The organism is Erwinia oleae (assembly GCF_000770305.1).
Taxonomy (GTDB): Bacteria; Pseudomonadota; Gammaproteobacteria; order Enterobacterales; family Enterobacteriaceae; genus Erwinia; species Erwinia oleae.
On the sequence record NZ_JNVB01000020.1, the window covers coordinates 1 to 87,754 of the forward strand.

At 54.7% G+C, this 87,754-nt stretch carries 88 protein-coding genes and 2 pseudogenes; 45 read left to right on the forward strand and 45 right to left on the reverse strand.

The genetic code is table 11. The features are described from left to right. From GS12_RS08370 to GS12_RS08390, 5 genes are all read right to left on the reverse strand, one after another. Window positions 1–1,123 (reverse strand): DNA topoisomerase (locus GS12_RS08370; protein WP_034945828.1); only part of this gene is annotated, 1,123 nt, incomplete at its 3' end. Window positions 1,124–1,138: 15 nt separating this feature from the next. Beyond that, window positions 1,139–1,693 (reverse strand): hypothetical protein, encoded by a 555-nt coding sequence (locus tag GS12_RS08375; protein ID WP_034945830.1) that lies wholly within the window; start codon window positions 1,691–1,693, stop codon window positions 1,139–1,141. 1 nt (window position 1,694) lies between these two features. Continuing rightward, window positions 1,695–2,408 carry a PFL_4669 family integrating conjugative element protein gene (locus GS12_RS08380; protein WP_034945832.1) on the reverse strand — a complete coding sequence of 238 codons (714 nt, stop codon included), beginning with the start codon at window positions 2,406–2,408 and terminating at the stop codon, window positions 1,695–1,697. Between the two features lie 381 nt (window positions 2,409–2,789). After that, window positions 2,790–3,152 (reverse strand): hypothetical protein, encoded by a 363-nt coding sequence (locus tag GS12_RS08385; RefSeq protein ID WP_235421115.1) that lies wholly within the window; start codon window positions 3,150–3,152, stop codon window positions 2,790–2,792. A 46-nt stretch (window positions 3,153–3,198) separates the two neighbouring features. Beyond that, complete coding sequence (locus tag GS12_RS08390) at window positions 3,199–4,239, reverse strand: quinone oxidoreductase family protein (protein WP_235421117.1); 1,041 nt, start codon at window positions 4,237–4,239, stop codon at window positions 3,199–3,201. 71 nt (window positions 4,240–4,310) lie between these two features. Between GS12_RS08390 and GS12_RS08395 the strand changes: the two genes are divergently transcribed. Then, window positions 4,311–4,802 (forward strand): MarR family winged helix-turn-helix transcriptional regulator, encoded by a 492-nt coding sequence (locus GS12_RS08395; protein ID WP_034945834.1) that lies wholly within the window; start codon window positions 4,311–4,313, stop codon window positions 4,800–4,802. 98 nt (window positions 4,803–4,900) lie between these two features. Here GS12_RS08395 and GS12_RS08400 read toward each other — a convergent pair whose 3' ends face one another. Next, window positions 4,901–5,632 (reverse strand): transcriptional regulator, encoded by a 732-nt coding sequence (locus tag GS12_RS08400; RefSeq protein ID WP_235421121.1) that lies wholly within the window; start codon window positions 5,630–5,632, stop codon window positions 4,901–4,903. A 794-nt stretch (window positions 5,633–6,426) separates the two neighbouring features. Between GS12_RS08400 and GS12_RS08405 the strand changes: the two genes are divergently transcribed. From GS12_RS08405 to GS12_RS08465, 13 genes are all read left to right on the forward strand, one after another. Continuing rightward, complete coding sequence (locus GS12_RS08405) at window positions 6,427–7,083, forward strand: LuxR C-terminal-related transcriptional regulator (RefSeq protein ID WP_160279912.1); 657 nt, start codon at window positions 6,427–6,429, stop codon at window positions 7,081–7,083. 4 nt (window positions 7,084–7,087) lie between these two features. Then, window positions 7,088–8,404 carry a TolC family outer membrane protein gene (locus tag GS12_RS08410; protein ID WP_034945840.1) on the forward strand — a complete coding sequence of 439 codons (1,317 nt, stop codon included), beginning with the start codon at window positions 7,088–7,090 and terminating at the stop codon, window positions 8,402–8,404. A 21-nt stretch (window positions 8,405–8,425) separates the two neighbouring features. Then, window positions 8,426–9,685 (forward strand): HlyD family secretion protein, encoded by a 1,260-nt coding sequence (locus tag GS12_RS08415; RefSeq protein WP_034945843.1) that lies wholly within the window; start codon window positions 8,426–8,428, stop codon window positions 9,683–9,685. Window positions 9,686–9,716: 31 nt separating this feature from the next. Continuing rightward, window positions 9,717–11,843, forward strand: a complete 2,127-nt coding sequence (locus GS12_RS08420; protein WP_034945846.1) for a peptidase domain-containing ABC transporter — start codon at window positions 9,717–9,719, stop codon at window positions 11,841–11,843. A 98-nt stretch (window positions 11,844–11,941) separates the two neighbouring features. Then, window positions 11,942–12,256: a hypothetical protein gene (locus GS12_RS08425; protein ID WP_034945850.1), complete on the forward strand. Its 315-nt coding sequence runs from the start codon at window positions 11,942–11,944 to the stop codon at window positions 12,254–12,256. Window positions 12,257–12,268: 12 nt separating this feature from the next. Continuing rightward, window positions 12,269–12,520, forward strand: coding sequence for a hypothetical protein (locus tag GS12_RS08430; protein ID WP_034945852.1), 252 nt, complete (start codon window positions 12,269–12,271; stop codon window positions 12,518–12,520). A 123-nt stretch (window positions 12,521–12,643) separates the two neighbouring features. Beyond that, window positions 12,644–13,201, forward strand: a complete 558-nt coding sequence (locus GS12_RS08435) for a fimbrial protein (protein ID WP_034945855.1) — start codon at window positions 12,644–12,646, stop codon at window positions 13,199–13,201. A gap of 71 nt (window positions 13,202–13,272) precedes the next feature. Continuing rightward, entirely contained in the window at window positions 13,273–14,010 is a 738-nt protein-coding gene (locus GS12_RS08440; protein WP_034945857.1) for a fimbrial biogenesis chaperone, read from the forward strand. 27 nt (window positions 14,011–14,037) lie between these two features. Continuing rightward, on the forward strand, window positions 14,038–16,617 hold the full coding sequence (locus GS12_RS08445) for a fimbria/pilus outer membrane usher protein (RefSeq protein ID WP_072016856.1): 2,580 nt from the start codon (window positions 14,038–14,040) through the stop codon (window positions 16,615–16,617). 19 nt (window positions 16,618–16,636) lie between these two features. Then, window positions 16,637–17,671: a fimbrial protein gene (locus GS12_RS08450; protein ID WP_084089627.1), complete on the forward strand. Its 1,035-nt coding sequence runs from the start codon at window positions 16,637–16,639 to the stop codon at window positions 17,669–17,671. A 21-nt stretch (window positions 17,672–17,692) separates the two neighbouring features. Then, a complete protein-coding gene (locus GS12_RS22970) occupies window positions 17,693–18,139 on the forward strand; it encodes a DcrB-related protein (protein WP_072016858.1) in 447 nt (148 codons plus the stop codon). 175 nt (window positions 18,140–18,314) lie between these two features. Continuing rightward, window positions 18,315–18,731: a S24 family peptidase gene (locus GS12_RS08460; RefSeq protein WP_034918742.1), complete on the forward strand. Its 417-nt coding sequence runs from the start codon at window positions 18,315–18,317 to the stop codon at window positions 18,729–18,731. 131 nt (window positions 18,732–18,862) lie between these two features. Next, window positions 18,863–19,123 carry a hypothetical protein gene (locus GS12_RS08465; protein WP_152601385.1) on the forward strand — a complete coding sequence of 87 codons (261 nt, stop codon included), beginning with the start codon at window positions 18,863–18,865 and terminating at the stop codon, window positions 19,121–19,123. Between the two features lie 57 nt (window positions 19,124–19,180). Here the strand turns inward: GS12_RS08465 and GS12_RS08470 are convergent, their stop codons facing one another. Next, window positions 19,181–20,038, reverse strand: a complete 858-nt coding sequence (locus tag GS12_RS08470) for an SDR family oxidoreductase (RefSeq protein WP_034945859.1) — start codon at window positions 20,036–20,038, stop codon at window positions 19,181–19,183. 102 nt (window positions 20,039–20,140) lie between these two features. Between GS12_RS08470 and GS12_RS08475 the strand changes: the two genes are divergently transcribed. The 7 genes from GS12_RS08475 to GS12_RS08505 all read left to right on the forward strand — a co-directional run bounded on the left by GS12_RS08475 (window position 20,141) and on the right by GS12_RS08505 (window position 26,177). Beyond that, window positions 20,141–20,530, forward strand: coding sequence for a winged helix-turn-helix transcriptional regulator (locus tag GS12_RS08475; RefSeq protein ID WP_034945860.1), 390 nt, complete (start codon window positions 20,141–20,143; stop codon window positions 20,528–20,530). A 237-nt stretch (window positions 20,531–20,767) separates the two neighbouring features. Then, entirely contained in the window at window positions 20,768–21,532 is a 765-nt protein-coding gene (locus tag GS12_RS08480) for an IclR family transcriptional regulator (RefSeq protein ID WP_034945879.1), read from the forward strand. 42 nt (window positions 21,533–21,574) lie between these two features. Next, the gene (locus tag GS12_RS08485; RefSeq protein WP_034918739.1) at window positions 21,575–23,185 is read left to right on the forward strand and encodes an OPT/YSL family transporter; all 1,611 of its coding nucleotides are present in this window, start codon (window positions 21,575–21,577) and stop codon (window positions 23,183–23,185) included. 24 nt (window positions 23,186–23,209) lie between these two features. Beyond that, complete coding sequence (locus GS12_RS08490) at window positions 23,210–24,148, forward strand: DUF1177 domain-containing protein (protein ID WP_034945881.1); 939 nt, start codon at window positions 23,210–23,212, stop codon at window positions 24,146–24,148. Window positions 24,149–24,150: 2 nt separating this feature from the next. After that, window positions 24,151–24,831, forward strand: a complete 681-nt coding sequence (locus GS12_RS08495; protein ID WP_034945883.1) for an AroM family protein — start codon at window positions 24,151–24,153, stop codon at window positions 24,829–24,831. Window positions 24,832–24,840: 9 nt separating this feature from the next. Then, window positions 24,841–25,533 (forward strand): dipeptidase PepE, encoded by a 693-nt coding sequence (gene pepE, locus GS12_RS08500; protein WP_034945885.1) that lies wholly within the window; start codon window positions 24,841–24,843, stop codon window positions 25,531–25,533. Window positions 25,534–25,544: 11 nt separating this feature from the next. Beyond that, window positions 25,545–26,177: an aspartate/glutamate racemase family protein gene (locus GS12_RS08505; RefSeq protein WP_034945889.1), complete on the forward strand. Its 633-nt coding sequence runs from the start codon at window positions 25,545–25,547 to the stop codon at window positions 26,175–26,177. Window positions 26,178–26,215: 38 nt separating this feature from the next. Here GS12_RS08505 and treF read toward each other — a convergent pair whose 3' ends face one another. Continuing rightward, window positions 26,216–27,925 carry an alpha,alpha-trehalase TreF gene (gene treF / locus GS12_RS08510; RefSeq protein WP_084089633.1) on the reverse strand — a complete coding sequence of 570 codons (1,710 nt, stop codon included), beginning with the start codon at window positions 27,923–27,925 and terminating at the stop codon, window positions 26,216–26,218. A 279-nt stretch (window positions 27,926–28,204) separates the two neighbouring features. Between treF and GS12_RS08515 the strand changes: the two genes are divergently transcribed. Continuing rightward, window positions 28,205–29,101, forward strand: coding sequence for a LysR family transcriptional regulator (locus GS12_RS08515; RefSeq protein ID WP_034945892.1), 897 nt, complete (start codon window positions 28,205–28,207; stop codon window positions 29,099–29,101). Window positions 29,102–29,134: 33 nt separating this feature from the next. Here GS12_RS08515 and GS12_RS08520 read toward each other — a convergent pair whose 3' ends face one another. Next, the gene (locus tag GS12_RS08520) at window positions 29,135–29,914 is read right to left on the reverse strand and encodes an L-threonylcarbamoyladenylate synthase (protein ID WP_034918734.1); all 780 of its coding nucleotides are present in this window, start codon (window positions 29,912–29,914) and stop codon (window positions 29,135–29,137) included. Between the two features lie 189 nt (window positions 29,915–30,103). Continuing rightward, window positions 30,104–31,171, reverse strand: a complete 1,068-nt coding sequence (locus GS12_RS08525; protein ID WP_034945895.1) for an SDR family oxidoreductase — start codon at window positions 31,169–31,171, stop codon at window positions 30,104–30,106. Between the two features lie 99 nt (window positions 31,172–31,270). Between GS12_RS08525 and GS12_RS08530 the strand changes: the two genes are divergently transcribed. The 3 genes from GS12_RS08530 (at window position 31,271) to GS12_RS08540 (ending at window position 33,174) form a co-directional block, all read left to right on the forward strand. Further along, complete coding sequence (locus GS12_RS08530) at window positions 31,271–32,176, forward strand: LysR substrate-binding domain-containing protein (RefSeq protein WP_034945898.1); 906 nt, start codon at window positions 31,271–31,273, stop codon at window positions 32,174–32,176. A 63-nt stretch (window positions 32,177–32,239) separates the two neighbouring features. After that, entirely contained in the window at window positions 32,240–32,689 is a 450-nt protein-coding gene (gene parS / locus GS12_RS08535; protein ID WP_034911593.1) for a type II RES/Xre toxin-antitoxin system antitoxin, read from the forward strand. Further along, complete coding sequence (locus GS12_RS08540) at window positions 32,689–33,174, forward strand: RES family NAD+ phosphorylase (RefSeq protein ID WP_034911592.1); 486 nt, start codon at window positions 32,689–32,691, stop codon at window positions 33,172–33,174. The genes parS and GS12_RS08540 overlap by 1 nt, the downstream gene beginning before the upstream one ends. Window positions 33,175–33,271: 97 nt before the next feature. On the opposite strand, the gene GS12_RS08545 is transcribed toward GS12_RS08540, so the two are convergent. The 6 genes from GS12_RS08545 to GS12_RS08570 all read right to left on the reverse strand — a co-directional run bounded on the left by GS12_RS08545 (window position 33,272) and on the right by GS12_RS08570 (window position 43,386). Continuing rightward, window positions 33,272–34,582, reverse strand: a complete 1,311-nt coding sequence (locus GS12_RS08545; protein ID WP_034945901.1) for a c-type cytochrome — start codon at window positions 34,580–34,582, stop codon at window positions 33,272–33,274. Between the two features lie 9 nt (window positions 34,583–34,591). Continuing rightward, entirely contained in the window at window positions 34,592–36,373 is a 1,782-nt protein-coding gene (locus GS12_RS08550; RefSeq protein WP_034945904.1) for a GMC family oxidoreductase, read from the reverse strand. A gap of 2 nt (window positions 36,374–36,375) precedes the next feature. Further along, entirely contained in the window at window positions 36,376–37,104 is a 729-nt protein-coding gene (locus tag GS12_RS08555) for a gluconate 2-dehydrogenase subunit 3 family protein (protein ID WP_034945907.1), read from the reverse strand. A 234-nt stretch (window positions 37,105–37,338) separates the two neighbouring features. After that, the gene (locus GS12_RS08560; protein ID WP_034945910.1) at window positions 37,339–39,897 is read right to left on the reverse strand and encodes a sensor domain-containing protein; all 2,559 of its coding nucleotides are present in this window, start codon (window positions 39,895–39,897) and stop codon (window positions 37,339–37,341) included. Between the two features lie 220 nt (window positions 39,898–40,117). After that, window positions 40,118–41,767 (reverse strand): dihydroxyacetone kinase subunit DhaK, encoded by a 1,650-nt coding sequence (locus GS12_RS08565; RefSeq protein WP_034945912.1) that lies wholly within the window; start codon window positions 41,765–41,767, stop codon window positions 40,118–40,120. Window positions 41,768–41,841: 74 nt separating this feature from the next. Further along, window positions 41,842–43,386, reverse strand: a complete 1,545-nt coding sequence (locus GS12_RS08570) for a methyl-accepting chemotaxis protein (RefSeq protein WP_034945915.1) — start codon at window positions 43,384–43,386, stop codon at window positions 41,842–41,844. On the opposite strand from GS12_RS08570, the gene GS12_RS08575 reads away from it, so the two are divergent. Continuing rightward, window positions 43,379–43,591: a hypothetical protein gene (locus GS12_RS08575; RefSeq protein WP_152601387.1), complete on the forward strand. Its 213-nt coding sequence runs from the start codon at window positions 43,379–43,381 to the stop codon at window positions 43,589–43,591. The two genes, GS12_RS08570 and GS12_RS08575, sit on opposite strands and share 8 nt — an antisense overlap. A 54-nt stretch (window positions 43,592–43,645) precedes the next feature. On the opposite strand, the gene gltP is transcribed toward GS12_RS08575, so the two are convergent. After that, window positions 43,646–44,950: a glutamate/aspartate:proton symporter GltP gene (gltP, locus tag GS12_RS08580; RefSeq protein ID WP_034945921.1), complete on the reverse strand. Its 1,305-nt coding sequence runs from the start codon at window positions 44,948–44,950 to the stop codon at window positions 43,646–43,648. A gap of 518 nt (window positions 44,951–45,468) precedes the next feature. Between gltP and acs the strand changes: the two genes are divergently transcribed. The 3 genes from acs (at window position 45,469) to actP (ending at window position 49,562) form a co-directional block, all read left to right on the forward strand. Then, the gene (gene acs / locus GS12_RS08585; protein WP_034945924.1) at window positions 45,469–47,424 is read left to right on the forward strand and encodes an acetate--CoA ligase; all 1,956 of its coding nucleotides are present in this window, start codon (window positions 45,469–45,471) and stop codon (window positions 47,422–47,424) included. 171 nt (window positions 47,425–47,595) lie between these two features. Next, window positions 47,596–47,907: a DUF485 domain-containing protein gene (locus GS12_RS08590; RefSeq protein WP_034911574.1), complete on the forward strand. Its 312-nt coding sequence runs from the start codon at window positions 47,596–47,598 to the stop codon at window positions 47,905–47,907. Beyond that, window positions 47,904–49,562, forward strand: a complete 1,659-nt coding sequence (gene actP / locus GS12_RS08595) for a cation/acetate symporter ActP (protein WP_034945927.1) — start codon at window positions 47,904–47,906, stop codon at window positions 49,560–49,562. Before GS12_RS08590 ends, actP begins: the two co-directional genes overlap by 4 nt. Window positions 49,563–49,639: 77 nt before the next feature. Here the strand turns inward: actP and GS12_RS08600 are convergent, their stop codons facing one another. From GS12_RS08600 to GS12_RS08610, 3 genes are all read right to left on the reverse strand, one after another. Then, window positions 49,640–50,185, reverse strand: coding sequence for a YfaZ family outer membrane protein (locus GS12_RS08600; RefSeq protein ID WP_034911569.1), 546 nt, complete (start codon window positions 50,183–50,185; stop codon window positions 49,640–49,642). Between the two features lie 124 nt (window positions 50,186–50,309). Then, window positions 50,310–51,008 carry an LrgB family protein gene (locus tag GS12_RS08605; RefSeq protein WP_034911566.1) on the reverse strand — a complete coding sequence of 233 codons (699 nt, stop codon included), beginning with the start codon at window positions 51,006–51,008 and terminating at the stop codon, window positions 50,310–50,312. Continuing rightward, the gene (locus GS12_RS08610) at window positions 51,001–51,414 is read right to left on the reverse strand and encodes a CidA/LrgA family protein (RefSeq protein WP_034945930.1); all 414 of its coding nucleotides are present in this window, start codon (window positions 51,412–51,414) and stop codon (window positions 51,001–51,003) included. The genes GS12_RS08605 and GS12_RS08610 overlap by 8 nt, the downstream gene beginning before the upstream one ends. Before the next feature lie 101 nt (window positions 51,415–51,515). Between GS12_RS08610 and GS12_RS08615 the strand changes: the two genes are divergently transcribed. The 8 genes and pseudogenes from GS12_RS08615 to GS12_RS08640 all read left to right on the forward strand — a co-directional run bounded on the left by GS12_RS08615 (window position 51,516) and on the right by GS12_RS08640 (window position 55,898). Continuing rightward, window positions 51,516–52,418, forward strand: a complete 903-nt coding sequence (locus GS12_RS08615; RefSeq protein ID WP_034911563.1) for a LysR family transcriptional regulator — start codon at window positions 51,516–51,518, stop codon at window positions 52,416–52,418. A 161-nt stretch (window positions 52,419–52,579) separates the two neighbouring features. After that, on the forward strand, window positions 52,580–53,416 hold the full coding sequence (locus GS12_RS08620; protein ID WP_034945934.1) for a DUF3289 family protein: 837 nt from the start codon (window positions 52,580–52,582) through the stop codon (window positions 53,414–53,416). Further along, window positions 53,403–53,930 (forward strand): DUF943 family protein, encoded by a 528-nt coding sequence (locus tag GS12_RS08625; RefSeq protein ID WP_052118397.1) that lies wholly within the window; start codon window positions 53,403–53,405, stop codon window positions 53,928–53,930. The genes GS12_RS08620 and GS12_RS08625 overlap by 14 nt, the downstream gene beginning before the upstream one ends. 125 nt (window positions 53,931–54,055) lie before the next feature. Beyond that, window positions 54,056–54,538, forward strand: a complete 483-nt coding sequence (locus tag GS12_RS08630; RefSeq protein ID WP_052118398.1) for a DUF943 family protein — start codon at window positions 54,056–54,058, stop codon at window positions 54,536–54,538. A 73-nt stretch (window positions 54,539–54,611) separates the two neighbouring features. Next, a pseudogene (locus GS12_RS23270) lies at window positions 54,612–54,740 on the forward strand (DUF3289 family protein); the annotation flags it as partial. After that, the gene (locus GS12_RS22975) at window positions 54,727–55,218 is read left to right on the forward strand and encodes a DUF943 family protein (protein ID WP_052118399.1); all 492 of its coding nucleotides are present in this window, start codon (window positions 54,727–54,729) and stop codon (window positions 55,216–55,218) included. The pseudogene GS12_RS23270 and the gene GS12_RS22975, both read left to right, overlap by 14 nt. 87 nt (window positions 55,219–55,305) lie before the next feature. Beyond that, window positions 55,306–55,407 (forward strand): annotated as a pseudogene (locus tag GS12_RS23275) (DUF3289 family protein); the annotation flags it as partial. After that, entirely contained in the window at window positions 55,407–55,898 is a 492-nt protein-coding gene (locus GS12_RS08640) for a DUF943 family protein (protein ID WP_072016860.1), read from the forward strand. The pseudogene GS12_RS23275 and the gene GS12_RS08640, both read left to right, overlap by 1 nt. 43 nt (window positions 55,899–55,941) lie before the next feature. Here the strand turns inward: GS12_RS08640 and GS12_RS08645 are convergent, their stop codons facing one another. The 4 genes from GS12_RS08645 to soxR form a co-directional block, all read right to left on the reverse strand. Next, the gene (locus GS12_RS08645; protein ID WP_034911555.1) at window positions 55,942–57,591 is read right to left on the reverse strand and encodes a Na+/H+ antiporter; all 1,650 of its coding nucleotides are present in this window, start codon (window positions 57,589–57,591) and stop codon (window positions 55,942–55,944) included. Between the two features lie 169 nt (window positions 57,592–57,760). Next, a complete protein-coding gene (locus GS12_RS08650) occupies window positions 57,761–59,110 on the reverse strand; it encodes an NCS2 family permease (protein WP_034945936.1) in 1,350 nt (449 codons plus the stop codon). 270 nt (window positions 59,111–59,380) lie between these two features. After that, entirely contained in the window at window positions 59,381–60,043 is a 663-nt protein-coding gene (locus tag GS12_RS08655; RefSeq protein ID WP_034945939.1) for a glutathione S-transferase family protein, read from the reverse strand. Window positions 60,044–60,084: 41 nt separating this feature from the next. Beyond that, window positions 60,085–60,555, reverse strand: coding sequence for a redox-sensitive transcriptional activator SoxR (gene soxR / locus GS12_RS08660; protein WP_034911548.1), 471 nt, complete (start codon window positions 60,553–60,555; stop codon window positions 60,085–60,087). Window positions 60,556–60,674: 119 nt separating this feature from the next. Here soxR and soxS point away from each other — a divergent pair, with 119 nt between their 5' ends. After that, the gene (gene soxS / locus GS12_RS08665) at window positions 60,675–61,082 is read left to right on the forward strand and encodes a superoxide response transcriptional regulator SoxS (RefSeq protein WP_034911546.1); all 408 of its coding nucleotides are present in this window, start codon (window positions 60,675–60,677) and stop codon (window positions 61,080–61,082) included. A gap of 286 nt (window positions 61,083–61,368) precedes the next feature. Then, a complete protein-coding gene (locus tag GS12_RS08670) occupies window positions 61,369–61,650 on the forward strand; it encodes a YjcB family protein (RefSeq protein ID WP_034911543.1) in 282 nt (93 codons plus the stop codon). A 35-nt stretch (window positions 61,651–61,685) separates the two neighbouring features. On the opposite strand, the gene GS12_RS08675 is transcribed toward GS12_RS08670, so the two are convergent. Together GS12_RS08675 and GS12_RS08680 are read right to left on the reverse strand one after the other, a co-directional pair. Then, a complete protein-coding gene (locus tag GS12_RS08675) occupies window positions 61,686–62,645 on the reverse strand; it encodes an ATP-grasp fold amidoligase family protein (RefSeq protein ID WP_034911541.1) in 960 nt (319 codons plus the stop codon). 8 nt (window positions 62,646–62,653) lie between these two features. Continuing rightward, window positions 62,654–63,910, reverse strand: a complete 1,257-nt coding sequence (locus GS12_RS08680; protein WP_034911538.1) for an MATE family efflux transporter — start codon at window positions 63,908–63,910, stop codon at window positions 62,654–62,656. 529 nt (window positions 63,911–64,439) lie between these two features. On the opposite strand from GS12_RS08680, the gene GS12_RS08685 reads away from it, so the two are divergent. Next, window positions 64,440–64,835, forward strand: coding sequence for a transposase (locus GS12_RS08685; RefSeq protein ID WP_034911534.1), 396 nt, complete (start codon window positions 64,440–64,442; stop codon window positions 64,833–64,835). 820 nt (window positions 64,836–65,655) lie between these two features. Here GS12_RS08685 and GS12_RS08690 read toward each other — a convergent pair. Next, window positions 65,656–66,618, reverse strand: a complete 963-nt coding sequence (locus tag GS12_RS08690; RefSeq protein ID WP_034945942.1) for a DMT family transporter — start codon at window positions 66,616–66,618, stop codon at window positions 65,656–65,658. A 231-nt stretch (window positions 66,619–66,849) separates the two neighbouring features. Between GS12_RS08690 and GS12_RS08695 the strand changes: the two genes are divergently transcribed. Beyond that, the gene (locus tag GS12_RS08695; RefSeq protein ID WP_034945945.1) at window positions 66,850–67,776 is read left to right on the forward strand and encodes a VirK/YbjX family protein; all 927 of its coding nucleotides are present in this window, start codon (window positions 66,850–66,852) and stop codon (window positions 67,774–67,776) included. A 21-nt stretch (window positions 67,777–67,797) separates the two neighbouring features. Here the strand turns inward: GS12_RS08695 and GS12_RS08700 are convergent, their stop codons facing one another. The 3 genes from GS12_RS08700 to GS12_RS08710 all read right to left on the reverse strand — a co-directional run bounded on the left by GS12_RS08700 (window position 67,798) and on the right by GS12_RS08710 (window position 70,286). Then, on the reverse strand, window positions 67,798–68,226 hold the full coding sequence (locus GS12_RS08700) for a DUF3828 domain-containing protein (RefSeq protein ID WP_034911529.1): 429 nt from the start codon (window positions 68,224–68,226) through the stop codon (window positions 67,798–67,800). A gap of 78 nt (window positions 68,227–68,304) precedes the next feature. Continuing rightward, a complete protein-coding gene (locus tag GS12_RS08705; protein WP_034945947.1) occupies window positions 68,305–69,003 on the reverse strand; it encodes an alpha/beta fold hydrolase in 699 nt (232 codons plus the stop codon). A gap of 62 nt (window positions 69,004–69,065) precedes the next feature. Next, window positions 69,066–70,286 (reverse strand): pyridoxal phosphate-dependent aminotransferase, encoded by a 1,221-nt coding sequence (locus GS12_RS08710; protein ID WP_034945950.1) that lies wholly within the window; start codon window positions 70,284–70,286, stop codon window positions 69,066–69,068. 78 nt (window positions 70,287–70,364) lie between these two features. Between GS12_RS08710 and GS12_RS08715 the strand changes: the two genes are divergently transcribed. Beyond that, the gene (locus GS12_RS08715) at window positions 70,365–71,459 is read left to right on the forward strand and encodes a glutamine amidotransferase-related protein (protein WP_034945953.1); all 1,095 of its coding nucleotides are present in this window, start codon (window positions 70,365–70,367) and stop codon (window positions 71,457–71,459) included. On the opposite strand, the gene GS12_RS08720 is transcribed toward GS12_RS08715, so the two are convergent. From GS12_RS08720 to GS12_RS08750, 7 genes are read right to left on the reverse strand one after another with little or no spacing between them, the layout of a single operon-like run. Continuing rightward, complete coding sequence (locus tag GS12_RS08720; RefSeq protein ID WP_034945956.1) at window positions 71,443–72,366, reverse strand: dihydrodipicolinate synthase family protein; 924 nt, start codon at window positions 72,364–72,366, stop codon at window positions 71,443–71,445. The genes GS12_RS08715 and GS12_RS08720 overlap by 17 nt on opposite strands. A gap of 9 nt (window positions 72,367–72,375) precedes the next feature. Continuing rightward, window positions 72,376–73,545 (reverse strand): M24 family metallopeptidase, encoded by a 1,170-nt coding sequence (locus GS12_RS08725; protein ID WP_034945959.1) that lies wholly within the window; start codon window positions 73,543–73,545, stop codon window positions 72,376–72,378. Beyond that, window positions 73,545–74,633 (reverse strand): mandelate racemase/muconate lactonizing enzyme family protein, encoded by a 1,089-nt coding sequence (locus tag GS12_RS08730; RefSeq protein ID WP_034945962.1) that lies wholly within the window; start codon window positions 74,631–74,633, stop codon window positions 73,545–73,547. The genes GS12_RS08725 and GS12_RS08730 overlap by 1 nt, the downstream gene beginning before the upstream one ends. Beyond that, window positions 74,630–75,805, reverse strand: a complete 1,176-nt coding sequence (locus GS12_RS08735; protein ID WP_034945964.1) for a M20 family metallopeptidase — start codon at window positions 75,803–75,805, stop codon at window positions 74,630–74,632. The genes GS12_RS08730 and GS12_RS08735 overlap by 4 nt, the downstream gene beginning before the upstream one ends. Before the next feature lie 13 nt (window positions 75,806–75,818). Next, entirely contained in the window at window positions 75,819–76,559 is a 741-nt protein-coding gene (locus tag GS12_RS08740) for an amino acid ABC transporter ATP-binding protein (RefSeq protein WP_407637853.1), read from the reverse strand. A 2-nt stretch (window positions 76,560–76,561) separates the two neighbouring features. After that, window positions 76,562–77,278: an amino acid ABC transporter permease gene (locus GS12_RS08745; RefSeq protein ID WP_034911510.1), complete on the reverse strand. Its 717-nt coding sequence runs from the start codon at window positions 77,276–77,278 to the stop codon at window positions 76,562–76,564. A 21-nt stretch (window positions 77,279–77,299) separates the two neighbouring features. Further along, the gene (locus GS12_RS08750; RefSeq protein WP_034946008.1) at window positions 77,300–78,112 is read right to left on the reverse strand and encodes an ABC transporter substrate-binding protein; all 813 of its coding nucleotides are present in this window, start codon (window positions 78,110–78,112) and stop codon (window positions 77,300–77,302) included. Between the two features lie 186 nt (window positions 78,113–78,298). On the opposite strand from GS12_RS08750, the gene GS12_RS08755 reads away from it, so the two are divergent. Continuing rightward, complete coding sequence (locus GS12_RS08755) at window positions 78,299–79,195, forward strand: GntR family transcriptional regulator (protein WP_034918729.1); 897 nt, start codon at window positions 78,299–78,301, stop codon at window positions 79,193–79,195. Window positions 79,196–79,246: 51 nt separating this feature from the next. After that, the gene (locus GS12_RS08760) at window positions 79,247–80,035 is read left to right on the forward strand and encodes an SDR family oxidoreductase (RefSeq protein ID WP_034945968.1); all 789 of its coding nucleotides are present in this window, start codon (window positions 79,247–79,249) and stop codon (window positions 80,033–80,035) included. Window positions 80,036–80,077: 42 nt separating this feature from the next. Here the strand turns inward: GS12_RS08760 and GS12_RS08765 are convergent, their stop codons facing one another. The 6 genes from GS12_RS08765 to nac form a co-directional block, all read right to left on the reverse strand. Further along, complete coding sequence (locus GS12_RS08765) at window positions 80,078–80,815, reverse strand: amino acid ABC transporter ATP-binding protein (protein ID WP_034945970.1); 738 nt, start codon at window positions 80,813–80,815, stop codon at window positions 80,078–80,080. Between the two features lie 9 nt (window positions 80,816–80,824). Then, entirely contained in the window at window positions 80,825–81,580 is a 756-nt protein-coding gene (locus GS12_RS08770) for an amino acid ABC transporter permease (protein WP_034911502.1), read from the reverse strand. Between the two features lie 5 nt (window positions 81,581–81,585). Continuing rightward, complete coding sequence (locus tag GS12_RS08775) at window positions 81,586–82,281, reverse strand: amino acid ABC transporter permease (RefSeq protein ID WP_034911500.1); 696 nt, start codon at window positions 82,279–82,281, stop codon at window positions 81,586–81,588. Between the two features lie 22 nt (window positions 82,282–82,303). After that, a complete protein-coding gene (locus GS12_RS08780) occupies window positions 82,304–83,056 on the reverse strand; it encodes an SDR family oxidoreductase (RefSeq protein WP_034911497.1) in 753 nt (250 codons plus the stop codon). A gap of 111 nt (window positions 83,057–83,167) precedes the next feature. Next, window positions 83,168–83,611 (reverse strand): acetyl-CoA carboxylase biotin carboxyl carrier protein, encoded by a 444-nt coding sequence (locus tag GS12_RS08785; protein WP_034945973.1) that lies wholly within the window; start codon window positions 83,609–83,611, stop codon window positions 83,168–83,170. A 124-nt stretch (window positions 83,612–83,735) separates the two neighbouring features. Then, on the reverse strand, window positions 83,736–84,659 hold the full coding sequence (nac, locus tag GS12_RS08790; protein ID WP_034911494.1) for a nitrogen assimilation transcriptional regulator NAC: 924 nt from the start codon (window positions 84,657–84,659) through the stop codon (window positions 83,736–83,738). Window positions 84,660–84,958: 299 nt separating this feature from the next. Here nac and GS12_RS08795 point away from each other — a divergent pair, with 299 nt between their 5' ends. Then, window positions 84,959–86,161, forward strand: coding sequence for a pyridoxal phosphate-dependent aminotransferase (locus tag GS12_RS08795; RefSeq protein WP_034945975.1), 1,203 nt, complete (start codon window positions 84,959–84,961; stop codon window positions 86,159–86,161). 62 nt (window positions 86,162–86,223) lie between these two features. On the opposite strand, the gene GS12_RS08800 is transcribed toward GS12_RS08795, so the two are convergent. Further along, the gene (locus GS12_RS08800; RefSeq protein ID WP_034945979.1) at window positions 86,224–86,994 is read right to left on the reverse strand and encodes a 5-oxoprolinase subunit PxpA; all 771 of its coding nucleotides are present in this window, start codon (window positions 86,992–86,994) and stop codon (window positions 86,224–86,226) included. Window positions 86,995–87,004: 10 nt separating this feature from the next. Continuing rightward, the coding region (locus GS12_RS08805) for a 5-oxoprolinase subunit C family protein (protein ID WP_034945982.1) at window positions 87,005–87,754 on the reverse strand (750 nt) is incomplete at its 5' end.

The window sequence follows — 87,754 nt, forward strand, 5'->3', positions numbered from 1 at the left end:
GGTGTGCGGTGATTTTTTTGTCGTTCCAGACACGCGAGACAAACTGCCTGTCCAGCTGATTCAGTACCGGGGCCACAGTCGGGTCGGATTTCGCCACTGCCGCCAGCACGTCGGGTATTTCCTGCTGCATGGAGGTTGGCAGAAAACCGCAGTCTGTGCGGGGGTAGGTGGTCGCTTTGTGGGTTTCGTAAAGGGACTGGGCAATGGCGAGCACATCATTTGCGCCCATGCCGAATTTTCGGGAACAGACCTGCTGAAGGGTGCCGAGGTCAAAACAGAGGGGGGCCGCCGTTTTCTCCCGCTTCTGTGTCACCTCCAGTACCGTAGCCCTGCCCTGCTGCTGACACAGCTGCCCCACCGCACGGGCAGCCTGGGGATTGATGCAACGCTTTTCCTCATCACAGTATTGCTCAACGGGCACCCAGCCTGCCCGGAACCGGACGCCCTCTTTTTCAATAAGCGCATGTACCTGCCACCAGGGCTTTGGCACGAAGGACGTGATTTCATTATCCCGGTTAACCACCATGGCAAGCGTCGGCGTCTGTACCCGCCCGACGGACAGCACTTCTGACACCCCTGAGTCACGGGCCTTGAGGGTATAGAGGCGGGTCAGGTTCATGCCGATGAGCCAGTCAGCCTGGCTCCGGCCCTTACCGGCATCATACAGCAGGGCTGTTTTTTCTCCCGGAAGAATACTGCTCAGTGCTTCCTTCACACTTGCCTCATCCAGGGCTGATAACCAGAGCCGTCGCACCGCGCCACTGTAGCGGCAGTATTCCAGCAGCTCACGCGCGATAACTTCTCCCTCGCGGTCGGCATCGGTGGCGATGACCACCTCAGATGCCTTTTTAAGGAGCTTACTGATAACGGTGAACTGCGATTTTGTCTGCTCCTTGACGACCATTTTCCAGGCCTCAGGCAGTACAGGCAGAACATCGGCACGCCACGGTTTGCCATACTGCTCACCATAAGCTTCAGGGCTGGCAGTTTCGAGCAGGTGCCCAATTGCCCAGGTCACCACGGTATCCCCCCCGCTGATGAAGCCCTGTTCCCGCTTGCTGATGCCCAGCACGCGTGCAATATCTTTTGCCTGGGAGGGTTTTTCACACAAAAAGAGTTGCATATAGTGCCTCCCGCATCAGCGTTTTTCACCTGCCGCAACCGCGCGGACATCATTCATCAGCTTCGTGACGCCGGAACCGGCCAGACGCTGTGATGACGATGAGCGATAGACGACATACAGCCTGCTGCCGGACCCGTTTTTCTCGATTTCGATATCCAGGTGATCACGCCCGTTCCAGTCTGAGCCCATTTTGTAGTAGCTGCCCGGCATGGCGTCCCAGACCGGATGTGCATCATCTTCAGCCGCCGCTTTCCAGCCCCCGTCATTTGAAGCCTGCCGCAGTGCCTCAAGCTCCTGCGTGGAGATAAATTTGTAATGCCGCTTCAGGCGGGCCGCTGCGGTATCCACATCGACCGGCACAGAGAACGTTTTATCGACGGACTGCATGGCCTGTTGCCCCGCCGGGCTCATCAGCGGCATGCTGCCACTCTCACCACTGCTGCTGCCACCCAGAGTCCTGGTCAGGTTTGCAGCTGTGTCACTGACCTGTTTATTAATCGCAGCCCAATCCGTTGTTGCGCACCCGCTTAATAAAAAGAAGGCGGCAGGAAGAAACAATAAGCGGATCATATTATTTTTCCTCTGGCAGGGGTTTCCGTAAAGGAGGAGAAAAAGAAGAACGCTTCTTACCGGAGAAGATTTCAGGATCGGGTGATCCCAGCTTTTCTTTGGCCTGAAGTGAGGCAGGCGTTTGGGCTGCAATGTCAGAACGATTTACTTTGACGGTCCGGTACAGTCGCAAAACGCCATATACTTTACGAATGAGGTGAGCACCATGACTCAGTAGTTCATCACGCTGGGTGCGGGAAATAAGACCATAATGAGCAGCCTGAAATGCTTTGAGCGCCATCTGATCATAGCCGACGAGTACCCAGACACATCTGTAACCCAGCGGGGAGCGGCTGAACACGCCTATATTAAGAGGTGATGTGGAAACAATATCGGAAAATGATACCGCGGGGGGAACAGACTTCAATATGACTTCAAGCTCTTCAACCCGTTGCTGGATATGCTCGCCAGCTGCATTCAAAAGCATCTCAACTTTATACATCGCCTCATCTGCCCACGGATTATCTTCAATAGAGTCCTGATAGATGACGCCTGAGCGCTTGATCGCCTGTGGCATGCTCATAATGGCATGCCGTCCTTTCTTTTCCCCCGCCTTTGACTGGGATTGCTGGCGACCTTCCCAGAGACGGATAGCATAATTTGAGTGGATCTCGATTTTCAGGGAGGAGGTGAGTCCTCCCGCTTTATCGCTTCGCGTTTCATTTTCTGTAGTCATACAGCCATCTCCTGTTAGATCCCGGTCAGGTTCGACCCGAGGCACTGATACTCTTCAGGTAAGATGTTCCGGACAACAAGAAACCAGATCCGTAAAGAAGTGAATTCTTGATTGAGAGAGGTGAAAAAATTGGTCAAAAGTAACCAAAACATGACTTTGGTGACCAATTAGATACATCCAACGGTAGCGATGTATATTTTTTACACAGTGCGGCTACTGGCGGTACTGTACAGTTTTTAGTCACTGCTGCCACTGGCAGCACTGTACGTTTTTTAGTCACTGCTGCCACTGGCAGCACTGTGCGTTTTTTAGTCACTGCTGCCACTGGCAGCACTGTGCGTTTTTTAGCCGCTTCTGCAACGGGTAGTTTTTTGTTACCGCTCAGCTTTTTAGCTTACTGCGAATATCCCTGACCAAATTACGGATATTTTCCTCTGATACCGGGCGGGCAGAGGTGCGTTGTTCTGGCTTCCACAGCTGCTGTTCAGGACGCCGGGCAGGTTTATGTCCTGCATGCTCAGGCAGATCATCAGCCTGACGGGGCGCATACAACCTGCCCTCACGGGCCTTTTTCATCACGGCCAGCAACCAGCCAACCGGATTACTGAGCCGCTGGCGTGACATCACTTTCTGCAGGCTGAGCAGCACCAGTTCCGCCTGCTCCTCGGGCAGTGCCTGCAGCTGGGCGGTCAGCATGGCAAGATCTTCTGCCGGAATAAGTTCCTTCAGGCTGTCAGGCAGCACAGATTTGCCCGGTACGTACGTATTTTTATTCACACTGTGTGTGATACTACGTACGTAATGGTTCGGTTTCCGAACCCGGGCATAACCGCCTGATTTTACTGGCAGTACGGATTCCGAACTCAGTGGATTTCCATACGGTTCCGTACTGAGTTCGGTTTCCGAACCCGGTGCAGGATGGGGTGTCGTCCTCATCCCATGCCTGGTTTACCTCACTTAACGGACGTTGCTGAAAAGGAACGGAGAAATTACCAGCCGCAGCCGCTTGCAGCAGCTCGCCGATTGAGGCAATCAGCCCGGCCTGCGACACGCTGCCCAGCCCACTTCCGATCAGAGTCAGCCCTGAAGAACGCAACAATTTGCTGTGCAGTGAAATTTCCTGCCCACTGAGCGAACCAATTTGCACAAATCGCACCGCCTTTTCGCCTCGGACAACGGCAGCCGTCATGATATCAAGCGCGCTCTGGCCCCAGAGATAATCCAGCACCACATCAATACCCTCAGCCATCAATGCAGGAAGTGCGGCGGGTAAGCTCTCCAGGGAAAGAGTGATATCCGCGCCTTCCGCATACAGCTTTTCCAGCGCCTGATGATTGCGCCCGGTCGCGATAATTTTCCCTGCGCCCAGCTGGCGTGCGATGCGTACTGCCAGGCCGCCTGAAGTTCCGGTCGCGCCATTAATCAACACGGTTTCTCCTTTTTGAAAATGTGCCCGACGCGTTAATGCCGCCCAGGAGGACATGCCGGGATTGGCGATGGCCGCAGCGAGTACCGGATCAAGCGTTGCGGGCAGCGGCACGATACTGTCGCTCGCCACCCACGTTTTTTCCGCCATGCTGCCCCACGGCGAACTGAATGCCAGAAAATAGACCGGCGCGCCACTGCTGAGATGTCCCGTGCCGTCAATGCCCGCAATAAACGGGTACGTCGATGCTGCGCTGTAGTGGGTTCCCGCCGCACGCGCTTTTGCCAACTGGCTCATCGCGGCAGCGCTCACCGTCACCATCACAGAGTTGTCATCAGTCTGAGTCTCCGGAAAATCAGCATAAACGGGCTTCTCTCCGGCGTGGTATACGACGGCTGCTTTCATTCAACGTTATCCTTTATCAATGAAAATACTATGTGTAAAATACACGCTATATTTCTGTTCAGGTGGCGTCAATGAAAAAAGTGCAAAATACACATAAAAATTCAAACATTGAGGATTTGCACGATACTTTCCTGACGCTGGTAGGTGCTTTTAACCGACCACAGCGGGATGTATTAATGATCGAAAAGTCAGGCATACAGCTCGATCGCGCGCTGTTCCCGTTGCTGGTGCAGATTGGCCGCTTCGGCCCTGTTGGCGTGGTCGAACTCGCCGATCGTGTTGGACGCGATTACACCACGGTCAGCCGTCAGGTGGCGAAACTGGAGGAAATTGGGCTGGCAAAACGGCAAAAGAGTCCAAAAGACAAGAGGATTAATGAAGCTGCAATTACCCCCGCCGGCAAAGCGATGACCGATAAAATTGATGTGACACGCGCAAAACTGTACGAAAATATTTTTTTGCACTGGCAGGCGCATGAACGCGCGGAACTTGAAAGGCTGCTTAAAAAATTCGTTGCAGATTTTATCGTAGTACCGGAACGCGATAAAAAAACCGACAGGTGAATTATCGCGACTACGCCCGCCAGGGTGAACTTGCGTTTGCTGTTTTTATTCGATTCAGGTGCTGAATTTTAATCAAATGCAACACCTGAATCAACGCTTCAGCTGATTCGTCCTCTTTCCAGGGCGATCTCCCCTTTTTCTTTCATCGCCTTTAGCGCGCGGCTTATTGAACTTTTCGATAGCCATGAACTGTTTTCAATAAGATACATAATTGAAAAGCGTCTTTTCAGATGATCGGGTATTTTACTCCACCACCCAATCAGTGAACGGACTTCTTCAAGCGCATTGGCTTTGTTTAATGCGATATAATTTATCAGTTCAGATTGCTGAGCAGACATAATCAACATGGCGTCGTCAAAGAGATCGAATTCAAATACCAGACGCCAAAAATCATCGTGAGGTAGATAACTAATTTTTCCGTAATCGACGCGTTCAAGATATAACGGCATCTTGCTCAGGCCTGGCACCACACCTGCGATGGAGGGTGAAGACAGGATATCGATTATTTTGTGGCCGTTTTGCGTACTAAGAAAGTAATCGCCTTCCTGCAAAAAATAGACGACGCATTGATCATTTTTACCGAACCGATAGCGCCTTTTTTTACGCGATATCTCGTCCGGCTCAGCATTAAGCATGAACGGCGAAAAGATATTAATAAATTTTCTGTAGCTCAACTCCAGTTCAGGACGCAATAGCGAACCTGTCTTTTCAGCTCTGCTGACGTTATTTTCCAGCGTTTGCTGAAATTGTCCGGCACTGGTGCAGACAGAACTCAAGGATTGGGCATTTGGAGTGGAAACATCCTCAGCGCCTGTGAAATATCGTTCCATAATCTTCCCCGTACGCTATCCATGTCATAATCAAAAGCGACCTTCGCCGATCTTAATTAAAAAATTTACAATAATTTTTTTCGCTATCCGTCAAAATCCTCCTGTAACCCGGTAAAAAGCCCGTCATTCATTCATGAAAAATCATTCTGATTTACCTGAGAACGGTGCATTTACTCTTCACTATTACATTTTTTCAGCCTGTGCAACATCGATATTGGCCGTCTTTGCGAGCCTTCTCTGAAGGGACTTTCTCATATTAACAGAAAAAAATGTGGGCGATGAATAAACAGAAGTGTTAACACACAGTTTCAAATGAGCATTGTAAAAAAACTACTAGCCTGCCAAAGCCATTAGCCCAAAAAACAAATAAAATTCAGCATAAAAAACCATAATTACGTCAGAAAAACAGTAAAAAAAACCAAGCAAGAACTACAAGGCATACTAAAACAACAATGCGATAATTTTCTATTCTTTCTTGCCAAGACAAATTCTAAGTGGAAGAATGCTTTCTGTTGTTTAGCTGAACCGGTAACAGGAACAGATTACCCGGCCATACAACACGCATATGTTGAAAGGGACAATCAACCACACCAGCAGGAGGGATCCTTGCCAGCTTTTATCTGTCCGTCAGATAAGGGTCCTGGCTTTCAAAAAACGCATGCACTTAAAAAAACGTCAATGCTTACAGCAATCGTCCAAAAGACGTCAGAAAGTTAAAGCCATTAACGTTCACATAAAAAACATCAGAATAACTTTATAATTGAGCATCACCAATAATAAGCATGGAAAGCATAATGGAAGAATTAAAGACTCGACTCAGGGTAGTGATTTTTTTCAATTTTAATATATTAGAAAAAGCAATTTGTGAATATATTAAGAAAGAAACAGGTGATATCGACATCGACATTAAGGTTTGCAGCGATCATGCTTCTCTGTATGCAGCACTTGAGTCCGGCGACACAGATGTTTTATTTACCGAGTATTATTTTTTACACAAAAATTGTAGTACCGGTGAACAAAAGCAATTAAAGATGCTGTGCAATAAGCGTAGTGTGAAAACACTAATATTTCTTCAACAAACCGATCCTCACTTAATCAATAAAGTTGTTCAAAGCGAGTTTGATGCACTCATCAGCGCCCATGACAGCATTGAGGAGTTCCATCATGCGCTGTGCCATTTGACTTCAGGCACTGAAAAAAGCTTTGTTTCAAAAGTTCTTCGCGAAGCGAAAGAGAATAACGTCAATATTTCTTCAGACGTCGCGCTCACGTCAAAAGAATGGGAGGTTATCTTTCTTGTGGTTCAGGGCCACTCGCTCTCCACCATTGCAGCAAGGAAAAATCGTGCGGTCAGCACCGTTGCGACGCAAAAACACAGCGCCATGAAAAAGCTGAATGTTACGACAAACGGCGAACTGCTCAAATATGCTTATCTGAATGGAATGTTGTAAGCAGATGAAAGTCGATAAAAAATCTTTAATCATTCTGGTTGCTCTCCTGACGGGAGGAAATGCTCAGGGTATTACTTTGCAACAGGCCGTTCTGGCTGCCAGCACGTATGACAGTGAGCTTGCCGCCGCCGCGAATCTGCACGATGCCGAAAGCCAAAAACGTATTCAGGGATTCTCGGGTCTTCTGCCTGAAATATCGCTATCAGGTAATTATTATAAGCAGGATCAGCCGGACGCCTCTTACGCAGCGGGCGTTAAACGTCACAGTTATACGCTGAATATGACGCAGCCAATTTTTGATTTGGCGAAATACGCCACCTGGCGCCGGGCCGATGCCTCAGCCGATCTGGCCGACATTACCTACATGTCAGCACAGCAAAAGCTGATTCAGGATGTCAGCAACGCGTGGTTCACCGTTATCTATTCCCGCAAACAACTTGCTACGTTACAGCAGGAAAAAAGAGCCTACGAGATCCAGTTAAATAAGGTTAAAACGGCGTTACAGGTTGGCGATGGCACACAGCTCGATATTGATGAAGCGCAGGCAAATTTCGATCGCGCCATCGCTGAAATGCTTTCTGCTGAAAATGAGTTGAACAATGCCCATATTAATTTTTCCCGTATGACCGGCCTACCGGCCGAAGACATTCGGGAAGATAATATGCAGTGTCTTTTCCGTTCATCGAATGAGTCTCTTCAGAGCGCCCTTGAGCGGGCGGTACAAAAAAACCTAAATATCGTTGCCGCACGTCATCAGCTGGAAGAAGCGCGTTCAGATATCATCGCCACATCAGCAGCCCATCTGCCGGTGGTGTCGTTGCAGGCCAGCTACGGTGGAAACTGGAGCAGGGGAGAAAATGAAAACGTCTGGGATTCAATTTTTGGCACCACCAATAAAACCAAAAATACCTATGTTGGCGTTAACGTCTCTATTCCCATTTTTGCCGGGGGAAGACAGCTATCGCAAAGTTTCGAATCGCTAAGCCGTCGCGATCAGGCATTGCAACTGCTTGAGGATGCACGCAGAAAAACCATTCAAAACACGCAGATGTCCTGGCTTGGCGTCAAAAATGGCCTTGAGAAAATCAATGCTTATAAAAGAGCCAGTGAATCGGCAAAAAAGAAACTGGCCTCAACCATCTTTGGTAAAGAGGTGGGCTTACGCACCCTGGTCGATCAGTTCAGCGCAGAAAGAGACCTGTTTAAATCTATGCAGGAGCTGACTGAAGCTGAAAATAATTTTCTTAAACAAAAAATTATATTAGCAGCCTCTACCGGTGATTTAGATTATTCGACATTAGATACCTATGTCTGTCATTAACAATAAATAAGCAGAAGAGATATGAGTAACAAATTATTCAGGGACGAAGCCCTCGAAGCAAATCGCTCCAAAGCTATAGGCCGCGTTGCGCTTTATTGCCCACCTTACAGATGGATTCAAATTGGGCTGGTTGCGGTTATCACGCTTGTTGTTATCGCATTTTGTATTTTCAGCAGCTATACCAAACGTGAAACGGCCAGGGGCTCTTTGCTGCCGGTTGATGGCGTCATGAACATTATGGCGATGAATAATGGCACCATTGTTGATCTGAAAATGCATGAAGGTCAGCTGGTTAAAAAAGGTGACGTGCTGGCGACGATTTCTTCAGAAGTAGAAACAAAGCTTGGGCAAACGCGTGAAATGATCGCCGAGCAGCTCAACAGACAATATGAGGGTATGCAAAATGAATTGAAAGACCTTCAAACTCTGCATGAGGAGACAGTGAAGGGGCTGAAAGTCAAAGAAAAAATGCTTCAGGATCAGCTGGCACAGTTGACAAAGATGCACACACAGCGCGTCGCACATGTTGATATTGCAAGAAAACAGGTCAATAAATTCATCCAAATGCGTGATAAAGGCTATGCCTCGAATACGCAGGTTGAACAGCAGCAATCAGCGCTTCTGGATGCAGAATTCAGGCTGCTGGATGTTAACAGGCAGCGTATTGATGCGCAGCAGCAGCTTACCCAGACCCGCCAGCAAATGCGTGAGCAACCTGTTAATACCCGCAACAAACAAAATGAGATTGAACGCCAGATCTCAAGTATTCGTCAGTCACGTGTGGAAAATGAGTCGCGCCGTTCAATTATTGTTACCGCGCCAGAAGACGCGCTGGTCGGCTCCGTGTTGGTAAAACCCGGACAGATAGTCAATGCGGGTCAGTCTGTTGCTTCACTTCTGCCTGAAAACGGCAATCTCCAGGCACGTATTATGGTCAGCAGCCGGGCGATTGGATTTATTAAACCGGGGCAAGCGGTCATCCTGCGCTATCAGGCGTTTCCGTATCAAAAATTTGGCCAGCAGTATGGAAAAGTCGCGGAAATTTCTCGCGTCTCACTCTCTCCGCAGGAAGTGTCTCATATCACCGGTGATTTGCAGGTTCAGGAGTCTTTTTATCAGGTCAGAGTAGAACTGGATAAACAGTCAATCAGCGCCTACGGCCAGGAAGTTAAATTACAACCCGGTGGTGCGTTAGAGGCCGACTTCGTTATTGATAAGCGTCATTTGTATGAGTGGGTTCTTGAACCTTTATATGCCTTGGGTCGTCACGCTTCTATTTAATTATTAAATTTATATTCAGGTTCAGACTATTATGAAATTTTTGAAAGACCTCCAGTTTTCATGGCGAAAGAAATTACCGGTCCTGCACCAGACGCAGGCGGCGGAATGTGGGTTAACCTGCGTGGGTATGATTGCAGGCTATTATGGCCATCAGACCGACATGATTACGCTGCGTCGGGCACATACGACGTCATTGAAAGGCGCCACGCTGGCCGATGTTATGCAGATCGCCAACAATATGGGGCTTTCCAGCCGCGCGCTGCGACTGGAGCTGGACGAGCTGGATAAGCTTCAGCTTCCCTGCATCCTTCACTGGGACATGAACCATTTTGTGGTACTGAAAAGCGTATCAAAAAACAAAATTGTTCTGCACGATCCTGCCCGCGGCAAGCGTGAAGTGCCGATGGATGAAGTTTCAGAATCGTTCACCGGCGTTGCGCTTGAGCTCTACCCAAACTGTAATTTCGAACAAAAAAGCGAAAAAACGCGCCTGTCGATGATGAAGCTGATTGGCAATGTCTCTGGCATTGGTTCGGCATTCGTGCAGGTCATGGTGCTGTCCGTCGCCCTGGAAGTTTTCGGGTTGATGTCACCTTTTTATATGCAATGGGTTATGGATCATGTGCTGGTGGCGGGCGACAGAGATCTGCTGTTCTTGCTCGGCACCGCGTTTATCTGTGTTATTCTGCTGCAAACAGCCATATCCGCATTACGTTCCTGGGTCACCACATGGTTTTCCAGCCTGCTTAGCGTGCAATGGTCAACCAATATCTGTACCCATCTGCTTGGCTTACCGATGTCCTATTTTCAGGAAAGGCATATCGGCGATATTATTTCGCGTTTTGGATCTATCGGTACGATTCAAAATACGCTGACGACGCGCTTTATCAGCTCGATCCTTGATGGCGTGATGGCAATAATCACCCTGTTTGTCCTGTTCAGCTACAACGTTACCTTGACCTACATCGTGCTGGCGACGGTTGCTATTTATACCCTGCTCAGAGCCATTTCGTTTCGTCCTTTCCGCCAGGCGAATGAGGATCAGATGATCGCGTCGGCTAAAGCGCAGTCGCAGCTTCTTGAGTCGATTCGCGGCATGCAGGCGGTGAAACTTAACAATAAAGAGGGAATTCGTGTTTCAAGTTATGCCAGCGAACTGGTGCAGGTCACTAACAAAGGCATAAACATTCAACGATTGTCGATATTCTTTGGCATCCTTCAGGGGCTGACATCGGGAATAAGCCGAATTGTTCTTATCTGGCTGGCGGCTATTCAGGTACTGGATGGCAATTTTTCTGGCGGTATGCTGGTGGCGTTTATCAGTTTTTCCGATCAGTTTATTGGCCGCATGACTGGCCTGGTTGACGCCGTCATTGATTTTTCGATGCTTCGTCTGCATGGCGAACGTCTGGCAGATATTGTGCTTACGGAAACCGAAGAAGATACTGAAAGTCTGGTAGCGCTGGAAAAAAACAACCAGCCTTGTCGTGTTGAAATCAAAAATATTAACTTTCGCTACTCTGAAAATGAACCTTTTATTCTTCATAACACCAGCTTTACTATTGAAGGCGGGGAGTCAGTCGCTATTGTTGGCCCCTCAGGTCAGGGTAAGAGTACGTTAGCAAAAATTCTTTTGGGGCTGCTTCGCCCGGAATCAGGCGAGGTATGCATTAACGGCACGGATATTAAAAAGCTGGGAATGAAGCATTATCGCGACCAGGTTGGCAGTGTCATGCAGGATGACATACTTTTCGCGGGTTCAATTATGGACAATATCTGCTTCTTTGATGCCAATTATAATGAAGAAAAAGCAATGAAAGTGGCGCAGCTTGTCGAGATTCATGACGATATCATGCATATGCCAATGGGCTATAATAGTCTGGTCGGTGATATGGGCTCATCTTTATCAGGCGGACAAATTCAGCGATTATTACTTGCTCGTGCAATCTACAGAGAGCCAAAAATCCTTATTCTTGATGAAGCGACAAGTCATCTCGACGTTGCCCGGGAAAGCGCCATCAACAAGGCTATCTCAGGCATGGACGTTACCCGAATCATTATTGCGCATCGCCCTGACACTATTAAGAGTGCTGACAGGATAATCTTTCTGGATAAAGGAATAATCCGAGAAGTATCCAAAGAGTCTCTGTTCCCGTGAAAATAGATTTTATTCTATTGCCCGGAATATTGCTCATCCATTAATATTCATACCGCAGCAAATAGTTTTACCACGAATAATAAATTAAGGAGATAAAAATGCGTGAATTGCAACTTTGTGAAATCGATAACGTTTCTGGTGGTTCTTTTTTTAGTTCAGTAGGGGCGATGATTCTTGGTGGTCTTGCTGGTGCAACAACCGGCATGATGAAAGTAGGTATCGCTGGTGGTAATACCGGTGGCATTCTGGGCGTAGGCGTTATTGGCGCACTGGTTGGCGTCGTTTTGGGCTTGAGTTTTGGCGCAATTCAGGGCGGCATGTATGGTTTGGTAAACGACTGGGATAAGACGTTGGAATTATTTAATAATCTTACCGAGCAGTGGATGGACCTGTTAAACAACAACCCTAAATAAAAAGAATATAAAATGAAATTACTTTCAAAATGTGATTCAAAAAAAGTTTCTGGTGGTAACCTGAGCAGCGACATCATGGATGCATTAAATCCGGGTCGTACACCATCTGAAAAAGGGGACTGGACGAGCCCTTCAACAATTGATTCTCCGGCGATTGGCCAGGGTGATGTATTCGGTAAGATTTTTGTTGGCGTCGCTGCTGTTGCCGTCTCAATTTTTGCCGTAGGTTTGGGTGGGATTTTTAGCCTGTTCAACCGCAAGTAATCATATCTGATTGGTAATCTTATCAGTCATGATATCGATAGTGTAGTAACGCAAGGACCCGGTCTCAGAAGGTTTTTCTGAAACCGTTTTAGTAATACTGAAAATATGTTTAAGGATTAACAAATGAAAAAGACTCTTGTCGCATCTCTCATGACTGCCGCACTAGGCGTTGTATCATTCTCTTCATTCGCAGCACCTGCACCAGCAGGCACCATTACTATCAATGGTAAACTGACCGCTGCAACCTGTACTGTAAAAGTTAACAACAGCGCAACTGGCGACGGCATCGTAAACCTGCCTACGCTGTCCACCAGCAAACTGGCTACCGCTGGCGCAACGGCTGGTGAAACCAATTTCCTGATCAAACTGAGCGCATGTAACCCACAGACCGGTACCGTTCGTGCCTATTTTGAATCTGGCGCTAACGTTGATGCTGCTTCTGGTCGTCTGAACAACGCTGCTGCATCCGGCGGCGCTTCAAACGTACAGGTTGAGTTACTGACCGCTAATGCTGATGTTCTTGCAGCGGGTAACACCAGCCAGCGTGATGTTGAATCCAACAAAGTAACGCTGAATGCTGGCGCTGCCGATATGTCTTATATTGCTCGCTACTATGCAACTGGCGCAACCACCGCTGGCGATCTGCAGACTGCTGTAACGTATTCAATCGATTATAATTAATTTATTAATTATTAATTGATCATAACGTTTAATCGGGGAGATCCTCCCCGATTTATTTCGCAAGGATAGCGATGAACATTCAAAGTAAAGTTAAATTAGCCCTCTCCATTATGCTTTTTTCACTCACTGCTCAGGTACATGCAACGGTTGTGCTTAACAGCACACGCGCTATCTATAACGAGAGTGAAAAAGAAGTTATTGTTAAAATTGACAATAAGGGCGAAAAGCCTTCTCTGCTACAATCATGGATTGACACAGGCGATAAAGATAAAAAAGTAAGCCAGATTGATGTTCCTTTCATCATTTCTCCGCCGGTGGTGCGTATTGAACCCGCTCAGGGGCAAAGCCTGCGTATTACATATACAGGGAACGAGCTGCCCGCCGACCGTGAAAGCGTTTTTTGGTTAAATGTATTAGATATTCCCCCCCAAGCCGAATCAAGCTCATCGAATGTCATGCAAATGGCCTTTCGCACACGTATCAAGCTCTTTTTTCGACCTGACGCTATCAGAGAAACCACATTTATCGATGCCACAGATTTGATTTCATGGCGTGATAGCGGAAGAAAAGAGGGTGCTTACAGTATTATCGATATTATTAACAGCTCCCCATTACATATGACCTTGTCTACCATTGAAGTCAGACAGGGAGAGAAGAAAACAGAATCTATCACTGGAAATATGGTAGCGCCATTTTTAAGCGAATCATACAAAATTAAAACGTCATCGCTGAAAAATGACCCGCATCTTTTCGCAAGCTACATCAACGATCATGGTGTAGTGACGCTAAAAGAAATCAAAAAAGATTAGACCAAAAAACATTCAGGGATGATGTCTATGAAGAAAACCTATAGCATTAATAACTCAAAAATTGCATTATTTGTCAGCTCTGTCATATTAATGTCTTTTTTCCAACATCGCCCCGCGTATTCTGAGGTGCAATTTAATCCAGATTTTATTAGTACCATGACGGGTACGAACGTGGATATATCCAGGTTTAACGGTGCTTATAAGCTTTATCCCGGCGTCTATGATCCCGACATTTATATTAACGGTCGATTTACGGGGCGAAATAAGGTTGTGGTACGGGAAGTGGGCAATATTTCCGTTATATGTATTGACAATCACCTTCTTGAATTGATCAAAATTAAGCAGCAGAAGCTTGTGGACGAGGGCAAAATGCTCTCTGCCGACGAGAATAGCTGTTCGGCCATGCATGATTTGATCCCGCAATCTGAAGCAAAACTTAACCTGGCCGATATGCGCCTGGATTTCTCTATTCCTCAGGCCTATCTGGAGCGACAAGCCAGAGGATATGTTTCGCCTGCTTTGTGGTCACATGGCGTAAATGGCGCTTTTACCAACTACACCACCAGCTTTTTTGAGCAGCACAACGGCAATGAGGTTAATCGATCTTTTTATGGTGACATTCGGGCAGGTTTAAATCTGGGGCCGTGGTTCTTACGCCATGCAGGATCTTTTCGCTGGAATGAACATCGCGATCGTGAATACAACGTGTTCAGCACTACGCTTCAGCGCGATATTACGCCCATTAGTTCACGCCTGCTATTAGGCGACGCAAATACGTCAGGCGAAATATTTGACAGTTTTTCTTTCCGTGGTTTGCAACTGGCCACAGCAGATCAAATGTTACCAGACTCAATGCGGGGTTATGCGCCCACCATAAGAGGTATTGCCAGGACCAACGCGCGTGTCACTGTCAGGCAGCGTGGCAACGTTATTTATGAAACCACCGTGCCTGCGGGTGAATTCATTATTAACGATCTTTATCCGACAGGCTATGGCGGTGATTTAGATGTTGAAGTCACTGAGGCGGATGGCAGCGTCTCAACTTTTGCCGTGCCCTATTCCTCGCTGGCGCATTTATTACGTCCGGGATTAAGTAATTATAGCGTAATTGCAGGCAAACTGCGTAATTTGAACGTGAGTTCTGCGCCGTGGGTGGCTCAGATGACATATAAACGTGGACTGAATAACCTGTTAACCGTTTATACGGGGCTTACCGGTACCGAAAACTGGAGATCCGCCGTGATAGGTTCAGCCATAGGAACCCCCGTCGGCGCATTTTCATTTGACGTCACCAGCGCTAACTTTCGCTATAAAGATGAAAACAAAAACGGTGCCAGCATCAGGGCCAGCTACAGCAAATTTATTTCAGCTACCAGTAGTAGTATTTCACTGGCCGCTTATCGTTTCTCGTCATCGGGTTATGTTGATTTATACAATTCAGTGTATCTGAAAGATCATCTTGACAGCGATAATGAAACGATGAGCTTCAATAACCTGAATCGACCAAAAAACCGCTATTCTCTGACCGTCAGTCAGTTACTCAGTGACGAGCTGGGTCAGTTTTATATTAGTGGATTCAGGGAAAACTACTGGAACAAAAGCCAGACCAATACGCAATATCAGTTTGGTTATAATAACAGTTATAAAATGTTGAGTTATGGATTGGCGGTAAATAAGAACATCACCCTTGCCGGAGCAGAAACGCAGTACATGCTCAATTTATCTTTTCCATTGGGAAAAAATGCCAGCGTACACAGTTATACAACATTTAATAAAGAAGGCTCAAATAGCCAGATTGGCATTAGCGGCATTGCAGGCGACCGGGATCAGTTAACCTATGGTTCGTCGATCAGTAAAGACGTTAATAATAACTACTCCACCGATCTCAGCGGCACCTGGACTCGTCCTCAAACAACGATGAGCGGAAGCTATTCACGCGGCAAAAGTTATTACGCGTTTTCAGGTGGGTTAAGCGGCAGCGTGGTAGGTTTCTCTGAAGGTATCGTGCTCAGCCCGTATAACAACCTGGATACAATGGCGGTTGTCTCTGCGGAACATGCTGCCGGCGCCACCATTGATGGTTATTCAGGCATTGTTCTCGACCACAAAGGCCACGCAATAGTGCCGTACCTGAACCCTTATCGTCTTAATCAGGTCAGTCTCAATCCTAAAGGCCTGTCGTACGACGTAGAAATAGAAAACAGTATTCAGCAGGTCGCTCCTTACCACGGCGCAATCGTGAAAATAGATTATCCAACGCGCCATGGCCGGATGTTATTGATCAGGGCGCAACTACCTGATGGTAACGCTCTTCCTTTTGGCGCGACGGTTAAAAAACGCAATGGTGAAGAGGCGGGTATTGTGGCTCAGGGCGGTCAGATCTATGTCCGACTGGATAATACCAGCGATTATTTATCCGTTCGTTGGGGTGAGGAAAAACAGCAAACATGCGGATTTGAAGTCAGCATCAGCGATAAACCGGTTGATAATAAATCGCGAAAATTTGAGCGACTCAATCGCGTTTGTCAGCCCCAAACCCCTGGCGGCGTTTCCGATACGTCTTCTGCTGTAGCCAGCCTGGCGACAACGCTATCATCCAGCCAGTAACAGGACTGAGTATAATACGATGAATATTAATACGTTAACGAAAGCGAGTAAATACTGTCTGTTCGTCCTGTTAATCGCAGTAAGCTCGTTTGTGCGCGCTGAATTAATTTGTGATTTTAATAGCAGTCGCTCGGATACGACAGGTCTGGACTTTAGTAAAGTACCGAACGAAGTCCCAACGAGTATGCCAATAGGTTCTGTTATTTATACTAACAATCTTCCTATATCAATATGGTGCGCCAAGAAAATCGGTAATGATATCGCGAAAGGGCCTGAAGATGTCTATATCAACACCTATAACATCTCTAATATATTAGGTTCTCAAAGTGGGCTGACCGTTTTTGTTACCGTCAATGGGGATCGTAACTACACCAATCGTCGAATAAAAACAGGTTTGTCTACGGAAGTCCCTTATCTGGGTACATCGATCAATACAGATAATTACCTTCAGTTTGAGGCATCCATTATTGTTGAGGTTGTCAAAACAGGAGAAAATGTCTCGCTCAACCCGACAAGAAATGATGTTGCACTCTTTAGTATCGGTTCTGAAGGCAGCGGCTCGCAGATTTTCTATTTGAGAAATACAAAGAAACTCGTTTTTACCACGCAAACCTGTGAGGTGTTTAATGGTGGAAACTACAGAATTATGCTGCCAGCTATCAGTTCCAGTAATATTACCGGCGTGGGATCAATTCCAAATCATAATACTGATTTTGAAGTAGGATTAACATGTAACTCAAACTTGTGGAGTAATATGGGCATCCACATGTCTTTATCAGGCGCAAACATTGCCGGACTGGAAAAAGAAGGTGTATTCTCTTTCAAAAATAAAGAAACCGGTGAAATTTCGACACAAATTGCCGTACAGATTTTTCATAAACAAGGTAATACCTGGTCACCTGTTGAAGTTAACAGTAAATTTAAAGTATCCGAATTTGGATTGGGCCTGAGCACTATTTGGGTTCCATTGCGGGCAGCCTACTATGCACTGCAAAAAGAACAAACGGCGGGTGAATATCAATCCATCCTCGTTTATACAATAAGCTATGAATAATAATTATTAATGGAGTCATTAATGTCCAGTTTAGATCTACACACAGTTATTTGTCCTGAAGGCTTGATTGCAGTACCTTCAGGCGCGGCAGTCCATACGATGAATATTATCGTCTTTCCTGATGGAAGCAGTATCACGGTAACCCGTGATACCATTCCACATGGCAGCACTTTTTCTGATTACCTGGCTGTACAAAAGCAAAAATTACAGTCTGGCCTGCAACACTTTACCGAACTGAAAACAGAAAACCCGGTTGAAAACCCGGTATTCAGCGAAGGTATAGCACTGGCTTTCACACATGCAGGCAATGGAACAAAGACCTGGCAATACACGTTTCTCGCTACGCCCGCAAACAACAACGGGCATGTCATGCTTTTTGGTTCTGTCTGCCAGACTGAAATCCATCACAATATCATGCGTGAAAAAATTATTGAGAGCGCAACCCGTTTTAGCCTGCATCAAGCCTGAAACCGATAAATAAATTCAGCCATTTCAACATGAAATGGCTGAATACGACCATCACCGATCTCATCTACGCGCTCCTTTGAACCCGTCATATTATTCAAAAAAAACCCGCTAACGCTTGTCGATTAACTCAAATGGTAATACTGTGTTTATATACAGTAAATCATGAGAGTTTATGATGAATTTTTTACGACCGACTGAGCTGCATGCCCTTTTCCATCTGCCTCTTTACCTGGAGCGAGTCCCGTGTGGCTCGCCCCTTCCGGCCTGCGGGGATATCGAGCAGCATCTCGATCTCAGCGAGTTGCTCGTCCGGCGGCCTGAAACCACCTGGTTTATTCGTGTCTGTGGAGAGTCAATGAAAGAAGCCGGCATTGATGATGGCGATCTGTTAGTCGTTGACAGCGCGCTAACCGCAGGTCATGGCGATATGGTGATTGTTGCGATCGAGGGTGAGTTCGCGGTGAGAAAACTTCAGCTCAACCCCAGCGTTCAGTTTGTCGACCTGCGTGTTGATCAAAAAACTATAGCCATCGACGCCGAGCCGGATATTTTCGGCGTTGTTACGTTCACCATTAAAGCAATGGAACAATGAGGGCCGCGCCAGTGCAGAATAACTCGTCTTTTCAATCCCGTGACAGCGAGCATCTTCCCGATTTACCAGAGAATTTTAATCATCCGGCCCGACGGGAGCTGACTTTTCTTTTTTGTAAACTCAAGGACATCGTGACGACCAACCATGACTGTTATCTGGCGGCCTGTAATGGCGTCTATTGCATTATCGATCGCTACCGTCCTGCAATAGCGGGCAGTAAGGTGCTTTTCGAACTGTCAGGGCGATATGACTGGGCGCAGGTTTATCGTAGCCCGGAGCGGCTCGTCACCGGCAGCGGGCACACGCTTGAAGGTAATTTGCTGGATGAGGTGACGATTATTGGCGTTGCGATCCGCGAGGTTATCCCCGCTCATCCTGCTTCCTGTGCTTAAAAATCAGAATGCGGCGGGTTCCGCCTGCATCCTGATCCTTCACAGAGCGGCCTGGCGTTATGCCGCTTTAATAAACGTTTTGATAAAGTCCTGCCACGAGACAGTAGGCTGTGCGATCAGTTTGCTCAGCGTCCGGCTGTCATCAAACAGCGCGCCCTTCGCTGCGCCAGCGTCCGAATCCGCCAGAAGATCGGCCAGGCCATCAGGCAGGCCAGCGCCCTTCAGCGCGACGGCAAACTCTGCCGCAGGCAGATTGACATAATTGATCTCTTTATTGCTCTGACGGGCAATCTCTGCGGTAAATTCTGCCAGCGTGTAAGCGTCGTCACCTGCCAGCTCAAAGGTTTTGTTTGCCACGTCACGGCCAATAAGCACCGCTACCGCCGCGCGGGCGTAATCCACACGGCTGGCGGACGCGATTTTCCCATCACCGGCAGCACCAATAAATGCACCGTGTGCGACAGCCGGCGCGATGCTCGCCGCATAGTTTTCGGTGTACCAGCCATTGCGCAAAATAGCGAAAGGCACGCCGGATTCTTTCAATGCTTTTTCAGTAGCACGATGTTCACCACCCAGCCCGAGCGGCGTGGTATCGGCATGAAGCAGGCTGGTATAGGCCAGTAGCTGCACCCCTGCCGCTTTCGCCGCGTCGATTACCGCCTGATGCTGCGGCACACGCGCTCCCGCTTCGCTGGATGAGATCAGCAGCACTTTTTCAGCACCACGAAACGCAGCCGGCAGCGTTTCGGGACGTGAATAATCTGCCTCACGCACCTGCACGCCAGTCGCGGCCAAATCGCGGGCCTTCTCCGGCGAACGTACGGCGGCAATGATTTCCGCCGCAGGGATATGTTTCAACAGCTCTTCAATCACTAAGCGGCCAAGCTGGCCCGTTGCGCCCGTTACAGCAATCATTTGTCCACTCCTGTTTTTCAAATAAGGGATACGTTTTCTGCTTTCAGAAAAGGATGCTAAGCCATATACTAACGAAAAGTAAGTACGCACAGGAATGTTAGTATGAAAAAAGATTCTGACTGCCTGCCTGACGAAAAATTTCGTCGCGGTGAGCTTCTTGACGCCAACTGCCCCTCCCGCGAGATATTGCGGCGGCTTACCAGCCGCTGGAGCCTGCTGGTGCTGGTTGCGCTTGAGGACAATACGCTGCGCTTTAGCGAGTTAAGGCGTCACATCGGCGGCATCAGCGAGAGAATGCTGGCACAGACGCTGCGATATATGGAAGAGGATGGTTTTGTCGAACGTACCGCGCTGGACGTGGTGCCGCCGCATGTGGAATATCACCTGTCACCGCTCGGCGCAGACGTACGCGGACAGGTGGTAGGTCTTACTGACTGGATAGAAACCAACCTGCACCATATTCTGGATAAGCGTCGTCACACATCAACGTGATACGCGCCTGCCGGATGTGACATTTCATACGCCTCCGGCAACGGTGCTTTTTACTTTCTCACCTTACTCCACGGCCTTGCCTGCACCAAGATCGATCGCCTGCACCCTTCTGGCGCTCATTTATAGTGCAAGCCGCGCAATAAATCATCACCAGCGCTGATTTTACAACCACTGAACGTTGGCATCTTCTTTGCAACTCATAAAATGGTACGCAATCCCATTTTATGAGACTTTCCAATGTCGATTCTTGAAACGACGGCCAATATTCTGAAGCTGATGGTGACGCTGCAAGGCGGCATCAAAATCAGCGATGTGATCCAGCATCTGGAGATGCCGAAAAGTACGGCTTCGCGGGTGATGAACCAGCTCGAATCTTACGGCTATGTGGAAAAGGACGCAGCCAGAGGCCTGTTTCTGCCCGGCCCGCTGCTTCTGTCCGCATCGCACCTGGCCAACCGTCAGGCGCCACTGAATGAGCTGGTGGACAATGCGCTACGCTCTCTGTGCGAACAGACTGGCTATACCGGCTACATTTCCATGCTGGATAACCAGGAGATCCTGGTGCTGCGGGTGATCCACGGCCGTCACTCGCTGCCCGCCGTCACCTGGCCCGGCTCGCGTTCTCCTGCGTGGGGAACCTCCACCGGCCGCGCGTTGCTGGCCCGTTTCAATCATGCGCAGCTTGACGCCTTTTTTGCCTCGCCGCTGATAGCGACGCAGATCGGCGGCACGTCGCACAATATCGCCAGCCTGTACGCTGCGGTAGAACGCTGCCGGGACAGCGGTTATGCCACGGCCATCAATGAATCCGTCTCTGATACCGCCTCGGTAAGCTGCGCGATTGGCGATCCCACCACCTTCGAAGCCGTGGCTTTTTGTCTCTCTTTTCCGCAAGCGCTGGCAACGCCAGAAGAGCTACAGCGCATTGCTGCCCTGTTAAAAGAAACCGCCCTGAACATTGCCCTGAAGACGGGTGACACGCGGGTAACACACCAGCCTTAATGTTGTTTCATTGCCAATACCAGGAGAATGACCTTGAGTAAAATTGCGCCTTCAGAAACACCGCGGCAGGATGTCACAGAGCATCCCCGCGTCTTCGAACCCGCTACGCTGCTGCTGCTGCTCGCGCTCAGCGTGTTCGGCGCTATTATCGGCGTGCAGCTTCTCACCACGCTTGGCGTGACGCCGAACACCTCGATTATCGGCGCGATGGTGGCGATGATCATCGCCCGTATCCCGCTGCAATCGTTCGCGCGCTTTCGCTCAATACATATCCAGAATCTTGCGCAAAGCGCCACGTCGGCGGCCACCTTTGGCGCGGCCAATTCGCTGCTGCTGCCCATTGCCATTCCGTGGCTGTTTGGCCGTCAGGACATGGTAATGCCCATGTTTATTGGCGTGTCGCTGGCGATGCTGCTGGACGGCTACATGCTTTACCGCCTGTTCAACACGCGCATTTTCCCGGCGGAAGGCGCGTGGCCGCCGGGCGTGGCCGCAGCAGAATCCATTAAGGCCGGCGATCGGGGAGGAAAGCAAGCAGCGCTGCTGGGCATGGGTATTGTGATTGGCGCAATCGGTTCCTTTTTTAAATTTCCAATGGCCGCGCTGGGTACGGCGTTTATCGGCAATATCTGGGCGCTGGGAATGCTGGGCATCGGTTTCCTGCTGCGGGGCTACTCGCAGCCGGTTTTCGGCATTGATATCAACCAGCTCTATATTCCTCACGGCATGATGGCGGGCGCAGGCGTGGTCGCGCTTTTCCAGATAATCAGGCTGATCCGCACCAGTAATGAGGAGGGGACAACCGCCACGCAGCACGACAGCACGCTACCGGAAAACCAGAGCACGCAAATCGGTAAGACGCTGCGCCTTGGCGCGCTGGGTTTTGTTGCCATCTCCGTTTTGATTGCGTTGAGCAGCGGCCTTTATGCGCACCTGACGCTACCGTGGCTGCTGGCCTTTATGGTCTACGCCGCTTTTGCCGCCTTCCTGCATCAGATGATCGTCGGACTGGCCGCGATGCATTCAGGCTGGTTCCCGGCGTTCGCCGTGGCACTGATTACCCTGCTGGTGGGTATTCTGATTGGCTTCCCGCCGGAAGCGCTGGCGATGCTGTGCGGCTTCTCCGCCGCCACCGGCCCGGCCTTTGCCGACATGGGTTACGATCTCAAAGCGGGCTGGATATTGCGTGGTAAAGGGGAATTCACCCGCCTTGAAGTCAGCGGCCGCCGCCAGCAGCTTCTGGCGGCGATGCTGGCCTTTGTGGTGGCGATCCCGGTCGTGCTGTTCATTTTCCGCGACTACTTTTCGCAGGGGCTGGTGCCGCCGGTCGCGAAGGTTTATGTGGCGGCGATCAACGCCGGCGTATCGATGGATATCGCCAAATCCTTGCTGATTTGGGCGATCCCCGGCGCGTTGATCCAGTTCATCGGCGGTCCGGGTCGTCAGATGGGCGTACTGCTCGCCACCGGCCTGTTGATTAACAATCCGCTGGCAGGCTGGGCGGTGCTGTTCGGTATTCTTATTCGCTACATCTGGATACGTCGCGGCGGCGAAGCCGCCCGTAATAATATGGAGGTGCTCGCCGCAGGCCTGATCGCAGGCGACGCCCTGTTCAGCTTCTTTAATTCAATTTTGCCCGGCGGCAAGAAATAACCACGCCAACTTTAAGGGAAAATCATGAGCTTACAACAGACTTTGCAGGTATTCGAATTGCTGGACAGCGCCACCGCCAGCGGTGAAAAGGTCAGATCACTGCTGGCAGGCTATGCTGGCGTTGAGGTTACCGTTAAGGAAGTCCGCGGCCCGAAAGGCAAAACCGACTTCGTCAAAATTATGATCCCCGGCACCGCAGGCAAGCGTCAGGGCGGCACAACGCCCACTCTCGGCATCGTCGGGCGCCTCGGCGGTATCGGCGCGCGCCCCGGACGCATCGGGCTGGTGTCGGACGCCGACGGCGCGGTCGCGGCGGTTGCCAGCGCGCTGAAGCTGGCGGAAATGCAGCGCCAGGGCGACAGCCTGCCGGGCGACGTCATTGTCACCACGCATATCTGCCCGGATGCGCCAACGCGTCCGCATGATCCGGTTGATTTCATGGATTCGCCGGTAGAAACAGAAGACATGAACGAGCAGGAAGTGTCGGATGAGATGGATGCGGTGCTGTCGATTGACACCACCAAAGGCAACCGGATTATCAATCACAAAGGCTTTGCGATTTCGCCCACGGTAAAAGAAGGCTACATCCTGCGCGTATCGGAAGATCTGCTGCGGGTGATGGAGATGACGACCGGGCAGTTGCCGGTCACCTTCCCCATCACTACCCAGGACATCACGCCTTACGGCAACGGCGTTTATCACCTGAACAGCATTCTGCAACCGTCGATTGCCACCCGCGCGCCGGTCGTCGGCGTGGCGATCACCGCCGTCAGCGCCGTGCCGGGCTGCGGCACGGGCGCCAGCCACGAAGTGGATATCGCGCTGGCCACCAAATTCGCCGTGGAAGTGGCAAAAGAGTTTACCCGCGGCACCTGTCAGTTCTATAACACAGAGGAGTATCAGCGCCTGCTTGATCTGTACGGTTCGCTGGCACACCTGCAAAAACGTCAGCCGGAGGCATGAAAATGTCCGTAAGCAAAATAGGCACGCTGACCATCGGCCAGGCGCCGCGCAGCGATATCACCCCAATCCTTGAGGCGGCGCTGCCTGAGCATGTCACCTGCGTTCACGCCGGCGTACTGGATGGCCTGAGCGAGGAAGAGATTGCCGCACGGTTTCCGGTACAGCAGGGCCACGGCGTGCTGACGTCGCGCCTGCTCAACGGCAGTGCGGTCGTGATGGGGAAACCCGCCGTGGGCGCCGCGGTGCAGAAGAAGATTGACTGGCTGGCAGCCGAGGGCTGCCAGATTATCGCTCTGCTCTGTACCGGCGAGTTTCACGGCCTCAACTGCGACGGCGCCTGGCTGATTGAACCGGATCGTATCCTGCCGCCGACGCTGAACGCGCTGGTCGGCAACCGCCGCGCCGGGATCCTGGTGCCGCTGGAGTCGCAGATCGCCAGCGAGTTGACCAAGTGGAAAGGCGCGGCGGTCGCGCCGGTTTTCGCCGTCGCGTCGCCTTATACCGCTACCGAACAGCAGATCGCCGACGCCGCTCGCTCGCTGGAAGCCCAGGGTGCGGAGATCATCCTCACCGACTGTATGGGCTATACCGGCTGGCATCGGGAAATCTGTAGCCAGCACGTTGAACTGCCGGTGGTGCTGTCAAACCAGCTGCTGGCCGATCTGCTGCGTAATATGCTCTGAGGAGACACCATGAACTTACTGCTACTGAGCAACTCCGCGTCGCCCGGCGCAGCTTACCTGGAACATGCGGTGCCGGTTATTCGCCAGCATCTCGCACAGCGTCGCTCGGCCATTTTTATTCCCTTCGCGGGCGTGACCCAGAGCCGGGATGCGTATACCGATAAAGTGCGCCAGGCGCTGTCCGGGTTAAACCTCGACATCACCGGCGTGCATACGCTGGACGACGCGCCGTCGGCCATTGCGCAGGCGGAGGTGATTATCGTGGGCGGCGGCAATACCTTTAACCTGCTGAAAACCTGCCGCGAGCAGGGACTGCTCGGCCCGATTGCCAGCGCGGTAAAAAGAGGCGCACTCTACGTTGGCTGGAGCGCGGGCGCTAACCTTGCCTGCCCGACCATTCGCACCACCAACGATATGCCGATTGTCGATCCGGTCGGACTGGACGCGCTCAATCTTTTTCCGCTGCAAATCAATCCGCACTTTACCAACGCGCTGCCTGCCGGGCATCAGGGCGAAACGCGCGAGCAGCGAATTCGCGAACTACTGGCGGTGTCGCCCGAGCTGGAGATTATCGGCCTGCCGGAAGGTAACTGGATTGAGGTGACAGACGACGGCGCGCGCACCGGTGGGCCGCATCCCACGCTGCTGTTTAAAGCCAACAGCGAAGCCATCAGCCTGCCTTCGGGCCATCAACTGAGTTAACAGGAGGCACCATGCTGGGAATTATTCGGGTGCTGACGCACAGCGATCCGGAGTTCGTCAACGAGCACGGCAGGCTGATCGCTGCGGCGTGGGGGATTGCGTCGGTCAGCCGCTGTATTGACGACCAACCGCGCGGCATCTTTGATGCGCAGAGCGAAGCCGTAGCGGTGCCAAAGATCGTGGCGCTGGGCCGCGCGTTGAAAGTAGAGGGATGCCGCGCGCTGTTTCTCAGCTGCGCCGCCGATCCCGGCCTGCGCGAGTTGCGTCAGGCGGTCGCGATCCCGGTAGTCAGTGCGGGAAGCGCGTCGGCCAGCCTGGCGGCGGTGCTGAAGCGCCCGGTAGCGGTGATGGGCATCGGCGCCGATGCGCCAGCGCCGTTCAGAACGCTGCTGGGCGAAACGGTGCGTTATGCACGGCCTGAAGGCGTGCTGAACACTACCGATCTGCTGACGCCTCAGGGCCGCGAGGCGTCGCTGGCCTGCGCCGACGCGCTTTACCGTGAGGGCGCCGAGGTGATCGCGTTCTCCTGTACCGGCTTCTCCACCATCGCGCTGGCGGAGACGATCAACCAGGAGCTGGGGAAAATCGCGATTGATGCCGTCGGCGCAGCGGGGTTGTTTATCAGCCAGCTTGCGCCGCGTTAACGGCATAAAAAAAGGCCTTCACAGGAAGGCCTTAATTTTTACCTGGTCGGCGCGGCGTCAGGGTACATCGCCAACAGGCGACGCGTGACGCCGTTAGTCCAGCCGAAGCCGTCCTGAAGCGGATATTCACCGCCGCCCGCCAGCACCGGCCCGCGTCCGGCCACGTTATACTTCTCCACCATTTTGTGGTGCCGATGATAGGTTGCGCCCACCACCTGAAGCCAGCGCGTGGCAATCTCTTTTGCCAGCAGCTCTTCACCGTACTGGTTAAAGCCCTGAATCGCCATCCACTGCATCGGTGCCCAGCCGTTTGGACGATCCCACTGCTCGCCGGTCTCTTCCACCGTGCAAAGTATGCCGCCTGGCGCCAGTAAATGCGCACGAATCGCATCCGCCGTCTGGCTGGCCTGGCTTTCGCTCGCCATTTCAACATACAGCGGCGCAACCGAGGCGGCCGAGAACGCGCCCTTCTCCCGCTCGCGCCAGTTATAGTCACGATAAAGACCCGCCTGGACATCCCACAGGTATTTATCCACTGCGGCGCGGCGGCGAGTCGCTTTTTCACGATACAGCCCGGCCGCATCATGATCGTGAGCGTTTTCAGAAAGCCGGGCAATGGTCATTTCCAGCTTGTAGAGAAACGCGTTCAGATCGATCGGCACAATGCTGGTGGTCTGAATGCTCTCCAGCCGACCCGGCTCGCTCAGCCAGCGCGAGGAGAAGTCCCAACCGGACGCCGCGCCCGCACGCAGATCGCGATAGACTTCGCTGGACGGACGCGCCGAATTGCGCGCGGTTTCCACATCCTCTATCCACGCCTCGTCACGCGGCGTATCGCGATCGTCCCAGTAACGGTTGAGCACTTCACCATCGGCCATCATCACCACGTGACGGTAAGCTTCATTCGGCGTCAGCGCGTCGGTGCCGTCCATCCAGAAAGCATATTCGCTTTTGAGCTGCTTTAAATAGCGCTGTGCTTTATCAACGCCATCTTTTTCAAACAGCTCGACCATCATGGCGAACACCGGCGGCTGCGAACGGCTCAGATAATAGGTGCGGTTGCCGTTCGGGATGTGCCCGTAGGTGTCGATCATCCACGCAAAGTTGTCCGCCATGTTGGCCAGCAGATCGTGACGGCCGCTGGCGGCAAAACCCAGCATGCTGAAGTAGGAATCCCAGTAGTAGGTTTCGCCAAACCGGCCGCCCGGCACCACGTAAGGCTCCGGTAGCGGCAGCAGCGAAGAGAATTCCGAATGCTTTTCCGGCTGGCGTGTTAATACCGGCCAGAGAGAATCAATATGCTGTTCCATACTTTTTGCCGGATCGGAAACATAGCGGCTGTCGTGCACACGCGGCAGCTCAAAATTCTCCAGCACAAAGGTCAATAAATTAAAATCTTCACGCTCGCGCTGAATATAATAGCGATAAAGAATGCGTTCCGGCTCTGCTTTTGGCGCGCAGTCTGCAAACGTTTTGCTGTCGCTAAATATTTGCGACATTTGCACCGCTTCAAACAGATCCTGATAACGGTCTGAGGGCGTCAGAATATCCGATGCGGGCAGGCCGCGAATCGTCTCCGGCTGCGGCTCGACCGCGGCTTCCGGGCCAGACTCATAGTCGTGATACCAGGTTTCAAATTCAGTGTGATTTGGGTCAACAATCAGGTCGTTTTGATTAAAAGTGATAAAGCCTCCTGATGCCAATCTGAATCGACAGTGCGTTGTGTGCTGTTTAAAGAAGCCGGTCATTATAATACGCACATAATACAACGCAACCCGCCCTGTTATTTCCACCCATAAAAGGATATTTCAAAAAATAAATACAACCGTTTGCGCGCACTATTTTGGGGATATATTTGACTTAACGTTCATTTTGTAAAGCTTGCTTGACGTTTATTTAAAATAATATTCAGAGCATTCCCGTTACGAATAATTCTCTTTATTATTTATCATCAACATTTACTTAGCCTGCCGCGCTCATTAAGATTAAGCCAGACGCTTCGCACACACTGAGGAAATGCGGCAATCATGAGCGATGTTGAAAACCTGCACGCGATGGTTGTTTTCGCAAAGGTGGTGGAAACGCGCAGCTTCACCGACGCGGCAAAGGCGCTGGGCCTCTCCAAATCGGCAGTCAGCAAGGAGATCGCCGCGTTGGAAATCCGGCTTGGCGCAAAACTGCTTCAGCGCACCACCCGCCGTACAGAGGTGACCGGGGTCGGCATGACCTGGTATCAGTACTGTGCGCGCATTCTCAGCGAGGTCAAAAGCGCCGATCTGTTCATCCGTCAATATCACGAGGAGCCTACCGGCAGCCTGCGCGTGGTGGCGCCCGTCACCTTTGGCTGTCAGTGTATTGTGCCGGTACTCAACCAGTTCGTCAGCGCCAACCTGCACGTCAGCGTGGATTTGGATCTTACCGATCGCCCGGTCAATCTGCTGGAAGACAACGTGGACGTGGCGATTGTTATCCGCCGCGATCTGCCTGAACATGACCACTATAAGCCGCTGGTGGATATCAGCTGGGGCCTGTACGCCGCCCCTGACTACCTTGCGCGCTTCCCGACCATCGGCAGGCCGGAAGAGTTAACGCGTCATGATTTTATTCTGTTTCGCGGGCCGGCTCATACCCTCTCTTTACCTTTTCGTCGCGATAAACAGCGGCGAAATATTGACGTTCGCAGCCGCTTTCGCGCCAACAACAGCATGGCGCTGGTAAATTCCGCCGTGGCGCAGACCGGTATCGCCTATCTTCCTGACTATGTGGCGCAGGAGGCGGTAAAAACGGGCGCGTTGAGCAGAGTGCTACCGGAATGGGAAATGGATATCTATAAATCGTGGATGCTATATAAGCACGAAAGCTACATTTCGCCGCGAGTGCGGTTGTTTATCGAGGCGCTTCAGCGAGCGGTACGGCAGGATTAAGCGGGCGGCAAGAATACCGCCCGGCAAACAGTATCAGTAGTAGTTACCGTGACGGTAATCCCAGGTGGTAAAGGTGTCAGACAGCATCGACATAATTTTATCGACATCCAGCCCTTTGCGGATCAGCACCGGACAAGGCGTGATATTGCGCTCGCCTTTCTGCTCCGGCACCAGTTTGCCGCTCTCATCCACCATCGCCACCATTACGCCCTGCTCGTAGCGGGTTTTATCAGTTTCGTTCGGCTGAATAGATTTCACGTAGTCATTGGCTTCAATAATCAGGTCGGCCTGCGATTCGATACGCTCGCCGATGCCTTCCACCAGGCCACGGTTGCCCTTGCCTGACGGGTTGGCCGAGCTGGCAAACGCGAATTTACCGTGGTTTTCCCACAGCTCTTTCGCCAGTTTTTCGCCGGGGATGCCAAACTTGATCACAAAGCAGCTGGTCTGGCGGCCGTCCATCATCAACGCTTTTGAACCGTCGTCCGGAATGCGCGCCACGGCCTCTTCTTTCCACGGCAGAATGCAGCCCAACAGCACGTCTTTGTCCCAGTGCTGCTGATAAAGCGATTCAATTTCCGGATTCAACTGCGCCAGCTCTTTCAGCTGCGTCAGGGAGCCACACAGCACCACGCCCGGCTTGTTGCGGTTACGCTGCTTGGCATCAAACTTGCGCTCCAGCCCTTTAGCGTCAGAGGTCATGATGATATAGCCGACCTTGGTCGGACAGACGATCATGCCGCCATCAGCAGAGAGAATGTTAACCGCTTCCGGCTGCAAGTCGCCGTTCCAGTGAATCGTTTTGTTGCTCATCATCGCACCTGCCTGGTTCAGAAAAGGAAAGTCGGTTGTCGTTGCGTTCAGCCGCAGCGAAACCTGTTGCTGACCATCCTAACGCAAGTGCAATATTACACAACAGTTGTGGCACAACCACCCTGATTGTTTCTTATGAGAAACAGTAATTGACTGTTGCGCGTTTCTGTTCCGCGCAACAGATGAGCATCAGGCGGGGATCAGTTTTTCCGCTTTCAGCCGTTCAAAAAGATCGATAAAGGCATCGCGGGTGCACTGGTAGCCGGTGAAGCCCGCTTTACGGCTCTTGCTGATGTCAGTAAAGACCTCCATCGGCCGCCCCAGATCGGCATCGGTGTGCCACCATGAAACCAGACGGCTGATGTCGGACTCTTTCAGGCCGAACTGCTGCGCAATCTTCTGCCACTGCGCGGGCGCATCGTCCATTCGCCCTTCCAGCGGCTGTACCTCGTCCGGAAACGGCGCGGCTTCGATGCCGAAGTAGTCGGCAATTTCGCCCCACATCCATTTCCAGCGGAAAACGTCGCCGTTAACCACATTGTAATCCTGATTTTGTGCGGAAGGCGTGGTCGCGGCCCATTCCAACTGCTGCGCCAGCACGCGCGCATCGGTCATGTCCGTTACGCCTTCCCACTGCGCTTTTGAACCAGGGAACACAAACGGCTGCCCGGTTTGTTTGCACAGGCGGGCATAGACCGCCAGCGTCTGCCCCATGTTCATCGCATTACCCAGCGCAAAGCCGATAATGGTGTGCGGACGATGCACGCTCCAGCTGTAGCCATACTTTTCTGCCCCGGCGAAGACTTCGTCTTCCTGGGCATAGTAAAAGTTGTCTACCGGCTGGCGTCCCTGCTCTTCGCGAAACGGCGTCACAGGCACTTCGCCTTTACCATAGGCGTCAAACGGGCCGAGATAGTGTTTCAGACCGGTGACCAGCGCAACGTGTCCGCCTTTCAGGCCGTCGCCCAGCGCGTCAATAACATGACGCACCATGGCGCCATTGACGCGAATATTCTCTTTTTCGTTTTCCTGGCGCGCCCAGGCGCTGAAAAAGACCTTATCGACTTTCACCTCGTTGAGCGCCGACGCGACCGACGCCGCATCGGTTAAATCTGCCGTCAGCGCCTGACATCCTTCCGGCACGGCGGTGCGGCCGCGCGAAAGGCCGAATACCTGCCAGCCGTCGTGGTTGAGTTTTTCTGCCAGCGCCGCGCCGATAACGCCGCTGACGCCAACAATAAGTGCGCGTGGTTGCATAATTTCTCTCCATTTCAAGTAACAGCCCCAGTCTGGCAGAGAATAAAAGTCTTATCTCAGGTATAAATTCACATAATTTGTGAAAAAGAGTCATTAATCATGCAGAGTCAGGATCGTTTGAAAGGCATTTCGCCCTTTGTCGCCACAGCTGAACACGGCAGCTTTACCGCCGCCGCCGCGTATCTGCACCTGACGCCTTCCGCCGTCAGTAAAAGCATTGCGCGGCTGGAGGCGCGGCTCGGTTCACTGCTTTTTGAACGCACTACCCGCAGCCTGACGCTGACGGACGCGGGCCAGGCCTTCTATGAAACCTGCACGCGGGTGCTCAATGAGCTGCTGGAAGCGGAGTCGGTACTGGCGGCGCAGCGCACCATGCCGTCCGGCAGGCTGCGCATCGCCGTGCCTCATACTTTTGGCCGTATGCGCGTGATGCCGTTGCTTACCCCTTTTTGTCAGCAAAACCCGGATATCCAGCTCAATCTTGCCTTCTCGGATCGTTTTGTGGACGTGTTTGAAGAAGGCGTGGATATTGCGATACGCATCGGCGGCCCGACGGCGTATCCGCCTTCGCTGGCCTGGCGGTATCTCGGCGACGAGCAGCTGATTTTTTGCGCGGCGCCGCACTATCTGGCACAGCACGGCACGCCGCAGGATCTTGACGCCCTGAATGAACACCGGGCCATTGTTTACGATCGCGTGGACGGCAGCGCCAGTCCGTGGCGGCTGCCGCTGCCGGATGGGCGCACAGTAACGCGTAACGTTTCGCACCGCATGGCGCTGGGCGACGGCGAGGCGCAAATGATGGCCGTGTCCGCCGGACTTGGCGTGGCGCAAATGGCCACCTGGATGATCGAGAAAGAACTCCAGCGTGGCGAGCTGGTGCAGATCCTGCCGGAGGTGGCGGTCAGCGGCCTGCCGCTGTGTCTGGTCTGGCCGCGCAGGAAACAACTGACGCCAAAAGTTAATGCGTTGCTGAACACCCTGGAAGCATTGCGAATCGCCTGATCCTGCTTGTTGCATCTGTTCATTTGAACTAAAATAAACATCAAATGAACACGAGGAGGTTTTATGTCGCTCAGCGTTTTTACACCCGGCAGGCGTCATGCCGAAGGCTCGCTGCTGCTCTCGCTGAATCTGCCTGAGACGCTGCCGGAGGCGCACAGCCGCATCAGCGGCGGGCTGAGCGCGCAGATTTTGCGCCAGACGGCGTCGCTGTCGACGTTTGATGAGTCCTCGCTGCTGCGTATGTCTGGTATCGATCGCAACACCTACAGCCGCCGTCTGAAGAGTGAACAGGCCTTTTCGCCGGAGCAGAGCGGCAGAGTGTATATGATGATCCGCGTGCTCTCTGCCGCCGGTAAGCTGTTTAACGGCGATATGACCCGCGCCGCCGAGTGGCTTGATACGCCGGCGAAAGGGCTGGGCGGCAAAAAGCCGGCTGAATTTACCTCCACGCCGCCGGGCGCTGAAGCCGTGATCAACCTGATAGGGCAGATCGAGCACGGCGTCATCACCTGATGGCAACGGTGTCTTTTTATCGTCTGGTGAAATCGGCTTATGCGGATACCGCGTTTAACGGCTTTGGCGCACTGAACTACGGCGGCCGCTGGAATTCAATTGGGCATTCCTGCGTCTACCTCGCTTCCAGCCGCTCGCTGTGTGTGCTTGAGCTTCTGGTGCATTTGCGCATCAGCGATCTGGCCGGTCACTATTCGATGCTGTCGCTGAAGGTGCCGGAGAAGCTGGTTTCCGAACTGGATTTGAACGCGCTCCCTGCCGACTGGCAGCACGATCCCGCGCCGCTTTCAACCAGGGCAATTGGCGATGAGTGGTTAAACAGTCGCGATCAAGGGCTGGTGTTAAAAGTGCCGAGTACGATCACCGGCGACTGGAACGCGCTGTTCAATCCACTTCATCCTGATGCGGCAGCGGCGCTGGCAACGGTCTCCGTCGAACCCTTCTTTTTCGACCCGCGTTTTGCGCTGCAACAGGATAAAGAATGACGACAGCGCGCCTGCCCGGGGAATCAGGCAAGGTCGTAAAAAGGTAAAAAACGCCCTCCCTGGCGCGCGATGCTTTACTCTTCTTCCCGGGCTTCCCTTACTTCACCTCAATCAGCTTATCGATATCCACGCTGCCCTGCTGAGGCGTGCTTTTCCTGATTTTCGCCACGTCGGCGGCGCTCACCTGTTCTTTCGCCGTATTGCCCCAGCTGGTACGGATCAGATTTACCACATCCGCCACCTGCCGATCGTTCAGCCGCCAGCCAAAGGCGGGCATGGTAATCGATGACGGCGCGCCTTTCATCGCAGGCAGAGTCGCGCCGCTCAGTACAATGTGGATGAGCGATGTGGGATCGTCCGCCAGCACCACCGGATTGCCGCGCAGCGCCGGGAAGAAACGCTTGTAGCCGCTGCCGTCGGTTTTATGACAGGCGGCGCAGCTATCGACATACACCGACGCGCCCGCCCGGCTGTCGTCGCCCTGCCACAGCGCACGGGCCACCGCGTCATCCTCTGCAAAACCGGTTTGATTGGGATCGCGTGCCCCAAGCGATTTCAGATAGCGGGCAATCGCCGTCGCGTCCTCCGCACTCAGATGCTGAAGGCTGTGCTGCACGACATCGGTCATGCCGCCGAATACCGCGGTGCGATCGTTACGGCCGGTACGCAAAAACTCCACCAGCTCCGCTTCATGCCAGCGCCCCAGCCCGTCGCGGCTGTCGCCTCGCAAATTGCTGGCGGTCCAGCCGTCAACCGGCGCGCTGCTGCCGGAAAGGTAGTCGCTTCCTTCGCGGTCATTGAGCGCTTTTTCCTGCATGGTGAGGCTGCGCGGCGTATGACAGGCGCCGCAGTGTCCCAGCCCCTCAACCAGATACTGGCCACGCGCCAGCACCGCGTCTTCTCCCTCAACGGGCTGGAAGGCGTTGACGTCCGGCGCGAACAGACCGCGCCAGATAGCCAGCGGCCAGCGCATTGAGAGCGGCCACGGAATATCGCTCTGCTGATTTTCCTGCTCTACCGGCGCAACGCCGTGCATAAAATAAGCATACAGCGCGCGCATATCCTCATCGCTGACTACCGCATAAGAGGGATAGGGCATGGCCGGATAGAGCGTGTCGCCGTTTTTCGCCACGCCGTGACGCACCGCACGCTGGAAGTCGTCGTAGCTGTAGTCGCCGATGCCGGTTTTGTTGTCCGGGGTAATATTGGTCGAGTAAATATTGCCAATGGGCGTCGCCATCGACAGGCCGCCCGCAAAAGGCTTGCCGCCCATTTTCGTGTGGCAGGCCACGCAGTCGCCCGCGCGCGCCAGATATTCACCGCGGCTGATGAGATCCGCGCCGCTCTCGTCCGCCAGCGCGCCGAAGGCAGTTATGCCCAGCACGAGAGCCAGAAGTCGCTTTTTCATGTGATCGCCTTATGCCTGAACCAGCGGGCCGGGGTTTTTAAGATACTGCTCGCGGATGGCCTTTGCCGACCAGTACGTCAGCGCGGCCAACATGCCGGTTGGGTTATAGCCCAACCCCTGCGGAAAGGCCGACGCGCCGGGCACAAAGACATTCGGCACGTCCCAGCTTTGCAGATAGCGGTTTACCGCACTGGTTTGCGGATCTTCGCCCATGATCGCCCCGCCATTCATGTGCGTGGTCTGATAAGTGGTGGTGTCGAAATGGGTTCCCGGCTTTTTCGGCGAGCCGCTGATCAGCACAGGATTCATCGCTTCGGCGATGTTGTGCATACGATCGTGCATAAATTGCGACATAGTGACGTCGTTTTCCTGCCAGTCGAAGGTCATACGCAACAGCGGCTGCCCGAAGGCATCCTTGTAATTAGGATCAAGATCGAGATAGTTGTTGCGATAGGACTGGTGCGCGCCGTGGGCATCCATCGAAACGTGATGGGTGTAGTGATCGGCCACCGCCGCTTTCCACTTACTGCCCCAGTTCGGCGTGCCCGGCGGCGTCGGCAGGCCGGAGATGGGCTTGACGCCCGCCTGATTCACCCAGAAAGGCGAGCCGCCGACGAAGCCGTACTTGCCGTGATCGAAATTGTCGGCATTAAAATCGTCCACGCCAACGCCCGCGCCGCCTGCCCCGATGAAGTTATTGGTAAACACGTCTTTATTAAAAAACGCCTTAATGGTGGAGATGTTCTGGTAGGCGAAGTTGCGCCCGACGGTGCCCTGGTTGGTCACCGGATCGTAAGGCTTGCCGATGCCGGAGAGCAGCATCAGATGCACATTGTGGAACTGAAAAGCGGAGAGGATCACCAGATCGGCGGGCTGCTCAATTTCTCTTCCCAGCGCATCCACATAGGTAACGCCGGTGGCGCGTTTCTTGTCGGCAGTGAGATTCACGCGCAGCACGTTGGCGTTTTCGCGCAGCTCGAATTTTGTCTCCTGGCGCAGCGCGGGCAGAATATTCACGTTCGGCGACGCCTTTGAATACATATAGCAGGCATAGCCGCTACAGTAGCCGCAGAAGTTGCACGGCCCCATCTGCGCGCCGTAAGTGTTGGTATACGGGCCGGAAGTATTGGCCGAGGGCAAATCGTAGGGATGATAGCCCACCGCTTCCGCCGCGCGGGCAAACAGCTGCGCAGAGAACGTTCGCTTCTGCGCAGGCAGCGGGAAATTTTCTGAGCGATCCGGCGCGAAAGGATTTCCTTTGCCCTTGCCGATCACCTTGCCTTTTACGCTCCACGCCGAACCGGAGGTGCCGAACACCTTTTCGGCCTTGTCGAAAAAAGGCTCCAGTTCGTCATAGCTGACGCCAAAATCCTGAATGGTCATCCCTTCCGGAATGAATTTTTTGCCGTAGCGCTCTTCGTAATGGCTGCGCAGTCGCAGCTCGATCGGATCGACGCGAAAATGCACGCCGGACCAGTGCAGGCCCGCGCCGCCGGTGCCGGTGCCCGGCAGGAACGCGGCAAGCTGGCGGTAGGGCTGAGCGGTTTGCGCCGCGTTATGACGAATGGTCACGGTGCTTTTGGAGAGATCCTGAAACAGCTTTTTGCGGATATTGTAGGTGAGTTCGTCAATAACCTGCGGATACGCGCCGTCAGGCCAGGTATCACGATGCGGGCCGCGTTCCAGCGCCACCACGTTCAGTCCGGCTTCGGTCAGCTCCTTCGCCATAATCGAACCCGCCCAGCCAAAACCGACAATCACCGCGTCCGCTTTTTTCATTTCAGTCGCCATGATTATGTTCTCTCTCCGCGAAGGGATACCGGCGGGAATGGATAGCGCTCGCCGCGTTCCACCCAGTCCATAAAATCTGCGCGCGCACCGGGAAAGTTAATCAGCCGCCAGCCAACCATGCCCTGGTTGCCGCCGTGGATCGGATCGCTGAAGAAGCCTTCGCGGGTGTTTTGCAGCAGGAAGGTGAAAAAAACCTGCGCGGGGATCTGCCGGAAAGCAACGCTACCCGCTTCGAAAGCCTGAAGCAGCGCGTCCTGCTGGTCATCGTTCAGTTTTGCGAAGGCTTTGCCGTGCTGCGCCTTTGCCACCTCATCCGCATCGGCGAGGCCCAGCCGGTACACCTGACGCGGCACCAGCGGAAGCTGATAGCCGAGCAGCTTATCGGCATCGGGATGAAACGGTCCCTGCATATACCAGTTGGCGCCGGTGGCGTAAGGCGTATTCATCTGGCGGTCGATATACTCCGGCACGCCCGCTTCACGGGCGCCGGGGCCGCGCTCATCGGCGGGGATCAGGCGCGCCACGGCGGCTTGCAGAAACGCATACTCTTCCGGGGTAAACCATGTGGGCTGATAATCGCGCGCTTTTTGCGGGCCTGACGGTGCGGCGGTGGCAGGCGCCGGTGAGGCCAGCGCGCCAAGGCCGCTGCTGCCAATCGCCACGGCGGGCGCCAGAGTAATAGTTTTAAGCAGAAAGTCCCGACGGGAACTGCCTCTGTTTTCGTTTGACATGACATTGCCTTATAACGCGTCGCCTTGATGGGCGATCATGTTTATCGACCCGCCATCCACCGTGCTCAAAAGTGCGTCAGCGCCAGGTGAATGTTATCGGTAACAAAGCCGCATATTTTAACAGGTCTTAAGCAAAAATTTATTGTCATGAAACAAAAAAGCACAGATTAATTAACATCACGCACAAATCAGGTCGGGAAACGCTGCCGCCAGCGCAACCGGCGGCCCGGGCGTTTACTCAGGCGGCCCGGCAGCGATCGGCATTGAGGCGTTACCATCGGCGCCGTCCGGAAGAATCAGGCCAGCGGCTCCTCCAGCACGCACAGGCGGATTGAACACTTTCAGCCGCGTTTCCGCTGGCTGTGGTCGCCCGAAGTAGTAGCCCTGAAACAGCGTGCAGCCCTCGATTTTGAGCTGTTCAAACTGCTGGTCGTTCTCCACGCCTTCTGCGGTTATCTGAATATCCAGACTGCGGCTCATTCCGGTAATGGCTCTGATGATCGCCAGCGATTCACGGCTTTCGGTCATATCACTGATAAAGGATTTATCAATTTTGATTTTGTCGAAGGGAAACGAGCGCAGGTAGCTCAGTGACGAATAACCGGTGCCAAAATCATCAAGTGCGATACGCACGCCCAGCGCCTTCAGCTTTTGCAGCGTGCGGATATTTGTCAGCGCATTATCCAGCAGCACCGACTCGGTGATCTCCACTTCAAGGCGATGCGCCGCAAGGCCCGACTCTTTCAACGCGGCTTCCACCACCGAAACCAGCGCGCTGTTTTTAAACTGCAACGGAGAAAGGTTCACCGCCACGCTCTCGCCGCCTGGCCAGGTGGCGGCCTCGCGGCATGCTTCGTACAGCGCGTAAGCTCCCAGCGAGTGGATCAGACCGGTTTCCTCCGCGACAGGAATAAAATCAAGCGGCATAATCAACCCACGAGAAGGATGATGCCAGCGCATCAGCGCCTCGTAGCCCACGATCTCATGCCCGTTTTCATTGGTGATCGGCTGATAATAGAGCCTGAGGTGACGCCGGGTTATCGCTTCGCGCAGATCGTTTTCAATCATCCGCCGCTTGCTCGCCGCTTCACCCATTTCCGATGAGAAGTGCTCAAAGCGATCGCGTCCATTACGCTTCGCTTCGTAAAGCGCCATATCCGCACAGCGCAGGAGCTGATCGGCCGTGGACAGATCCTGATCGGAAATCGCGATGCCGACGCTCAGTCCAACCGACAGGTTGTGTCCGTCAACGTTGAAAACCGGCCGGGTCACATCGATAAGCCGACGCGCCACCGCTTCCGCCTCGTTTAACTGCATGATACCCGGCAGCACAATAGAGAATTCGTCGCCGCCGTTGCGCGCCAGCGTATCCTGTCCGCGCAGCACGCTGCTCAGCCGTCGGGCCACCATGCGCAGCAGTTCATCGCCAACCTGATGCCCCAGCGCGTCATTGACGTTTTTGAAATTATCCAGATCCAGACAGAGCGTGGCGGTGCGTTTCCCCACGTCACGATCGGCGCGCAGCGCCTCGTGCAGGCGCTGGCTGAACAGCACGCGGTTAGGCAGGCTGGTGAGATTGTCATGATGCGCCATATGGTGAATGCGCGCATCGGCGGCGCGCTGGTCGGTAACGTCATCGGCGATCAACAGCACATAATTGGTACGCGCATCGCTGCCGCGCACGATGGAGGCCGAGGCGCTGATAATCCTGTCGCCAGAGCGCGTCGGCAGCATCTGCTCATTCTTATGCAGTCCTTCATTGCGCTGCGCCGCGCGCGAGAGCTGTGAGAAGTACTCACACATCTCAGGATCCACGCAGTCAGCAAGCTGGCGGCCCGCTATCTCTTGCTGAGTAATGCCCAGCAGCTGCTCCGCTTTGTTGTTGATGAGCAGGATCTCACGCGACACCACGTCCTCCACCATCACGCAGGAGGGAATATTGGCGATAATGGTGTCGAGAAACTTCGACAGTGATGCCATTTTAACGCTGTTCTGCTCGGCGAGATCTTTTGCGTGCAGGATCTGCTGCTCGTACTCGCGCACTTCGGTACAGTCGCGGGTGATTTTTGAGAAGCCGATCAGCATGCGGGCTTCATTGTAAATCGGCTCAATCATCACGTGCGCCCAGAACGCGCTGCCATCCTTACGATAGCGCCAGCCCTGATCCTCAAAGCGGCCGCGGGTCTTCGCCATTTTCAGGTTGCTGTCCGGGATCTGCGCCAGCCTGTCCTGTGCGCTATAGAAACAGGAGAAGTGTTGGCCTACGATCTCATCGGCGGTATACCCTTTGGCGCGCCGCGCGCCCGCGTTCCAGTTCACCACCCGGCCATTAATATCAAGCATATAAATGGCGTAGTCGGTTACGCCTTCCACCAGCAGACGAAACTTCTGCTCCTGCGCACGCTGTTCTGCCAGCGCTTCTCGCTGTTCGGTACAGTCGCGGGTAATTTTGGCGAAGCCGATCAGCGTGCCGTCGTCGTCGCGGATGGCATCAATCACCGCATGCGCCCAAAACGCGCTGCCGTCTTTGCGGTAGCGCCAGCCTTCCACGTCGTAACGGCCGGTTTCGCGGGCAATCGCCAGACCGCGCTGCGGCAGGCCTTTTTCGCGATCTTCCTCGCTGTAAAAAAGAGAAAAGTTTTTGCCGATAACCTCATGCGGCAGATAGCCTTTGGCGCGCTGCGCGCCGGCGTTCCAGTTCGCCACGGTGCCGTCGGGTTCAAGCATATAGATTGCGTAGTCAATCACGCCTTGTACCAGCAGGCGGTACATCACATCGTTGTTCTCAATCATTTTTTTCGCCTGGAGCAGAATGGTGGTGCTGTTTTAAAAATTTTTGCACCTGCTTTACGCTGAAATAACGCTGCTTTCAGCCAGGGGACAGGTTGTAATGCAGCAACCTGTCTCCGTTTTATCGGCATAACGAAAAAAACATTCAGAAGAGTTTTTACATCGGGGGAGCGCTGGAGAGGAAAGAGCCGGGCGCCGCCGCGGGCAGCACCCGGAGGCGGCCTTACTTAACGTATTTTTCTAACGCGGCAAAGACCTTTTCCACCGCGCAGGCACCGGGATCTTTAACCCCGGTCAGACTCTCCTGATTCAGATAGGAGGAGCGGCCCGCCTGCGCCGAGGTCATCTGCGCGGTGGCATCGGCGCCTTTTTTTGCCGCCGCCGCCGCACTGGCCAGATCCTGCCCGGCCACCAGCGCTTCAAAGGCCGGATGCAGCGCATCAATCATCGTGCGGTGGCCAGGACGCGCGCCGCCATAGTGCTGCATGCGATCCAGCCCCCACGCCAGCGATTCGGCCAGCGGCTTGCCCTCTTCCACTTTCTGCCCCGCCGAGGTGAACATAATCGACATCAGCACGCCGCTGGAGCCGCCCATCACCACCGCCAGCTGTTCGCCGATCAGCGTCAGCAGGCTGGCTGTATCGTTCAGCGGCAGTTTTTTCGCCCGGAGTTCGGCCAGCACCTTGCCCGCCCCGGCCGCAAAGGTTGAACCGGTGTCGCCGTCGCCCACTCTGGCATCCAGCTGGTTCAGTTCGCTTTCAAGGTCAACCAACGTCTGACAGATGGTTTCGACTATCTGCGCCACCTGCGCGTTATCAGACGGCGTAACCGCCTGCTGAAGCGCCACCTTCTCTCCGGCGACCGGTTTCAGCGCCTGCACGCTGGCGAGCGGCTGCCAGCCCGCCGCTTCAACCGGCGCCTGAAGCGCTTCTTCAAAAGCAGGCGTCAGCAGCAGCGTGGAGAGCGAAAAGCCTTTCATGTCCAGCGCGCTGACCAGGGTGGCCGGGCCGACAAGGTACTTCACGTTTTTTCCCAGCGGCGAACGCAGCGTTTCACGGGTGAGCACCGCCATCTCCAGCGCGGAGAAGCCGCCCAGGTTATTCACCAGCAGCGCCACGCTTTTGCCTTCTTTATTATGCGCGGCCAGCTTTTCCGCCAGCGTGGCGACAATGTCAACGCTGTTTTGCGTCGCCAGCGTGGAGGCACCCGGCTCGCCGTGAATGCCCATGCCCAGTTCGCTGTGGCCCGCCTTTACGCGATCGTCACGCGCTTCGCCGGGCACGTGGCAGGTGGAGAAGGCCAGTCCGATGCTGGCCGTGGCACGGATCGCCTCGTTGGCCAGGGCCGTCACCGCCTCCAGCGATTTCCCCTGCTCTGCCGCATAGCCCGCCACTTTGTGTACCAACGCCGTTCCTGCGATGCCGCGCGGCTGCGGATTATCCGGCAGCGCAATATCATCGGTCACCATCACCAGCTCGACCTTCAGGCCGCGCGCTCTGGCTTTTTCCGCCGCCAGGCCAAAGTTCAGCCGGTCGCCGGTGTAGTTTTTCACCACCAGCAGGCAGCCTTTCTCACCGGTGACGTTCACGATGGCCGCCAGCACCGCTTCCACGCTGGGCGAGGCAAAAACGTCGCCACAGACCGCGGCGGTCAGCATCCCTTTGCCGACAAAACCAACGTGCGCCGGCTCGTGGCCGGAGCCGCCGCCAGAGATCACCGCCACGCGCGATTTGTCCCAGTCATTGCGCACCACCACGCGAATGTCCGCGCCCGCATCCAGCAGGCTGGTATTGTGATAACGATTGCTGAGCAGCGTCCCTTCAATGGCTTCGTTGACGAGATCGCTTTTCTTATTCATAAAAAACTGGCTCATAACGCTTTCCTCTGTCCTGATGTTGTCGGATCAAAATGATTTCAAGCGTTTAACTGTAGCCGATCTCTGAACCCTCAGCGAAAGACGCTGATCGCCTCCACCAGCCTTGTTGCCTGTCGCGCCATGCGGCCGGAAGCCTGCGCGCCCTCTTCCACCCTGGCGGCGTTCTGGTGAGTGATGCTATACAGTTCCTCAACCGCCAGGCTGATTTCACTCAGCGCCGACGCCTGCTCGGCGGTGGCGGCGCCGATTTGCGAAATCATCGAGGTGACGTTCTGTACCTGAGAAACGATGCTCTCCATGGTTTGGCCGGTATCGAAGGCGTGCACGCTACCCGATTCCACTTTCGCCACGCTGTTTTCAACCAGCGATTTGATTTCGCTGGCGGCTTTCGCGCTGCGCTGCGCCAGACTGCGCACCTCACCGGCCACAACCGCGAACCCTTTGCCCTGCTCGCCCGCGCGGGCAGCCTCGACGGCGGCGTTGAGCGCCAGAATGTTGGTCTGGAACGCGATGCCGTCAATCACGCTGGTGATGCTGGCGATCTTTTTTGAACTGTCGGCGATACCGGACATGACGTTAACCATATCTTTCATCGCCACGCCGCCCTGCGTCGCGACGTCACGCGTCTCTTTCGACAGGGCGTTGGCCTGCTGCGCCGTCCCGGCATTGCTTTTCACCGTGGCGGTCATCTCATTCATGGTGGCGGCGGTTTGCTGCACGTTGGCGGCAGCCTGTTCGGTGCGGCGACTGAGATCCTGATTACTCTGCGCTATCGCATCGCTGGCGCTGAGCACGTTAACCGCCTGCCCGCTAACGTCATCCACCAGCCAGCGGAACATCAGCCCTAACTGGCCAATAGCGCGCAGCGTCGTACCCACCTCATCGACCCGATCCATCTGCTCAACATTATGCGTTGCGCCGGTGGCGACCTTCAGCGCCTGCTTGCAGAGACGCTCGACCGGCCGGGAGATCTGCTGCTCCAGCCAGGCGGAAGCGAGAAACAGCAGCAGCGTCATGATGGCGGTGAAGATCGCCAGCGGCTGAGCCGCTAATCCTGACGCCCAACCAGCACCCGCGCTCAGCGGCAGAAGCGTCATCAGCGCGCTGCGGATGCGCCAGCGCAACGGCAGCGTTTTGAACAGGCTGCGCCAGCGCATCAGGCCGGTGCGCACCATCACGCCCTTATGGAAGCGCCAGCTCTTACGCTTGCCTTCACGGATCGCCCGATAGCACTGCTCCGCCTGCTGAATTTCCGCATCGTCCGGCCGCGTGCGCACCGACATATAGCCCTGAATTGTGCCGTTGCGCACCACCGGGATCGCGTTGGCCCTTACCCAATAGAAGTCGCCATTTTTACAGCGATTTTTCACCAGCGCCGTCCAGGGCTCGCCCTGCTTCAGCGTGGCCCACATATCAGCGAAGGCTTCGGCGGGCATATCAGGATGACGCACCAGATTGTGCGCCTGACCGGCGATCTCTTCAGGCGTAAAACCACTTACCTCAATAAAGGCGTCATTGGCGTAGGTAATGTGTCCGGCGGCGTCGGTGGTTGACATCAGGGTAGCCGTATCATTAAACGGATGCTCCTGCTGAGTGACAGGCAGATTTGTGCGCATGGAAACGTATCCTGGAGGCGAGAGTCAAAAAAAAGGAATGAATGTTTATCTCTTTTTATGGTTTTCGGCGGAAAGCATGCCGCCTTTAATCGCATTTCAAAAAAATGTGACAGAGATAAAAGCATGGAAAACGCGGAGAGCGGCGGAGGTGACGCTGAAAAAGACCCTGCAACTGCTAAGTCTTTATTATGAAGAGAGATTGTAGAGTCGGTGAGATAGCGCTTTACCAGAGCGGGCCGCCGTTGCGGCCCGCCGTCGATTAGCTTGAGGAGGCTAAACGCTTAATTTTTGACTCGTAGGCAACGGCCTGCTGCGCATCGAACTGGTTTTCCCATTTCGCAATAACCAGCACGGCCAGCGCATTACCCACCACGTTCAGCGCGGTGCGCGCCATGTCCATGATACGGTCAACGCCTGCAATAAACGCCAGTCCTTCCAGCGGAATGCCCACGCTGCCAAGCGTCGCCAGCAGCACCACAAAGGAGACGCCCGGTACACCCGCAATACCTTTTGAGGTAACCATCAGCGTCAGCACCAGCACGATTTCCTGACCAATCGACAAATTAATGCCGTAAAGCTGAGCAATAAAGATCGCCGCGATGCTTTGATAAAGCGTGGAGCCGTCAAGGTTAAAGGAGTAGCCGGTCGGCACCACAAAGCTGGTAATCGACTTGGGCGCGCCGTAGGCCTCCATCTTTTCCATAATGCGCGGCAGCACGGTTTCAGAGCTGGACGTGGAATATGACAGGATCAGCTCGTCCTTCAGGATGCGCATCAGCGTGGTAATACGCAGCTTGCAAAGGCGGGCAACCGTACCCAGCACAACGAAGGCAAAGAATAAAATCGCGGCGTAAACCAGGATCACCAGCTTGGCCAACGGCCACAGCGAGGCGAAACCAAAGTTGGCAATGGTAACCGAAATCAGCGCGAACACGCCGATCGGCGCGTAGCGCATAATCATATGCGTTACTTTAAACATAGTTTCTGAGGTTGAGCGGAATACCTTCAGCAGCGGATCGCGGTGTTCTGCGGGCAGAGAAGAGAGACCCAGGCCAAACAGCACCGAGAAGAAGATAATCGGCAGCATGTCGCCTTTGGCTATCGCGGCAAAAATATTCTGCGGGATCAGCGAAAGGACGGTGGTCACCAGACTGTGCGGTCCACCCTGTACCTGTGCGGTTGTCGCTTCATACTTAGAGATGTCCACCGTTGCCAGCGTCGACATATCAATGCCGTAGCCAGGTTCAAACACGTTCGCCAGGGTAATCCCTACCACGATGGCAATGGTGGTAATCACTTCAAAATAGACGATGGTTTTTACGCCAATGCGTCCCAGTTTTTTTGCATCGCCGACGCCTGCGATACCGACAATCAGCGTGGAGATCACGATAGGTACGACGATCATTTTGATCAGATGAATAAAGATGTCGCCAGCCGGGGTGAGTATGTTGGCAATCAACCATTCACGGTTTTCCTGCTGGTTATGCAATATGGCTCCGACGATGATTCCCAGTACCAGTGCCGTCAATATTTGCCAGGCAAGGCTGAATTTAGCAGCTTTCATATCTTATTTTCCTTAACACAACCCGCTTGCTGCATCTGTTATGCAGCAGAATTACGCTCAAGGGAGGCAGCGCCGAAATCGGCTAATTCACGGATAATGGATGGTTTGTGCCTTTTTACAGGCGCGTAATCAGTACCATTTTCACTGGCATAAATGCAACCCCGCGTGAAATACGGTTACTTTATCACCAATTAACAGCGTAAAGCTCTGTCAGGAGGCCGGGCATTTAACACGTTGTTATAATTAGTAATATTCCGCCGCGTAAAGCGCATAGCTATGCAGTACCAGCGTTTACTTAATCGTTTCTGTTCAGTTCAACTGCCGTAATTTTGTTCGCTAATAACGACAGAAGGCGCTTATGTGGCGCCTTTTTCACTAAAGTTCCACATACGTTTCGTTCCTGTTTCATTACATGCAGTTATGGCGTGATCTGTCGCGCAAAAAGCAAACAAAGCGGATCAGCAGGCTTCATTCAACCTTTGATTGACATACTATTAACATCTTCAAGGAGATTAGCCATGAGCCAACTACACAGACACCCTGTTCCTGCCGCCATTGCGGAAAACGCCCTGATTAACGCTCAGCAGTATCAGTCCATGTATCAGCTCTCTGTCCAGGATCCGGACGCGTTCTGGGGTGAGCAGGGGCAGATTCTCGACTGGATTAAGCCTTATACAACGGTAAAAAATACTTCATTCGCGCCGGGCAATATCGATATCCGTTGGTATGAAGACGGCACGCTGAATCTGGCGGCGAACTGCCTTGACCGCCATCTGCACAGCCGTGGCGATCATCCGGCCATTATCTGGGAAGGTGATAACGCCAGCGAAAGCAAAACGCTGACCTTTCGCGAACTGCACCGTGAAGTGTGCCGCTTTGCTAACTCACTGAAAGAGCTGGGCGTCAATAAAGGCGACGTGGTCGCTATCTATATGCCAATGGTGCCGGAAGCCGCGGTCGCCATGCTTGCCTGTGCGCGCATCGGCGCTGTCCACTCGGTGATTTTTGGCGGTTTCTCCCCCGAAGCCGTCGCCGGTCGCATTATTGATTCCAACAGTAAGCTGGTGGTCACCGCCGACGAAGGCATTCGCGCGGGCCGCACCATACCGCTGAAAAAAAACGTCGACGATGCGTTAGCCAATCCTAAAGTCACCTCGGTCACCAACGTGGTCGTATTCCGCCGCACCGGTAACGATATCGCCTGGGAAAACGGCCGTGACATCTGGTGGCACGAGCTGGTTAACAGCGCCAGCGCGCATCATCAACCGGAAGAGATGAACGCGGAAGATCCGCTTTTTATCCTCTATACCTCCGGCTCCACCGGTAAGCCAAAGGGCGTGCTGCATACCACCGGCGGTTATCTTGTCTACGCTGCCACCACCTTCAAATACGTGTTTGATTACCACCCGGAAGACGTTTACTGGTGTACCGCCGACGTGGGCTGGATCACCGGTCACAGCTATCTGCTTTACGGGCCGCTGGCCTGCGGCGCCACCACGCTGATGTTCGAAGGCGTGCCCAACTGGCCGACGCCGAGCCGCATGGCGGAAGTGGTGGATAAACACAAGGTGACGCTGCTCTATACCGCACCGACGGCCATTCGCGCGCTGATGGCGGAAGGCGATAAAGCCATTGCCGGCACCGATCGCTCCAGCCTGCGCATCATGGGCTCGGTCGGCGAGCCGATCAACCCGGAAGCCTGGGAGTGGTATTACAACAAAATTGGCAATGGCCGCTGTCCGATTGTTGATACCTGGTGGCAAACGGAAACCGGCGGTTTCATGATCACCCCGCTGCCAGGGGCTACCGAACTGAAAGCAGGCTCGGCAACCAGGCCGTTTTTTGGCGTTCAACCTGCGCTGGTCGATAACGAAGGCAACGCGCTGGAAGGAGCCTGCGAAGGCAACCTGGTGATTGTCGACGCCTGGCCCGGCCAGGCGCGTACGCTGTTCGGCGACCACGATCGCTTTGAACAAACCTACTTCTCCACCTTCAAAAATATGTATTTCAGCGGCGACGGTGCGCGACGCGACGAGGACGGCTATTACTGGATAACCGGCCGCGTTGATGACGTGTTGAACGTCTCCGGCCATCGCCTCGGCACGGCGGAAATCGAATCGGCGCTGGTATCACACCCGAAAATTGCCGAAGCCGCCGTGGTCGGTATACCGCACGGCATCAAGGGCCAGGCAATCTACGCGTATATCACCCTCAACAGCGGCGAAGAGCCGTCACCGGAACTGTACGCTGAGGTGCGCAACTGGGTACGCAAAGAGATTGGCCCGATTGCCACGCCGGACGTGCTGCACTGGACCGACTCGCTGCCGAAAACCCGCTCCGGCAAAATCATGCGCCGTATTCTGCGTAAAATCGCGGCGGGGGATACCAGTAATCTGGGCGACACCTCAACGCTTGCCGATCCGGGCGTGGTCGAAAAGCTGCTTGAGGAGAAGCAGGCCATATTGATGCCGTAATTCGTTTTATTTACCCGGCGGGCAGCGTAATAACGCTGCCTTTTATTAACGTACTCTTTAATAACAATAAATGACCCTACCGGCGTTACCGGCGCGTGCACTCTTTTTGCCCGCGTTCCGTCGCCTCTGCGCGACGGCCGGCGCCGCATAAATAACCTCTGGAGACCTGTGATGAATGACGATATTTATCAACGGATAGAAAAGAGCGCCCGCTTCAGACAACTGGTGAAAAAACGCCAGACGTTTGCCGCTTTTCTTTCCGCCATCGTGCTTATTCTCTACGTAGGCTTTATTTTGCTGATCGCTTTCGCGCCAGGCTGGCTGGGCACGCCGCTGTATGACGGCACCAACGTCACCCGCGGGATCCCCATCGGCGTGGGTCTGATCGTCATCTCTTTTTTATTAACCGGCGTCTACGTGCGCCGCGCCAACGGCGAGTTTGACCGCCTCACTCGCGAACTGCTGAAAGAGGTGAAAGGATGAAACTCCGTCTTCTGACCACCGGTTTTGCCACGCTGCTACCCTTTTCGGCACTGGCCGCCGACGCCATTAACGGCGCAGTGCAGCGACAGCCCACTAACGTTGAAGCGATTGTGATGTTTATCATTTTTGTCGCCGCCACGCTGGGCATTACCTGGTGGGCGTCGAAACGAACCCGTTCGCGCAGCGACTATTACACCGCAGGCGGCAACATTACCGGCTTTCAGAATGGACTGGCGATGGCGGGCGATTTTATGTCTGCCGCCTCGTTTCTGGGGATATCGGCGCTGGTCTATACCTCCGGCTACGACGGGCTGATCTACTCGCTCGGCTTCCTGGTCGGCTGGCCGATCATTCTGTTTCTGATCGCCGAACGCCTGCGCAACCTTGGGCGCTATACCTTTGCCGACGTCGCCTCTTATCGTCTGAAGCAGATGCCGATCCGCACACTTTCCGCCTGCGGCTCGCTGGTGGTGGTAGCGCTCTATCTGATTGCGCAGATGGTTGGCGCGGGCAAGCTGATCCAGCTTCTGTTCGGGCTGGATTACCTGGTGGCGGTGATCCTGGTCGGTATTCTGATGGTGCTCTACGTACTGTTCGGCGGCATGCTGGCCACCACCTGGGTACAAATTATTAAAGCCGTGCTGCTGCTGTTCGGCGCCACCTTTATGGCAATCATGGTGATGAAGACGGTAGGTTTCAGCTTCAATAATCTGTTTACGCAGGCGATGGCGGTGCATCCGAAAGGTATCGCGATTATGCGACCGGGCGGCCTGGTCAACGATCCCATCTCGGCGCTGTCGCTTGGCCTCGGCCTGATGTTCGGCACGGCGGGCCTGCCGCATATTCTGATGCGCTTCTTCACCGTCAGCGACGCGCGCGAGGCGCGGAAAAGCGTGTTTTACGCTACCGGCTTTATGGGCTATTTCTACATCCTGACCTTCATCATCGGCTTTGGCGCGATTCTGCTGGTAGGCGCCAATCCGGCGTTTAAAGATGCTACCGGCGCACTAATTGGCGGCAACAACATGGCGGCGGTGCATCTGGCAGATGCGGTAGGTGGAAGTCTGTTCCTCGGCTTCATCTCTGCCGTCGCCTTTGCCACCATTCTGGCGGTGGTTGCCGGGCTGACGCTGGCGGGAGCTTCGGCGGTATCGCACGATCTCTACGCCAGCGTGTTTCGTAAGGGACAGGCCACCGAGCGGCAGGAGCTGAAAGTGTCGAAAATTACCGTGGTGATTTTGGGCTTTGTCGCTATCGCGCTGGGCATTCTGTTTGAGAAGCAGAACATCGCCTTTATGGTCGGACTGGCGTTTTCCATCGCCGCAAGCTGTAACTTCCCGATTATTCTGCTGTCGATGTACTGGTCGAAGCTGACCACGCGCGGCGCGATGACCGGCGGCTGGATGGGGCTGCTGACGGCGGTGGTGCTGATGATCCTCGGGCCCACCGTTTGGGTGCAGGTGCTCGGCCACGCGAAGGCAATTTTCCCTTACGAGTATCCGGCGCTGTTTTCAATGGCGGTCGCGTTTATCGGCACCTGGCTGTTCTCAATAACCGATCGCTCAGACGAAGGAAAGCTGGAGCGACAACGCTTTAAGGCGCAGTTCGTTCGTTCGCAGACGGGTGTGGGGATCGATCAGGGCAAGGCGCACTAGCGGCGCGAAGAAGAAGGCGGACTGAACCATCCGCCTCGAAAAATCACGGGAAGGGAGCACGCTCCCTTCCCTGCGCATCAGAAATGCACAGCGGCGCCCACATACGGGCCGTTGGCAACCACGTTGTCTTTACGTCCGTCTTTGCCGTTCATCGCCATATATTTGTAGCCTACGCGCACATCAACCAGCGAAATGGGCTGAAAGCTGACGCCGCCTGAGGCTTCCTGATAGTCATCAAGATGGCTGGAGAATGAGTCCGGTGAGTAGTAATACTCGCCATACACGTTGAACATATTGGTCACCGGGAAACGAACCCCGCCACCCACCGCGACGGCGTAGCCGTCTTTGCTGTCGGTCGGATTAGTGGACATCACTTTCACGCCCGGCGACAGGAATATATCGCCAACCGCTACGTTGTAGCCCAGTCCGAGACTTTCCACGTTGCCGTCATGGTCGCTGCGCAGCCAGTCACCTGACAGTGCAAAACCCGGCGTGGTGGTGCCCAGGCCGACATGCACATCGGTGTATTTTTCGCCGACGCTCACGCCGCCTTCGATTGCCTGCGCCGTGCCTGCCAGCGTCAGAAGCGCCAGCGCGCCGGTAAGAGTTGCCACTGCTTTCATTTTATTCTCCTGGTCAATTTACTCACGCCATTGCTGGCGGCTTCGCAGAGTAAACCAACTGTCGGATGATTAACATGAGAATCCCGCCCGCCAGGACATATTTACGTAACATGAAATAACCAGCCTACGCCACTGCCCACAGCAGATGCCCCGTCACTGGCGCGATGATCACCGTCACAATACCGGACAGCATCATCACCAGGCTCGCTACCACGCCCTCCTCCTGACCGATTTCGTAGGCGCGCGCGGTGCCTGCGCCGTGCGACGCGGCTCCGAAACCGGCCCCTTTTGCCATTCCCTGCTTCACCGCCAGGCGGATAAACAGCACGTCACCGACCGCCATGCCAAACACGCCGGTTATCACCACGAACAGCGCCACCAGATCGGGCTGACCGCCAAGCTGCTCCGCCGCCGCCAGCGCAAAAGGCGTGGTGATGGAGCGCACGGCCAGACTGCGCTGGATCACCTCCGGCAGGGTGAGCAGTCTTGCCAGCCATACCGAGCTGCCGATCGCCACTGCCGTTGCGGTCACCACGCCCGCGCTCAGCGACAGCCAGTGGCGGCGAATAATTTCTGTGTTTTCATAAACCGGCACGGCGAAGGCCAGCGTCGCCGGGCCAAGCAGCCACAGCAGCCAGTGGCTTTCGCCGATGTAGTCCTGCCACGAAATCCGCGTCACCAGCAGCAGCGCCACCAGCGCCATTGGCGTCATCACCAGCGGCATCAACAGCAGCCGACGCCAGCGACGGTACAGCCGCTTGTTGATAAAGTAGATCAGCAGCGTGGCGAGCAGACAGAGCACGCTGAGAATGAGATCACGCATTGCGTTTCTCCTCACGGCGCTGCGCCAGCCAGATTTCCAGCCGGTAGACGCGATCGACTACCAGCGCGGTGGCGCTCAGCACCAGCAGCGTGCTGACAGCGATAACTAACATAATGCGCCAGCCCTCAACCCGCAGCAGCTGCGAATAGTTGACCACCGCCACCACCGCCGGAATAAAAAACAGCAGCATTTCCGCCAGCAGCCACTGCGAACCCGCCTTTACCCAGCGCAGTGGCAGCACGCGCAGCGCGATCAGCGCCAGCAGGAGCAGCATGCCAACAATATTGGCGGGCAGCGGCAGATCCAGCCATGCAACCAGCTGCTGCGCCGTTAAAAACAACGCAATATAGAGTACGACCTGAAGCGGAACCTGGATACGTTGCGTCAAACCTGAGCGCATCGTCATGACGTTAACTCCTGAAAAATGTCTGCGCACAGTATAAAGCGGTGACGGATAGTGAAAAAAATGACTTAATGTTATTCATACTATGCCCTACAGGAATAATTATGGACGTTCGAGCCCTGCGCTATTTCGTTGAGGTGGTGCGCCAACAGAGCTTTACCCGCGCCGCTGAGCAGCTGTTCGTCACCCAGCCGACCATCAGCAAGATGCTGCGCCAGCTTGAGGATGAACTGGGCTGCACGCTGCTGATCCGTGAAGGCCGTAAGCTGCATCTGACCGACACCGGCCAGGCGGTTTATCAGCGCGGCATGACGATTCTTCAGGAATTTAAGCAGCTTGAAGCGGAGATTTCGGATATTAACGATCTGAAAACCGGCGAGCTACGACTCGGCATTCCGCCCATGGTCGGCATGCAGATTGCCGGGTCGATCTCGGCTTTTCGCCAGCGCTATCCGGGCGTGGAGCTGAAAATCTCTGAATTTGGCGGCCTGACCGTGCAGCAGGCGGTGCTGGCCGGCACGCTGGATATCGCCATGACCGCCCTGCCGGTGGCCGACGATCTGCCGCTTAACGCGCTGCCGCTAATGAGCCATCCGCTCTGCGTGCTGGTGCCGCGCACCCGCGAATGGCTGCGCCGGACGCACATTCCGATCAGCGAACTGGCCGGGCATCCGATCCTGATTTACAACGAGGAGTTCTCCCTCAATCGCCAGCTAATGCGTGCATTTCAGGCCAGCGGCTTCACGCCGCAGATTGCGGTGCGTAGCGGACAGTGGGATTTTCTGGCGGCGATGGTTCAGGCGGGAATGGGCGTGGCGATCCTGCCGGAGCCGATTTGTCAGCGGCTGGATAAAAGCAATTTGCTGTGGCTGCCGCTGGAATCGGAGCTGGCGTGGAAACTGGGGCTGATCTGGCGTGAAGGCAGCTACCTGTCGAAAAGCGCGCAGGCGTGGATCGCCTGCTGCCGTGAGTTCTGGCCGGGCATGGCGCCGACGCTGTCGGTATAAATTGCTCGTCGGCAAATAAACATGCACCGACATGCTGGAAAAGGATTACCAATGTAAACCAGGTTCACACTTTTAACGTTAGCGGCTGAATCAGAAAGGGAAACAGAGTAGATTTTATCAGCACAAAGGCAATGATGCCGTTGAATTAAAAGGATTTTACGATGACTGATAACAACGTTGCATTACGTTTTCCGTTCACTATTTTCCACACCCAGCACCGCATGAACGACTACCGGGCCGATGATATGTACTGTGGCGATTTAACTGAATCAGAGTTAACTGGCAGATATGGACTAAAAACCATTTCCGATAATGTTGATCCCTGGCGCTCGGAGTGGAAAAACTTTCCCCGCAGTAATTATGCCGTGGTACAGCAAAAAATCAGTCAACAGGAACTGGTCAACAAGCTGTTTACCGAATTTCGTCGTGACTCGTGGATCTTCACCTTTTTTGGCTACCGCGATCTGTTTCTGGATATGGTTAACCATTTCCAGTATGGCAACGGCCAGCCGTTCCGCAGCAGCAAGCTGAATTTTGCCTATAAAAGGCAGATAGAAACCGATTTTTCTGAGGATAGTTCGTTGCAGGCGATAAAAAAGGTGTTAACGAGAGCTATCAATACCGATAAAAAATTTTACCCGGATAACAAAAAGCAGCAACTTACCAATGCCGTTCAGGATACCGTGTTGCCTAAATTCACACGCTGGATCGATAAAATAAACGGGCTTTCCATGTCCGTACACGATATTTATGCGACAAAAATTGTACTGCAATCATTAAAAATTGATGGGAAAAATTACGAAGCGGTTATCCAATATACAAGTCAGGATCATTTCGGACTTGATGCGCGTGATATTTTAAAACCTACCTTCCATCGCCTGCATATATTTCGCATCTGGTTCGTGCTCCAGCGCTGGCAACACTTTGGATTTAAACCATTTTTTACCAACATGGAAGCCAAAATTGTTATAAGGGGAACAAAAAGTGAAGCTACGTAAAATTATAAAAACCGCAATGCTTTTAATCGCCATCACAGCTTCGGTCTGGTGTGCCGTTATCCTCATGCAACCTGTAGAGATCATCGCGGTTCATCGCAATAACACATCGAGCTACATTATTGTAAAAAACTTCCCCTTAATGTCCGGGGAAAAAATAAAATGGTGGAAAGAAAACGAACACCTGTTGAAAGAGAATTATCATATTCCAGAGCCAGATGACAGCGGCATTTTCACTGTGATCATTTACGATTACGGTGACGGCTATCAGGAACTTAAGCCCGATCCTGACAGCTTCTTCCCCAGCGACGATCTCGATTATCTGATCTGCTTCAAAGACATGCCGGTCAAAGCCAATTGTATCCGAAAAGAGAACTCTGTCCTTCATGTTGGCGGATCAAACAATGGGACAATGTATTACTGGGTTGATGGTGCAAGCTGGTATCAAACACCCGGCGGGCCATTAGTTAAAGAATACCAGGTCAGCATAAATTTTATGCCGTTTATGCGGTATTAAAGAGTTTTAGCAGTAAAGCGCCGTGGGAATATTTTAATGTTCGTCTTTTTTCGCTGGCAGCACCTTAGATTTAATCCCTTGTATAGCAATATGGAAGCCAGAATAGTGATATCAGGAGCGCAACAATGAAACTAATAAAATGGGCATTAATCATCACATTGTTTGTGACATGCTGTTCTACTGGCTACCTCTCTCTGAGGAAGACAGAAGTCATTGCTGTACATCGGGAAGGGAATTACAGCTTCATTATTGTGAAAAAATTCCCTCTGACCACCAGCGGAAAAATAAAATGGTGGAAAATAAATGCACACTCTCTCAAAGAGAATTATCACATTCCGGAGCCCGACGAAGACGGAATTTTCACTGTGATCATTTACGATTATGGCAACGGCTATCAGGAACTTAAGCCCGACGCCGATACCTTTTTCCCCAGCGACGATCTCGATTATCTGATCTGCTTTGAGGATATGCCGGTGAAAGCCAACTGTATCCGAAAAGATAGCTCGATCATTAGTATTGGCCGATCGCGTTACGGTACCATGTATTATCGGGTTAATGGCGCTGGATTTCATCAAAAACCTGGCGGCCCGCTAATCAGAGACTATTAAAGCAGGCATAAAATTGTATTCAGGCTGTTCATGCGGTGACCAGGATTTTCATAAGTAAAGCGGTATGGGCTGCTTTACTTATCAGCATATTTTTCTTATCTGGTTTGTGCTTCAGCGCTGGCAGCAGTTTGGATTTAAGCCTTTCTTTACCAACATGGAAGCCAACATCACTTTGAAAGGAACAAAAAGTGAAAATAAATAATATTATAAAAACTGTAATTATTTTGACTGCCATCATAACTGCCACCTGGGTGACCACGATATTTATGCGCCCGGTAGAGATTATCGCTGCTCATCGCAATCGCACATCAAGTTACCTTATCGTAAAGAACTTCCCCTTACTTTCCAGCGGAAAAATAAAATGGTGGAAAGAAAATGCACAGCTTCTGAAAGAGAATTATAATATTCCCCAGCCAAATGAGAGCGGCATTTTTACGGTAATTATATACGATTATGGCAACGGCTATCAGGAACTTAAGCCCGACGCCGATACCTTTTTCCCCAGCGACGATCTCGATTATCTGATCTGCTTTGATGATATGCCGGTGAAAGCCAACTGTATCCGAAAAGATAGCTCGATCATTAGTATTGGCCGATCGCGTTACGGTACCATGTATTATCGGGTTGATGGCGCTGGATTTCATCAAAAACCCGGCGGGCCGTTGGTTAAAGAATATTAAATAAGGCATAAAATTTTATTCAGGCTGTTCATGCGATGACCAGAATTTTTATAAGTAAATTGACATCATCCACCTTAGTTACCAGTATATTTTGCTTACCTGTTTGTTCTTCAGCGCTGGCAGCAGTTTGGATTTAAACCTTTCTTTACCAATATGGAAGCCAGAATAGTGATATCGGGGACGCGATAATGAAATTAATAAAATGGATATTGATCCTTGCAGCATTTTTGACCTGTTGCGTTGCTGGCTACTTCTCAGTGAGGAAGACAGAAGTCATTGCCGTACATCGGGAAGGGAATTACAGCTTCATTATTGTGAAAAAATTCCCTCTGACTACCAGTGGAAAAATAAAATGGTGGAAAATAAATGAACACTCTCTCAAAGAGAATTATCACATTCCGGAGCCCGACGAAGACGGAATTTTCACTGTGATAATTTACGATTACGGCGGCGGCTATCAGGAACTTAAACCCGATCCTGATACCTTTTTCCCCAGTGACGATCTCGATTATCTGATCTGCTTTGATGATATGCCGGTGAAAGCCAACTGTATCCGAAAAGATAGCTCGGTCATTCGTTTAAGTCGATCACGTTACGGCACCATGTCTTACCGGGTTGATGGCGCAGGATTTCATCAGAAACCCGGCGGACCGTTGGTTAAAGAACAGCGCGATCGGTGAGGGGAGATCCCCGCAAACCTGATGCGGTTTGCGGGGATCAGGCTTAACTCTCTTTCTCAACCAGCAGCGTTTCCAGCAGATCCAGATCGTGCAGCAGCTTCTGCATCGTTTCATTACTGATTTTTTGCGTGGCGCGCAGATGGTAAAGCTCGCCGCGTTCGGCGCGCAGCGCGGTCAGACGGAAGCGACGCTCAAGGTTTTCAGCGTACTGCGAACGCTCCAGATCGGCCTTGCCGTCCGCGCGGCGGCGCAGGTTGCCAATCACCCGCAGGCTGACCTCTTTCAGCAGGTCGGCATCAATGTTCTCTTCGGTGTCACTCACCAGCCGCTCTTCCATTTTATGCAGGCTTTCAATGGCCGTTTCCGCCATCACCACCTTCGCCATCAGCTCTTCGCGGCGATGTTCCGACTTGTCCGTACCGGCCACGCCGCGCAGCAGCAGCGGCAGGAGGATCACGCCGACCACCAGCGAAACCAGAATGACGCCGGTTGCCAGGAAAACAAGTTCGTAGCGCGCCGGATAGGGTTCGCCGTTACTCAGAAAGAGTGGAATGGAGAGCACGCCCGCCAGGGTAATCGCACCGCGCACGCCAGCAAAAGAGGCCACCAGCAGCTCGCGTGTTGAATAGTGGGTAAACTCCATCGGCTTTTTCTTCAGCAGGCGATTGCTGATCACCTGCATTGTCCAGAGCCAGCCAAAACGTACCACCATCAGCGCCGCATAAATCAGTGCGACCGAAGCGAAAAGCATCCACAGATCGACGTTCGGATCGGCATTGGCCTGGCCGATAGAGATCTCCAGAATGCCCGGCAGCTGAAGCCCCAGCATCAGGAAAACCATGCCGTTAAACACGAACTCCAACATATGCCAGACGCTGTTGGCACGCAGGCGCATTGCCAGAGGCGCCTGACGGATAATGCCTGAGCGGGAGATGGTCATCCCTGCCGCAACGGCAGCCAGAATGCCCGATACGCCAATATGTTCAGCAATCAAATAGGAGGCAAACGGCAGCAGCAGCAGCAGCACGGTTTGCGTGGCCGGATCGTCACCGCTCCAGCGGCTGAGCAGGCGCAGCGACTTGCCGTACAGCCAGCAGATGGCAATGCCCGCCAGCAGGCCGCCGATGGCGACCTTCAAAAACTCAATAGTGGCGCCGGAGACGGTAAACACCATAGTGCCCATCGCCACCGCCACGGCAAACTTCAGCGATACCAGGCCAGAGGCGTCGTTCATCAGCGCTTCGCCCTGAAGGATCGACATGATTTTCTTCGGAATGCGCCCTTCGCCAACGATACCGGAGAGCGCCACGGCGTCGGTGGGCGACAGCACCGCAGCCAGCGCAAAGGCGCCCAGCAGCGGGATACCCGGCACCAGCCAGTAGATCAAATAACCAATGCCGACAACGGTAATCAACACCAGCACCAGCGCAAGCCCGATGATTTCGCGCCCGTGATGCAGGAACTCACTGGTCGGCGTTTTCCAGCCGTCGGCGAACAGCAGCGGCGGAATAAACAGCACCAGAAACAGTTCAGGATCGAAGTCCACATGCAGGCCAAACGTCGGCCAGGCCAGCAGCGCGCCCGTGGCAATCTGCACCAGCGGCAGCGGGATCTGAAAGGGAATAATGCGTGCGGCAACGCCGGAAAGCGAAACCACAAGCGTCAGAATGAGAATAGTGAAGAAGATTTCCATGTTTTCCTTAAGCGTCTTCCAATGTTTTACACAGCGACCAAACGATTAAAACGACCATCAGCCTTTGATAGTAAAACAAAATTGTAAACCGATTAAAAACAGGATGTGTGTTATTCAGGAGGGAAAAAGCCGAAAAATAAAAAAAGGCCGGATAACCGGCCCTGTGCGATCAGATTGCCCAGCCGCCCGCGTAAAAGGCGATCAGCGCGACGGCGATAATCACCGTGCCAATATTCAGCTTACGCCACTCGCCCGCGAAGATGCGACCGATCACCAGCGAACCGAAGCCAAGCATAATGCCGGTGACAATGTTACACGTCAGCACGATAAACACCGCCGTCACCAGCCCCGCCATCGCATCAACAAAATCGTTGAAATCGATTTTTGAAACGTTGCTCAGCATCAACAGGCCCACGTACATCAACGCCGGTGCGGTGGCATAGCCCGGCACCAGATACGCCAGCGGCGAAAGGAACAGGATCAGCAGGAACAGAATGCCGACAACAATTGCCGTCAACCCCGTTTTGCCGCCCGCCGCCGTACCCGCTGCGGATTCAATATAGACCGCCGCAGGCGATGCGCCGACCAGGCCGGAAAAGATGCTGCTGAGGGAGTCGGTGGTCAGCGCTTTGCCGCCGTCTATAATCTGATTGTTTTTATCCAGCAGGTTTGCCTGCCCCGCCACCGCGCGAATGGTGCCGGTCGCGTCAAATACCGCCGTCATTACCAGCGCCAGCACGCTTGGCAGGACCGCCGGTTGCAGCGCGCCCAGAATATCCAGGCTGAACACCAGTGAATGGCCCTGCGCATCGCGCAGGCTTGGCATGGCAAACAGCCCCTGATATTTCACCGCCGGATCGAAGATCAGGCCGATAATGGAAATCGCAATGATGGTCAACAGAATACCGCCAGGCACGCGACGCTTCTCAAGACCGAAAATTGCCGCCAGGCCAAGCATCGCCATCATCACCGGAAAAGACGCGAAGTTACCCAGCGAAACCGGCAGGCCCGGCGCAGGATTTTTCACCACCAGTCCGATGCCGTCCGCGGCAATCAGCAGCAGAAACAGACCGATGCCGATACCGGTGCCGTGCGCCACGCCCATCGGCAGATTACGTAAAATCCACGCGCGAATGCCGGTTGCAGAAATAACGGTAAACAGTACGCCCATCAGGAACACCGCACCCAGCGCCACCGGCACGCTGATATGCTGCCCCAACACCAGACTGAATGCGGTGAACGCCGTCAGAGAGATCGCGCAGCCAATCGCCAGCGGCAAATTGGCCCACAGCCCCATTAACAGTGAGCCCAGGCCAGCGACCAGACAGGTTGAAACGAAAACGGCGGTGGGCGGAAAACCGGCTTTGCCAAGCATAGACGGCACAACAATGACCGAGTAGACCATGGCGAGAAAGGTCGTCAGGCCAGCCAGAATCTCCTGCCGCACGGAGGAGCCGCGCGCAGAAACGTTAAACCAGGCATCCAGCGAACCGCCGGCCTGAGGTGAAGGTGTCGACATAGTGAAAATCCCCTGAGAATTTTTATCGTTTATTAATGCGTGGCGCATGAAGCACAATCGGGTTCAACGCTTCCATCCTGGGGCGCTATGTTCACCGCTCGCAAAAAGCCCGTAGGCGGCGATCGGAAAAAAGCAAACGTTTACTTCGCTACGCAAAAGGCCGCATTGTTTTAAAAGGCAAACGATTATCCAGCGTTTAATAGTGCCTTTTCAACACCCGTTCATGGATATATTTCTTTTTCGCTTTGCGTTGTTCTCAGGAGAGGACAATTAGCTGAGCTGCACCTCACCGCCCTGCTCGATTGCGCGCTGCCAGGCGGGACGCGCCTGTACGTTCTTAAGCCATGCCTGAATGGCCGGCGAAACCGCTGCACCGCCGCGCGCGCTCAGCGCCTGAAGCGGGAAGCTCATCTGCACATCGGCAATGCTCATCTGCGCTCCCGCAAACCACGTATTCTTGCTCAGGTGCTGCTCGATAAACTGACGATGCGTGGCAAGTTGTTTATCCAGCCAGGCTTTTTGCACGCCTTTACCGAAGGCGTTACCAATGGGCCGCAGCAGCCAGGGGACGGGCCGCTGCCCCATGCGACTGAAAATCAGCTTCATCACCAACAGCGGCATCAGCGAACCTTCCGCATAGTGCAGCCAGTAGCGCGACTGAAGGTGCGCTTCCTGTCCGGTCGGCAGCAGCCGTTTTTCCAGGTCATATCGCTCGGCCAGATACTCCAGAATCGCGCCCGACTCGGCAACCACCTGCTCGCCGTCGGTGATCACCGGCGATTTTCCCAGCGGATGTACTTTCTTAAGCGCGTCCGGCGCCAGCATGGTCGCTTCGCGCTGATAGCGTTTAATTTGATAAGGAACCTCAAGCTCCTCCAGCATCCAGATGATGCGCTGCGAGCGGGAGTTATTCAGGTGATGAACCGTGATCATGAACTGGCCTTGTGTTGTGAAGAGGATCCTTATTATAGACGCTACGGCTCGCTACCCGGCTCTAACAAAATCGCGCCGGTGCCGCGCTCGCTGAGCCGGTCACCGGGGTTGCGTAGCGGGCAATCCGCCATCGACAGGCAGCCACAACCGATGCAGCCGTCCAGATCGTCCCGGAGCCGCGCCAGCGTTTCGATGCGCCTGTCGAGTTCTTCTCGCCAGCGTTCGGTCAGCACCTTCCACTCTTTTGACGACATGCGTTCGCCGGGAGGAAACTGCGCCAGGTGCTCGCCGATGGTGGCCAGCGGAATGCCTATACGCTGAGCGATTTTAATAATCGCCACGCGTCGCAGCACGTCGCGATGATAACGCCGCTGGTTTCCGTTGTTGCGAAAACTGCTGATTAAGCCTTTGCTTTCATAGAAATGCAGTGCTGAAACGGCTACCCCGCAGCGCTGCGCTACATCGCCCGGCGTAAGTTCGCGCTTGTTAAGGTTATTGCGACTTTTTTTCATTTGGCACTTTACCTCAAGTTAACTTGAGGAATTATACTCATCAGCCATCAGGAAGGCGAAGCTTCTCAACTCTTTTTTCAATTAATGACCCGTTCCCATCACTCAGGGAGAAAAGACGTATGCACGACGACATCATTCACACCCTTACCGACTGGATCGACAGCAATCTGGATAAATCCCTCTCCATCAATGAGGTCGCCGCGAAGTCTGGCTACTCCAAGTGGCATCTTCAGCGTATTTTCCGCTCGGTGACTAAAAAGACATTAGGCAACTATATTCGTGAACGTCGCCTGACCAGGGCGGCAGAAGCGTTGCGGCAGACGCAGCGGCCGGTTTTCGATATCGCCATGCAGTATGGTTACGATTCTCAGCAAACCTTCTCACGCGTTTTTCGTCGACAGTTCTCGCAGACGCCGACAGCTTACCGCCATACCATGCGCCGCCAGCCGCTACCGCACTATCATTTTGACTGCGGCGCGTCGGCTGCGAACTGGCGCGCAAACGACGACTGTTCTCAGGCCTGCTGATTGTCTCTTCGCCCCGATATTCCTCTGTGCTGTCGGGGCGGCGGACGCATCATTACCCTTCCTCCGCTTTAATTTCCCCGGCACGCGCTCGCTGATGCCTTTGTTACTACCATACCAGGTTCAAAATTTGTTCAAAATTTAAAATACGGTGATATAATGTGACCTGCGTCACACTTATAAGACAGCTTATGTCTGATTTTAACGCAGGCTTCCCTGGCAACCTGCCGCTCGAATCGCGTGACGTCATTTTTGTTGGGGCTGATATAGCGTGGAGTAGATAAAGCTTATGGGTACGTTGACCGCCGGCGTGGTGATGATGAGATGGGAACTGATTAGCGCCGTGATGATGTTTTTTGCCAGTACATTTAACGTTAAATGCCGCCAGACCAGTCACAACGTGATGGCATTCGTCTTTACCAGCATCGGTATCGGCATGTCCTGCTGGTTCGTCACCGGCCTGCTGGGGATCACGTTAAGCATGGCGAATTTACATCACATCTGGTACATCGTCCGCGATGCGTTTATTAACGTCATGAACAACACGCCAGCCAATTTTCCTATGCCGTGAGCATAAGGCGCCGCCGATCGCGGCGCAGTGTGTGTTTAAATTTTCTTCAACACGGCAGGGATCGTCGTGATATCCGCTGGCTGGTAATTTTGCGATGGCGTGTTTGGCTTATTTTCCTGAAGCCACATGTCGCCCATCAGCTTATCCAGCCCCTGTCCCAGACCCGTGACCATTCCCGCGCCGGGCGTAAAGGTCAGTTCGCCAAAGAAGATCTGGCCTTCGTTAATATACCAGTCAACGCGCACGTAATCGAAATCAGCCGCCAGCTTTTTACTCAGATCAAGCGCCCTTTCCAGGGTTTCCAGTTCACTGCTGATATCCAGCCCGGTATCACGAATTTTATAAAAACACTGGGTCAGATTGTTAACGTAAAAGTTCATCGATAACGGTGAGTTGCCACAACGGTTATAGATAACCTGAAGCACATACTCAAAGTTCCCATCTTTTTTGTTGAACATATGGAACTTATAGTCAATGGCGGCGAATTTTCCGTCGCCGATATATTGTTCCACCAGTATCCGCGGCTTGATATAACGGTAGTGAATTTCGCGTGCCTCATACGAGAAGTCGCGACTCAGCCATTCATCACAGCGTTTAATCAGCAACTGCTTCTGTATGCTGTCCGGTTCTTCAAGCAGTATTTCAACCATACCTGAACCGTGATTTGGCTTAATAACGGTATTTTTTAACGACTTGAGTCCAAGCAGCGTACGCGGATCGGCCGTTTCATGCAGCAGTGGTATTAAGTACTCATCACCGATAGTATGCGAAATATAGTCTCTGACTAAATACTTGTCTGAAAGTGCTCCGTATCGAACATAATCTCCCATGATAAATTTCCTGTAGAGAACTTTTTCATTGAAAAGCTTTGGTCGATGAAGGTTAGGCAGCTTTTTAAATCTGTGTAAATAATAGATTCGATCCTGATAAGACCATGGAATTTTCTTAAAAAGATAGAGTGCGCCTTTTCTCAATTCTTTTTTGAGATTAAACATTTTTGGCCTCATTTGTATATTTTGTAGTTTAGTGAGGAAAGCTGTATTTTAAGAATAATTGCATTCTTAAAGAAATAGTTCATTACGGTAAGAGATAAGAGTTCAGTAATAAGAACGCTCCAGGCTGCGCCTGTTAATCCCCAGGAACGGATGAAAAACCAGTTGGTTGCCACGCTAATTACCACCAGCAAGATCACCTTCACCAGCAGGTAATTAAAACCCCCTTCTTTCACCATATAGCGATATGCCACTGTTCCCATTGCCGATAAGCAGGTTGCCAACGACAATAACGTAACGAGATCTCCTGATTCTGTGTAGTCATGCCCGTAAAGGGTAGTGATGATTTCCTCGCCAAAAAGCGCAACGATCAAAAGCATCAAAAACGAAACTGCCATAACATAACCATTCAGCCTCGCGGCCAGTTTTACTGCAACATCCGCGCGCTCTCTGAAGATTTCAGAAAAACAGGATGTGATGATCGCCACAGGAATAAAGATCCATGAGGCCGAAATCGTATTCGCGGCGGTAAACAAGCCCAGTTCATGCGCTGAACCCACACCCACCAAAAAAAACTGCGCCAGCTTGACCTGAATGGAGATAAAGACGCTGGAAATTGCCAGCGGCAGGCCTGCGTGCAGCAGATAACGCAGATAGCTTTTTTGCTTTCGCTTTGGCGGAAGCGTAATGCTGTTGGCCTGATAAAACATGCTGCGTTTGATCAGGTATGGCACCAGCGTAACCGCAACAATCGACAGCGACAGCAGCAGCGGGCTGAGCCTTAACCAGGCCACGGCGAAGCTGATAGCAAAGCTCAGCAGCATACCGATGGCGTTGGCAATGGTGTTCATACGTGACGCCAGACGCGCGTTATTGTAAACGCTGAAAATATCCTGGGTAACGAACAACGCTGCGAAAAAAGAAGCAACGGCGAACACCAGAAAATTTTCTCGCATGGTCAGCCAGATGTACAGCAGCACCGGTGCAGAAAGTAACAATAACAGCGCCATACGGAGCCGTTTTGCCACAGCCATCAGCCGTATCCCTCGTGGTGCACTTTTGCTAATACTCTTAAACAGAATAGTTTCAGTACCAAATATGGCGACGGCCTGAACAATTGAAAAAAGTGATGCAGAAAATGCTATTTGTCCAAAAACGGATGGACCAAAGGATTTTGCAACATAGGATGTAACAAATATCACGCCGAATACGGAAACGATTTTTTCCGACATCATCCAGACGGCGTTGGACATAACACTGTGTTTCATCGAAGCATCCTTTGAAATTCTGTCTGCGTTTACCACATCCGTGTTTACTTCAAAAAATCTCGCCTGGCATTGGCCTGCGAAAAAAATGATACGGCTATATTATTTAGAATGTTGCGCGCAAAAAAATACCGCTCTTATTTAAAAGACGAATTTCAATGCTGCCTGCCTTAAAGATTAATCTTACTAATTCCTACCACCCTGATTCTATTCACCAAAAGCGTAAAATCCGTCAGATAGCATGGCACAGGATTTTTTGCACCGCAGGGTGAATCATTCTGAATTTTTCACTGGCCTTGTTGCTGGCGTGAAAAGAATTTATAACAAAAAGTGAGATATCGAAAGGTCACTCTCGGTATTACAAATAAAATCGGAGAAATCCCATGATGATATTTTGAAATAATCACTTAAGTTAATCCTGATATTTTTGAATGCGCTGCGACGCGCCGTTACGTCTATTTGATTTTAATCAGATCCATTCATTAATTTAGTCATTCCATTTTTGTGATAGTTAAGAAAGGTAATAGCATCTATGAGAAAGTCACGATATACAGAGGAACAAATCACCAGCGCGATTAAAGCATCCGAGCGTGGGGTAAAGGTTAAAGAGATATGTGAAGAGCTCGGCATCTCCGAAGCCACCTTTTATAGCTGGAAGAAGAAATATGCCGGACTTTCCTCCGAAGAAGGAAGAAAGATCAAGGATTTAGAAGAGCGGCTACATTACGTTCAGCGTGAAATGCAGACGCTGATGTCTGATAAGGAGATGCTACAAAGCGTCCTTAAAAACTTTTTTACCACTAATGACAAGCGACAGGCCGTTAATTATCTACAAGATACCTTTGAGATTGGCACCCGCCGGAGCTGCCGTTTGTTAGATATTAGCCGTAGTGTTTATCATTATCCCTACAATCTGGAAAACCAATAAAATGCGATTTAGTACACATTTTTAGCAATTTATGAATCCCCTTTAATATTCACATTACTAATTGAATATGAAGAGCAGTTTCTTGTAAAAGCGATTTTCATTGATGAATGATTCTATTTTTTTATCGCTTACCAGGCCAGAACTTCACACGCCACTGAATTAAAATCATTTATTTTCAATATCTTGAGCGCGCATCTATCTTTGTCTGCAAAGATAAATGCGCCCTTCAAGACTTAAGCCCTTTTTAATTATTGCTCAAAAATCATACAAAACACTTAAGTAAATTGTATGTTTATTTCTGATTAAATGATTCACAAATCTGCATCTTTCCGCAAAATTGCATTTATTATGCTAGTCCATTTTTTCAGGCAAACCCGCGTACAGCAGTACACCACCGCTTCACAACGGCATTCCACCTAAGTCAAACCGTTAAAAAAACTTTATGCTTTATGATAAATACCCTGTTTTAGGGTGCTGCCTTCTTACATGCCATACGAAAGAAACTAATGTGTTTAACGTTTTTTTGACGTTCAGGGAACGCGTGCGTGCGCTGATAATTTGAATTAAGTCTGGTTTACCTTTACTAAAGTCGTCTCAAATATATCTGATTGCTCGTTAATACGGTCTGCTTTATCCATCATTACAGAAACGCAGGACGCCTGAACAAGGTGTTTTTTATGCAGTTATAGCCCGGTAAAAAGCATAAACACATGCGGTAAAGAGTCTGAAAAACACGATATGGCTCACAGTTCTGAAAGGTAACAGACGGCCAGAAAGGCCATTTTTAATGAGAAATGACCAGAGGAAACCTGACAACAGGCTATTTTTTTGCGATGCGACGAATAACAGGCGCTGGTTTAATCAGCGTTGTCAGGACCACGCCAGTCAAAAGACAGAGGATGCCAACAGCGGTGATCGGCGGCGGCCAGCTCTGACGTAACAGAAAGGTATAACCCAACCCGGCAAGGATCTCGAAGACAATCAGCGGCCCCACCAGCACCGTCGGGAGTCTCTGGCTGGCTTCATTCCAGCACAGCGTGCCCAGCCATGAACAGAACAAGCCAATGGAAAGCATGAGCGGTAGAAAAATTTCTGGCTTTGGCCCCAGCGGCAGCGTGAAAGCAGGATCGGCGGTATGCAGTTGTAAGCTCACCAGCAGATACCCGATTAGCGCCAGCGGCAGCGTGGCGATGCCCTGCGCCGTGGCCCAGGTGGTGGCATTCTTTTCGGGATGCGCGCGAAGCCAGCGCGCGTTTCGCAACGGATACCATGTCCAGCAGATCAGGGCGCATAGGGCCAGCGCGATGCCCGTCAGATAGTGCGAGGCATCGCCGTGATGGTTAGCGCTTTGCCATTCCGCAACGTTAACCAGCCCCAGCCCCATCGCGATAAGCAGCAGTACCGGCAACAGTTTACGCCAGGGCAGTCTGCCATCGTGATGACCATAGAAATAGTTCGCGCTAATGGTGATTATCACAGGCAGCGTGCCGATGATCATGGTTGAAACGGGCGCGCCGGTGCGCTGAATCGCACTTGCCAGAAAGGTGTAATAAAGGAGGTTACCGACCAGAGCCAGTTTTAGCGCTTCATGCCAGTCGCTGCGGGTCAACAGCGCAAGACGGCGACGATCGCGCCAGGCAAGAGGCAGAGCAATAAGGCCAAAGGCGACGTAGCGCGCCACCGACTGCAACGCCCCCGGATAGTCCGGCACCAGTAGCGGCCCGACAAAAATCAGCCCCCACATCAGGCCTGCACAGAGAGCAAAAACAACACCCGCTAACATAGATAACCTGCATATCAATCAAACCGGCGGTGATTGTCACCCGCGCTGATGAAGAAAGATTGTAGCATGCAGGAATCTGCACCACCCGCTTTGCCTCTCTCGCAGCGCGGAAGATAAACATCATCTCAACCATGATGAAAAAGGCATTACGCCCTGAGCATGGTTGAAGTGAGGTTGAAATACGCGGTGATTCAATGTCTCTCCCACGTAGATTGATTACACAGGTTGAGCATGTCTGATACTGCATTAGTCCGCCGTCAGGAGAGTGGCCTGACCGTTTTTCTTTCATTGGTGTCCGGCCGGTTAAGGCCCGGTAAGCTGTGGTCAACGCGCCGTTATCGGGTGAAATATCTCTTCCGCTCGCTCATCTATCCCTCAGTGACCTGGAAGCTGGTCGATGCACTGGCCAGCAATGCAATAATGCGCGATATCCTGCCGGTTCAGTCCACGTTGCCCGCAAAAGCACATCGCCCCTATTTATATGGCGGCATGGCAACCGCCGCGCGTGCTCAGGCCATTATCGATCATTATCAGTTCGTCCGGTCGCTGACGACTCCACGCCTGCGCCAGGCGATGCTGACGGTCGCAGGCACCACGCTGGCACAGTTCCGGGGGAAAAATGACGAGGACGTTGCCATCACTCTGGCCTGTACCGGTACCTGTGAAAGAGAGGGCGAAGCAAACCTGTATATCACCTGCGACGGAGTTCGTCTGGCCATCCTGACCTTTACGGTCATGCAGGATCAGAAAGAGCAAGTGCTGATTATCGGCGGCATGCAGGGTGCGCACCGCGATACGCCGCATTCGCTGATCCGCGATGCAACGCGCGCCTGTCATGGGCTATTTCCCAAACGATTACTGATTGAACAACTGATGATATTTGCCGCTGAAAACCACATCGGCAAAATTTATGGCGTCAGCGATGAAGGCCATGTTTTCCGCAGCCTGCGCTACAGAATGAGAAAGCGGCGCGTGTTTCATGCCAGCTACAATGAATTCTGGGCATCGCTGAACGCGCAGCCACAATCGAAAAGCCTCAATTTGCTGCCGCAAAGCATTGAGCGTAAACCGCTTGAGGAAATCGCCAGTAAAAAACGTGCAGAGGCGCGCCGCCGCTATGCGCTACTGGATGCGCTGAGCGCGTCGTTTCCTCGTTAATTAAGGACGCGGCGCGAGGATTCAGCGCGTCTCTTCTTTTGCCACATCATCAATCAGCCAGCTGTCACCGACCCGATGCAGCGTCACCAGCAAACGCTGCGCATCATCAAAGCCGTTGCCTAAAATCACATCGCCGGACGCGGCCTCGCCGTTAACGGTGAAACGCCCGACGCTGACGTGATCAACCCAGTCATCGCTGTAGTCCTGATCCTGTAAAAAATAGTCATCATCCATACCATCAGGACTTTTAATCAGTACAGAGATCTTCTGCAATAGCTGCGGCGTCACGTATTTTTTCAGCAGGGGATCGTGCTCGTCGATAGGGCTCTCATCCTGACTCAGCGCCGTTAAATACCAGTTATAAAAATCCCTGCCGATTGCTTCAGGATCGGCTGCCGTCGCGCGCAGCGTAAACAGCATCAGGCTGCAAGCCAGTAACCCTTTTTTCATCAATGCCATCTCTGCTCATTTATTGCCCCGCTAATCTACCCTGTTGCACCGCTTTCCGTGCGTTTTTTTAGTAACCGTTTATGCATCATTGCGCAACCAGCGCGTGAGCAGAGCCGCCAGCGCCTGCGGCTGTTCCAGCGGCAGCATATGGCCTGAACCGGCAATGACTTCAAGCGTGGCATGAGGAATGTTATCGCAAAGGGTTTGTGACTCGGCCATCGTCCGCATGCGATCGTCCGCCGCCGCAACGACCAGCGTCGGGCAGCTTATCTGCCTCAGCAATGCCGTATCGCCACGGCGCGTCATCAACAGCTGGCGGCGGTAAGCTTCCCTGCCCATCCGCAGGCTCATGGCGCGAATGACGGCCTGTAGCGCCTCATCGTCGGCGCGCTTTGCGCTGAGCGAGAGCGCAATAGCCTTCTGGCCCAGCCCACGGAACGGGCCGCTGGTCGATGCCAGCGCCGCCGCCGTAGCGGCTTTCGCCCGGCGAGCGCGTTCGCTGTCCGGCTGGCTGGAGGTGGCGATCAGGATCAGTCGTTCGACCCTTTCCGGCACGCGGCGCAGGATCTCGCGCGCCACAAATCCGCCCATTGAAAAGCCAACCAGCGTGAACGTTGCGGGACACTGCTGAAGTACGCTTTCCGCCATCTCTTCGACGGAATTCCCCTGAGAGAGGTCGCCAAAAATCAGCGGGCCGAACGGCGAAAGATCGCTTTCAACTTTTTGCCACAGACCGGCGTCACACATGACGCCAGGCAGTAAAACCAGACCTGCCATTACATGAACTCCTTACCACTCAACGCGATAAGGATAGCAGCGCTGGCCGGTCTGTAACGCCGTTATTTTTCCGCCTGACGCAGTGTCGCCGCCGCCGCCGCCAGTTTCAGGCACGCTTCGTCCAGCACCGCATCATTAATGGCGTAGGCGATACGTAAATAGCCCGGCGTACCAAACGCAGAGCCGTGCAGCACCGCCACGCCCGATTCCGCCAGCAGCCAGGCAGCCACCGCGCGATCGTCCTCCAGCACGTCTCCCGCCGGTGTCACGCGTCCGATCAATCCCTGGCAGTTGGCAAACACATAAAATGCGCCTTCAGGCACGCGGGCGCTCATGCCGTCAATCTCAGCTATCATGGCCAGCACCCGCTGCTGACGCTGTTCAAGTTTGCCGATCCATCCCGCCAGAAAGGTGGGTGGCTGCACCAGCGCGGCTTCTGCGGCGGCCTGAGAAATACTGGAAGGATTCGACGTGCTTTGCGACTGAAGCACCTGCATGGCGGCGATCAGCCAGGCGGGCCCGGCTGCGTATCCCAGCCGCCAGCCGGTCATCGCATGGCTTTTCGACACGCCATTGATGGTCAGCGTTCGGCCAGCAAGTTCAGGCGCGGCGGCGGCGAAGGTAGTAAAGGCGGCGCCGCCGTAGCGCAGTGGCTCATAGATATCGTCTGCCATAATCATCACGTTCGGCCAGTCTGATAACACCTCCGCCAGCGCGCGCAATTCATCCATGCTGTAGAGCGCGCCGGTAGGATTTCCCGGCGAATTCAGGATTAGCCAGCGGGTTTGCGGCGTCAGCGCTTTTGCCAGATCGTCAGGCTGAAGCTTCCAGCCGTGTGCTTCGTGGCAGGGCACAATCACCGGTTCGCCCTCGGCGATAGCCACCATGTCAGGATAGGAGACCCAGTAAGGCGCAGGAATGATAACCTGCTGCCCTGGATCGACCGTTGCCAGCAGCGCATTAAAAATAAGCTGTTTGGCGCCGCTGCCCGCGATGATTTCGCTGTGGGTAAAGGTGAGCTGATTGTCCCGCAGGAACTTCTGCGCGATAGCCGTTTTCAGCGAAGCGGTGCCCGCCACGGCGGTATATTTTGTCTGTTCGCCGATGATGGCGGCAATCCCCGCATAAGCGATAGTCTGCGGCGTGGCGAAATCCAGCTCGCCTTCTCCCAGGTTGATGACTCTTCTGCCAGCCGCTTCGAGCTCGCGCACGCGATCGGAGATGGCGGCAGTGGGCGAAGGTCGTACCTGCTGCATGCGGCGCGCGATGTGGTTATTATTCATAAATCCTCTTTTGTCTTTAAAGCGTCAATCAATACAATCGTGAACACGATTTAACCCAAGGCTTACAGGAAACTTACCGTGTCGCTTACTTTCATTGTTGATGATACCCAACGCCCGGCCCGCTTTGGCGCCAGCGCGGTGTGCTGGTCTTCCGCTCACCGTCTGCCGCTGTGGAGCCTGCGCCCTGCGTTCGATGGCGACTATCCGGACAGCCACCAGCACGTGGTCAGCGCGGGCTACTGCGTAACCACCGGCCTCTACCGCGACAGCCATGCGCAGGAAGTGACGCACGTCGTGCAGCTGCCTGAAAGTGATGCCGTTGTCGTGCTTGCCGCTCGCGACCAGGCACGCATTGAACGTCTTCCCGGCGTCAGGCTCTTCAGTCGGGACGCGGGCGACCGCCTGGTGCTGAGCGATGAACACGGCCAGCAGCTGTTGCAGTTGCAGCCGGACGCTTTTGGTCGCTGGACGACGGCACCGTCTTCCCTTCCCGCGCCACGGCTGTGCATTGGCCTGCCGGGACGTGAAACCGATCTGCGTGAATCGCCCACGCTTGCCGCGCTGGGCGATGCGGCCCATCAGTTAAACATTGGCATAACGCTGCGCTTCCTGCCGCCGGACGGCCTGTCGGACGATGTCGATGAACTGAGCGGGCTGGACGCGCTGATCCTGCCGGGCGGTTCATCCATGCGCGTCGTGCGCGGGCAGATCCGTCTGGCGGCGGCCACTCTGCATCGCCCACTGCCGGTGCTCGGGCTGTGTCTCGGCATGCAGAGCATGGCGACCGCCGCCCTGCAAACGCAGGCCGGCTACGCCGACGCAATGCTGGCCGAAGTGTCGCCAGCTGCCGCGCTGCACAGCTTCATTGCCTTTGACGATCGTCGCCATCGCTGCGGTCTGCTTCCGTTTTCACCCTGCGCGCCGCTTCCGTCCGGGCCAGGCGTGATGGCCTACAATCACCGTTATCGCTTCAATCCCGCGCTGCGTTCGCCGCTTGCGGCAAGCGGCGTTGCGGTCAGTGCGGAAACCGATGGCATTGTGGAAGCCATCTCGCTGCCGGAGCATCCTTTCTGGCACGGCGTGCAGGGGCACCCGGAACTGCTGTCACGCCCGGATGCGCCCCATCCGCTGTTTACTGCTCTGTTGAACGCGGCGGTCAGCGCGCAAGCGTAACGCCGCAGCGCGGGTCGCGGGCAAGCGCAGCCATTACCCCGGCCAGCGCCGTCTGTGCGCTGTCCGATATCGGCTTGAGCGGCGCGCGAACCGTGCCGCCGTTGAAGCCGCGCAGCGCCATCGCCGCCTTCACTAACTGCGGCTGGCCGTGCTGGCGCGCCAGCGCACGATAGTCGTACCACAGCTGATGCAGGTCGCGCGCGGTGTCGGCATCGCCCTGCTCCAGCGCGCGGAAAGTGGCGAGGATCACTTCAGGCAGTGCGCCGCTGTTGGTGGTGCTGATGCCGTCAAAACCGCACATCATCGGGCCGAGAAAAGCCAGATCGGAGGCGCAGAACAGGCGCAGCCGCCCGCGAAGCTGGTTAGCGATCTGATCAATGGCCGTTGGGTTAAGATCGCCCTGCTTGATACCAACCACGCCGGGGATCTCCGCCAGCTTCACCAGTTGGGCAGGCGACAGCGTGATACCGATGCCCGGCGCGTTATAGATCAGGATGCCGGTTTTCGACAGCGGCGCCATCTCCTGGAAAAACGCGTGAATCTGCTCGTCGGTGATCTCACTGACGAATGGCGGGGTCACCATCGGCAGGCCGCCCAGATCGCCCGCCAGCGCGGTAAGCTCGCGTACTTCGCGCGGCGAGGAAGAGGCGCTGCACAGCATCACCGGCACACGATCGCCGACAACCGCCATCACCTCATTAAACAGCCGGCGACGCTCGTCCAGCGACATCACCGGAAACTCGCCGTAGGTGCCGCCAATTAAAATACCGTCGTAGCCCAGCGCAATTACCCGCTCGATATTTTCCGCCAGCGCGGCAAAATCGATGTCGCCCTGCGCATCAAAAGGCGTCACCGTAATGTTGAAAATGCCCCGCAGGCGTTCACGGCACTCGTTAATGTCTTTCATACTGGTTCCTTATAATAAAGTGAGAGGGCGGGCCAGGGTGCCCAACTGACGGTAGCCGGTGTCGGTAACCACCACGGTTTCACTGACGCCAACGGTAAACTCGCCGTAGATGCGCAGCGCGGGTGGAATGTGAAAGGTCATGCCCGGTTGCAGTTCAGTGGTCACGCCGCTGTAGAGGCTGAGGATTGCACCTTCGCCCCAGTCCGGCGCAAACGAGACGCCTACGGAGTAGCCGGTGCGTTTTTTGAAGTTGTCGGTAAAGCCCGCGCGATCGATAACCTGCTGGCAGGCAAGGTGCGGCGCTTCGCAGGTGGCGCCGGGGCGGATCGCGTCCAGCGCCGCCTGAAGCGCTTCCTGGCACACTTTTTCCATTTCCTGCGCGATCGCAGGCGGTTTGCCGAGCCAGGCGGAACGCATCAGCGCCGCATGATAGCGATCGTGCGCGGCAGCCATTTCAAGGAATACAGGTTCGCCGGACTGCAAGATGCGACGACGCCAGGTGCCGTGCGGAATGCCGGTGCGCGGCCCGCTGGAAACCAGCGGCTCCATGCCGACGTACTCCGATCCGGCGGCAATGGCCGAACCCATCATGGCCGACACCAGCGCATTTTCGTCCGCGCCCGCGCGGATCGCCGCAATGCCCGCCGTCATGCCTGCATCCACGTAGCGCGCGGCCATGCTGATTTTTTCCAGCTCGGCGGCGGATTTCACCGCGCGCAGCGGTTCGATAACGCCTGCCGCATCGGCCACCGTACCCAGTTTGTCCTGGAGGGTTTCATACACCGCAATCGGCAGGAACCAGCCGCGCTTATCAATGCCGATACGCTTTTTCAGCCAGTCGCGCTGTTGCAGCTTGCCGACTAAAAAATCCACCGGGTTGTCGCCGTCCTGATAGATGGCGGCGTCGCTGATATAGGTGTTGGCGATAAAATTGAAGTATTCCAGTTGACGAATAATAAAAACGGGTTCGCCCTCGACCGGCAGCAGCAGCGCCTGGAAGGTGTAGTAACCTGGCGTCTGTTGGCCGGTAAGCCAGAAGATATTTTCCGGGCCGGTGACGATCATCACGTCGATACCTGCCTGGCTCAGCCGCTCGCGGGTGCGATGGATGCGCTGTGCGTACTCGTCGGCCACAAAGGCAGATTCACTGCCCTGAATCACATTATCGGGGTGTTGCATCAGAAAAACTCCTGAAGAAAAGTGGCACGCGCGGCATCAAAATGCACGCCCAGACCGGGGAGATCGGGCACGCTCACGCAGCCCTGGTGGTAAAAAGGACCGCTGACCGCATCGTCAGTCAGCCCGTCGGCGCCGTAAAGTTCGGCAAAATCAGGTTGGATACGCTGGCAAAGCTGGATGGCCGCCGCCGTCGCAGCGTGGCCCTCATTCATCTGGCCGATCATAAACGGGACGCTGGCCGCCTTCAGGCGCTGTGCGGCGGCAAGCGTGGGCAGAATTCCCCCCAGCTTCACCAGTTTGAGATGCCCCCACAGCGCGCCGCCCGCTTCCGCCAGGCGGGCGATGGCGGCCTCGCTGTTGAGGCTCTCATCCAGCATGAGGGGGATGCCGCAGGCGGTGAGATCCGCCAGCGCCGCATCGTCCGCAACGGCAAGCGGCTGCTCAACATAGCTGAGCGACAGCGCTATTAACTGTGGTAAATACGCCTGCGCCTGGCTGACAGACCACTGCCCGTTGACGTCAATCGCCAGCGAGACAGCGTCGCCAAAACGCTCGCGCAGCAGCCTCAGCCGCCGCAGATCGGTGGCGAAATCCGTTACGCCCGCGCGCAGCTTGAGCTGAGTAAACCCGCGTTCGAGATAGGTTTCCGCCTGGTCGATCAACTGCGCGTCGGTGCCCCAGAACAGCGTCTGGTTGGTGGCGACAGGAAGCGGTGAGGCGCCGCCGCCCAGCCAGCGCGACAGCGGCTGGTTATGCTGACGCGCCTGCAAATCCAGTAACGCCATCTCCAGCAGCATTCGCGAGGGCGTCAGCAGGCCGCTGTCCGGCGCATGCACCGCCGCCAGCTGCGCGGCAATCTCCTGCGTCCCGTCCCGGCGCGCCAGGTACTGCTGAACGTTATTCAGCACCTGCGTTTCGCTGTAGCCATGCAGATACTGAATATTCAGTCGCACCTCGCCGACGCCCTGCGCGCCGTCATCGTCAAGCGTCAGCCACAGGGTATCCAGCGCGTTAATCGCCCCGGACGCGGCGGTATGCAGCGTGACGCCCGCGTAGTGAAGATCGCCCCGCCAGAGTCTGGCCTTCACGATGCCGCCTCCACGGGCAGCATCGCCAGCGCAATCGCCCGATAGATAGAGGCGGCAGCGATAAATTCCTCAATGGGCACGAACTCATCCGGCTTGTGCGCCACCGCCAGCGAGCCGGGGCCGATCACCACGCCTTTCGCGCCAAGCGTACGAAAGTGCACCAGGTCGCAGCCGCCCTGAAAACCAAACGGCCCCGGATCCGGCTGGCCATAGCGACGACAGGCATCGAGGCTCGCCTGCACAATCGCTTCCGCGCTGTCGGTTTCGGTGGCGCCGCCGGTGGTGGGTTGCCAGGCGACGATCTCCGCCTCCACGCCGTAGCGCGTTTGCGCCGTCTGCAACAGCTGTTGCAGTTCCGCTTTTACCGCCGCTTCGTCTTCTCCCGGCACCATACGACGATCGAGCAGCAGCTCGCAGCTTTCGGGCACCACGTTATCGGCATGGCCGCCATGAACCCGCGTAACGGTCAGGCTGGCATTGCCCACCAGCGGATGACAGCGGCAGCGAACCTGCTGGTGGTGCGCCTCTTCCACCAGCCCAAGCAGTTTTGCGGCACTGTAAATGGCATTGACGCCCAGCTCCGGCGTGCCCGAATGTGCGGAGACGCCTTTTACCCGCACGCGCGGACGCAGGCTGCCCTTGTGCGCCGAAAAGGTGGCGTTTGAGGTAGGTTCGCCAATTACCGCGAAATCAATAGTGGGCGGCGCGTCGCGCACATAATGCTTCGCGCCCTCGCTCGCCACTTCTTCATCGGCGGTGAACACGCCCATCAGCGTGCCGGACCAGCCGTCGCGCTGTGCGGAGAGCAGGCGCAGCGCCTCGATCATTGCCACCATCGGCCCTTTGGCATCACAGGCGCCGCGTCCATACAGTTTCCCTTCCCGCTCGGTGAGCGTAAAAGGATCCTGGGTCCAGCCTTCTCCGGCAGGCACCACGTCCAGATGGGTGTTAAAGGCGAAACACGGCCCGCTGCCGTTGCGCAGCACTGCCGTCACGTTGGTGCGGCCCGGCGCATATTCGCTGAACGACAGGTCAAAACCGGCTTCTTCCAGCCAGCCCGCGACGCATTCGGCCGCTTCGCGCTCGCGTCCCGGCGGGTTTTCGGTGTTGATCGCCACCAGCGCGGTCAGGTTCTGTTTCATGCGCACGCTGTCGACGTTACTGGTCGTCATAGTCACTCCGCTATTAATGTAAGATTTGATCGAGGAAGCGGCGCGCGCGCTCGCTTACCTGGCCGGAAAAGAAGTCGCTGGCGCTGGCCCGTTCCAGAATTTCACCCTCTTCCATAAAGAGGATCTGGTTGGCCGCGCGGCGTGCGAAGCCCATTTCATGCGTCACCACCATGCTGGTCATGCCCTCGGCGCTCAGTTCCGCCATCACGTCCAGCACTTCGCGGATCATCTCCGGGTCCAGCGCCGAGGTCGGTTCGTCGTAGAGCATCAGTTCCGGCTTCATCGCAAGCGCACGCGCGATAGCCACACGCTGCTGCTGACCGCCGGAAAGCTCGTCGGGAAAGTGATCGGCGCGGTCGGTGATCCGCACCTTCGCCAACAGATGTTCCGCCTGCTTACGCGCCTCAATGCGGTTGAGGCCGAGCACCGTCATCGGCGCCAGCATGATGTTTTCCGCCGCCGTGAGATGTGAAAACAGCTCATAGTTTTGAAAGACCATGCCGATGCGCTGGCGAAGCTGGTGCGGCGGCACTTCGCCGCGGCTGATGTTCTGGCGATTAAAGAAGACGTCGCCGCCGTCGGCGGGCGTCAGCAGATTGACGCAGCGCAGCAGCGTTGATTTCCCGGAGCCTGACGGCCCAATCAGCACCACCGTTTCTCCACGTCGAACGCTGAGCGAGCAGTTTTTCAGCACGGTTTGCCGCCCGAAGGCTTTATCAATACCGGCCAGTTCCAGCAGCGGTTTGTTATCAATACTCATGACGCCTCCCGTGCCGGTTCCGGCAGCGCAGTTTTACCGGACTGGCTTTTGCGCCGACGCTGTTTCGGATCCAGCGAACGCTCCAGCCACGACTGGAAAATCATAAAAAGGGTGGTCAGCAGCAGGTAGTAGATGCCCGCCGCGCACAGCGCTTCGAAGTAGCGAAAGCTGGCGCTGGCGGTCTGGTTGGCGATCAGCAGCAGCTCCTGCACCGCGATCACCGACACCAGCGCGCTGGATTTCAGCATGCTGATCATCTGGTTTCCCATCGGCGGCAGCACAATTCGCGCCGCCTGCGGCAGAACCACCTTGCGCATGATCTGCGCGTTGGTCATCCCCAGCGCCATGCCCGCCGTGCGCTGGCCGCTTTTCACCGCCTGAAGACCGGAGCGCAGTATTTCCGCCATGTAGGCGCCTTCGTTGAGCGAGAGCGCCAGGATGGCACAGGTAAACGCCGAGAAACGGATGCCAAAACCGGGCAGCACGTTGTAAACGAAGATGATTTGAAACAGCACCGGCGTCCCGCGAAACAGCCACAGGTAAAAGAAGGCCAGGCCGCGCGCGGCGCGGAATCGCGACTCCTGAAGCAGCGCCAGCACCAGACCCAGCACCACGCCGCACAGCAGCGCGCTGATAGTGATCAACAGCGTCATCCACGCGCCTTCAAGGAAGGAAGGTGAGATGACGTACTGCCACATTAACTCTATTGACATAACATTCTCCGGGTAGCGGCTTTAGAAAATGGCGACCGATTCAGGGAAGCGCCATTTCTCGATAAGCTGCTTATAAGTGCCGTCTTTCACCAGCGCCTTCAGCCCTTTCTCAAGCTGAGCGCGGGTTTCGCTATCGCCCTTGCGCACCGCAAACGCGATCTGCGTATCGGCTTCGAACTCCGCGCCAACCGCTTCAAACACGCCCGGTTTTTCGGTCAGCAGCGCTACCGTGCCCGGCGTGGAGAGAAACTCCGCATCGGCACGGCCCTGCGCCACCGCCACCGCGGAGTCGGTGGCGGCCGGGAACGTCATCACGTTGATGGCCTCTTTTTTCGCCGCCAGACATTTTTTATTGTCCTCGCGCGCCTGGCTCTCTTCGATGCCGCCCAGCGTCACCACCACGTTTTTACCGCACAGCGAGAGATCGCGGCCGGTGATGCCGGCCGGATTCCCTTTACGCACCACCACGCGGCTGCCGATCTTCAGGTAAGGCACAAAATCCACCTGCGAGGCGCGCGTCGGATTGACGTACATGGCCGAGTTGATGACGTCCAGCCGCTTGCCCTGAAGCGCCGGGATCAGCCCTTTGAACTCCATCTGCATGGGCGCCGGGGTCAGGTTAATGTGTTTGCTCAGCGCGTTAATCAGATCGATATCAAAGCCGGTCAGCTGTCCGTCCTTCACGTATTCGAAGGGCATAAAGGTGGCGGCGGTACCGTAGGTGAGCTTGCCGGGCGCGACGCTTTCGGCGGCCTGACTGGCGAACGGCGTTAATGCACACAGCACCAAACCCAGTCCGGCAACGTGACGAAACATCAGATTTTGTCTGGACATGCTCTTCTCCTGGCGAAAATTGATTGGTTTTTGTGGCTCATTAAATACAATCACTGCGGCAGCAAATGCCTCTTTTATGTGCAGCAGTGCGCGAAAATGGTGCAGCATTTGCTTTATTTCGCGCTGACTCCTGCCTGTGATATCGTACTTAATGAACAAATAAATACATTTCAGGACATCTTACTCATGCAGTCTGCCTCTTCCGCAAGCAGTCGCCGGATCGCCCGACAAATACTTGACCTGATCTATGAAGCAAGATTCGATCCAGGTCATCATTTGCGTGAACAACCGCTGGCCGACGCGCTCGGCGTTTCCCGCACGCCGATACGCGCCGGACTGAAAGAGCTCACGCTGCTGGGCGCGGTGGAAGCCAGGCCCAATCAGGGATTTTTCCTGTTAAAGAGCGGCGACGAACTTGAGCGCCTGGCGATTGAGCAGCCGATCAGTAACGATCAGGCGCTCTATGAGCAACTGGTGCGGGAACGTATCGCCGGCGCGCTGCCGGAAACGTTTAACCAGACGGAGATCGCCCAGCGCTACGAGGCGGATCGCGGCGTGCTGACGCGCACGCTGCTCAGGCTGGCGGAGGACGGGCTGATCGCCCGTAATGCGGGCCACGGCTGGCGATTTCTTCAGACGCTGAACTCCGAAATCGCGCTGCGCAACGGCTATGGCTTTCGCCTGATGATTGAGCCTGCCGCGCTGCTGTCTCCACAATTTCGGCTCGACAGACAAACGCTGAAGCGCATTCGCGCACGCCATCTGTGGCTGATTACGCATCCCGATATTACTCAGGTTCCGGCGAAGCACATCTTTGAAACCGATGCCTCTTTCCACGAGATGCTGGCGGAAGCAAGCGACAACCCCTTTGTTCTTCAGGCCGTACAGCAGCAAAACCGCCTGCGCCGGCTGCTGGAATTCGGCAGTTATCACAACAAACGCCGCGTCAAAGAGTGGTGCGAAGAGCATGTGGCCATCCTTGATGCCATACGCGCAAACAGACTGGATGAAGCCGCTATGCGCATGCGCGACCATCTGCAATCCGCTTACGATCAGGTGGTGGTAAAAGTCGCCAGAGACTAAACGGCACCCTTTTTGCATTATCTGCTTCTGAAAAAACAAACAGGAGAGATAATGGATCTGCAAATCAAACAACGCGTCGCGCTCGTCTGCGGCGCAGGGAGCGGCCTTGGCCGCGCTATCGCCCTTTCTCTGGCGCAGGAAGGCGCGTATGTCGCAGTGACCGGACGCAGCAGGGAAAAACTGGCGGAAACCGTCTCGCTCATTGAGCAGCAGGGCGGCACCGCCCATGCATGGACACTGGATTTGGCGGCACCGGCGGACTTTGACCAGACGCTGAACGCCATCCGCCAGCACTGGGGCGACGTGGAGATTCTGGTTAACAACTCCGGCGGCCCGCCGCCTGCGCGCGCGCAGGGGACAGATGCCGAGCGCTGGCAGCAGCAGTTTGGATTGATGGTGGGATCGCTTATCGAGCTGACCGACCGCGTTTTGCCTGCCATGCGCCAGCGCGGCTGGGGCCGCGTGATCACCACCACCTCCTCAGGCGTGATCGCGCCTATCGCCAATCTGGCGCTCTCCAATGCACTGCGCATGAGCCTGCTCGGCTGGTCAAAAACGCTGGCCAGTGAAGTGGCCGCCGACGGCATTACGGTGAATGTGATGGTGCCGGGACGCATCGCCACCGATCGCGTACATCAGCTTGATGCGATAAAAGCAGAGCGGGAGAACAGCACCGCCGGAGACGTGGCGGAGAAAAGTCGCCAGACCATCCCGGTCGGGCGCTACGGCGACCCGCAGGAGTACGGCGCCGCCGCCGCATTCCTTGCCAGCCAGCAGGCCGCCTACATCACCGGCAGCGTGTTACGGGTGGATGGCGGACTGATCCCTTCGGTGTTTTAAGAGGGGCCAACGCGGGCGGTTTACACCACGCCCGCTTCTGCGTTAGTGGGACAGAAGGTCGTTTAAAAAACGCCGGGCGCGCGCGTGCTCGGGCGCAGTAAAGAATTTATCCGGCGTTGATTTCTCCAGAATTTCTCCCTGATCCATAAACCAGATGGTATCCGCAACATCGCGCGCAAAATTCATTTCATGCGTTACGCACATCATAGTCATGCCTTCCTGCGCCAGCCCGCGCATCACGTTAAGCACTTCGCCAACCATTTCCGGATCCAGCGCCGAAGTCGGCTCGTCAAACAGCATGACCGGCGGTTTCATTGCCAGCGCCCGCGCGATGGCAACACGCTGCTGCTGTCCGCCCGACAGCTGCGCCGGATAGGCATCGGCTTTGTGTGACAGGCCGACGCGCTCCAGCAGTTCGCCCGCATGCTGCCGGGCAACGCTGCGCCTGACGCCCAATACTTTCACCGGCGACATGATGATGTTTTCCAGCACCGAGACGTGTGGAAAAAGATTGAAGTTCTGGAACACGAAGCCAATGCGCGTGCGTAGCTGATTCAGACGCGTGCTGCTGCCGTGAATATTGATGCCGTCGAAGAGAATTTCACCCTGCTCAATCGGCTCGAGCCGGTTGACGGTGCGGATCAGCGTGGATTTACCGGAGCCGGACGGCCCGCACACCACCACCACTTCGCCAGGTTTGATCTCTGCGCTCAGATTGGTCAGTGCCTGATAGTTGCCGTACCACTTGTTTACCTGATTGAACAGAATCATCGGACGCATGGTTGCTCCTTATTGCGATTGGGTTTTGGTGAGAACCAGCGGCGCGGCGATATCGCCTGCGTTCGGATGCGCATTACGACGCCGGGTGGCGATCTGCGTTTCGAGGCGGTTCGCCAGCCAGGTCAGGCTGAAATTAATGATGTAGTATCCCAGCGCGACGATGGCGAACACCTGAAAAGGTTTGGTTAACAACTGATTGCTGACCTGGTTGGCGGCGTAGGTGAGTTCGGGCACGTTGATCACATAGCCGAGGGTGCTGTCTTTAATGATCGAGACCAGCTGGCTGACCAGGCTCGGCAATGTGTTGTAGAGCGCCTGCGGCAGAATAACCAGCCGCAACGCCTTGATATGACCCATGCCCATCGCCCGTGAGGCCTCATATTGACCCTGCGGCAGCGCCTGAATACCACCGCGAACGATCTCGGCAATATAGGCGCTTTCATAAATAACCAGCGTACAGAGCATGGTGGCGAAACCGCTGATGTTGTGGCCGATCAGCAGCGGCACGCAGAAATAGGTCCAGAACACCACCATCAGGAGCGGGATGCCGCGCAGCAGGTACACCCAGCAGGCGGCGGGCCAGGCCAGCCAGCGCCACGGCGACAGCCGCAGCAGCCCCAGCATCACGCCGACCGGAAAAGCAAACAGCACCGCCAGCAGGGAGATCAGCAGCGTGCAGAGTACGCCGCCCAGTGGCCCGCTGGGATATTGTCCCATCAGGAACAGCATGCCGTTGTCGTGCAGAATGGTGAAGAAATCTGACATGCTTGTTACCTCGCATACGCGCGCTGGAAGCGACGCGCCAACAGCGCACCGATACCCATCAGCATCAGTGAAAACGCCAGATAGCCGATCGTCGCGACGGCATACGCTTCAAAGGTGCGGAAGGTCTGGTTTTCAATATCGCGCGTGACGTAAGTCAGTTCCGCCACGCCAATCACCATCGCCAGGCTGGTGTTTTTAAACAGCAGCACGGTGTGGTTGATAATCGACGGCAGCGCATTACGGATGCCCTGCGGCAGTATGACCAGCCGCATGGCGCGAACGTAGCCCATGCCCAGCGCTCTGGCCGCCTCGGTCTGCCCGTCAGGAATGGCGCGCAAGCCGCTACGAATATCTTCAGAAAAATAGGCGGATTGACACAGTCCCAACGCAAACAGTGAGAACAGAAACTCCGCGTTAAATTCATTAATCCACATCTGTACCGCTTCCGGCAGCAGCGTTGGAATGGCGAAGTACCACATCATCAGTTGAATCAGCGTGGGCACGTTGCGATGCCAGGAGACCCAGGCGGCAACAAACCACTGCGCGGCACGATAATGCGTCAGGCGGATGACCACCAGCAGCAGCGCCATGAACATGGCCAGCAGCCACGCACCTGCCGCCAGTTCCACGGTGGTCACTATGCCCTCAACAATTAGCTGGCTGAACGGGCCGGTCAGTACGGCGCTGAAATCAAGTGCCACAGGAAGTCCTCTTGTTGGAAGATCAGAGATCGCGATCGCCCGGCCGCATTGTGGATAGCCCACCGGGAACCTGTAGCGTCGGCGTGATCTCAATATTGCCAATGTTTACTGCCACCGGCGCCGCCAGCGCAAACGCCACGCAGTCGGCGATATCTTTTGCCTGCGGCAGTTCAAAGCCGTCAATGAAACGGCGGCGCGCGTCATCGTGATCGCCGGAGACGTTGCCGAAAATGTCCGTCGCCACGCGGCCCGGACAAATTTCAGTGATACGCACCCGCTTGCCGTAGCAGTCAACGCGTAGCTGTCGCGACAGCGCGTGTACGCCAGCCTTGGTGGCGTGATAAACGGAGTTGCCATTGAAGTTGTAGATGGCGGCGATAGAGGTAATGTTGAAGACATGCCCGCGATCGCGCGCCACCATGCCCGGCACCAGCAAACGGCACAGGTGCAGCACCGCGCGCAGATTGACGTCCACCTGCGTATTCACCACGTCTTCATCGGCATCCAGAATCGATCCGGGATGTGATAAGCCCGCGTTGTTGATCAGAATATCGACCTCGAGATCGCGACAGAGCGCGGTCAGCGCGGAGAGATCGGCAACATCGACCGCGTGAGGAATGCAGCCGGTGCGATCCGCCAGCGCCGCCAGCTGCTCCTGACGACGCGCCACCGCATGCACCGTAATGCCTTCCTGACACAAACGTTCGACGATGGCTTCCCCCATTCCGGCCGATGCGCCCGTGACCAGCGCCACTTTGTAATCTGAAAACGGCATGTTGCTTCTCCTGTTGTGGCAGTCGTTCTGCCCGTGCTGTGGGTTATTTGACTTTATTCAGTTATGTCCGGCGGGTATAAGACGTAAATGATGTGAGGCGATAAGGGGGTCTTATAACGACGTTTCGGTTTCGCTGCTCAGCGCCAACATCATGATCTCGCTACCATATTCCACCCGCTCAAGCGGTTCGACCTGGATGGCGACCAGCGTCCCCGCTGCCGGGCTGCGTAGCGGCAGGTAAAACGGCCCCACTTTCACCAGCGCCAGCAAATCATGCTGCTTTACTCGCTGACCGGGCTGCACATACGCCTCACCGTGGCTGGGATGGCAAAGAACGATATGACCCGGCATCGGCGCGCAAACCGGTGTTAATGTCGGCGAATCCGTCACCGGCGTCGCCTCTGCTGACGGTAAAGACGGCAGAAGGCTGCGCTCGGGAAATCGCAACCGGATCGATACGCGCCCGCTGCGCCACTCCAGCTCCTGCAAACCGGCAACATTCATCTTGCGCGCCAGCTGGCGTAACTCTTTTAAGGCAATTGCGTCTTGATTCATGGGGTTCCATCGCGTGCAGGTAGTGTCAGCGCGTGGCTCAGACGCGCGCCAGAGCCTTCACTCTAGCGTGCGCGTTACTGTGATCCGTAAGAGGGTTTCGCTTTAAGGTGATAAGCGCGTCTTATTATCCCGCCAACGCCAGCGGCCGGTTATCCACGGTGCGGTTCGCCATCAGCGACAGCAGGATCGCTTTTACCGCCTCCGCAGGCTGGGAGAGCGGCAAATGATCGGACATGCAGAAGGACAGCGACGCCTGCACGTCAGGCTCCACAATTTTCGCCATCCACGCATCGGCCGCTTTCAGCATCGCGCGCGCCGCCGACTCAGGCATGATCGTACAGCCCATTCCCGCCGCCAGCGCGGCGTTAAGCGTGGTCTGCGACTCAATTTCCGTTTTCACATGGTATTGCAGCCCTTGCCGTACAAACGCGTCGTCCACCACCTTGCGCATAATGTTGTAAATACGCGGCAGAAACAGATCGTACTTTGCCGCACTGGCAAGCGAAATTTCCCGCATTGGCTCGCCGAGCGCGCGCGGGCAGACAAAGCACAGATCCTCCTTCATCAGCGGGATAAAACGCAGGCCGTGAATATCGCGATTGTCATAAATCACTGCCATATCCATACGACCGTTCATGATCAGTTCGCTCAGCGTCGTGCCGAAATTTTCGTTGAAATAGAGCACGATGCCCGGATACTGGCGCTGCACTTCAACCATCAGCGGCAGTGCCAGCTGCTGTGCGGCGGTGCCGGGCGCGAGCCCGACGGAGACATGGCCGCTGAGGGCTTGCCCCGCCCCGTCAATGGCGCTCTGCGCCTGATCGCACTGGCGCAAAATCGCCTGCGCGTGGGTATAAAGGATGTTGCCGGCTTCGGTCGGCGTGACGCCGCGCTTGGTGCGAATTAAGAGCTGTTGTCTGACCTCGCCTTCCAGCGTGGCAAGCTGCTGGCTCAGCGCCGGTTGCGCAATATGCAAAATGTCAGCTGCCTGCGTCAGGCTGCCAACATCGACGATTTTAATGAAGTATTTCAGACGACGAAGATTCATGGACAGGCTTCCGATTCAGTGCGGGTCTGATTGTTAACGCAAGATCGGTGCCAGAAATGTCATTTACGTCCAAAGCGCCGTGGCGGTGGCGTTTCATCCCCTGGAGACACATTCAGCGCACGCCCATCGCACCATTCGGGTGCATTTTGCGGCCAGCAGCTATCGCATTGTGTTATGTCGCCACAACAAAGCACTATTAACGGCCGCACTCTGCCCCGCTCTATCCTCTGTTACTCCCTGCCGCGGAACCGCTTCGCCGCGCGGCTTTTTGCTGACCCTGCAACCCGGAATGCTGCCCCATGCCTGATATTGCCGATCGTCTGAAGAATGTTGCCGTCTCTGCCTCCGTCGCCATGACCCAAAAAGCGCGCGACCTCACCGCCCGGGGCGTGGATGTCGTGGGGCTTTCCACCGGCGAACCTGATTTCCCCACGCCAGAGCATGCAATTGAGGCGGCCTATGCCGCCGCACGTGCGGGTGATACCCGTTATCCGCCGACTGACGGCACGCCTGCGCTGCGCGCGGCAATCCAGCGTAAATTTCTACGCGATAACGAATTGCATTATGAAATCAATCAGATCCTGACCGCTGGCGGCGCCAAACAGATCATCTTTAACGCCATGATGGCCACCCTCAATCCGGGCGATGAAGTGGTGATCCCAACGCCGTCGTGGATCAGCTACGCCGATATTGTAAAGTTTGCCGGCGGCACGCCGGTGCCGGTCGCCTGTCGTGAAGAGAATGGCTTTAAACCGCTGCCCGCCGACGTTGATGCCGCCATTACGACGAAAACCAAATGGCTGCTGCTTAACTACCCCAGTAACCCCACCGGATCGGTGGCGACCCGCGATGAGCTGCTGGCGCTGGGCGAGGTGATGCTGCGCCATCCGCATGTGTGGGTTCTGACTGATGATATTTATGAACATCTGCTGTATGACGACGTGACGTTCTGGACGCTGGCACAGGTTGAACCGCGCCTGCGTGAGCGCGTGCTGACGGTTAACGGCGTGTCCAAAGCCTACTCGATGACCGGCTGGCGCTTAGGTTTTTGCGGCGGCCCGCTGCCGCTGATCACCGCCATGAGCAATGTGAATACGCAGAACAGCGGTGGCGTGACGACCCTGACGCAGGCGGCGGCGGTTGCCGTCCTCGACGGGCCGCAGGATCTATTAACGGCGCGTGCGGCAATCTATCGCGAACGTCGCGACTACGTGCTGGCGCGGCTCGCAGAGATACCCGGCCTGCACTGTCACCGCCCGCAGGGTGCGTTTTACCTGTTCGTCAATATGGCGGCGTTGATCGGCAAAACCAGCGCGGGCGGCCGTGCCATCCATAGCGACACCGACTTTGTCCTGGCGCTGATTGAGGAGCAACACGTGGTGACGGTGCAGGGCGCAGCATACGGCATGAGCCCGTACTTCCGTCTCTCATATGCCACCAGCATGGAACGCCTGCAAACCGGCTGCGATCGCATCGCCGCATTTTGTTCAGGCTGTCAGTAAATAACGGCAGCCGGCGCCGCATGCGGCGCCGGTTTACTGTATGAAGGGAAGGATTAACGGCGCTATTGCGCCAGTACCTCAGCCGCCGGGGCGACGCTGCCGCCACAGGCTTCGATTTCGCTACGCACTAACATTGCCAGCTCAACGGAACCGGGCGTATCGCTGTGGATCAGGACAGAACGCGCACGGATCGCCAGCGTATCGCCCCCAAAGGTGGTCACCGTGCCCTTCTCCAGGAACTGTCGCACGCGAGCGCGTACCGCCAGCTCCTCATTGATCACCGAACCGACAATGCCACGCGGCACCAGCCCTCCCTGCGCGTTGTAAGCGCGATCGGCCAGAAACAGCGTCAGACTTTGCAGACCGGCCGCTATGGCTGCGCGTTCAATAAGCGTGTCGGATTGAGAAAAAACGATCAGGCTATCGTCAATGCGCGCGAGCGTCTGCATCACCTGCCGCGCCAGCGCCGCGTCGCGGTTGATGATGTTGCCCATCGCAGCATGGAAGCTGACGTGCGCCACGCGCGTTTCTTCCACGCGGGCAATCGCGCTCAGCGCGCCCACCTGATAAGCCACCTGCTGGCAGATCTCTTCGGCCGAAAAGGGCAGTTCGCGGCGGCCAAAGCCCTGACGATCGGGCAGGCCGGGATGCGCGCCAATACCGACGCCGCGCGCTTTCGCCAGCCTTACCATACGCGTCATGATGGCGGGATCGCCCGCATGAAAGCCGCAGGCGATATTGGCGGAAGACACCACGTTCATCAGCGCGGCGTCATCACAAAGTTGATAGACGCCGAAGCCTTCTCCCATGTCGGAATTGACATCAATCTTCATTTTCGTTTCCTTATAAACCCACCACGTTTTTAAAAGGCGTAATACTGTCGCGCAGCCGTTGCAGCCAGCCCTCCATCGCTTTTCGCGCGGTAACGGCACCCTGCGCGTCGCTTTGCACCAGCTGGATGGACTGCCCCGGTTGAACCTGTCCCAGTCGCCACAGATCTTCTTCAATGACGCAGGCAATTTTCGGGTAACCGCCTGCCGTGTTGGCGTCACTGAGTTGAATAATGGGTTCACCGGCGGGCGGCACCTGAACAATGCCGGGGATCAGCCCATAAGAGCGTAGTTCCACGGTTTCCGCAGGCAGAACAGGTTCTCCCGAAAGGCGGTAACCGGTGCGGTTGCTTTGCAGGGAGACTTTCCACGGCTGCTGCCAGAAACGTTTCGCATCGGCGGCAAACAGCGCATATTCACCGGAAGGGATAGCACGCACCTGCACCCTTCCCTCGTCGCTGCGCGGGAAAGCAGCATGCAACGCCTGCTCCGGCGGCTCAATGCCCATGCCGCAGGCAGGCAGCGACCGGACAGCGCTTGTGCCCGCCTTCAGCACGTCGCCCTGCCGGAGCGTTCGGCCTTCCAGCCCGCCGAAACCGCCGCGCAGGGCGGTACTGCGCGATCCCAGCACCGTGGGTACGTCGATGCCGCCGGCAATGCAGAGATAACCTCGCGCGCCGCTGCGCGGATAATGCAGTTCCAGCGTCTGCCCTTCCCGCGCATTGCAGGCCCACCAGGCCGGCAGTTCGACGCCATCCAGGCG

Bases quoted from the DNA above. Each gene is read 5' to 3' on its own strand.
- GS12_RS08375 (WP_034945830.1), bottom strand. From the start codon at position 1,693: ATGATCCGCTTATTGTTTCTTCCTGCCGCCTTCTTTTTATTAAGCGGG.
- GS12_RS08380 (WP_034945832.1), bottom strand. From the start codon at position 2,408: ATGACTACAGAAAATGAAACGCGAAGCGATAAAGCGGGAGGACTCACC.
- GS12_RS08390 (WP_235421117.1), bottom strand. From the start codon at position 4,239: ATGAAAGCAGCCGTCGTATACCACGCCGGAGAGAAGCCCGTTTATGCT.
- GS12_RS08395 (WP_034945834.1), top strand. From the start codon at position 4,311: ATGAAAAAAGTGCAAAATACACATAAAAATTCAAACATTGAGGATTTG.
- GS12_RS08400 (WP_235421121.1), bottom strand. From the start codon at position 5,632: ATGGAACGATATTTCACAGGCGCTGAGGATGTTTCCACTCCAAATGCC.
- GS12_RS08405 (WP_160279912.1), top strand. From the start codon at position 6,427: ATGGAAGAATTAAAGACTCGACTCAGGGTAGTGATTTTTTTCAATTTT.
- GS12_RS08410 (WP_034945840.1), top strand. From the start codon at position 7,088: ATGAAAGTCGATAAAAAATCTTTAATCATTCTGGTTGCTCTCCTGACG.
- GS12_RS08415 (WP_034945843.1), top strand. From the start codon at position 8,426: ATGAGTAACAAATTATTCAGGGACGAAGCCCTCGAAGCAAATCGCTCC.
- GS12_RS08420 (WP_034945846.1), top strand. From the start codon at position 9,717: ATGAAATTTTTGAAAGACCTCCAGTTTTCATGGCGAAAGAAATTACCG.
- GS12_RS08425 (WP_034945850.1), top strand. From the start codon at position 11,942: ATGCGTGAATTGCAACTTTGTGAAATCGATAACGTTTCTGGTGGTTCT.
- GS12_RS08430 (WP_034945852.1), top strand. From the start codon at position 12,269: ATGAAATTACTTTCAAAATGTGATTCAAAAAAAGTTTCTGGTGGTAAC.
- GS12_RS08435 (WP_034945855.1), top strand. From the start codon at position 12,644: ATGAAAAAGACTCTTGTCGCATCTCTCATGACTGCCGCACTAGGCGTT.
- GS12_RS08440 (WP_034945857.1), top strand. From the start codon at position 13,273: ATGAACATTCAAAGTAAAGTTAAATTAGCCCTCTCCATTATGCTTTTT.
- GS12_RS08445 (WP_072016856.1), top strand. From the start codon at position 14,038: ATGAAGAAAACCTATAGCATTAATAACTCAAAAATTGCATTATTTGTC.
- GS12_RS08450 (WP_084089627.1), top strand. From the start codon at position 16,637: ATGAATATTAATACGTTAACGAAAGCGAGTAAATACTGTCTGTTCGTC.
- GS12_RS22970 (WP_072016858.1), top strand. From the start codon at position 17,693: ATGTCCAGTTTAGATCTACACACAGTTATTTGTCCTGAAGGCTTGATT.
- GS12_RS08460 (WP_034918742.1), top strand. From the start codon at position 18,315: ATGAATTTTTTACGACCGACTGAGCTGCATGCCCTTTTCCATCTGCCT.
- GS12_RS08470 (WP_034945859.1), bottom strand. From the start codon at position 20,038: ATGATTGCTGTAACGGGCGCAACGGGCCAGCTTGGCCGCTTAGTGATT.
- GS12_RS08475 (WP_034945860.1), top strand. From the start codon at position 20,141: ATGAAAAAAGATTCTGACTGCCTGCCTGACGAAAAATTTCGTCGCGGT.
- GS12_RS08480 (WP_034945879.1), top strand. From the start codon at position 20,768: ATGTCGATTCTTGAAACGACGGCCAATATTCTGAAGCTGATGGTGACG.
- GS12_RS08490 (WP_034945881.1), top strand. From the start codon at position 23,210: ATGAGCTTACAACAGACTTTGCAGGTATTCGAATTGCTGGACAGCGCC.
- GS12_RS08495 (WP_034945883.1), top strand. From the start codon at position 24,151: ATGTCCGTAAGCAAAATAGGCACGCTGACCATCGGCCAGGCGCCGCGC.
- pepE (WP_034945885.1), top strand. From the start codon at position 24,841: ATGAACTTACTGCTACTGAGCAACTCCGCGTCGCCCGGCGCAGCTTAC.
- GS12_RS08505 (WP_034945889.1), top strand. From the start codon at position 25,545: ATGCTGGGAATTATTCGGGTGCTGACGCACAGCGATCCGGAGTTCGTC.
- treF (WP_084089633.1), bottom strand. From the start codon at position 27,925: ATGACCGGCTTCTTTAAACAGCACACAACGCACTGTCGATTCAGATTG.
- GS12_RS08515 (WP_034945892.1), top strand. From the start codon at position 28,205: ATGAGCGATGTTGAAAACCTGCACGCGATGGTTGTTTTCGCAAAGGTG.
- GS12_RS08520 (WP_034918734.1), bottom strand. From the start codon at position 29,914: ATGAGCAACAAAACGATTCACTGGAACGGCGACTTGCAGCCGGAAGCG.
- GS12_RS08525 (WP_034945895.1), bottom strand. From the start codon at position 31,171: ATGCAACCACGCGCACTTATTGTTGGCGTCAGCGGCGTTATCGGCGCG.
- GS12_RS08530 (WP_034945898.1), top strand. From the start codon at position 31,271: ATGCAGAGTCAGGATCGTTTGAAAGGCATTTCGCCCTTTGTCGCCACA.
- parS (WP_034911593.1), top strand. From the start codon at position 32,240: ATGTCGCTCAGCGTTTTTACACCCGGCAGGCGTCATGCCGAAGGCTCG.
- GS12_RS08540 (WP_034911592.1), top strand. From the start codon at position 32,689: ATGGCAACGGTGTCTTTTTATCGTCTGGTGAAATCGGCTTATGCGGAT.
- GS12_RS08545 (WP_034945901.1), bottom strand. From the start codon at position 34,582: ATGAAAAAGCGACTTCTGGCTCTCGTGCTGGGCATAACTGCCTTCGGC.
- GS12_RS08550 (WP_034945904.1), bottom strand. From the start codon at position 36,373: ATGGCGACTGAAATGAAAAAAGCGGACGCGGTGATTGTCGGTTTTGGC.
- GS12_RS08555 (WP_034945907.1), bottom strand. From the start codon at position 37,104: ATGTCAAACGAAAACAGAGGCAGTTCCCGTCGGGACTTTCTGCTTAAA.
- GS12_RS08560 (WP_034945910.1), bottom strand. From the start codon at position 39,897: ATGATTGAGAACAACGATGTGATGTACCGCCTGCTGGTACAAGGCGTG.
- GS12_RS08565 (WP_034945912.1), bottom strand. From the start codon at position 41,767: ATGAGCCAGTTTTTTATGAATAAGAAAAGCGATCTCGTCAACGAAGCC.
- GS12_RS08570 (WP_034945915.1), bottom strand. From the start codon at position 43,386: ATGCGCACAAATCTGCCTGTCACTCAGCAGGAGCATCCGTTTAATGAT.
- gltP (WP_034945921.1), bottom strand. From the start codon at position 44,950: ATGAAAGCTGCTAAATTCAGCCTTGCCTGGCAAATATTGACGGCACTG.
- acs (WP_034945924.1), top strand. From the start codon at position 45,469: ATGAGCCAACTACACAGACACCCTGTTCCTGCCGCCATTGCGGAAAAC.
- GS12_RS08590 (WP_034911574.1), top strand. From the start codon at position 47,596: ATGAATGACGATATTTATCAACGGATAGAAAAGAGCGCCCGCTTCAGA.
- actP (WP_034945927.1), top strand. From the start codon at position 47,904: ATGAAACTCCGTCTTCTGACCACCGGTTTTGCCACGCTGCTACCCTTT.
- GS12_RS08600 (WP_034911569.1), bottom strand. From the start codon at position 50,185: ATGAAAGCAGTGGCAACTCTTACCGGCGCGCTGGCGCTTCTGACGCTG.
- GS12_RS08605 (WP_034911566.1), bottom strand. From the start codon at position 51,008: ATGCGTGATCTCATTCTCAGCGTGCTCTGTCTGCTCGCCACGCTGCTG.
- GS12_RS08610 (WP_034945930.1), bottom strand. From the start codon at position 51,414: ATGACGATGCGCTCAGGTTTGACGCAACGTATCCAGGTTCCGCTTCAG.
- GS12_RS08615 (WP_034911563.1), top strand. From the start codon at position 51,516: ATGGACGTTCGAGCCCTGCGCTATTTCGTTGAGGTGGTGCGCCAACAG.
- GS12_RS08620 (WP_034945934.1), top strand. From the start codon at position 52,580: ATGACTGATAACAACGTTGCATTACGTTTTCCGTTCACTATTTTCCAC.
- GS12_RS08630 (WP_052118398.1), top strand. From the start codon at position 54,056: ATGAAACTAATAAAATGGGCATTAATCATCACATTGTTTGTGACATGC.
- GS12_RS08640 (WP_072016860.1), top strand. From the start codon at position 55,407: ATGAAATTAATAAAATGGATATTGATCCTTGCAGCATTTTTGACCTGT.
- GS12_RS08645 (WP_034911555.1), bottom strand. From the start codon at position 57,591: ATGGAAATCTTCTTCACTATTCTCATTCTGACGCTTGTGGTTTCGCTT.
- GS12_RS08650 (WP_034945936.1), bottom strand. From the start codon at position 59,110: ATGTCGACACCTTCACCTCAGGCCGGCGGTTCGCTGGATGCCTGGTTT.
- GS12_RS08655 (WP_034945939.1), bottom strand. From the start codon at position 60,043: ATGATCACGGTTCATCACCTGAATAACTCCCGCTCGCAGCGCATCATC.
- soxR (WP_034911548.1), bottom strand. From the start codon at position 60,555: ATGAAAAAAAGTCGCAATAACCTTAACAAGCGCGAACTTACGCCGGGC.
- soxS (WP_034911546.1), top strand. From the start codon at position 60,675: ATGCACGACGACATCATTCACACCCTTACCGACTGGATCGACAGCAAT.
- GS12_RS08670 (WP_034911543.1), top strand. From the start codon at position 61,369: ATGGGTACGTTGACCGCCGGCGTGGTGATGATGAGATGGGAACTGATT.
- GS12_RS08675 (WP_034911541.1), bottom strand. From the start codon at position 62,645: ATGTTTAATCTCAAAAAAGAATTGAGAAAAGGCGCACTCTATCTTTTT.
- GS12_RS08680 (WP_034911538.1), bottom strand. From the start codon at position 63,910: ATGAAACACAGTGTTATGTCCAACGCCGTCTGGATGATGTCGGAAAAA.
- GS12_RS08685 (WP_034911534.1), top strand. From the start codon at position 64,440: ATGAGAAAGTCACGATATACAGAGGAACAAATCACCAGCGCGATTAAA.
- GS12_RS08690 (WP_034945942.1), bottom strand. From the start codon at position 66,618: ATGTTAGCGGGTGTTGTTTTTGCTCTCTGTGCAGGCCTGATGTGGGGG.
- GS12_RS08695 (WP_034945945.1), top strand. From the start codon at position 66,850: ATGTCTGATACTGCATTAGTCCGCCGTCAGGAGAGTGGCCTGACCGTT.
- GS12_RS08700 (WP_034911529.1), bottom strand. From the start codon at position 68,226: ATGAAAAAAGGGTTACTGGCTTGCAGCCTGATGCTGTTTACGCTGCGC.
- GS12_RS08705 (WP_034945947.1), bottom strand. From the start codon at position 69,003: ATGGCAGGTCTGGTTTTACTGCCTGGCGTCATGTGTGACGCCGGTCTG.
- GS12_RS08710 (WP_034945950.1), bottom strand. From the start codon at position 70,286: ATGAATAATAACCACATCGCGCGCCGCATGCAGCAGGTACGACCTTCG.
- GS12_RS08720 (WP_034945956.1), bottom strand. From the start codon at position 72,366: ATGAAAGACATTAACGAGTGCCGTGAACGCCTGCGGGGCATTTTCAAC.
- GS12_RS08725 (WP_034945959.1), bottom strand. From the start codon at position 73,545: ATGCAACACCCCGATAATGTGATTCAGGGCAGTGAATCTGCCTTTGTG.
- GS12_RS08735 (WP_034945964.1), bottom strand. From the start codon at position 75,805: ATGACGACCAGTAACGTCGACAGCGTGCGCATGAAACAGAACCTGACC.
- GS12_RS08745 (WP_034911510.1), bottom strand. From the start codon at position 77,278: ATGTCAATAGAGTTAATGTGGCAGTACGTCATCTCACCTTCCTTCCTT.
- GS12_RS08750 (WP_034946008.1), bottom strand. From the start codon at position 78,112: ATGTCCAGACAAAATCTGATGTTTCGTCACGTTGCCGGACTGGGTTTG.
- GS12_RS08755 (WP_034918729.1), top strand. From the start codon at position 78,299: ATGCAGTCTGCCTCTTCCGCAAGCAGTCGCCGGATCGCCCGACAAATA.
- GS12_RS08760 (WP_034945968.1), top strand. From the start codon at position 79,247: ATGGATCTGCAAATCAAACAACGCGTCGCGCTCGTCTGCGGCGCAGGG.
- GS12_RS08765 (WP_034945970.1), bottom strand. From the start codon at position 80,815: ATGCGTCCGATGATTCTGTTCAATCAGGTAAACAAGTGGTACGGCAAC.
- GS12_RS08770 (WP_034911502.1), bottom strand. From the start codon at position 81,580: ATGTCAGATTTCTTCACCATTCTGCACGACAACGGCATGCTGTTCCTG.
- GS12_RS08780 (WP_034911497.1), bottom strand. From the start codon at position 83,056: ATGCCGTTTTCAGATTACAAAGTGGCGCTGGTCACGGGCGCATCGGCC.
- GS12_RS08785 (WP_034945973.1), bottom strand. From the start codon at position 83,611: ATGAATCAAGACGCAATTGCCTTAAAAGAGTTACGCCAGCTGGCGCGC.
- nac (WP_034911494.1), bottom strand. From the start codon at position 84,659: ATGAATCTTCGTCGTCTGAAATACTTCATTAAAATCGTCGATGTTGGC.
- GS12_RS08795 (WP_034945975.1), top strand. From the start codon at position 84,959: ATGCCTGATATTGCCGATCGTCTGAAGAATGTTGCCGTCTCTGCCTCC.
- GS12_RS08800 (WP_034945979.1), bottom strand. From the start codon at position 86,994: ATGAAGATTGATGTCAATTCCGACATGGGAGAAGGCTTCGGCGTCTAT.